This is a genomic window from Demequina activiva, assembly GCF_016862815.1.
Taxonomy (GTDB): domain Bacteria; phylum Actinomycetota; class Actinomycetes; order Actinomycetales; family Demequinaceae; genus Demequina; species Demequina activiva.
This window is the reverse complement of the sequence record NZ_BONR01000001.1, coordinates 671935-781380: the sequence shown is the minus strand read 5'-3', so window position 1 is coordinate 781380 and position 109446 is coordinate 671935. Positions and strand designations below refer to the sequence as shown.

The following is a 109446-nucleotide window of genomic DNA, read 5'->3' as shown; positions in this document are numbered from 1 at the left end:
TCCGGCCTTCTCCAGCTGGTGAAGGTGATGGCTCGCGGTGGCGGCGGACACCTGGAGCAGTCCGGCCACCTCCGTGGTGGTCATCTCGTGGCCGTCGCAGCATGACAGCTGCTGCAGGATGCGGACCCGGTTGGCGTCGGCCATGGCGCGCAGGCGGGCGGCGATCTGCTCAGCGTCGTCGTCTGGCGCGAACTGCGCGGACCCCAGGGGTGCGCAGCACAGCGGCTCGGTGGCGTCGATCACGGGCAGGGAGGCGGGCATGCGCCCATCCTCCCACGGCAATTGACATATGTCTAAACATGCGCCACGCTTCCGGTGAGACATATATCGAAAGGAGGTGAGTGCGATGACGACCATCCTGGACTGCTGCGGCGGCGGAGGAGGCTGCTGCGGCGGCGGCGGCTGCTGCTGACACCGCCCGCCCGTCGGCGGGCGGCCTGATCACCCGCTCGCCGATGCTCGCATCGGCCCGCTCCCGCCACGCGTTGCCGGCCGCTTTGCTCCGCGCCCATGACGACCGGTACCCTGTGGTGGACCAATCGGGAGACGTGACTGAGCGGCCGAAAGTGCATCCCTGCTAAGGATGTGATGGGGTTACCCATCCGTGGGTTCGAATCCCACCGTCTCCGCCGCGTGCGCAGCCCCGTCTCGACCTCGAGTCGGGAGCCTGTATACTCGTGACTCGGCCATCACGGCCATGCGCCCTTAGCTCAACGGATAGAGCATCTGACTACGGATCAGAAGGTTGGGGGTTCGAATCCCTCAGGGCGCGCTCACCGAAGGTCCTCATCGTTCGCGATGGGGACCTTTGTCGTGTGACGACAGTGTCGCCCCTGGTCCAGGCACGTCACCGCTAGGGTGGTCCTCGGCGCCGCAGAAGGCGGAGCCTGAGACCGTCTAAGGAGTCAACACCGTGGATTTCTTCGCGAACTTCCTCGAGATCCTGTTCTTCACCCTCTGGTTCATGATCGTCATCGCGTTCTTCGTGGTGGTCATCCGGATCATCATGGACATCTTCCGTGACGAGGACCTGAGCGGGTGGGGCAAGACCGGCTGGCTGCTGCTCGTCGTCATCCTCCCGGTGATCGGATCGATCATCTACCTGTTCGCCCGCGGCTCCGGCATGGCCCGGCGCGATGCACGCGACGCCGCGGCCATCCGCGATGCGCAGCGCGAGTACACCAAGGGTGTCGTCCAGGAGGTCGGCGGCCCCGCTGGCCAGATCAAGGCGGCCAAGGAGCTGCTCGACGCTGGAACCATCACGCAGGAGGAGTACGAGGCACTGAAGGCCAAGGCCCTCAGCTAGATCTCTCCAGCTCGTGCCCGTCGGGACCGAGCGTCGTGCGCCGCACCTGATCGCCCGCAGTGGCGACCACGGTGAGGCCGACGCTCCTCCCGGCGGGCACGAGTCGTATCGTGACCGTGCCGTCGCTGGCGGCGTCGAGCGCGTCCACCGTCGCGGCGACGACGCGCGCCACGCTGTCGCCATCCGGTGGCAGCGCCCCGCGGTCGTCCAGAATCGTCACCGTGACGCCGCGGCGCCGGGCACGCGCCGCCGCCTCCACCACACTGGGCAGCATCAGTGAGCGCCCCCGCACCCCATCCCTCAGGGCCGCCTCCGTGACGGCATAGGTCTGTCGCTCCTCGTCGGACGCCGGAGCACCGTTCGCGATGCGCTCGAGCAGCGGTACCACTGCTGCGGCGAGCTCCGCGGCACGGGTGCGCCGTATCTCCTCGGCGGTCTCGACGCGCGCCTGCTGCGCCGCCGCAGCGATCGACCGGCGCTCGAGGGATGCGATCCGGCGCGCTGTGCGCCGCAAGGTGCGTGCGAAGAGAGTCGCCACGACGAGGATTCCCATGTGCGCGTTCAGCATGAGCGCGCCGGACACGGCACCGCGTCCTGAGGACGCGGCCGCCGCGATGGTGATGGCAGCCATGGCGGCCATGCCCGCCCACGCGTACAGCCCGCGCCGGCGCAGCGTCAGGAAGAACAGCAGCCAGGTGTTCGAGCCCAGGTGCCAGGACGCCCGGCCCAGGTCGCCCTCGCCTGGGAGGTTGGTCGCGACCAGCGCGGTGGAGACCACCACGACGGCGAGCACCGCAGCGGTGTCACGCAGCGGGAACGGATCGGGGTGGGGGCGCAGCAGCAGCACGCCCCCTGCGCTGACCAGGAGCATCGCGACGTACGACTGCCATGGTGCGCTCAGCACATCCGCGGTGCCCACCGTGAAGATCGCGTTCGACAGGACGAACAGCGCGAGGATGAGCCTCGCGGCCGGCGAACCCAGGTACAGCAGCGATGAGACGTCGGCGTTGTCCGCTGGCGCCGGCGACGGGGGCGAGCCCATCGGCGTCGTCATGCGCGGCGCCACGTGATCGTCACCTCGGTGCCCGCACCGGGAGCGGAGCGTACCGAGCCATGCCCGCCGTGAACGGTGCCCATGCGACCCTCGATCGATGCGCGGATGCCCAGGCGTGTGGGGCGCACCGACGAGGGATCGAACCCCGTGCCGCTGTCCGTGACGCGCACCTCGAGCCCGTCGTGGCCCAGGCGAGCGGTCACGGTGGGATGCGCGTCGGGGCCGGCATGGCGTCGCACGTTCGTCAGCGCCTCGGCGACGGCCTCCGAGGCCGCCGCGACCGCTATCGCAGGGAGCGGGCCGGCGTCCTCGAGCTCTGCGACGAACACGGCGTCGCCTGCGGCATCCGTGATCGTCGCCCGCAGCGCGGCCTCCGCATGCTCCGATGGCAGCTCGCCCGAGTCGTCTCCCACGGGCGCCGCGATGGTCCGCACGGCATCGAGCGCGCGGCCTGCCTGCGCCGTCACATCGGGGCCATCAGGTCGGCTCGCCGCGAGCAGCACCGACATGATGTCGTCGTGCACGATCGCATTGATGCGGGCCCTCTCGCGCTCGTGGGTCGCGCCGGCGGCGGCGAGCATCGCTGCGGCTCGTGCCCTCTCCGCGGCGGCGTCCTGCGCGTCGCCAGCTCGCACCACGGCCTGCGCGATTCCCGTCAGGACGCTGCAGAAGATCATCGCGCCCACGCCGTCGAGCACCGCGTCCACGGCGGAGCGGTCGCTCGAGAGGATCTGCACGATGGTGACGATGGGCGCCTGCGCGACCGGGAAGACCCACACCCACCGGGATCGCCACGTGGCGCCGGCGAGGGTCGACGGCAGCGCGGTGATGCCCTGGATCCACGGGGTGGTGCCAGGCGGCAGCACGGTCACGGTCATCGCGGGCACCCACAGCGCCTGCAACCCGAGAAATCCCACGATGGTGATGCGTGCGAGGGTGCGGCTCAACGCAGCCCTGCCGAGTGGGGCGATCGCCAGCAGCGAGGCCGGCACCAGCAGCCCGAGGACCACGGTCGACCACCAGAACCAAGGGCTGAGCGACGCGCGCTGCGCCAGGATCCCGCTGGGACCCGTCACCAGCAGGGCTCCGAAGACCACCGCACCGATGCCTGACGCGGTGTACAGCACCCGCTGGAGGCGGTCTGCTGCGGACTCCTCGGCGCGCTCCGTCACTCGAGGATGCCGTCCTCGACGGCGCGGCGGTAGAGGTCGACGCGTGAGGCCGCCTCCCGCCCCACGGCCTCGTACTTGCGGCGGATCGACTTGACGTAGTCGGAGACCGTGCCGCGCGAGATCCCGAGCGCCGCGGCGACCGAGGCGGCGGTCTCGCCCGAGGCGTACATGCTGAGCACCTCCTGCTCGCGTTCGCTCAGGCGCGCGTTCGACAGGTGTGCGTCCGCGTCGATCGCGGCCGCCCAGTCGGTGTTGAAGACGGCGTCGCCGCGCGCCGCCGTGCGGATCGCGGCCAGCAGCTCGTGAGGGTCGGAGGACTTACGGACCAGGCCGAGCGCACCGGAGCGGGCGGCCGACTGGATGAGGGCTCGATCCTCGGCGCCCGTGTGGATGAGCACGTACGCGCCCAACCGGTGGATCGCGGCCACGTTCGCGGCCGGATCCGAGCCGTCGGACAGCCGCAGGTCCAGCACCACCAGCCGAGGGGAGGGCGCGAGCGCACCCAGGTCGCGCACCGTCGCGACGCACGCGACCAGTTCGAGATCGGGCGCTCCGGCGATCAGCGCCTCGAAGCCCCGTGCCACCAGCGCATGATCCTCGACGAGCGCGATGCGGTGCGGCTCAGTCATGCGTCCTCCCTGCTTGGTGGCTGTCCGGCCACGATAGCGTGAGCCCTGGCGAACCCACGGGATCGGAGCCGACCTCTCACCGCAAAAAGTTCACCTCGACCCCCCACAAATGGGGATACCGGACCACGACGTAAGTTGGCATGCTCGGTGACGAGGCAGAGGTGGGGAGACCCCCCTTGCCGCCAAGCCCGGGAGGGGTGGCGATGCACTGGTCGGCGGAGGAGTTCGTCCTAGTCATCACAAGCATCCTCTTCTTGGCCGCCGTGGCATCCTCTTTCCTTCCGAGGGTGGAACTCACCCCCGTGACACGCGCGACGTTTGCCATCGGCGCCGCAGCGTTCATGGGATCCGCCGCACTCTTGGCAAGGATGGAGGACGTCCGGTTCCCCGTGATCCTCTGGCTGGTGCCGCTGGTGCCCATCGCCGCCATCGCGGTCCTGCTGCGCGACACGCGTGCATCGGCGACGCCGGCTGCGCCCGCGACTCCCACGGTGAGGCGAGCATCGGCCTTCAGTCCCGACGGCGACCGTGCAGCGATGACCTCAGCGGCGATCCGCGTGCTCCGGGAGCGCGCCGCGAGCCCGCGATCATCCGCGCACGAGCTCGAGCAGCTCGCATGCCTCCATGCGCACCTGCGCCCGGTCGTGGCGGCCAATCCCGCCACTCCGGCGAACGTGCTGTCCTGGCTGTCGACCCTGGGCGACGTCCAGATCGATGCCGCCATCGCGTCGCGCCGAAGCGTCGCCAGCGTCGCCACGCCCGTCTCGGGTGTGAGGCGCGTCGAGGCCGATCGCGTCGCGACCGCGGTGACGGTTCCCAGCCTCCTGGGCTGACCGGTATCGCTTGCCGGCGTCGCTCAGGCCGCCTGCGGCTCCGCGTCGTCTCGCTGGTCCGCGTCCTCACCGACGGATGAGCGGTCCGGACCCACGCGGCCCTCGCGCGGTGCCTCCCACGTGGCGATGCACAGCGCCACGGTGTCCCCCCGCTGCCAGGATTCCGCGGTGGGCACCCAGGCCACCCACGACGATCCGTCTCCGAGATCGGGCATCCGTGTCGCGCAGTGATCGCGCGTGCGCTGCGCCACGTCCGCGTCGCCGGGGAAGCGCAATTCAGAGAAGCCCAGCGCGGTGATGACCTCGCCCGTGTGGGGCTCATCGCAGTCCACCACCGTCGCATCGCTCACCGACCCGTCCTCGCCGATGCGCTCGAGGCACATGCCGGGGACCACCTGCATCGCATGGAGGTCGCCCGTCTCGCTGGCAGCCGCCGGCTCGAGGCTGCCTCCCTGGACGTCCAGAGCGACCGACCACGAGATCCCGATGAGCAGGGCGACGCCTGCCGCGATCGCTATCCACGCGGCGAGCATCATGCCGCGACCCGCCTTGCGAACGGACGTGGTGCTCGAGGTTCGAGCCGAGCGCTCGTCCGCGGCATGCGATGCGGGCGGCGGGGTGGGCGGGCTCCACGCCGGGCCCTGCGCCTGCGGGCCGCCGGGCGGTGTGAAGGAGCCCGTCACAGCGCGCCGATCTCCAGCACCACCGGCACGTGATCCGACGCGCCCTTGCCCTTGCGCTCATCGCGCAGGATCTGCACGCCCGTGGTCGCGCGCGCGAGGGGAGCGGAGCCGAACGCGAAGTCGATGCGCATGCCCTCATTCTTGGGGAAGCGCAGCTGCTTGTAGTCCCAGAACGTGTAGCGGTTCTCGTCGGGGATGAACTGGCGCGACAGCTCGACGTAGCCCGCGTCCTCGAATGCATGGAACGCGGCCCTCGCCTCAGCCGTGACGTGGGTCTCCGCCTCCGAGTCCTCCTCGGACCAGATGTCCGTGGACAGCGGCGCGACGTTGAAGTCGCCCACGAGCGCCGTGGGCTGGTCCGTCCACCCGGCGGCGGCCTCGCGCAGCGCGCGCAGGAACTCGAGCTTGTAGGCGTAGTGAGGGTCCGTGAGCCCGCGGCCGTTCGGAACGTACAGGCTCCACACCCGCACGCCGCCTGCCGTGGCGCCGATCGCCCGCGCCTCGACCACGGGCTCCTGGTCGCCCTTGCCGAACGCCGGCTGGGCGGGGAAGGACGTCTCGATGTCCGCGAGCCCCACGCGGGAGGCGATCGCCACGCCGTTCCACTGGTTGAGACCGTGGATCGCCAGCTCGTAGCCGGCGGCCTCGAAGGGCTCGCGCGGGAACTGGTCGGGCTTGCACTTGATCTCCTGCATCGCGAGCACGTCAGTCTGGGACCGCTCGAGCCAGTCGACCACCCGTTCGCAACGGGCACGGACGGAGTTCACATTCCAGGTGGCCAGGCGCATGGCTCCACGCTACCGCTCCGGTGCTGGGGGAAGCCTGACCCGCGTCCCCGAGGATGGCACGCGCGCGGCGGCGTCGGGCGGCGGGTGCGGTCCCAACGCTTCACGGCGACATGCCGCGCGCCGCGTACTCTGAGGCCATGGCGACAGCATTGATCACCGGAGCGAGCAGGGGCCTGGGCGAGGAGTTCGCGTGGCAGCTGGCCACGGCGCGCCACGACGTGGTGCTGGTGGCCCGCGACTCTGACCGGATGTCCGAGATCGCGGACACCATCCGCAGCGCGGCCGGCGTCGAGGTCGAGGTGCTCCAGGCGGATCTTGCCGATCCCGCAGCGCTCGACCGCGTCGCCGATCGCCTCGCCGATCCCGACCGGCCCATCAGCCTCCTGGTCAACAATGCGGGCTATGGACTGGGCCGCAGCATCCTCGAGACGACATGGGAGGACGAGAAGGCCGCGCTCGACGTGCTCGTCACCGCGCCGATGCGTCTGTCGCAGGTCGCCGCGAAGGCGATGGTCGACCGCGGGCACGGGGCGATCCTGAACGTCTCCTCGATCGCCGCTCACCTCGCGAACTCGTCCTACGGGGCGCACAAGCGCTGGGTGCTCGACTTCACGCAGGCGCTCGCGGGCCAGCTCCGCGGCACGGGTGTGAGCGCCACGGCCGTGATCCCCGGGCTGGTGCGCACCGAGTTCCACGACGCCCCTGATCTGGTGCACATGCGCGAGGAGTACCCCGATGCGGCGTGGCTGAGCGCGGAGCAGGTGGTCGCATCCGCGCTCGCCGCCGTTCGCCGCAAGGCCGTCACCGTCACGCCGAGCGCCCGCTACGCCGCGGGTGCCGGACTGCTCCACCTGGTGCCCAAGTCCCTGACGCGTCGTTCCCGCTCCCAGCGTCGCGGCTGAGCTCCCAGTGGGAGTCGGTAGGCTCCCTTCCATGACCACCGGCACGCCTCGCGAGCAGTTGCGCGACCTCATCAAGGAGCTGGCCGTGGTGCACGGCCGCATCACCCTCGCCTCGGGCAAGGAGGCGGACTACTACGTCGATCTGCGCCGCATCACGCTGCATCACCGCGCCGCGCCACTCGTGGGGCACGTGCTGCTCGATGAGCTCGAGGTCCAGGGCTACGGCCCTGCAGACGTCGACGCGGTGGGCGGGCTCACCCTGGGCGCGGATCCCGTCGCGACGGCATTGATGCATGCCGCGGCCTCCCGCGGCCTCGACCTCGACGCGTTCGTGGTGCGCAAGGAGAACAAGGCCCACGGTCTGCAGCGCCGCATCGAGGGTCCCGACATCGCGGGACGCACGGTCGTGGCGGTCGAGGACACGTCCACGACGGGCGGCTCCGTGCTGACCGCCGTCGAGGCGATCCGGGAGGCTGGTGCGACCGTCGCTGCGGTCGCGGTGATCGTGGACCGCGACACCGGAGCGCGCGAGCGCATCGAGGCGGAGGGCCTGCCGTACATCTCGCTGTTCGGCCTGGAGGACCTCGGCCTCAGCTGACGGACCGCCGGGCCGGGGGCCTGCCCCAGCGGCCCCCGACCCTTCCGCGAGGCGAGCGGTGTCGCTAGGGTGACGCCATGAACGGCTGGCTGCGCTTCGATGCGTGGATAGGCACGGCCGGCGCCGTCCTGTTCGGGCTGGGGATCGTGCTCGGGCAGTCGATCTTCCTGCTGCTGGGAATCGCGATCGGCGCGGCCGCAGCGCTCCTCGCCTGGCGCGACCGCTCGCGAGCGTCCCGGCTCAGCGAGACCTACGCCGAGTTCGCGCGGGCACATGGCTGGGAGCATGTCAGCGCGACGTCCGAGTACGGCAGCCGGTTCCGGGCCTACCCGTTCAGCACCGGAGTGAGGCGGCGCCAGGAGTCGCTCATCCGGGGCGAGTTCGGCGGGGTGAGATGCGCGACCTTCGCCCATGTGTACGAGGAGACCTCCGGACACAGCGGGGAGCAGTCCGTGCCGATCGCGCACCAGGTGGTCATGGCGGAGCTGCCTGTCGCGCTGCCTCGGATCGACATCGTCCCGGAGGCCGTGGGCCAGCAGGTCCTGCAGCTGCTCGGAGGCACGGACGTGGAGGTCGAGTCCTACGAGTTCAACCGTCGCTGGCGCGTCATCACCGCTGATCCGCGCTACGCGCGCGCCGTCCTTGACCCCCGGATGATCGACCGCCTGATCGCGGACGATGCAGACGGGCTCATGCTCCGCATCGAAGGGGGCGCCGTCTACACGTGGCAGCCGGGGCGACAGGGGGCCGATGCGCTCGCCCGGCGGCTCGCGGTGGTCACCGGAGTCGCGCGGCGGGTTCCGCAGCACGTGCTCAGGCAGTACCGGCAGTGGGGATACGGAGTGAAGGACGGCTTCGCTGAGAGCGCGCCCGCGTGGGCGACCGAGTCCGGAGCGCTCACCAGCCGCCAGCCCACCGATCTCGCCGCAGCCGCCGGATGGCTGCCGGTCGCCGCAGCGGCCACCGCGCCGCACGGCGCGCCGCGGCGTGACGGCGCCTCGGAACCGGCAAGCACGCATGGCGAGCCGCCCGCATCCGACGGGACCCGCACATCGGCCGTCCCCACAGGCCCGGCCTGGGCGACCGAGTCCGGCGCCCTCACCGGGCGCCGCTACACGGGCGTCGGCGTGGACGCTGACGGCGACGGCATCGAGGACTGGCGGCAGATGAACCCCGGTCGCGACGACGGTCGCCGCTAGGCTCTCAGCATCACCGACAGTTGGAGGGGCACCATGGAGTGGTTCTTCGTCGCACTCGCGATCATCATCGTGATCGTCATCCTGTGGGCGATCGCGCAGTACAACCGGCTCATCACGCTGCGCAACCTGGTGCAGGAGGCCTGGCGCCAGATCGACGTCGAGCTGCAGCGACGCCATGACCTGATCCCCAACCTGGTCGAGACCGTCAAGGGATACGCCAAGCACGAGCGCGAGACGCTCGAGGCCGTGATCCAGGCCCGTTCCGTGGCTGTGGAGCCCGGATCGAGCCACGCCCAGCAGGCGAAGCAGGAGAACGTCCTGTCCCAGGCGCTGGGGCGCCTGTTCGCGCTCGCGGAGAACTATCCGGATCTGAAGGCGAACCAGAACTTCCTGGAGCTCCAGCGCGAGCTCGCGGACACGGAGGACCGCCTGGCGGCGTCACGGCGCATCTACAACGCGAACGTGCGCTCGATGAACACCAAGGTCGAGACGTTCCCCACGAGCGTGGTCGCGGGCATGTTCTCGATCACGCGCGAGGACTACTTCGAGGTCCAGGACGCCGCGGTGCGCCAGACGCCCAACGTCCAGTTTTGAGTGTCGCAGACGCCGCGATCTTCGCGACCATTTCGCTGGTGTTCCTGGGCATGACGGTGCCACTGATCGCCAAGCTGATCGCGATGGGCAACAGCCGCGCATCGAAGTGGATCGTGATCACGAGGCGAACGCCCGCTCCGCCGATCGCTCCCGCTGCCGCCGCCCGCGGGTGGCAGTACACGGCTAGCAGCGGAAGGTGGGCGCATCTCTTCACGGTCCCGCCCTTCGGGATGCGCGGAGCGCCCTACGCGACCGATGTGGTGCACGGCAGCCGCGAGGGGGGCGCTTTCGTGGCTTTCACGTTGCACGGCGTCAAGCGAACGAACAGTTCCTCCGAGCGATCCAGCGCGCCGTGGCGCGTGGTCGCAGTACCCCTGGGCGGGCGCATCCCGCGGGTCTCGTTCACGCCGACAGGCGCGCTCGCGGAGCTCCTGGGAGTGGAGGTGCTCGAGGCGTGCGAACACGAGGTGCTCGTCGAATCCCACGCCTTCAACGAGCGGTGGCGAGCTGGCACGGACGATACGGAGTGCGCGCACGCGGTGCTCACGTCGACCGTCATCACGGCTCTGATCGATGCGCCAAGCGAGATCTACTCCATCTTCATCGAGAACGGGTACCTCGTCGCCGCGACCGCCTATCCCGCGCATGGACTCGACTGGATCGACGCGTGGCTGGACGTGCTCGAACGCATGCGCGATGGAGTCCCACCGTTCGTGTGGGAGCGCTGGCGGCTTCCCGCGTCCTGAGAGTGCGAGCCGGTTGCTAGGGTCGCCAGGGTGAGCGACTCCTCCCAGCTGTCCGTCTCCGGCCTCACGCACTCGTTCGGCGATCGTCGCGTGCTCGACGACGTCACGTTCGACGTCCGGCCCGGCCGCCTCACCGGCTTCGTGGGAGCCAACGGCGCCGGCAAGACCACGACGATGCGGTCGATCGTGGGCGTCCTGAAGCCCGATGCGGGCACCGTCACCTTTGGCGGCGAGCCGCTGAGCCTGGCCGTGCGTAGGCGCATCGGCTACATGCCGGAGGAGCGCGGCCTCTACCCCAAGATGAAGGTGCACGAGCAGCTGGTGTTCCTGGGGCGGGTGCTGGGCGTCGACCGCGACGTCGCCGCGACGCGTGCGACGGCGCTGCTCAAGGACTTTGGCCTGGGCGACCGCGCGGACGACGTGCTGCACACACTGTCGCTGGGCAACCAGCAGCGCGTTCAGGTGGCGGCCGCGCTCATCCATGAGCCTCGCATCCTGGTGCTCGACGAGCCGTTCAGCGGTCTCGATCCGATTGCCATGGACACGATGGCCGCGCGGCTCCAGGAGAGCGCGGCGCAGGGTGTGCCGGTGCTGTTCTCCAGCCATCAGCTCGAGCTGGTCGAGAAGCTGTGCGACGATCTGGTGCTGATCAACAGGGGTGCCGTGGTGGCCGCTGGAGATGCCGCCGCACTGCAGGAGGAGCGGGCCGGTCGACGCTATCGCGTGCAGGTGGCCGCAGCGCCGGAATGGACACCGGCTGGAGCCGGGTTCGAAGTCGCGTCGCGCGACGCGCGTGGCGTGCTGGTGGACCTGGACGAGACCGCAGACACTCAGGACCTGCTCGCGCAGGCGCAGCGTGCGGGCGCCGTCGAGCACTTCGGTCGCGTGGTTCCCACGCTCGCCGAGCTCTTCCAGGAGGTGGCCCGATGACGGAGCCCACGGCCCCGCAGCGGGGCGCCCTGGTCCGCGTGATCGCGGGCCGCGAGATCTCCGTGAAGCTGCACGACAAAGGCTTCATCGCATCGACCATCGTGTTCCTCGTGGTGATCGTCGCCGCGGTCGCCATCCCGGCGTTGATCGGCGGCGGCACGCCCGAGTACCGAGTGGGTGTGGCCCCGGGAGCCGAGCAGGTCGTGGACGCGGCTGCCGGGCTGGGTGCGCTCCCCGCAGACGAGCGCCCTCCGGGCGTGCCCGAGGCGCAGGTCGACTCCGTTCCCGTGGAGGAGCCCCAGGCGGCGCTCGAGTCCGACGACTCGCTGACCGCCGTGGTGTCCGTCGACGGCGACCAGGCGACCATCTACGGCCGCGACGGCGTGCCAGAGGAGCTGCGAGCGCTGATCACGACCGCGGGCGCGCAGGCGACCATCGCGCGCGTGTCCGGTGAGGCCGGCCTGACGGACGCCCAGCTGGACGGTCTGCTCGCGCCGCCGGTTCCGGACGTGGTGCTCACGGACCCCGGTCCCGACCACGCGGTCCCGCCGGAGCTGCTGGTGCTCGTGTTCGGGTTCCTGTTCTACTTCGCGGTGCTGACCTTCGGCATGTCGATCGCGCAGTCCGTGGTCGAGGAGAAGCAGTCGCGTGTGGTCGAGCTCCTGGTGGCCGCGGTGCCCATGCGGTGGATGCTCGCCGGCAAGGTCGCGGGCAACACCGTGCTCGCCATCGCACAGGTGGCGCTGATCGTAGGCGCCGGCCTGGTGGGAGCGGCACTGACGGGGTCGAGCGACGTGGTGTCGCAGGCGCTGGGCGCCAGCGGCTGGTTCCTCGCCTTCTTCCTGGGCGGCTTCCTGATGCTGGCGTGCCTGTGGGCGGTCGCGGGCTCACTCGCCTCGCGCATCGAGGACCTCCAGTCGACGACGCTGTACATGCAGCTCGCGGTGATGATCCCGTTCTTCTCCGCGATCTTCATCACGGACGACGGTTGGCTCCAGCGGGTGCTGTCCTACTTCCCGCTCACGGCCCCGCTGCTGATGCCCGCGCGCATGCTGCACGGCAACGCCGCTCCGTGGGAGCCCTGGGCCGCGCTCGCGATCGTGCTGGCGACGGCGGTGGTGCTGATCGGCGTGGGCGCGCGCCTCTACTCCGGCTCCGTGCTCAACACCTCGAAGCGCACGTCGCTGGTCGCGGCGTGGCGGGCCGGGTCTGGCGCGTGACCGACTCCCTCGAGGGCGACAGCGCTCCCGAGCACGGCGTGGGGCCCTTCCCGGGCGGCGAGGGCGCCTGGCCGGAGGACGCGCGCCTGGACCCTGATCTGCTGCGGGAGGGCGACCGCCGCAACGTGGTGGATCGGTACCGCTACTGGCGGCACGAGGCAGTGGTCGCCGATCTCGACGAGCGCCGGCACGAGTTCCATGTCGCGATCGAGAACTGGCAGCACGACCTCAACATCGGCTCGGTGGTCAGGACCGCGAACGCGTTCCTGGCGCGCGAGGTGCACATCGTGGGCAATCGCCGATGGAACCGTCGCGGCGCCATGGTCACCGATCGCTACCAGCACGTGCGCCACCATCCGACGGTCGAGGGCTTCGTCGCGTGGGCGCACAGCGAGGGTCTGGCCGTGGTCGCGATCGACAACCTGCCCGGTTCCGTGCCGCTCGAGACCGCTCAGCTTCCCCGCGAGTGCGTGCTGGTGTTCGGCCAGGAGTCGGTGGGCCTGTCGGATGCGGTGCGCGATGCGGCGGACGCGACGCTCGCGATCGCGCAGTACGGCTCCACGCGCTCCATCAACGCGGGCGCTGCCGCAGCCATCGCGATGCATGCGTGGGTGCGCCAGCACGCGGACATCGACGCAGGTCACGCCTGACCTGTCTCCCATCAGGTGCCTCGCTCCTGGAGGAACCCCACGACTCCACAGCGCGCTCCGGCGCAATCTGTAGGAAAGTGAGGACCCAAGGAGATCAGCGACCAGGACGTCCAGCCCGGCCGCTGGGAGATCGTGCGCGAGGTCGACACCCGCCTGGGTTGAATCGTGCGACGGAGTGTCGATCCCGTGCCGCTGCTGCGTCGTAGGGGTGAGACTCGGGAGAGGCCCGGGCTCGCCGGAAACAAGGAGACACCATCATGAAGTACCTCTTGATCCTCGCCTCGGACCCCTCGCTCCCCTCGCCTGAGCCCGGTGACGCGGGCTTCGAGGCCTACATGGCCGCGTGGTCCGAGTACACGCAGGCGCTCACGGCCGCGGGTGCTCATCACAGCGGCGAAGCGCTGCAGCCCGCCGAGACCGCCACCACCGTGCGCCACGATGCCGGGGCCACCACCGTGATGGACGGCCCCTTCGCCGAGCTCAAGGAGCACCTGGGTGGCTACTACCTGATCGACGTCGACACTCTCGACGACGCGATCGAGTGGGCTCGCCGGGTGCCCATCGGCACCGGCTCCGTCGAGGTGCGACCGGTGTTCCCCACGGACGAGTTCTGAGCAGCGACCCACGGGTCGACGCGGCGCTGACCCGCGTCGCCCGCGAGGAGGGCGGGCGCCTGCTCGCCCTCCTCGCGGACCGTCTGGGGGGCGTCGACCGCGCCGAGGACGCGCTGCAGGACGCTCTCGCGCGAGCGGCGGGCTCGTGGGGCGCGGCGGGCGTGCCGGACCAGCCCGCCGCGTGGGTGTACACCGTCGCCCGCAATGCGGGCGTCGATCGATTGCGGCGGGAGTCCGCCGCTCAGCGCCGCCTGTCCACGCAGGCGCGGGTGCTCGAGGCCGGCACGACCGAGCGGCTGGACAGCGCGTCGACGGCCGATGCGCCCGTCGCGATCGCGGAGTACGGGCAGGTGGGCGACGAGCAGCTGCGCCTGATGCTCCTGTGCTGCCACCCGGCCCTGGGGCGCGAGGCCCAGGTGGCGCTCACCCTGCGACTGGCGGGAGGCCTCACCACCGCGGAGATCGCTCAGGCCTACGTGGTTCCTGAGGCGACCATCGCCCAGCGCCTGGTGCGGGCCAAGCGCAAGATCAGGGCGGCGAACATCCCGCTCACGATCCCCGCGGACCTGAGCGAGAGGGCCGAGGTGCTGACGGCGGTGCTCGGCGCGATCTTCAACGAGGGCTACCTCGCCCACTCCGCCGCCGCGGGCACGTTGACGCGGGCCGACCTCGCCGATCAGGCCATCCTGCTGACCGCCACCGCGGCCGATGCGCTTCCCGACGAGCCGGAGCTCGCGGGCCTGCTCGCACTCGAGCTCTTCCACCGGTCGCGGGATGCGGCGCGCGTCGATCGCGACGGCGCGCTGGTGCGCCTCCAGGACCAGGACCGGACGCTGTGGGACCGGTCGATGATCGCGCGTGGGTACGCCGTTCTGGCGCACGCTCTGTCGCGACGAGCGCTGGGACCCTGGCAGGTTCAGGCGCTGATAGCAGCGGAGCACACGCGTGAGCGCACGGATTGGGAGCGCGTGGTTCGGTACCACGACGTGCTGATCACGATGGGTCCGAGCACGGTCGCGCAGCTCAGCCGCGCGATCGCGGTCGCGGAGGTCGACGGGCCCGAATCCGCGCTCACGGACGTCGACAGGATCACGGGTCTCGAGCGCTACCACCTCTTCCACGCGGCCCGTGCGGACCTGCTCGAGCGCTCGGGGCGGGCCGAGGAGGCGGCGCTCGCGTGGGACCGTGCGGCCGGGCTCACCGCCAACCCCGCGGAGGCGGCCTATGTGGCCCTGCGGCGCGCATCGGCCGCCACCGCCGCGCGCAGGGACCTGGGGCCCATACCGCGCCCGCGCGATTTCTGACAGAATGGACGGCGGTTCCTTTCCGCACGATCCCAGGAGATCTTCATGGCCATCGCCACCGTTGAGTCGTACTCCGCGATGCTGGACGCCGCCAAGGCCGGCAGCTACGCGTTCCCCGCGATCAACATCACGTCCTCGTCGTCCATCACCGCCGCCATCCAGGGCTTCGCGGAGGCCGAGTCCGACGGCATCATCCAGGTCTCGGTGGGTGGCGGTCAGTACGCCTCCGGCTCGACCATCAAGGACCAGGTCGTGGGCTCGCTCGCGCTCGCCGCGTACGCCCGCGAGGTCGCGGACTCCTACGGAGTCACCATCGCGCTGCACACGGACCACTGCCACAAGACCTACCTGGACAACTGGCTCAAGCCGCTGCTGAAGATCGAGGCGGACAAGGTCGCGAACGGCGGCGCCCCCATCTTCAACTCGCACATGTGGGACGGCTCGACCGTGCCGATGGACGAGAACCTCGCGATCGCGGAGGAGCTGCTCGAGCTGTCGCAGGCCGCGCGCACGATCCTCGAGATCGAGATCGGCGTCGTGGGCGGCGAGGAGGACGGCCACTCGGCCGAGATCAACGACAAGCTCTACTCGACTCCCGAGGACGGCATCGCCACCATCGAGAAGCTCGGCCTGGGCGAGAAGGGCCGCTACATGACGGCCCTCACGTTCGGCAACGTGCACGGCGCGTACAAGCCGGGCGCCGTCAAGCTCCGTCCCGAGATCCTGGGCGAGATCCAGAAGGCCGCCGCCGAGAAGTTCGGCAAGGACAAGCCCTTCGACCTCGTGTTCCACGGCGGCTCGGGCTCGACTGCCGAGGAGATCTCGACCGCCGTCAGCCACGGCGTCATCAAGATGAACATCGACACGGACACCCAGTACGCGTACACGCGTCCCGTGGTGGACCACATGATGAAGAACTACGACGGCGTCCTCAAGGTCGACGGAGAGTGGGGCAACAAGAAGGCCTACGACCCGCGCGCCTGGGGCAAGCTCGCCGAGGCCGGCATGGCCGCCCGTGTGGTCGAGGCCTGCCAGCAGCTGGGCTCCGCCGGGAAGAAGATCTGACCAAACCGCGTCAGGCCAGGCCCCGGGGAGTCACCAGACACCCCGGGGCCTCGCTACGCAAAGGCCGATGCGCATCGGCCGTTCATCAGGTGGGGCACCAGCCCCGCTGACACCAAGCCCCCGGCACCGTTCCGGGGTGAGGGGAGTGGGCGAGATGCCCGGAGTGGTGATCGTGGGAGCCCAGTGGGGCGACGAGGGCAAAGGCAAGGCCACGGACGTGCTGGGAAGCCGCGTCGACTATGTGGTGAAGTTCAACGGCGGCAACAACGCCGGTCACACGGTGGTGATCGGTGACCAGAAGTTCGCCTTGCACCTGCTGCCGTCCGGAATCCTGACGCCGGACGTCACGCCGGTGATCGGCAACGGCGTCGTGGTGGACATCTCCGTGCTGTTCAGCGAGATCGACGCGCTGCTCGAGCGCGGGGTGGACCCGTCCAAGCTGCTGATCTCCAACGCCGCGCACGTGATCGCGCCGTACGCCCGCACGCTGGACAACGTGACCGAGCGCTTCCTGGGCAAGCGCAAGATCGGCACGACCGGCCGCGGCATCGGGCCGGCGTATGCGGACAAGATCAACCGCCTGGGGATCCGCATGGGTGACCTGTTCGACGAGCAGGTGCTGCGCGACAAGATCGAGGGCTCGCTCGAGCAGAAGAACCACCTGCTGGTGAAGGTCTACAACCGCCGCGCCATCTCCGTGGACGAGGTCGCGGACGAGCTGCTGCAGTACCGCGAGCGTCTCGCGCCCATGGTCACGGACACGTCGCTGGTGCTGAACCAGGCGCTCGACCGCGGCGAGACCGTGCTGTTCGAGGGTGGCCAGGCGACCATGCTGGACGTGGATCACGGCACCTACCCGTTCGTCACCAGCTCGAACGCGACGGCAGGCGGCGCCTCGACCGGCTCCGGCGTGGGGCCCACGCGGATCGACTCCGTGATCGGCATCGTCAAGGCCTACACGACCCGGGTGGGCGAGGGGCCGATGCCCACGGAGCTGTTCGACGAGAACGGCGAGTTCCTGGCACGGGTGGGGCACGAGTACGGCACCACGACGGGACGGCCTCGCCGATGCGGGTGGTACGACGCCGTGATCGCTCGCTATGCGTCGCGCATCAACGGCCTCACGGACCTGGTGCTGACCAAGCTGGACGTGCTGACGGGTCTCGAGGAGATCCCGGTGTGCGTCGCCTACGACGTGAACGGCACGCGCTACGAGGAGCTGCCGCAGGATCAGGCGGACTTCGCCGCAGCGACGCCCATCTACGAGTACCTGCCGGGCTGGACCGAGGACATCTCGGCCGCGCGCGAGTTCTCGGACCTGCCGCAGACCGCCCAGGACTACGTGCTGGCGCTCGAGAAGATCTCGAACTGCCGCGTGAGCGCGATCGGCGTGGGCCCGGGCCGCGACGAGATCATCGTGAACCACGACCTGCTGCACGCCAGGGGTGAGTAGCGCGACACTCTGATCGAACGCTGGGCACATTCTCGCTCCGGGGATGTATCTTCGACGCGGCGATGGCACCGCACTCCACAAGGAGAGACCGTTGCCGCGCCTCCGATCTATCGCCCTGGCCTTGATGCTTGTCCTGGCCGCTCAGGCGGCGGCATCTGGCCCTGCTGCTGCCGCTATGCCCACGGTGTCCGCCACCTTCACCGTCGACCGAACGGTGGTGGATGACGCGAATCCACGAGTGCAGCTTCAGTTCGTAGTGTCGGATGCGCTGCCGTACGGCACCGAGATCCGCATCTGGGACGGGAGCAAGGTCACCAACTACTACTCCTGCACTCTGAGCGCCGGCGGTTGTCTGGTGTCCTCGGGGACAAAGGTCCCCGAGGACGCTACGGTCACGTACCACGCGTACTTGACGTCGAGCCCTGGGTGGGACGGTGCCCTCGACCGGCCTACGGGAGACTTCGTGGACCTTGGCGCGATCACGGTGCGGCACGCAGGCTACTCGGGTTCGATCACGGAGTTCTCCTCATCCCGCGTGGGCGAGAACTACTACGGCACCCCGGCCTTTCGCCTGTCGCTCTCCCTCAGCGTGCCGGTGAACTCCTACCGGGCGACCATCGTGGACGTCACGCGGAATCGGCTCCTGTCCAATTGTGGCGGAGCGGGAACTGACGGCATCTGCAATGACTGGGAGTACTTCTCCTCCGGGATTCGGGTCTAGGAAGCCGCTGTGTCGAGTGGCGGATACGCCGGGGCGGGCGTCTACCGAGGGAATGTGGCCAGCAGGCAGCTGATGTTCGCCCATGTTGGCGACCTGGACGACGTGAAGGACGATCTCCTCCGCTACGCTTTCGTGGCGCTGAACGAGCCAGCCGGATCAATGACGCCTGCCGCTCTCGTCGCAGGGTCCAAGCTTGTGGACTCCACCGCCGCCGCGGCGATGAACGATGTTGCCGCGTGCAGTCGAGTCGCCCCCTATCTGACCGCCAACGCTCGGACCCGCTCCACAGCCGGCGACTTCTGGCTCGCGTGCAGCGCCGCTGGGCTGGGCGAGGCGCTGATCGGCCTCGCGGGAATCGTGTCCATCAGCGTCATCATGGACATCCTCTTCGACATGGGCACTGATCCGGACGCACCCATCGACGGATCAACCAATCCTGATGCCGACTGCTACGTCCTCACGGGCGTGGGGAACTGGTGCACGTCGAACGCCGACGACCCGTGGCTCAACCCCGGCCCACCGACTGCTGCGGACTACGACGGAGCGGTCAACTCGCCCACTGCCTACTCGATACCCGGCGAGCCGTGGGACCCCAAGCCGCTGCGACCGCGGTTCACCTATTTCGACGGAACTGAGGCGTGGTCGTGCGACGGCATCCCCGGGGAGCCGCGGTCAGTTGAGGTCTACGCCCTCGAGGACGGCCAGTGGAAGCCGCAGGCCGGCGGAGCGGGCAGCAGACCACCCGTCAACTGCATGTTCCTCGACGAGAACGGCGACCTGCTGCTCGACGCGGATGGGAACATCGACACCTCTGTGCGTGACGCGACGCTCGATGCGCTCTTGCGCAAGGATGGACTAGAGAACACGTACGAGCGCCATCACATCGTCACCAAGTACGCGAACTCCACGGATCCTGCGAAGGTGAACGTGGTGAAGGAGATGAACGGTATCCTCGCGCGCCGGGGACTCACAACGGAATCTGACATGAACCTACTGGTCATCCCGCATGAAGGCCCGCACCCACCCGAGTATCACAATTGGGTGCTCAGCAATCTGCAGGAAGCAGATGCGGCTGCAGGCGCCGACGACGCGCTCTTTGCTCACTTCTTCACCGAGTACATCACCTCGTCCATCCTGGAGGATCCGTCGATCGTGCTGAAGAAGTACTGGGAGTGCCGCAGGTGAGTACGAGTGATCTGCTGGATCTTGCTGGGGTGAAGCCCCACATGTTCTACAGGGCCATGTCGTTCGATCTGGTCACACGGTCGACCGCGAGTGCGACGACCGGCGAACCCGCCGATCGTGAGTACTACAGAGCTGCCAGGAACTATGGCGCACCTGTTGGCAAGCTCGAATTCACGTTCGATGCTGCGACCTTGCCGACGTGGCCGTACTTCATGGGGGTCCGAACCGTGTTCTCACGCGCCGGCAGGGATGTGATCAGTGCTCACCTGGGCACTGCTGATCGCATTCGTTTCTTCGAGTACACGGTGACGCTCGCGGGTGGAATCAGCGACGAGGTTCATGTGGCGCTGCCGACGGAGCACGTCGACGTCCTCTCGCCCTGGTCGACGGTCGCGCCCAACGGCGTCGCACAGTGGTGGGCGCTCGATCTCGCAAAGTTGCGCGACCGCTCGTTCTTCATTGTCCCCGAGGCGAGCACCGACGTCGTGATGCGCGGCGACCTCATCTTGGCGCTTCACGAAATTGGCTGGCCCGGGTACGTGTACGAGCTGCGCGTGATGGACGGCAAGCACATGGTCGCGTATGAAGAGTGGGCGGAGCACCCTGAATGGACCCACTGTCAACCGCCGCAATGACGGAGATCTCCGGATGAGTGGCCTCACGGGTGTGGGCCGGCGAGTGCCAGACGTGGCGTGCTCTTGGCACCTGTCCGTCGTGCGCGCGGCTTACTGGGAGTGTCGCCGCTGATGTCCGAACTTCTTCCGATGAGCGAGGTGGTTCCGCACCTCCTCTATCGCGTGTTCTCCTTTGATAAGGATAATCGCGGTGTGTTCACCCGAGGCGGAGGCAACGACATCTACGGAGCGGAAGTCACCTACGGTGCCGAGCTACCGGATGTGTCGTTCGCAGTCGATGACGTCGTGCTACCGCCGTGGCTGTACGTGGTGCGCGCTCGGACCGTCTTTTCGGAACGTGCAAAGGCGGTGATCCATGCGTACCTCGGCGCGGAGGATCGGATCGGCTTCTTTCGGCTCCCCGTTGAGATGCCTGACGGGCGCCTCGAGTCCGTTCACCTCGCGTATTCCACGGAAAGGGTGGACGTGCTGTCGATGTACTCGACAGTGTCGCCGCACGGCGTGGCGCAATGGTGGGCGCTTGAGCTATCCAAGTTGAACGGCCGCTCGTTCTTCATCGTTCCAGAGGCGAGGAGCAACACAGTGATGCGGGGCGACCTGCTCCTGGCGCTCCATGAGCTTGGATGGCCTGGGTACGCGACGGAACTCCGGGTGATGAACGGCAAGCACCTGGTCTCGTATGAAGAGTGGGCGGAGCACCCTGAATGGACCGACTATCAACCGCCGCGGTGACGGGGACCTTCAGGTGAGCGACAAGTCCCAGTTTCCGGTTCCCGAGGTTGTCCCACATCTGTTCTACCGCGCATTCAGCTTCGACACCCGGGCCTCCGCCGTCACCACCGAATCGGCTGAGCCCGCGCGCCGTCTCGTTGCTCGCGCGCGCCGCCTTCACACGCCGCCGACCAAGGACCTGGCCTTCAGCGTAGAGGCGAGGGAGCTCTCGGTCTGGCCGTACTTCCGTGATGCGACGGGAGTCTTCTCAAGCGGGGCCCGCGACGTACTCGAGATGTTCCTCGGAGCCGAGGACAACATCGTCTTCGAGTCCTATCCCGTTGCCCTTGAGGGAAGTGACGACGTCGTCCACGTTGCGTACTGCTCCGCGGCGGTCGACATCGAGTGGGGCCTCAATGCTCCGCTCTCGGACGGCAACGTTGGGCGTTACTCGGGCGTCGACCTTCGCAAGTTGGCAGGCAGAGTGTTCTTCTTCTACCCGCCTGCGGTGGGCGACGTGGCGCTTCGCGGAGACGTCATCATTGCTCTGCGACAACTGGGCTGGCCTGGGTACGCCGAGAAGCTTCCTGTCATGAGAGGGACCCGCCGTGTGAAGTACGAGGAGTGGGCGGAGCACCCTGAATGGACCGACTATCAACCGCCGCGGTGAAGGGGACCTCCGGATGAGCGGCGTCACTGGCGAGGGCCGGCAGGTGCAACGCTTGGCGTGTTCGTCGCGCACGTCCATCATGCGGAGGACCTACTGGGAGTGTCGTCCATGACCGATGATGATTCAGTCGAACTCGAGGCGGTCGTCGGTCATTGCTTCTACGGGGCGTTCGCCTACGACGCTGCTGTGAAGTCTCGCGCGACAACGGTGGGCGGGGACTCGGCTCGGCTGGCGGTGTCGACGGCGTTGAAGAGGTTCTCCACCCCGGCGGACGAGCTGGTCTTTGAGGTGACGCTGCCTGAATTGCCGCCGTGGCCTTACTTTGTCGGAGTCCGTCAAGCCTTCAGCGCTGAGGCAAGGCAGACCATCGAGGCCTACGCGGCTCCTGGCGACAGGATTCGCTTCGTGTCGTATCCGGTCGCGCTTCTTGATGATGCGATTGATAAGGTGCACGTGGCGCTTCCGACGGAGCATGTGGACGTGTTGTCACCGTGGTCGACTGTTGCGCCCAGCGGCGTGGCGCAATGGTGGGCGCTGGACCTTCACAAGCTGGCCGACCGGTCGTTCTTCGTCGTGCCCGAGGCGCGCAGCAATACGGTGATGCGGGGCGACCTGCTGTTGGCGCTCCATGAGCTTGGCTGGCCTGGGTACGCCACAGAACTCCGGGTGATGGACGGCAAGCACATGGTCTCGTATGAGGAGTGGGCGGAGCACCCTGAATGGACCGACTATCAGCCGCGACCATAGCGGAGACCATCAGGTCAGCAACTTGTCCCAGATTCCACTTCCCAACGTTGTCTCACATCTGCTCTACCGCGCATTCAGCGTCGACACCCGGGCCTCCGCCGTCACCACCGGATCGGCTGAGCCCGCACGCGGTCTCGGCGCAGCTCTGCTCGCCTATCCCAGGATTCCCTGGAACAAGCGAAACCCCATCCCCTGACACCTCGAACCGTGGCGATCCCGGGATTTGCGCGGCGCTGAGAGAGGCGAAGCCGGCTCGCACCTCGGTAGGGTCTCTCGGATGAGGCGCCGTGCAGTCGGTTGGTGGGGAGCGGGTGGCGCGCTGCTTGTGATCGTGGGCTGCTATCTGTGGGCGGCCACGGACTGGTCGCCGCCCGACCTGGACGATGAACGAGCGTTCGCCGCGCAGATGGTCCAGGTGGACGCCGCCCGTGTCGTGACAGTGGAGGAGAGACCGGCGCCCCGGATCAACCTCAACCCTCTGGTGGTGTGCTGCGACGATGGCGGTGCGAGCATCGGTGCTGTCGTCGTCACCTACGAGGGCGAGGATCTCGACGCGATCGAGAACGCCGTCGAGGTGCGCCTGCGCTCCAAGGGGTGGGAGCCACACGGGTCCCTCTGGAGCGGTCCGCCCGCTGCGGGTCACTTCTGGTGCACCGTCACGCGCGACGACGACGCCACAGAGGTGCGCCTGCGCGTCGGCCGGATCGAAGGCTGAGAGGTCGTCGTGACGAGGCTGACTGGCATGCGACGACGCACTGCGCTGTGGACGGGGTTCGGCATCGTCGTGCTGGCGGCGGGCCTCGTGGCCGCGATCCTCGTCAGCGCGCGGCTTGAGGCCTCGCAGCGCCTGGATCCCGAGCGCGTGATCGCGCAGCAGTACCTCGACATCGACGGCGCGACCTCCGTCACGACCAGCGAGACGCTGGGCGCCTTGTTCCCGGACGGTCTGGGCTCGGGCATCGGCTCGGTGTACGTCCACTACGAGACCGAGGATTCCGATGCCGTGCTCGCGGCACTCGAACAGCAGCTCGAGGAGGACGGCTGGCGGCGCGAGGGCGACGGCTCGACGTGGTCCGGCGGAGCCGCGCACGACAGCCGGTGGGCGACCGTCTCGACGCGGGACGGCGAGGTGTGGCTGCGCATCGGCTCGATCGAGGGCTGACCCTCAGCCGTCGCTAGACTCGCACGCGTGAAGGTACTGATCGTCGGCTCCGGAGCCCGCGAGCACGCGCTCGCCCGCTCCCTCCACCTGGACCCCGCTGTCGAGGAGATCCACGCCGTCCCGGGCAACCCGGGCATCGGCGCTCTCGCGACACAGCACTCGCAGGACCCGAACGACGGCGTCGCGATCGCCTCGCTCGCGGTCAACGTGCGGGCGGACCTGGTGGTGGTGGGCCCCGAGGCGCCCCTGGTGGCCGGAGTGGCCGATGCGGTGCGCGAGGTGGGCATCCCGTGCTTTGGCCCCACCGCCGCAGCGGCGATGCTCGAGGGCTCCAAGGCCTTCGCGAAGGAGGTCATGGCCGCCGCCGACGTGCCTACCGCCGCGCCTCGCGTGTGCACCACGCCGCAGGGCCTGGCTGCCGCTCTGGGCGAGTTCGGCGCCCCCTACGTGGTGAAGGACGACGGCCTCGCGGCTGGCAAGGGCGTGGTGGTCACCGAGGACCTCGAGACCGCCACCGAGCACGGCCAGGCGATCCTGCGCTCCGGCGGCGTCGTGGTGATCGAGGAGTACCTCGACGGCCCCGAGGTCAGCCTGTTCTGCATCTGCGACGGCGAGACGGTGGTGCCGCTGCAGCCCGCCCAGGACTTCAAGCGCGCCTACGACGGCGACGAGGGACTCAACACCGGCGGCATGGGCGCGTACTCGCCGCTGCCGTGGGCGCCGGAGGGCCTTGTCGACGAGGTGGTCCGCACCGTCGCCCAGCCCACCATCGACGAGATGGCCCGCCGCGGCACTCCTTTCCAGGGCGTGCTCTATGTGGGGCTCGCGCTCACCTCGAAGGGTGTGCGCGTGGTCGAGTTCAACGCCAGGTTCGGCGATCCCGAGACGCAGTCGGTGCTGGCGCGCCTGGAGACGCCGCTGGGCGAGGTGCTGCTCGCCGCCGCACAGGGACGCCTGGCGGAGCTGCCGCCCCTGGAGTGGAGCGCCGATGCGGCCGTCACCGTGGTGCTCGCCTCCAGCGGGTACCCCGAGGACCCTCGAACCGGCGACGCGATCACCGGAATCGACGCCGCGGAGGCCGTCGACGGCGCTCACGTCCTCCACGCCGGCACGGCCACCAACGACGCGCTCGAACTGGTGAGCGCGGGCGGCCGGGTGCTGTCCGTGATCGGCCGCGGCGCGAGCCTGGCCGATGCGCGGGACGCGGCGTACGAGGCTCTCGCGCACATCGGCCTCGACGGCGCGCATCACCGATCGGACATCGCGCTCGCGGCGGCGACGGACCAGGCCGGCGCCTGATGCCAGGGCACGTGATCGAGCCAACTGCGGCTCAGCTGCCGGGCTGGCGACACGTCTACTCGGGCAAGATCCGCGACCTCTACGAGCCCGTCGAGCCGCACCCGCGCGGTGACGTGGTCCTAGTGGTCGCCAGCGACCGCATCAGCGCCTACGACTGGGTGCTGCCCACGGAGATCCCCGGCAAGGGCGGAGTGCTGACCGCGCTGAGCCTGTGGTGGTTCGACCAGCTGCGCGACATCGTGCCCGACCACACCATCGAGGCGCCGGTGCCGGATGAGGTGGCGGGGCGCGCCATGGTGTGCCAGCGGCTCGAGATGTTCCCGGTGGAGTGCGTGGCCCGCGGCTACCTCACCGGATCGGGCCTGGCGGAGTACCGGGAGACCGGCAGCGTGTGCGGCATCGAGCTGCCGCGTGGATTGGTGGACGGCTCACGCCTGCCCGCCCCCATCTTCACCCCCGCGACCAAGGCGGAGGTGGGCGAGCATGACGAGAACGTGAGCTTCGAGGCGGTCGCCGAGCGCATCGGCCAGGCAGACGCCGAGGCGCTGCGCACCCTCACGCTGCAGGTCTACGCCCGCGCGCACGAGATCGCGGCCTCGAAGGGCATCATCCTCGCGGACACCAAGCTGGAGTTCGGGCGCGACGCGAGCGGCACCATCGTCCTCGCCGACGAGGTCCTCACGCCGGACAGCTCGCGCTTCTGGCCCTCCGGCGACTGGGAGCCGGGACGTGCTCAGCCCAGCTTCGACAAGCAGTTCGTGCGCGACTGGCTCACCTCGCCGGAATCCGGCTGGGACAAGGCGAGCGACGCGCCCCCGCCGGGGTTGCCGCAGGACGTGGTCGACAGGACCCGCGAGCGCTACCTCGAGGCCTACGACAGGCTCGCGAAGAACTAGCCCTTGTCCGAGCCGTGACCCTCGCGCCAGTCGAGGTCCACGGGCTTGCCGCCGATGGTGGGAATGCCCCACTTGAACTTGAGCGACGCCAGGCGCAGCCCGAGCACCACCACGATGGGTGCCCAGATCACGACGATGCGCGGCACATCGAGCGCGATCAGCACACCGTAGAGCGTGGCTCCCGCGAGCGCGGCTGTGGCATACAGGTGGCCGTTGCGCAGCACGTCAGGGACGTCGTTGGCGAGCATGTCGCGGATGATGCCGCCGCCCACGCCCGTGATGACCCCCATCACGGCTGCGGTGACGATCGAGGCGCCGGCGTCGATCGCGATCCCGGCGCCCACGGCCACGAACACCGCGAGTCCCACCGCATCGGTGATCTGCACGGTCCGGTAGCGGTCCAGCCTGTCGAAGGGACGGCGGCGGGCGTAGAGGGCGACCGCGAGCCCTGTTCCGGCACCCACCAGGAGGTAGCTGGGGCTCTCCATCCAGAACACGGGCACGTCGAGCAGCACGTCTCGCAGCGTGCCGCCGCCTACCGCGACCATGCACGCCAGCACCACCGCGCCCACGAGGTCCATGCGCTTGCGTCCCGCGGCGACGGCACCGGAGATGGCGAAGGCCACCGTGCCGAGGTACTCGAGCACGGTGCGCAGGGTCTCGAGCGCGGAGCCGATCAGCTCGGGCGCGTCGACGGTCAGGGCGAGCACCACGCAAGCGTAGTCGCGCCCAACGCTTTCACGCCGCCGCGCGTCTCAGTTGCATGAGCGTGGTGACGGACATGTCAGGACGGCCGATGCGCGCGGCGGCCGCGTGCGCGGCGACTGCGATGCTGTGGCTGGGCGGCTGCGCTGCGGGCAGCTCGCCCACGGAACCGGTGGAGTGGGACCAGGAGCTCGACCTCGGCGTGCCGGGTGAGACCGTAGCCGTCACGGAGGACGTCGAGTTCTATCCTGCGTGCGGCAACGAGACACTCAACCACGACGGCACCACGTGGTACCCCTTCACCCCCGCCAACGGCGAGGACTTCACGGTGCCCTCCGCGCGGGCGACGGACGGCCTGGGTGACCTACCGACCGTGGGCTGGTCCCGCGCATCGGCCGTCCGTGCGCTGCCGGCCGTCGTCGCGCCCGGGCCAGGCGACGATACCGGGACCCTGGTCGAGTTCGAGGGCGGCTTCGCGCACTGGGTCTCGGACAACGGACTGCTGGAGACGTGGCTCACCACCACGACCATCTCCTACAGCTTCCTGTGCTGACGTTCCACCGCGCGTCAACCAGGACCCTGGTCAGGGAACGAGGGCCCTGCTAGGTTGAGTCCGCTCATCGCGCATCAACAAGGGGGAACATCTGTGAAGAAGTGGACTCTGGCCGCATTGGCCACCACCGTCCTGGCACTGTCCGGCTGCTCACTGCTCGGCAGTGGCGGCACCGTAGAGGAGCTCCAGGTCACCGTGGGCGAGTGCGTGGATGAGGCGTCGGTGACGGAGGAAGGCGAGCAGGAGATCGGCGTGCTCCCTGTCGTGGACTGCGCCGAGCCGCACTACGCCGAGGTGTTCCACACCGTCCAGCTCACCGACGAGAGCTTCCCCGCAGACGTGGTGACCCAGGCGGAGGACGCCTGCTACGGCGCGTTCGAGAGCTACGTGGGCATCGACTACGCGGAATCGATCTACTACTTCACCGCGACGTACCCCACGCAGGGCTCGTGGGACAACGGTGACCGCCAGATCGCGTGCCTCCTGGTCGGGGAGGTGGGCGAGGAGCTCACAGGCTCGCTCAAGGGCGCCGCCGAGTAGCCCCACCCACCGAGGGGCGTGCCTGGGTGCCGCTAGACTGCGGACATGCCCACGATCGTTGTTCACGTGATGCCCAAGCCCGAGATCCTCGACCCGCAGGGCAAGGCCGTCGGCGCCGCACTGCCCCGCCTGGGCTTCGAGGGTTTCGCCTCCGTGCGCCAGGGCAAGCGCTTCGAGCTGACGGTCGACGGCGACGTCACGCAGGAGCTGCTCGCGCAGGCGCGCGACGCCGCCGAGACCATGCTGTCGAACCCCGTGATCGAGGACGTCGTGGCCGTGGAGGTCGTCGACTGATGGCCCGCATCGGCGTCGTCACCTTTCCCGGCACGCTGGACGACCGTGACGCCGCGCGCGCCGTTCGGCTGGCCGGCGGGGAGGCCGTCAACCTCTTCCACACGGACGCGTCGCTCCAGGACGTCGATGCCGTGGTCCTGCCAGGCGGCTTCAGCTACGGCGACTACCTGCGCGCCGGCGCCATCTCGCGCTTCTCGCCCATCATGGAGGCGGTCGTCGACGCCGCGAAGGGCGGCATGCCGGTGCTGGGCATCTGCAACGGCTTCCAGGTGCTCACCGAGGTGCACCTGCTGCCTGGCTCGATGATCAAGAACGACCACCTGCACTTCGTGTGCCGCGACCAGGTGCTGCGTGTCGAGAACGCGGATACCGCCTGGACCACCGACTACGAGGCGGGCCAGGAGATCACGATCCCGCTCAAGAACCAGGACGGCCAGTACGTGGCGGACGAGCGCACGCTGGACGAGCTCGAGGCCGAGGGGCGCGTGGCCTTCCGCTACGTGGGGTGGAACCCCAACGGCTCGCGCCGCGAGATCGCCGGCATCACGAACGAGCGCGGCAACGTGGTGGGCCTGATGCCGCACCCCGAGCATGCCGTCGAGCCGGGGTTCGGGCCCGACTCGATCCTGAACGGGCGCCGCGGCACGGACGGTCTGGCGTTCTTCACCTCGGCGGTCAAGGCACTGGTCGCCACGGGCTGAGTCATGACGCGTCGCGAGAAGGTCATCGGCACCGTCGCCGAGGAGCTGCCCCGGCCTGAGGGCGCCCCTGTCCTGATCGCGATCGATGGGCCCGACGCCGCCGGCAAGACCACGCTGCGCCGCGAGCTCGCTGCGGTGCTCAAGGCGCAGGGCCGCGACGTGGTCGAGGCCAGCATGGACGACTTCCACCACACCGAGGACGTGCGCTACCGCCAGGGCCGCACCAGCGCCCGTGGCTTCTGGGAGGACTCGTTCGATCACGAGGCCTTCATCGCGAAGGTTCTCGACCCGCTGAGCGCAGGCGGCGACCGCATCGTCACGCTGCGCCACCACGACCTGGACTCGGATCGCATCCTCGAGGATGTGCCCAGCTGCCGGGTGGGTGACAACGTCACGCTGCTGGCGGACGGGCTGTTCATGCAGCACCCCGGCTTCCGCGACCGCTGGGACGCGGTCATCTGGGTGGAGGCTCCGTACTCGGTGCGGTTCGGCCGCATGGTCGCGCGCGACGGCCTCGAGGCGGATCCCGAGGACCCCGTGCAGCGGCGCTACTTCGACGGCCAGCTGATCTACCGCAGCGAGGTGGGCCCGCGCGAGCGAGCGCTCGTGGTGGTGGACAACACGGACCCGGCGCGCCCGAGGATCCTGCCGCGGGCCGGCTCAGCCGATGCGCCGGTCACCGCGCTGGGACGAGCCGGGCGGTGATCGTAGAGTCCGTGGTGCTGCCGGTGATGCCCGGCAGGGAGGCCGACTTCGAACAGGCCTTCGCGCAGGCCGCGCCGCTCATCGAGCGCCAGCCCGGCTACGGGGGCCATACGCTCCGACGTGGCATCGAGCATCCGTCGACGTACCTGCTCACCGTGCATTGGGAGAACGTCGCCGCGCACGAGGACGGCTTCCGTGCATCGTCCGACTACCAGCAGTGGAAGCGACTGCTGCACGGGTTCTACGAGCCGTTCCCCACGGTGCTGCACTACGGAGCAGAGGTGAGCCCATGACGCAGCCCCAACCCGACGGCCAACGCATCGCCGCGTTCTGGGCCGCGCGGCGCTCCGACGACCCTGCGCTTCCCGAGGGTGCGCCAGAGGCCTGGGCCTTCGGGGCGACCCCGGAGCATGCGGACGACCTGCTCACGCTCGTGCTCGAGGGCGTCAAGACCGCCACCGCATCGTCGGTGTGGGACCACGAGGCCACGGGGGAGCCGGTGCCACGCGAAGGGGAACGGAGCATCATCCTCGACGGTCGCGGGGTCCCGCGTGCGCTGATCGAGACCACGCGGGTGCGGGTCGTGGCGTTCGGCGAGGTGGATGCCGCCCATGCCGCCGCGGAGGGCGAGGGCGACCGTACGCTCGAGCACTGGCGCGAGGTCCACGAGCGTTACTGGCGCGAGCACGCCGCGAGCCCGCGCGGCTTCGAGCCGGACATGCCGGTGGTGTGCGAGGAGTTCCGGCTGCTCTACCCGCCGGCAGGAGTCCACGCGGGGGAGCCCGCGGAGGTGGACTAGCGGTCGCTTTCGCGCTCGAAGCTCACGTGCGTGACGCCGCTGGGGGCGGATTCCGACGTGACCCGCCGGCCGGCCTCGAAGCCGCGCAGATCGTCCCACAGCCGGATGCCACGGCCCAGCAGGATGGGCACGATGGCGACGTGGAGGTCGTCGACGAGCCCGGCGCGCAGGAAGTCGCGCACGGTGGTGGCGCCGCCGCCGATGCGCACGTCGCCCCCCGCGGCCGCCTCTCGCGCCAGCGCCAGACCCTCCGCGGGCGACGCCTCGAGAAACTCGAAGCGCGTGCCGTTGTCGAACTCCAGCGAGGGCCGGGGCCGATGCGTGAGGACGTACACGGGGTAGCCGAACGGAGGCGCGTCGCCCCACCACCCGCGCCAGTCGGGATCGTCGCCGTACAGGTGGAGCCCGAACATCCCGGCGCCCATGATCTCCGCGGTGACGCCCTCGAAGTAGCGCGCGGCGTAGTTGTCATCCACGCCCGTGGTGCCGGCTCCGCTGGTGTCGTGCAGCACGCGCTCGTGGAACGTGCGGGTCGCCACATAGTCGGCGGTCAACCGTGCCCAGTCCTCCCCGAACGGATTCTCGGGTGTACCGTCCTCGGTGGTCGCGAAGCCGTCGAGGGAGATGTTGAGGTCCACGCGGACTCGGGTCATGGCCTGCTCCTTCAGTCTGGGACCCAGCATGGCACGCCTGGTCGCCGTAGCATCGGGTCTGAGACAGAGGAGGCACCGGATGCGCCGTGTCACATTCTCGATGGGCATGACCGTCGACGGCTACGTCATGGACGGCGACGGCAGCTTCGACTGGTCGGCGCCGTCGCCCGAGGTGTTCGCGTTCCACATCGAGAGAGTGCGACCGGTGGAGGTGCATCTGCTGGGGCGGCGCCTGTACGAGACGATGCTGTACTGGGAGGACCCCGAGCAGGCCGCGTCGTTCGGAGAGGCGGAGCGGGAGTGGGCTGCGCTGTGGAACCCTCTGCCCAAGGTGGTGTTCTCGCGCACGCTCTCCGAGGTGGAGGAACCAGCGCGCCTGGCCACGGGCGGTCTCGCCGAGGAGATCGAGCGCCTGCGAGCCGAGCCTGGTGATGGCGAGATCGCCGTAGGCGGGGCGGACCTCGCCCACCAGGCGGCGTCGCTGGGACTGATCGACGAGTACCAGGTGTTCATCGACCCGTTCCTGGTGGGAGGGGGTACACCGTTCTTTCCGCACGGTGGGCGCCGCGAGGACCTCGACCTGGTCGAGAGTCGCGTGTTCGCGTCCGGGACGGTGTTCCTGCGCTACCGCGTGGCGAGGTGATCCACCCACGACGACCCGTGCTGCCATCGCGCACGCTTGCTATGCGGGGCGTCAGCAGCTTCCGGCCCACGTGAGAATTGGTGCTTGTAGCCTCGTGCTCGGGGGCTAGGTTCTGAACCAGGCGGTCCGGAGGGGGGAGCCATGGCTCGAAGTTGGCGCATAGGAGCGGGGGCAACGGTGCTTGCGCTCGTGGCTTCCGTGATGCTCGCTGGCTCAGCGTCAGCGTACGAGTACCTGAGTTGTCACTGGGGGACCACCTCCCCGACATACCGCATCGTCCTCAACAACTCGCCCACCACCGATATCGTGGCGGCTGCGGGACGATGGAACGAGCCGCAGAACGACGTCACTTTGGTCAAGACGACATCGTCGACCCATGACATTTCCGTCTACGACACCCAGATGGTCAACTACGGCTGGACGGGCATCGTCTCCGCACGCGGCGACGTGACGTACATTCCCAGTAATTGCAGTGGCGGCCATTGGGCGCGGGGGGCGCTTCAGTTGGTCGTCAACACGAAGTACAGCTCGACCAGTTCGTCTCGCCGTGCCGGTACGGCAACCCACGAGTTTGGTCACGCCCTGGGTCTCGATCACAACTCGACCGTATCGGTGTGCCCCGGCGGAGGAACGGACTACCTGTCGATCATGTACCCATCTACCGCCAAGTACAGCGGAAACTGCGCTCGATTCCATCCGTCCGGTATAGACATTAACGCTATCAAGGCACGGTACTGACATGCGGGCCGGTTCAGACGGGCGTGTGGCGAGACTCCTCACGGTCGCTGTAGTCGCTCTCGTGATGGGTGCTTGCAGTTCGGGTGGCGATGTCGAGGCCGTTGTGCTGAACGATCTGCCGCTAGCCGAGCGCGCTCAAGACTATTCGAGCGTGGAGCAGTTGGCAGTCGACGCGGAAGTCGTTGTGGTCGCGCGCGCGACGGGCCCGGACGATTACGTCAGAGATGACTGGGGGGCATTTGTCATAGACATGGAGGTCATCGAGGTTCTGGGGGGCGACGTGAGGGCCGGAGAGAGGCTCGCGGTCGCGTCCGACATCTCGGTAGCCGAGCAGGCAAGTCAGCCCAGCAGCCGAAAGCCCCTACTCAGTCTCCCGCACGAGTTTCTCTTGTTTCTCCAGCCGGTCGAGAGTGACCTCGGCTCACGTGCAGAGTTCGTGCCTGTCGGGTGGGTCTCGGGGTACTTCCAGGCGACGGGTGGCGCGGGCTACTTGCGGCTGGATCCGGACTCGCGGGGCATCCCAGAGAGGGTGACCCACGCTGAAATCGAGGCTGCGCTGGAGGCTGCACGCTGATCATGCTCGCAGGCCAGCGCCACGCCCGGCTCGCTCGTTGCGCGACGCACGCTCCTCGGCGTGCGGAGGGTCGGTGGAGGACCTCGACCTGGTCGAGACTTGCGTGTTCGAGTCCGGGACGGTGTTCCTGCGCTACGCCGTGACGCGCTGACCCTGGTCGGAGCGTGCCTGCAGCGCCGTTGCGGGGGACGGGCCGGTGTGCTCGCCGCTGAGGCGATCGCGCAGCTCCGCGAGGGCGAAGAAGGTGCGGTGGTTGAAGTCCGCGCCCAGCTGGTTGGGGATGGTGACCAGCACGGTGTCGGCCGTCTGCACGGCCTCGTCCTCGCGCAGCTCCGCCTCGAGCTTGTCCATGTCGCCCACGTAGGTCTTGCCGAACGTCGCGATGAAGTTGTCGATGCTGCCCACCTGGTCGCGGTTGGCGCCCATGCGGTCACGCTCGAGCATGCCGCCGAAGTAGGCGGCGGTCTCGTCATCGATGATGGGCATGATCGAGCGTGAGATCGAGACGCGTGGCACGCCGCCGTGTCCGGCCTGCTCCCACGCCTCTCGGAAGGCCGCGATCTGGCGCGACTGGATGACGCCCAGCGGCTCGCCAGAGCCGCCCTCGACCAAGGTCGAGGACATGAGGTTCATGCCCAGCTCGCCCACCTTGCGGGCGGACTCCTCGCCTCCGGCGCCGTACCAGATGCGCTCCGACAGCCCGGGCGACTGCGGCGTGATGGGCAGCTTCTGTCCCGGCCTCACGTGGGCGTTCGCGCCCGGCTCGGCGATGCCTGCGCCGGAGATCGCGTGCCGGAACTGCGCGATGCGCTGAGCGGCATCCTCGACGGGAAGCGTGCCCACCGGTAGCGGGTAGCCGAAGGTGCCGGGGCCGTCCGCGGCGGGCTCGGGTGAGCCGCGGCTCACGCCCAGCTGCAGCCGCCCGCCGGAGATGAGGTCCGCCGTGCCGGCGGCCTCCGCCATGTACAGGGGGTTCTCGTAGCGCATGTTGATGACGCCTGTGCCGAGCTCGACGCGCTCGGTGCGGGCGCCCATGGCGGCCAGGAGGGGGAAGGGCGACGAGGTGTTCTGCTCGTAGTGGTGGATGCGGATCCAGGCGCCGTCCATTCCTGCGTCCTCGGCGGCCTCGGCCAGGGCGATCGTGTCGTGCATCAGGTCCGCTGGGGTGCGCACCATCGAGCCGGGTGCGCCCGACCACCATCCGAAGCTCAGGAAGCCGATGTTCTGCATGTGCTACTCCCTACGTTGAAACCTCAACCATTCTGCCAGCCCAACGCTGTCGCGGGCGCCGCCATTCCGCCCTGGAGCATGAGCGCTCAGCCGGCCTGCTGGCCCTCGCGACGGTAGGTGCGCACGTAGGCGTGGATCCATCCGCCCACCACCACCGGGATCAGGCCCCACAGCACGATGACGTTGGCCGCGGCCGGGACCCACGCGGGCGTGCCGTCGCCCCCCACCAGATCCCACGCCACGAGCGAGACCAGCACCACCACCAGGGGTGCGCCCACCACCAGCGACCAGCGGGGCGCGGGCTCCACCCACCACTGCGCGAAGGCGGTCAGCGCCCGCCTCGTGCTCACACCGCACCGTCCGCAGCGACACCGGGGGCGGCCCGCCGCGCCCGCCGAGCCCGGAGCTCCGCGAACCCCAGGCTCGCCAGCGTCAGCAGCACCGCGAGCACCGCGCGCTCGACCACGGACGTGCGACCCCACAGGGTCGACAGGACAAAGAACAGGCCGCCCGCGAGCAGGGCATCGCGGAGGGCCGTGAGGTGCTCGCGTCGCCGCGAATCTACGCCGATCGGCTCACCGGGCACTGTGTCGCTCAAGGCGGCTCCTCGCAACCTGTGGACCGAGGCGAGGCGCGCATCGGCCGTGGACGGTGCCATCGTCGGTCTCACTGTAGCGAGCCGCGCCGCATCCGTCCTGGCAGTGACGCGCACGCCGGTGACCTCACCGGCCGCATGCGACAGGATGGGGTGCATGACAGTGGCAGATCCCCGCGTCCTCCGACGCGCGCACGAGGACCTCGACGAGTTCCAGCTGGCTGAGCGCCACCCCGACTACCGGGTGGACCTCGAGCGCATCCGCTTCTCCCCGTACTTCTCGCGGCTGTCCGCCGTGACGCAGGTGATCTCCCAGAGCGGTGCCGGTCTCGCGGTGCACAATCGGCTCACCCACTCGGTGAAGGTCGCGGCCGTGGCGCGCGCGATCGCCATGAACCTCTACCGCGACACCGGCGAGGTGGGGCGACTGGTCGAGGAGCTCGGCGGCTGCGACCCGGTCGTGGTGCAGGCGGCGGCAAGCGCGCACGATGTGGGCCACCCGCCGTTCGGGCACCTGGGGGAGCGTGCGCTGGACCGGCTGGCTCGGGATCGCTTCCGGCTGGCCGAGGGCTTCGAGGGCAACGCGCAGACGTATCGGATCCTCACACGGCTCGACGAGCACGACGTCTCAGGCGTGGGACTCAACCTCACCAGCGCGGTGCGCGCGGCGGTGCTCAAGTATCCATGGCGCCGCGGCAAGGGCGGCTCCCGCCGCGGCGCCGCCAGTCGCAAGTTCTCGATGTACGTGATCGACGAGCACGATGCGCTCGCGGCGATGAGCGCCTACCCGGCCATCGCGGAGGGCCAGCAGACGCTGGAGTGCTCGGTCATGGACATCGCGGATGACATCGCCTACTCGCTCCACGATCTGGACGACTTCTACCGAGCGGGCCTGCTCAACCAGGCCACCATCGCCGGCGAGTTCCGGGAGTGGCGACGCGAGCTCGCGGACCTCCGCGCGCTGGACACGCCCACGCTGCGCAGCGTGAGCCGCGCACCCGGGCACTCGCTCGAGCTGCTGTGGCGACGGCTCGAGGAGCGCGACCCCTGGATCGCGAACGCCGATGCGTTCGACCAGGCGGTGGCGCGTGTCACCGAGGAGGTGGTGGAGGGGCTCCTGACGGTGCCGTTCGACGGCTCGCTCGGAGCGGATCGCGCACTGGCGCGCTTCACGGATGCGTGGATCCGTCACCTGCAGTCCTCGATCGAGCTGCACCGCGAGCCCGCGCATCGCTCCGGACACGTGATGCTGGACGCCACCGCGTGGCACGAGGTGGCGGTGCTCAAGTTCCTCCACGAACGATTCATCCTGGACCGCCCGGACCTGGCCGTCTACCAGCGGGGACAGGCGAACCTCGTCGAGCGCCTGGTGGACGGCTGCATCGCGTGGCTCGACGACCCGCAGGATGTGCGGAGAGCGCCTCGACGCCTGCTGGACCTCGTGGACCTCGCGACGGAGGACTACCTGACCGTGCTGCGCGAGCAGCCGCAGGTGCTGCCGGACGTCGACGAGACGGAGCTGCGCCGGCGAGCGATGGGACGCGGCGTCATCGACTACGTTGCCGCTCTCACGGACGCCCAGGCCATCCACCTGGACGCCCTGCTGACGGGCTACACGGAGCGTCTGTGGGACGCCGGTCAGGGTCTCTAGACTCGGCCCATGATCACCGTTCGCCGGGTGCGCCCGGACGATCCCGACGCGCATCGGCTGTGGAAGGCCCAGGAGCGAGACCTCGCCCTGCGCTACGACGAGCCCGACCTGGTGCTCGAGACGGAGTTTCCGACTCTCGTGGGGTCGTGGGTGGGCTACGCGGAGGACGGATCGCCGGTCGCGAGCATCGTCGCCCGCTGGTCGCCGTACCCTGAGACGCTGCCGGGAGACGTGGAGCTCAAGCGCCTGTGGGTCGAGCCCGGGCATCGGGGCCACGGGCACTCGCGGGTGATGATGAGGGCGGCCGAGCAGGCGTGCCGGCGCGCGGGCGCGACGCGCATGATCCTCGAGACCGGCACCGAGCAGCCCGAGGCCATCGCGCTGTATCAGTCACTGGGGTGGACGCCCATGGCGCCCTACGGCGAGTACAAGGACGAGCCGGACTCGCGCTGCTTCGCGCGTCCCCTGCCCACCCGGGTGCTGGTGATCAACGGCACCATGGGGGCGGGGAAGACCACCATCGCCGCCGCGGTGCACGATCTGTTGGCGGAGCGCGACGCGCACAGCGGCTACGTGGACGCCGACTTCCTGTGTCAGGCCGAGCCGCATCCCGAGACCGATCGCTTCAACCAGGGGCTGCTGTTCGACAACCTCGCGGCGATCGCGCCGAACTATCGCGCTCGCGGATTCGGTCTGATGGTGCTCCCGCGCGTGGTCGAAGACTCCACCGATCGCGATCGCTACGCCCGCGCCTTCGCCGATCCCGAGGCGGGCCCAGCCGAGGTCGCGATCGTGCGTGTGGACGCCCCGGAGGACGTGCGACTGGAGCGGCTGATGGCGCGCGAGCCGGAAGGCTACTGGCAGGACTTCGCCCGGGCGCGCACGGCGGAACTCGACGGGATCCTTCGCACGCTCGACCTGGACGATGCGGTGGTGGACAACGCCGGCGTCCGTGATCGGCTCGTGGTCGCAGCAGAGGCCCTCGAGCGCGCCGGCTGGTAGCCCCGCCGCCCCTTCGCTCTCTCCTCTCCAGAATTTGGCACCATTTTCATCGCCCAAGGGCGTTTGTGAGGAAGGAATCTCCACGCTGCGTACGCCGCCCGGCCGATGCGCGCCTCGCTCAACGGACGACGGCAGGGCCACCGTGAGGTGACCCGCGCATCGGCGCTGTGCGTGGGGTGGAGGATCCTTCCTCATTTCCTGCCCTGGGCGATGAAAATGGTGCCAAATTCTCGGAAGGGGGGCTAGCCGAGCAGGGCCGCTCGCCACTCGTGCTCGTGCTTGCGGATCCATTGCGCATCCGACGCCCACACGGAGCCCACTCCGCGCTCCCACAGCTCGAGCCACGGCGACTCGCCCGTCGCCCGCATCTGCGCCAGGTAGTGGTACATGCGCTCGGAGCGCAAGGCCAACAGCGGCAGCAGTCGCTCGCGCTCGGAGTCGCTCAGCTGGTAGCCGTCCGCGAACGCCCGCATGCGCTCCGCCTGCGACGAGATCTCGAAGCCGCGGCCGTGCAGCGGCGCGAAGGCGTGCACCGCGTGCGCGACATCCCACAGTCGCGTGCCGGGAGCGGCGGCGTCCCAGTCGATGGCGACCAGTCGACCGTCCTCGGCGATCACCATGTTCGACGGCGCGATGTCCTGGTGGATGATCAGGTCACCGCCCGGACCCGGCAGACCGTCGAACCACTGCGCGTCGGCGGGTGGCTCGAACGTCGCCAACGCATCATGCATCTCCCGCATGAACGCGCCGATGCGCGCGGGATCGAGCGCCGCGGTCGGCGCATCGGGGTGGTCCGCGCGCACGCCGTCGACCCACTCGACCAGGTGGCGGCCCTGCGCGTCCCAGCCAAAGCTGCGCGGCGCGCCGCGGAAGCCCACCTGCCCGAGGTGCGTCAGGAGCGCGTGGATCGCGCCCGTGTACGGGTCAGGGGCCTCGAACGTCACCTCTCGGCGGGCGATCCGCAGCGGCAGCTCGCCGGACTCGGCAGCGCTCTCCGGCTCATAGGACGTGCCCTGCGGGGGCGCGTCCTGAATGGGCGACAGCGGGTGGACAGGTCCCGCATCGCCGCGCCGCCGGCCTGCGGCGACTCCGGTCCCACGGCCCTTGCGAGGCTTCGCGGGACCCGAAGCACGCTCGGCGGCGGCCGGCGCGTCGATCTCGGGCACGCCGTCCGAGTCGACCTGCGCGCGTGCCGCGTGGATCGCAGCCAGCACGCCCGCTGCGCCTCCCCGGGACCTTCTCACCGCGCCCCCGCGGACGTCGGCGACGGCGCCGTCATCCGTGCCGGCACCGGAGGTGCCCGCGATCGCATCCTCGCTGCGGCGCCTGCGAGGCGCGGCCCGCGTCGGCAGCTCGTTGGTGTCCTCGGGCGGCTCGTCTCCATCGACTGCTCGCGTGTCGACGGCCTCGGCGACCTGACGCTGAGGCAGCGTGATGGGCGGCGGCTCGGGCGGTGACGTGCGCACCCGCGGGAGGGTGGGGGCGACCTGACCGCTGTCGACCAGGCGGCGGCGCAGGCGCCTGCTGAGCAGCGACATGCCCATGTACGGTCCACCCGAGGTGGGCTCTGGCCACGCCGGCGTCGCGATGCGCGGCACCGGGCGTGCATGACGCACGCCCTTCCACCGGTCGAGCATCCACTCGATGCCCTCGAGCGAGTCGAGCAGCCGAGGCTCGGCGTCGTCGGAGCTGTGGCCCTGCACAGCGATCTGCCCCTCCCAGCCGGAGGCCATGAGGACGTGAGCGAGCTTGCGGTCCATGCGTCCGGCTCCCCACGGCAGGATCTTGCGCCCGGTCTGGATGCCGTCGGGGTCCACGCCGGACAGCGCCACGGCCACGAGGTGCGGCTGCATGATCGCGAGCACCTCGGCGAAGCGATGCGCGTGGTGGTGGCTGTGCTGGAACTGGTACGCGATCCCCACATTGCGCAGGTCACGATGGGCGAGCTCCTCGACCACCTCGACCTGGTTCTCGGGCTCGCCGAACCAGCCCAGGTGGTTGGTGAGCGCGAGGCACATGTCTGCGTCGAGCGCGAGCCGTGCCAGCGGCTCGAGGTGGTCCGCGACGCGCCGCACCCGAGCGCGCTGCATCGCTGGCGACAGGCGAGCGGGAGTGCCCTCCTGTCCGAACTCGACGCACGTCCACAGGTCGGGACGGCTGCCGCGCCGGCGCAGCTGCTCGACCTGGGCCCGCACGTGGGGGTCGACGAGCCCCAGGGCGACATCCGCATCTGGCGCACCTGGCTCGCCCAGCGGCAGGGGACACCACAGCCCCACGACGGAGATGTCCGCGGCCTCCAGGGCATCCATCTCCGCGGCGAACCTCAGCGCGTGCTCCTCGCGCCAGTCCCAGATGATCCGCGTGAGCCCCAGGCGCGTGAGCATCGCCGCGCGCTGCTGCGGCGAGCGATCCTCGAGGTCGGAGGAGACGATGCGCGCGGCAGCGATCCGAGCACGCTGCGCGCACGCACCGGCGGGGTCGCCGGAGCGCGTGTCAGCGCGGGTCTCGCGCGTCGCATCGCCCATGAGTGCCCCTCAGCTCTTCCAGATGGGGTGTCGCGCAGTGCGTCCAGTGTCTCCCCGACTCTACGGCGGCGTACACGCCGATGTGAAGAACGTCACGGGTGCGACAGCCCAGGTAGATGCCGAATTGTCCGGATCATCCGGGTTCCTGGGCCTCGACGGCTGGTGCGAGGCCTCGAAGCCGCGGCGAGGCTCAGTGGGGCCAGACGGGCTCAGGGATGCGGGGCTGGGGTGGCGAGGCGGGCGAGGCGGCAGGGTCGCGCAGGCGAGCCACCACCCAGTCCAGCCCTTCGAGGTTGTCGAGCAGGCGGTGCTCCGCGTCGTCCATGGTGTGGCTCAGGAGCGCGACCGGCCCGTTCCACCCGGACTCGACCACCACCCGCGCCCGCTCGACGTCCGCTGGACCGTGCCCGTACGGGTGGATCTTGCGGCCGCCCCAGTGCGCACCCTCGACCATGCCGTTCAGCACGAGCGCGAGCACGCGGTCCTGGATCCCTGGCCACAGCGTCGTGAAGCGGTTGAGGTGAGCGTGTCCGTGATGCTGGACGTAGACGAGTCCCACGTTCGTCAAGCCTCGGGCGGCGAGCGCATCGGCCACCGCGATCTGGTTCTCGGGCTCGCCGAACCACCCGAGGTGGTTGTAGAGCCCCACCTGCATGCCGTGCTCGGCCGCCATCTCGACCAGCGGTGCCAGGTGATCGGTGGTGCGCCGCACCTGCTCGGACTGGGCATCGGCAGGCAGCGGCTCCCACGGCCCCGGTGGACCGAAGTCGGTGCAGGTCCACAGGGTGGGCGTGAGTCCGCGCCTGGCGCACTCGTCGATGTGCGCGAGCGCGTCCGGGTCCACCAGGCCACGCTCGGACTCGTCCGCGGGCCACGCCATGCTCACCCACAGCGCCGTGAGGCCGATCCCGTAGCGCTCGAACGCGTCGAGCTGAGCGGGGAAGTCCGCGACGTGTTCGGGACGCCAGTCCCAGGCTGCCTGCGTGAAGCCTGTGCGAGCGATCATCTGAGCGCGCTCGAGCGGCGTGCGCTGCACGGAGTCGTAGGGGACGATGCACCAGGGTGCGAGGTTGCTGCGGTCGAAGATCTCCAGGCCCATGCCGTCCAGCCTAGGAGTGCGCGTGCGGTGTCAGTCGCGCAGCGCGAAGTCGAGCGCAGCGTCGACGTGCAGGCCCATCGAGTCGAAGTAGGGATCCTCGACGTCCTGCGCCGTGAGCACCATGGGGATCTCCGTGCACCCGGAGATCACGCCCTGGGCGCCGCGCTCACGCAAGTGGTCGTAGACGCCGCGTACCCAGGCGGGAGCGTGGGCGGGGACCACGCCGCGCGCCAGGGAGTCGTAGATGAGGTCGTGGAGCTCGGCGAGCTCCTCCTCCTGCGGAACGATGGTGGTGATGCCGCGTGCGGCCATGTGGTCCCGGTAGAAGGGATCGCGCATGGTGTAGCCGGTGCCCAGCAGCGCGACCGTGTCCAGGCCCGCCGCCAGGATCGCGTCCGCCGTCGCGTCGAGCATGTGGATGAGCGGGATGCCGATCGCGGCGCTGACCGCAGGCGCGACCTTGTGCATGGTGTTGGCGCAGATCATGATCGCCTCCGCGCCGGCGCGCTCCAGCGCCGCCGCATCTGCGGCGAACATCGCGCCCATGCGATCCCAGTCGCCCGCGGCCTGGGCGTCGGCGATCTGCTGGAAGTCGTAGCTGCGCACCAGCAGGTCCGCGGCGCTCGAGCCGCCCAGCCGGGCGTTGACGCCCTCGTTGAGCAGGCGCTCGAACTCGAGCGAGCTGTGCCAGGTGATGCCTCCGAGCAGGCCAAGACGACGGGGCTGGGTTCGCATGCGGCCAGGCTATCGACGGCGCCCGGCCGATGCGAGTGCCAGGCGGGGGTCTACCGGCACCCCGCGTACGGCTGGCCCCAACATTCCACCTTCCTGTAATGTTGGAGGGGCGAGCACTGGCGCGATCGGACGTGGGAGGCGACATGCGCATCGGAGAGCTGGCACGACAGGCGGGCGTGACCGCCAAGACCGTGCGCTACTACGAGTCGATCGGCCTGCTGGCTGATCCCGGACGGACAGGATCCGGCTACCGCGAGTACGGCGAGGATGCGCTCGAGCGCCTGCGATTCGTGCGTGACGCCCAGGCGGCGGGTCTCACCCTCAAGGAGTCGGGCACCATCCTCGACATGAAGTCGGAGGGTGAGCGCACGTGTCACCACACCCAGGAGCTGCTGGACCGGCACCTCGCGGACATCGACGCTCAGATCGCCTCGTTGGAAGCGGCCCGCGCGGAGCTGCGGGGCCTGTCGCAGCGTGCCGCGGCCCTGGACCCGGCTGCGTGCACGGACCCGAACCGCTGCCAGGTGCTCGCCCACCCCTGATCCCCGACGGACGCCCACCCCGTACGGGAATGGCGCCGATTCTGGAAAGCGAGAGGGCCGATGCGCCTGGGACCTTGGCCCCGGCGCCCTCGCAGGTGCGGGCATAGGCTCGAAGACAGTCGGTCCCCGCCGCGCGCTCTGAGCCCCGCGCATCGGGGGCCGCACGTCTCAGTCCGCGAGCGGAAGGCATCCCACGAGCATGAGGATCTCGATCCCGCAGGAGTCCCGCCCGGGCGAGACGCTCGTCGCCGCGACGCCCCGCACCGTCGAGCAGCTGGTGCGGCTGGGCTACGACGTCACCGTCGAGGCCGGCGCAGGCGCCGCCGCGAACGTCCCCGACGCCGCGTACGAGGCCGCAGGCGCGCGCATCGGCGATCGACTCGAGGCGCTGAGCGGTGACATCGTGGCGATGCTGGGCGCACCGGACGCGGACGCGTTCAGCCAGCTGACCCCCGGGGCGATCCTGGTCGGGATGCTGGCGCCCCACGGCCGCCCCGAACTGATCGACGCGCTGGCCGAGCGCGGCATCACCGCCCTGTCCCTGGACGCCGTGCCCCGCATCTCACGAGCGCAGTCGCTCGACGTGCTGTCCACGCTGTCCAACGTCGCGGGATACCGCGGCGTGATCGAGGCTGCGGAGGCGTACGGGGGCATGTTCGCCGGCCAGGTGACCGCCGCAGGCAAGACCGCGCCCGCCAGCGTCTTCGTGGTCGGCGGCGGGGTCGCCGGCCTCGCCGCGATCGGCGCCGCGGTCTCGCTGGGCGCGCAGGTGCGTGCCTTCGACGTGCGGCCCGAGGCCGGCGAGCAGATCGAGTCCATGGGCGCGACGTTCGTGCACGCGGCCGCCGCCCAGCAAGCCGTCTCCCAGGACGGCTACGCAAGCGAGCTCACGGCGGAGCAGGAGCGTCACACTCGTGAGCTGTACGCACAGGAGAGCGCGCGCGCCGATGTGGTCATCACCACCGCGCTCGTGCGCGGGAGCGCGCCGGTCACCATCACCGCAGAGATGGTCGCGGCCATGAGACCGGGATCGGTCATCGTGGACCTCGCCGCCTCCGGCGGGGGCAACTGCGAGCTCACGGTCCCCGGCGAACGGGTCGTCACCCCCGGCGGGGTGGTGATCCTGGGCTGGACGGACCTGCCCAGTCGCATGCCGCAGCACACGTCGCAGCTGCTGGGGACCAACATCGTCAATCTGGTGAAGCTGCTGACCCCGAGCAAGGACGGTCACGCCGTGATCGACCTCGAGGATCCCGTGGTGCGCGGCATGACCGTCGCCCACGACCGTGCCGTCCTGTGGCCGCCACCTCCCGTCCACGTGTCCGCCGCGCCCGCGGCGACCCCTGACGGCGCCGGCGTGGACGCGCAGCAGGCGGGCGCATCGGCCGTGCCCCGGGTGCCGACGACGAGCCGCCGCGGCGCATGGCTCGCCGGGGTGGGAGCCGCCGCGCTCGCGGTCGCGCTGGCGTTCGCGTCGCCGGCGTTCCTCGCGATGTTCACGGTCTTCGTGCTCGCGGTGGTGATCGGCTACTACGTGATCTCGAACGTGAGCCATTCGCTCCATACCCCCTTGATGAGTCAGACCAATGCGATCTCCGGGATCATCCTCATCGGCGCCCTGCTGCAGCTGGGGTCCTCGAGCGCGGTGGTCACATCGCTGGCCGTGATCGCAGCCGCGGTGGCGTCGGTGAACGTGTTCGGCGGCTTCCTCGTCACGTATCGCATGCTCGGCATGTTCCAGAAGGGAGCGTGACGCCATGACGCTGACGTCTGTCGCGCAGGTCGCCTCTCTGATCGCGGCGGTGCTGTTCATCCTGTCCCTCGCGGGGCTGTCCCGGCAGGCGACCGCCCGGCGCGGCACTCTCCTGGGGATGGCGGGCATGGCCATTGCGATCCTGGCGACCGTGGCGCTCGCGCTCGACCAGTCCGAACGGCCCGTGGGGGTGACCGCCGCGTTGATCCTGGGCGTGATGCTGTTCGGCGCGCTGGTGGGCACGTGGCGCGCGCGCTCCGTCGAGATGACGCAGATGCCCGAGCTGATCGCGATCCTGCACTCCTTCGTGGGCGCCGCCGCAGTGCTGATCGGCTTCAACTCCTTCCTCACCGAGGGGCATGACGCGGTGCACCTGGTCGAGGTGTTCCTGGGCGTGTTCATCGGTGCGGTCACGCTGACTGGATCCCTGATCGCGTACCTCAAGCTCTCCGCGCGCCTGCGGTCGCAGCCCCTGACGCTGCCGGGGCGCCACGCGCTGAACCTTGCGGGCGTCGTGGCGTCCGTGGCGCTGGGGGCGTGGTTCCTCGCGGCGCCGTCCGTGTGGCCGCTGGTGCTGATGACGCTCATCGCCCTCGCGATCGGAGCCCACCTGGTCGCGGCCATCGGCGGCGGCGACATGCCCGTCGTGGTGTCGATGCTGAACTCGTACTCGGGCTGGGCGGCCGCGGCCGCTGGCTTCATGCTGGGCAACTCGCTGCTGATCGTGGTGGGCGCGCTGGTGGGATCCTCCGGCGCCATCCTCTCCGCGATCATGTGCAAGGCCATGAACCGGAAGTTCCTCGCGGTCATCCTGGGAGGGTTCGGGGCGGAGGGTGGCGCCGGGGCCGGCCCGGAGGATGCACCGGTGGGAGAGCACTCGGAGGTCACCGTCGCCCAGACGGTCGAGCTGCTCGGATCGGCCCGGTCCGTGGTGATCGCGCCCGGCTACGGCATGGCGGTCGCGAAGGCCCAGTACCCCGTGGCGGAGCTGGTGTCGCGACTGCGCGCTCGCGGCGTCGCGGTGCGCTTCGCGGTGCACCCGGTCGCGGGCCGGCTGCCCGGGCACATGAACGTGCTGCTGGCGGAGGCCAAGGTGCCGTACGACATCGTGCTTGAGCTCGACGAGATCAACGACGACTTCGCGGACACCGATGTGGTGCTGGTGATCGGAGCCAACGACACGGTCAATCCCGCCGCGCTCGAGGATCCGCGCTCGCCCATCGCAGGGATGCCGGTGCTGGAGGTGTGGAACGCCAAGCACGTGGTGGTGTTCAAGCGGTCCATGGCCACCGGCTACGCGGGAGTGCAGAACCCCCTGTTCTTCAAGGAGAACGCCGCGATGCTCTTCGGGGACGCGAGGACGCAGGTCGAGGCCATCGTCGCCGCGATGCCCGCCACCTCGCAGGTGAGCGCCTGACGGGAAGACACGGGCGGTCCGCATCGTTGGTCGGATGAGGGCTTGACCTTCCAGTGGGGTGGAAGGTCTAGCGTGGTCATTCAGAGGGGCGCACCGGGCGCCCACCCTCGCGGAAGGAACGCCATCATGAGCTCCGACACCATCGATCTGACCGTCACCGGCATGACGTGCACGGGCTGCTCGGGCAAGGTCCGCAGCGCTCTTGAATCCACTCCAGGAGTCGCGCAGGCGGACGTGAGCCACGAGACCGGCCTCGCGCGCGTCACTCCTGACGGAACCGTGCCCGCCGAGGACCTCGACTTCGCCCTCGACGAGGCCGTGGAGGGCGCGGGCTACCGCGTCGCCGCATCATGACCACCCCGGCCGACCGCATCCCCCGCGTCGACGCGATCAACCTCGCCGTGTCCGGGATGACGTGCTCGAGCTGCGCGGCGTCCATCCAGGGCGGTCTTGCGAAGCTCCCCGGAGTCCAGGACGCGACCGTCAACTACGCCACCCGGCGCGCCACGGTGCGCCCCGACGGCTCGGTGGATGACGCGACGCTCGAGGCTCAGATGAGGGACGCGATCAGCGGCCTGGGCTACGAGGTGCTGACCAAGCCGCGCCCGTCAGGCGCGCCGGCTCCTTCGCCGTCGGGTCGCGCTGTGCACGACGAGCACGACATGGACGAGCACGACATGGACGAGCATGCCGCTCATCTGCAGGCGGACGCCGCTCGCATCGCGGACTACCGGCGCCGCTTCCTCGTCGCCGCGCTCCTCACCCTCCCCGTTCTGCTGATCTCGATGATCCCGGCCTGGCACTTCACCGGGTGGGAGGGCGTGGTGGCGGTGCTCGCGACCCCCGTGATCGGCTGGGCGGCCTGGCCGTTCCACCGCAGCACCCTCATGAGTGCTCGCCACGGCACCACCAACATGGACACGCTCGTCACGATCGGCACGGTCGCGGCGTGGACCTGGTCCACCGTGGTGCTGCTGGGACACGCTGCGGGCGCCATGAGCGACGGCCACATCTACTACGAGACCGGCGCCGTCATCGTGACGCTCATCCTGCTGGGCAAGTGGCTCGAGACGCGGTCCACCGCGCGGGCCGGGGACGCGATCCGCGCCCTGAGCGCGCGCCAGAGCTCGACCGCACGGCTCGAGGACGGCACCGTCATCGAGCGTGACCGCCTCGAGGTCGGCATGCGCTTCGTGGTGCGGCCCGGCGAGACCATCGCGACGGACGGCATCGTGGTCGAGGGAGGCGCCGCGGTGGACGCGAGCCTCGTGACGGGAGAGTCCGTGCCGGTGCGCGTCGAGGCGGATCAGGGCAAGGCGAGCGAGGTGGTGGGCGGCACCATCGCCACGGACGGCTCCCTGACGGTCGAGGCGACCAAGGTGGGCGAGGAGACCATGCTCGCGCAGATCGCCCGCATGGTCGACGATGCGCAGACGGGCCGCGCTCGCGTGCAGCGCCTCGCGGACCGCATCTCCCGCATCTTCGTCCCGGTGGTCATCCTGATCGCAGCCGTGACCCTCGCGGCATGGTGGCTGCTCACCGGGGACGTCAATGCCGCGTTCACCGCCGCGGTGGCCGTTCTGATCATCAGCTGCCCGTGCGCGCTGGGGCTGGCCACTCCGCTGGCGATCATGGTCGGCACCGGCCGTGGTGCGCAGCTGGGCGTGCTGGTGCGTGGTCCCGAGGCACTCGAGGACACCCGCGACGTGCAGGTCATCGTTCTCGACAAGACCGGAACCGTCACCGAGGGCCGCATGGCGCTCGTGACCGCGTCCGCGCCGGACATCGCGGCGCAGCATAGTGACGATGCGGAGGCAGCGCTCCTCGATGCGGTCGCCTCCGTCGAGGCCCGCTCCGAGCACCCCATCGCGCAGGCGATCGCCGATGCGCGCGAGGGTCGCAAACGCGTCAAGGGCTTCCGCAACGTTCCTGGCCACGGCGTCATCGCCACCGTCCAGCACGTGGGCCTCGCGGGCGAGGCGCCGGGCCCGGACGCCGCGAACGCGGACGTCCTGGTGGGCGCTCGCCGCATGTTCGACGAGGTGCCGGACGCGATCGAGCAGATCGCAGCCGAGGCGGAGTCCCAGGGCCGCACCGCGATCTTCGCGGGCCGCGTTCCCTCCGATGACGGTGGCGTAGGCACCGGCACCCTCGCGACCCGCACCCGTGCCGTCGCGGAGGCCGTCGTGGTGGTGAGCGACACGGTCAAGCCCACGAGCGCATCGGCCATCCGGTCGTTCCGGGAGCTCGGCCTCGAGGTGGTGCTGCTCACTGGCGACAACGAGCGCGCTGCGCACGCCGTCGCCGATCAAGTGGGCATCGACCGCGTCATCGCGGAGGTGCTGCCGGGCGACAAGGCGGACGTGATCCGTTCCCTCCAGGACGGCGGCACCCGCGTGGCCATGGTGGGCGATGGCATCAACGACGCTCCCGCCCTCGCCCAGGCCGATCTCGGTCTCGCGGTGGGCACCGGCACGGACGTGGCGCGAGAGGCCTCGGACCTCACCATCGTGTCCGGGGACCTGCGTGCGGCGGCCGATGCGATCGCGCTGTCCCGGCGCACGCTCGGCACCATCCGAGGGAACCTGTTCTGGGCCTTCGCGTACAACACGGCGGCGATCCCCTTGGCGGCGCTGGGGATCCTCAACCCGATGATCGCGGCTGCCGCCATGGGTGCGTCGAGCCTGTTCGTCGTGGGCAACTCGCTGCGGCTGCGAAGCTTCCGGGGGTACCGCGCGGCGGCGTGAGTGGTCGCAGCGTCAGCGGGCGTGGGGCGTCAGTCGGAGAGGCGCGCCAGCCGGGCGTCCCAGTCGGCCTGGCGGCGGTCCACGGTCGCACCCAGGATCCTCACGTCCCGCGAGTACTCGACGGTCCGCGGGGATCCCCAGCCATCCTCGTGGGCAGCGGTCAGCAGGCTCAGCTGCGCGGCCTGCAGGCGCCTGAGCGCACGCGCGGTGGCCCGGCCGCCGCGCTTGCGTGCCCAGTGCCGTGCGCGGCGCCGCGCACGCCGCGTCGCGAGGGTGGTGAAGTCACCGGGACTCACCAGATCGTCGGGGACGATGTGCGCGGCGAGTCCCGCGAAGGTCCGGCGCTCGCGCAGATGCGCCCACCGCAGCACCACGAGGAACAGCGCGAGCACCGGGATGCCCTTCACGATCGAGCTCAGCACGGCCGCGCCACTGAGAAGGGGGGAGTCGAAGAAGCCGTGAAGCGTCATCGCGAGGCCCAGGCCCCCTGCGAGCGCCGCGACCCGGCTGAGCTGGGACGTTCCTGCGTTGAAGAAGTAGCCCAGGCCCGCACCGGCGATCGCAGTGAAGGTGGCATGCGACCACAGACCGCCGATGAGCCCGCGCAGCGTGAACATGGCCCACACGGTGTCCGTGGTGCCGTCCGCGCTGAAGGCCGCGGTGTAGAGGAAGCTCTCCGAGACCTGGAATCCCAGGCCCACCACGGCGCCGTAGAACAGCCCGTCCGCGGCTGAGCGCACGCGGGCTCCTGGGATGAGCGCGAGCGCCAGCACCCCCAGGAGCTTGAGGGGCTCCTCCACCAGCGGCGCAGCGAACGAGGAGACCCAGGGGTTGTCCGCGCCCAGAGCGGAGGCCACCACGTCGTGCATGGCGGGCGCGGCGATCGCGCCCAGGCCCGGTGCGGCGAGCGCTCCCCACAGCAGTGCGCCCAGCACGGTGACGGGCGAGCGACGCTCGAACATCTCGAGCTGGTAGAGGATCACGATGAAGACCAGTCCGTACAGCAGCCACAGGATGGCGGCCAGCACGGCGGTCTCCGGGTGGTCACGCAGGGCACGCGCCACGAACGGCGTCCATCGCACCAGGCCGAACAGCGTGAGCGCCATGCCCACCCAGAACACCCACGAACGTGCGTCCATGAAGGTCGCAGTGCGGGGAATCAGCCGGGGCAGCGCGGCGATCGACACCGTGTAGGGCTGCGGCTCGCGCGTGGTCATGGCAGGCCCGGCTCGGAGGTGGTGGAGCTCTGTGGCGAGGGCGCGACCGCCATGGACTCGACGATCTCCTGTGCCCCTGGCAGCGCGCCCGCCCAGGACTCGAGCGGCGCGGCCAGCGTGCTCACCGTGTCGAGCGTCCCGTTGTCGATCACCCACGTCTGCGTGGACAGAGTCTCGCTCGTGGCAGACACAGTGAAGCCTGGGTAGCCGGACTCCGTGGTGTAGGGGACCGGATCGGTGATCACCCAGTTCGCCGTCGGGTCCTCCGCGAGCGCGGCGACCGCCTCATCGACCAGCGGCTCCAGCGAGGCGGGCCCGCTGATGGACGCGCGCACCGTCAGCGTGGCGCTGCCGCTCACCACCGTGGTCACTCCGGAGCTCTGGCTCTCGACGCTCCATCCCTCGGCCAGCGAGAGCTCGAGCGTGCCGCCCGCGGCGACCGCGTCGTCGGCGGCTGGCTCCGGGTCCCGCAGCACCCCCGCCAACGCCGGCACCGCGACCACGAAGAACAGGGCGATGGCCGCCACGATCAGGGCGCCGGGCGCCGAGTTGCGGCCGATCAGCCTCAGCGACAGCGGCAGGCGGGAGGCCACCGCGAGCTGCTGCGTGGTGGGCGCAGAGGAGTCGCGTTCCGGCGGCTCTCCTGCGCTCATGGCCGGGACGGTATCACGCGCAGGAGCACGTGGTGTGGCCCCGCGCAGACGAGCCAGAACCGCCCATTTCGCCCACCGGAACTCACACGAGCGCGAGCGCCTGATCGAGGTCCGCGCGCAGGTCCTCGACGTCCTCCAGGCCGATCGACAGGCGCACCGTGGTCTCCGAGATCCCCACCTCCGCGCGACCCTCCGGGGTCATCTTGTTGTGCGTGGTGGTGGCGGGGTGCGTCGAGATCGACTTGGCATCGCCAAGGTTGTTGGAGATGGTGAACAGGCGCAGCGCATTCATGAACCGGAAGGCCGCCGCCTGCGCCTCGGGGCCAGCCACGTCCACGCCGTCACCGACCGCGAGATCCAGCGTCACGAGCGTCCCGCCCAGCGTCATCTGCCTCACGGCGCTGTCGTGCTGCGGGTGGGAGGGCAGCAGCGGGTAGCGGGCCACGGACACCTTGGGGTGCTGCTCGAGCCACGCCGCGAGATCCATGGCGCTCGCGGCCTGATGGCGCACGCGTACCGCGAGCGTCTCGAGGCCCTTGAGCAGCACCCATGCATTGAACGGCGAAATGGTGGCTCCCATGTTGCGAACCATGAGCTTCACGGGTCCGTTGACGTACTCGTCGGAGCCCAGGATGGCGCCGCCGAGGACCCGGCCCTGGCCGTCGATGTGCTTGGTCGCCGAGTAGACCACCGCATCGGCTCCCAGCTCGAGAGGCTTCTGGCCGATGGCCGTGGCGAACACGTTGTCGACGACGAACAGCGCGCCGGCCTGCTTGCACAGTCGCGCGATGAACGGGATGTCGAGCACATCCTGCATGGGGTTGGTGGGCGACTCGATGTAGACGGCCTTGGCGGGCGTGGCGAGCGCACGCTCCCAGTCGGCGGGGTCATTTCCGTCGACGTAGTCGACCACGATGCCCCACTTCTCGAAGAAGTTCGTGAAGGTCTGCAGCGTCGAGCCGAACAGTGCCTTCGCGGCGACGAGGCGATCACCCTGGCCGAGGATCGACCCGAGCGAGACGAAGACGGCGCTCATGCCAGTAGACGTCGCGAAGCACGCCTCGGCGCCCTCGATCGCGGCCAGACGCTCCTGGAACGCCGTGACCGTGGGGTTGGCGTACCGGGAGTACATGTAGATGTCGATCTCGCCGGCGAACGCGTCTCGCGCCTGCTCGGCATCGTCGTACGCGTAGCCCTGGGTGAGGTACATCCCCTCGGACATCTCGTTCGCCTCGGAGCGGTGGATGCCGGTGTGCACCGCGAGCGTGTCGGGGCGCAGCGAGTCGGGGAGGTCCTTGTCGGTCATGGGGCCAGGGTACCGGGGGCGCGGGTGCCGGCACAGGGCCGATGCGCCCGCTGGCGGCACCCGTATGCGCACCCGACGGGGGCTCAGCGCCGACGACCGGCGGGCCGTCAGCACTGAGCCCCACTGCGGGGATGGAGCGAGCGGCGCGCTACGAGACAGGGCGGCGTGCCACGAGCAGCGCGCCGCCGGCGGAGGCCAGCAGCGCCGCCGCGAGCAGCAGGCCATCCCAGTCCGAGGCGCCCGTCTGGGCCAGGCCAGCCACCTCGCCGGCCTCGGTGACCGTGATCCCGGTCGAGCCGATGACGGTGCCGTCCGCCGCCTGCAGCTCGAGGGTGTGATCGCCTGCGGGGATGTCCGCCGGGATCGTGAAGGTGACCGAGCCGTCCGTGGCCACGGTCGCGGTGCCGATCACGGTGGGCTCGGAGTACATGACCACCACGACCTCGGCGGGCGCACAGTCAGGGTCGACGCGCACCGTGATGGTCGCGCCGGCATCGGCCGACGCGGGTGCGGTGATCGTGCACAGTGCCGGCTGGGGCTCGCCGTCAGGTCCGGTGACGGGAGTGCCGCCGCCGTTCCCGGGTCCGTCACCCGGTCCGTCGCCGGGTCCGTCACCCGGACCATCGCCCGGACCGCCCGCCACGCACGGCAGGGTGCCGGAGCGCAGCGAGAAGCCGTCCGTGTCCGCATCGTCGACGTAGAACGTGGGCACTGCGCCATCGACGCACAGGGCGCTGGCGCCGATCGCGAAGCCCTCGTTCGCCACATTGGCCATGCCGGCGGGACGCTCGTACAGTGCCGTGATCTCCCACGAGCCCTCCGTCTGAGCGAAGGTCGCGATGCGGCCGTCGCAGGCCTCGTCGCACACCACCCACAGCTGGTCGCGCTCGGCATCCCACTGCACGTCCGCCACGAGCGGGAACGACAGCGGCTCGGTGCTGAGAGTCTCGAGCAGCGTGGCTGCGCCACCGGCCTCGAGCGACACCAGGTATACCGAGGCGGTGCCCTCGACACCCACCGCGAAGGCGCTGAGCTCGGGAATCCAGGTGATGCCCTCGAGCCCGCCGTTGGCCGGCAGGGAGGACAGCGGTGCGAGCTGCGCGAGGTTCCACTCGGACGTCGCGATCAGCTCGCCCGTGCCGGTGGTCTCGAAGCGCAGCACGGACGGCCGGCTGGTCGAGCCCTGGTCGTTGTCGCGCTCGGTCGAGACGTACACCACGCCCGGCTCGCCCTCGCGCACCGTGACGCCCTCGGCGTCCACGGTGCCCGTCCCACCCGGGTAGCGCAGAATGCGTCCCGCCTCCCAGCCGGGAGCGATCGACCAGGTGCCTGAGGCATCGGCCGTGAGGCGATAGAGCAGACCGTCGCCGTTCTGCACCGCCCACAGGTCGCCGGTGGCGGGGTCATAGTCGATGCCGCTCATGTCGCCCGCGAACCAGTCCTCGCCGTCGAGCGCGGCCACGTCCACGCCGCCCGGCCAGGCCGATGCGCGCACGTAGCCCGCACAGTCGTTGAGCTCCCCGGGGGTGGCGGAGACGGTGGTCTCGAACTCTCCCGTGCCATCGGGGCAGCGCCCGTAGCTGGTGGCGGCGTGAGAGTCCCAGCCGTAGGAGTCGATGACGGTCTCGCCGTCCGTCGCGAACAGTCGAGCGCTGTCGCCGCCGCCCAGGCCGAAGCCCAGGTCGTCGACCAGCAGCAGTCCACCCGCTGCGATCGTGGTGCCGGCGGGGATCGCGTACACGTGCGCGTCGTCATCGTCCTTGACGATCAGCCCCGACGCGTTCACCGTTGCAGCACCGATGTTGATGATCTCGACCCAGTCCGGGCCGGCTCCCGCATCCGAGGACTCGATCTCGTTGAGGCGCAGCGGGGTCGAGCACTCGTTGGCAGCGCCCTTGGTCGAGGCGGTCGCGTCGCGCCAGTCGCCCGTTCCGTCAGGGCAGCGTGCCCAGCTGACCAGCGCGTGCGTGGCCCACGTGTGCTTCGCCTGCAGCGTGCCCTCGAGGTCGTACAGGCGGAACGTGTCGCCATTGCCCAGCCCGAAGGTGAAGCCCTGGGGGTAGGTGGCGGATTCCTGGTCGATCACGAGCAGGCCTCCGGCCGGCACCACGGACCCGGACGGGACCACGTCCGTGCGGCTGTCGTCATTGTCCTTGATCGCCCACCCGGAGATGTCGATGGGGGTGTCGGTGAGGTTCGCGACCTCGACCCAGTCGGTGTCGTCGCCGTTGGACTCGACCTCATTGATCGCGAGGTCGCCAGACAGCTCTGCCGGCTCCTCGACAGGGGGCTGGGAGTCTCCCGAGCAGTCATTGGCAGCGCCAGGCGTGGCCGCGCCCGTCGTCGTGAAGTCGCCGGTCCCGTCAGGGCAGCGACCCCAGGTCGGAGCGGTGTGCTGGTCCGCAGGCCAGGTGGTCGCGTCGAATGGCTCCACCGCGGCCGCCAGGCCGCCCACCTCGGTCAGCGCCGTGCCGGGTGCGAACAGTCGTGCCGAGTCGCCCTTGCCCAGGCCGAAGCTGAAGTGCACGTCGGAGACCAGGTGCACATAGCCGCCGGCCGGGACCTCGCCGATGCCGGTGGCCACCCAGGCGTCCTCGTCCTTGCTGTCCATGACCACCACGCCGTCGAAGGACACGGGCACGGACGCGGTGTTGACCACCTCGATGAAGTCCGCAGAGTCGCCCGTCGACTGCGTCTCGTTGATCCGGAACGCCTCCGCGGCAGTCACCGGCGCGGGACAGATGTTCACGGCGCCGGGAGACGGCTCGTCGAGCAGCGTGAACCCCCCGGTGGCATCGGGGCAGCGGCCCCAGCTCGGCTCGGCGTGGTGGCCTAGCCAGGTGGTCGAGTCGAAGGGCACCGCCTGGGGGTCGAGCACCAGCTCGTCCTCCGCGGTGACCGTCGTGGCGGTGCCGGGTGCGAACAGGCGGGCGGAGTCGCCATTGCCCAGTCCGAAGTCGAAGTGGCCGTCGGGGAAGTCGACCGCGTCGTACTCGGTGAGGACCAGGTACCCGCCCGCGGCGATCTCGGTGCCGCCGGGAATCGCGTACACGTGGTCGTCGTCCGCGTCGGCGAACAGCACCCCGGACGCGTCGACCGGCAGGTCCGCGGTGTTGTGGATCTCGACCCAGTCGGCTCCGCCCATGACGTCGACGGTGGACCTCGAGGACGCCTCGTTGATCACCAGCGCGTCCTGTGGCGCCGCCGTGTCGATGGCTGACGCGGGAGCCGCGGCGGCGAGTCCCACCGCGCTGATCCCCACGAGTGTCGCGAGCGCGACTGCTGACCGGGCCTGAGGCATCTGTTCATCCTTCGTCGAATGGTGAGTGGACCATCGGCGAACGTATCGATACCAGGCGAATTCCAGGTGGCGGCACGGTGTACGGCGGATGTCGAAGAATGGCTGGAAAAGCGCAGAATGCTGCACCAATCAGCGCGAGAATCGGTCGAGAGATGCGGCCGCGATCACATCGATTCGACGAGTGCCCACCTAGCAGGCAGGATCCAGAAGAATCGCGGTGAGGATGCTCATTTGTGGGGCGGACTTTGGTGGGCGGCGCTCGATCACGGAGCCCTAGCCCTAGCCCTGGCGCCAGGGCAGCCCGTGCGCCTTCCAGCCCACCTCGCCGCGGTGACCGGCGGCGCCCACCGGACCCTCGAAGCCCTCGAGCACGTTGTACGAGGGCCCGATGCCAGCATCCGTCGCCGCGACTGCCGCGCCGATCGAGCGCTGTCCGGAACGGCACAGGAAGATCACGGGCTCGTCGGTGCCGGGCTCGATCCCGCCGTCCTTGAGCTGGCTCACGAACTGGAAGTTGCGCTCTCCGTCGGGGTAGGACACCCATTCGATGAACAAGGTCTCGTGGTCCGTGGACGAGGTGTCCGGGACGCCCACGAAGCGCCACTCGGCCTCGGTTCGCACGTCCACGAGCCGCGCGTTGGGGTTCGAGGTGAGGATGTCCCATGCCTCCTGCGGCGTGATGTCTCCGGCGTAGTTGCTCACGTGCGGGTCCTTCCATACGGCCGATGCGGGCGCCGGGCAGGCGCCGATGCGCGCCAGTCTAGGTGCGAGCCGCGTGCGCCGCCCACGCGGTCAGCGCACGCGCGCCGCCTCCACCGGCGACACCGTGCGCGCCGTCATGGCTGCGACCGCGCTCGCGGCCGTGATCGGCACGAGCGCCAGGACAGCGACGATCGCGACGGACATCACGGTGAGTCCGGTGGCCGCGGCCCATTCCGCGAGGTCTCGTCCCTGCTGCTCCGTCATCACGAGGTGAGCCAGTGACACCAGCGCCCACCCGGCAGTCGAGCCGAGCACGATGCCGCAGACCATGGGCAACGCCGTCTCCGCGGCGGCGGCGCGACGAGCGTCCGAGCCGGACAGCCCCAGCGCCGCATGAACGGCGTCGTCCGCACGGCTCGCGCGGCGGGCACTCGCCGTGACCATGCTCGCCACCAGGCAGGCGAGGGCAAGGACCATGACGATGCCGAGCGCCGCCGGCGCCTCAGGAACGGAGCGCTCGACGGCGGACGCCAGGAGCTCGTCGCCAGCGTCGTCGAGCGCGGCCTCGCGCCACTGCGCCATGGTGTCGAACACGCCGTAGCTCTGACCCGCGGTGGCCGCGCCGGCCGCAAACGCCATGATCGAGGCGGCGGTCGCCCACGACCGCCCCCGCGACGTCGCGTGGGAGGACAGCGCCAGGGCCCAGGGGCGCCCTGATCGGGCGAGCGCGTCCGCGGCGCGCGGGACCAGGCGCCGGTTCGCCTCGACGATGTCCGCGATCAGGACCACGGCGAACGAGACGGCACCGCAGACCGCCAGATAGCGCCCGGCGTTGGGGATGCGATACGCATCGAGTGCGAGACCGGCCCCGACGAGCGCGAGCGTCACAGCGCTGATCCACACCAGCCACCGCGCGGACATGCTGCGCGATACCTGGGCGCTGCTCACCGGAGTCACCGGCTTGAGCGCCGCCGCGGGGCTCACTCGCGACGACCAGAACGCGGGGACCACCGCGCAGATCGCCGCGAGCACCATGCCCAGCACGGCCACGATGCCCAGCACCGCCAGCGGCAGCGCGGGAGCGTCCGGCAAGGTCACCCCGGGTTCGGTGGCACGCTCCCAGGCCAGCACGCCGAGCACGACCGCCCAGCCGATGACCAGCCCGAGGGCCACCGCGACCGCGCCCAGGACGAGCGTCTCGAGGACGCTGGCCACGACGATCGTGCTGCGGCGCGCTCCGAGCACGCGGGCCGTGGCGGTCCATTCCACACGGACCTGCGCCTGGCTGCGGCCCATGGCGAACGTCGCGCCGAGCAGTGCGAGCGCCACGAGCGCAGACGCGGCGAGCGCGCCCACACCCCAGCCCTGCATGACGAACGGGTCGAACAGCGGCACGGTGTCGTCCTGCCACGCCGCGGACCAGGCGACGTCCATGAGCGGCTCCATCGACGGAGCCCCGTCCTGCCAGCCCACGTCCACCATGGTGAGCTGTGTCGGCTCGCCCGCCCCGTTCTCGAACGTCCACGCCGGGGTCTGGGACCAGTACTCGAGGGAGTCCTCCCACGTGAGGTGGCCGGCCGCCGACCAGCTCCAGAACGGCCCGTCCACGGACGGCGCGGACAGTCCGCTGACGCGGACCTGTCGCGCCAGCACCGCCGTCGGGTCCTCGTAGCGCGTGATCGCGACCACGTCGCCCACGCCCACGTCCAGATCCTCCGCCACCGAGCTGCTCAGAACGATCTCGCCGTCGACCGGGCCCTCGCCTGCGATCAGCACCGTCGCCCAGTCATGCAGTGGGTACTGCGCGGAGAGTCCTGCGTCAGCATCCACCGCTCGAGAGCCGTCCTCGCTCTGGATGCGCAGGACCGTGTGGTGCACTGCACGGGCGCTGTAGCCATCCTCGAGCGCCGCATCGACCATGCTCTCGAGCTCGCCAGGGGCGAGCGTGCCGGGCTCGTCGTCACGCTCCTCCTCCATCGGGGGTGCGCCCTGCGACCACCACGACACGGACGTCGCGTAGTCCTCGGCCAGGAACGAGCGGTCGGCGACGATCTCGTCCGTCCTCCATTGTGTGGCTGCGGCGATGAAGGCCGCGGAGGCGATGGCCAGCGAGAGCGTGAGCAGGGCACCTGTCCACACCAGCGCGCTTCGCTGCGCCCGCACCTGTTCCCTCATCAGCGTGACGATCATCGGACACCCTCCCGGTCCGCAGTCCGGAGCTCATCGACGGGGGAGCGCGCTGACATCGAGCGGCTGAACGTCGCCGCCGCCACGACCGCTGCTGCGACCGTTCCCGTGGCGACCACGAGCATCCACACCCACGGCACAGCCGCGAGGTCGGCGCCCAGATGCCAGAGGATCTCGGTCAGATCGAAGGGCGCCCCTGCTTCGAGCAGGAACACGTTGGTGGTGGTGACGGAGACGATCACGCCCACGACAGCACCGGCGACGGCCGATGCGCCGGCGAGCACGGTGGCCTCCCACACCGGGGCGGCGCGCAGGTCGGCAGGGCGGGCGCCCAGCGCAGCGAAGGTCGCCAGCTCGCGGCGACGCATCCGCACCGAGGTGGCCGTGGTGCTCACGATCATCACCACGCCCACTCCGAGGCCGATCACCGCCAGTGCGACGCCGACGCCGTCGAAGGTCGTGAAGCTCTCGCCGCTGTCGGGATCCAGGCTCCATACGGTAGACGGCGGGAAGTACTCGTCGGCGACGGTGAACACGTCCATCCCGGCGGGCTGGCCGGCGGCGGGGAACAGCATCGCTCCGCTGGTGGGCGCCGGTCCCCACGTCTCTGCCGCCCACTCCCGGGCGGTCTGATCCAGCTCGAGGGACGTCCCGATGCGGTACACGGGCGTCTCGTCGGTGGCCTCGGAGTACGTGAACTCGATCGTGGCGCCCTCCTCGGCAGGGAACCCCTCCGGATCCGTCTGCCAGTGCGTGCCGCTGAGGATGACGCCGTCCATCAGGCCCAGCGTGCGCAGCGCGCTGGGCGCGACGGTGTCCATCGCCTCGGCATCGACGGCGAGCAGCACCTCCTGCTCGGTGCCCGTGGAGCAGGTCTCGGCGTAGCACGAGGTGTACTCGTACGGCTCGTCGAACAGCAGCGAGAAGGGCACCACGTCGACGCGAGGATCGGCCTCCAGAGCGGCGAGCGCCTCCGCGTCGAGGGCCTGCGTCGCGAAGCCCGCGGGCTGGGTCTGCGCGCCGAACACGTCGACCGAGAACAGGTAGCCGTCCGCAGACGCCTCCCGCGTCGCGGCATCGATGGCCTGGGAGTGACCCAGGCCGGCAAGCGAGAGCGCGACCAGGCCGGACACGATCGCGGCGAGCGTCACCACGCGGGTCCGGGTCGCCGATCGGCGCGCGAGCCCGTCCGCCGCGATGGAACCCGCACCTGCCGCGCCCCCACGCCCCAGCAGGAGTGCCGAGCCGCGGACGAGTCGCTCAGCGATTCGCCGTGCCATCGCGCCTGCGACCCAGAGCGTCCCCACGATGGCGATGGTCATGGCGATGTTCTTGGTCACCATGAGCCAGCCCGGGTTCGCAAGAGTCTCGATCGCCCACGGGTCGAGCGGCACGAAGCGGTTGACCGCGGCGACCCCCAGCCCCAGCAGGTACGCGCCCCACCATGCCAGGCGAGCCCCTCTCACCCAGCCGGGCCGTTCGCCGGGGACGTCGTCGTCCGCAGCGACGACCGCGTCGGCCGCGTCCGGGGTGCCGCGGGTGACCGCAGCCATGGCCAGCACATGCACCAGCACGCTCGTCGCCGTCGCGATCACGGCCACGCCCACGTAGGCCACGAGCGTGGTCTGCGACAGCACACCGGTCCACGGTGCCTCGGACTCGTCGTACGTGAACTGCGAGACGATCGCCGAGGCGACGGCCGCGACTGCGGCGGCGATCGCACCTGACCTGAGGCCGCTGCGCGCCGCCTGCGAGACCATCGTGGAACGCGTCTGACCCAGAGCGAGCCGCGTCGCGATCTCGTGGCGTCGCGGCGCAAGGCCCAACCGCAGGAACAGCCATGCGATCACGCCCGCGATCAGGAACAGGGGAATCGTGTAGACGGCGAGGAAGATGAGGTCGAAGTAGCCGGGGATGCGCTGTCCGTACGCCCATGCGGCCTCGACCCACAACGGACCGGAGAGTGACGTCGCCAGTGCCGCTGCCAGGCCGATCGTGATCCGCGCTGCCCACCTCATCGCTCCACCCCCGCCAGTGCGTCGAGTCCCGCGAGCACCGAGTCCGGTGACGGGTCCGTGATGTGTCCCTCGACGCGGCCGTTCGCGAACAGCAGCACGCGACCCGCGTAGGACGCCGCAGTCGGATCGTGCGTCACCATCACCACGGACTGACCGAGCTCGCGGCAGCTCACGCGCAGGTGGGAGAGGATCTCCGCGCTGGCGTGGGTGTCCAGATTGCCGGTGGGCTCGTCCGCGAGCACCACGCGCGGCCGGGTGATCAGCGCGCGGGCGATGGCGACCCGTTGCTGCTGACCACCCGACATCTCGAAGGGCTTGCGGTCCAGCTCGCGGTCGATGCCCAGCATGTCCACCAGGCCCGCGAACCACTCGTCGTCCCGGCGGAGTCCGTTGAGTCGCAGCGGCAGCTGGATGTTGTCGCGCCCGCTCATGGTCTGGATGAGGTTGAAGCCCTGGAAGACGAACCCCACCACGCGGCCGCGCACCTTCGCGAGCTGCTTGTCGCTCAGTGCTGCGAGGTTGTCGTCGCCGATCCACACCTCGCCGGAGTCCGGCCTATCCAGCCCGGCGAGCAGGTGCACCAGCGTGGTCTTGCCTGAGCCGGAGGGCCCCATCACCGCGGTGAGAACGCCCCCTGGGATGTCGAGGTCCACGTGGTCGACGGCGGTGACGGCGGCGTCGCCGGAGCCGTAGGTCTTGGTGAGCCCCCGGGCCGTGAGCGCGACGGGTGCCGACGCGTGGGTGCCAACCTCGGGGGCGGTGATATCAGCCATACCAGGCACGCTAGAGCCGAGGCAGGGGCAGGCGCATCGGACTGGGGTGTGGTCTTCGCGTGATACCCGGGTATGAGTCTCGCCTCACGGAGACGGGTCGAGCACCTGTCCCACGAACAGCGCCGCGCCGGTGTCGACGTCCCGGATCACGTAGAGGAAAGGCTGGTCCGCTCGCACGTCCAGCCACTCGAGAGGCGCGCCCGTGAGCGCGATGCCGATGCCGGTGACAGCCGCCGCCTCCGTGCCCTTCTCGTCCACGATCACGCTGGTGGCGTGGATCGCGTCCGCGATCTGGAGATGATCGCCGATGCCGTCGAGGCCATCCGTGTCGAAGAGGCCCTCGACCCCGAGCGCGTCCGCCATCACGTCCCGGAGGGCGACGGTGGAGGCTGCCTCGAAGCGCGGAAGTCTCACCGTGCAGCCGGAGTGCAGCCACGACAGGTCGAGCTCCTCCATCAGTGCCGTGCCCATGCGGTCCCGCATCTGCTCGAAGCGCCCGGACTCGGGCACGATGACCACCATCTCGAGCTGTCCGCCCGCATACGCCAGCGCGGCGGCCACGCCTCCGTCGATCTCCGCGACGCCCGCGGCGGTTGCCGTCGCATCCATGAGGGGCACGTCCACCTGGGAGCCGTCGAGCCGCGTGAAGGGCTCGTCCTCCGTGTCCTCCGGCAGGAGCTCGTCGCGCCAGGTCGCCGTCATCGCCAGCGCGTTCAGCAGCACCAGCCGTGACGCCTCGGAGAACGACTCCGCCGCGAACAGGTCGCGAACGAGGCCCTGCGTGTGCTCGTCGACCCAGGCGTTCATGCGCTCCGCCGCCGCGCCGGGCTCGGTCCGCAGGGGCACGGACTCCGCGCCCGCGCCGAACCACGTCGCCAGCACCTCGCGGTACTCGGGTCGAGGCTCGTCCCCTGCGTCGGTGAAGACCCTGTTCGCCACGACCACGGTGGGCGGCTCGACGGCCTCGCCGGTCGCCGGGTCCGCGCTCGCGGCGTCCGGTGCGGTCGACAGCCGCTGCTGGTAGGCGTTGAACGCCGCCAGCCGCTCCCGTCCCGACGCCGGAAGCCCGAACCCCGCCGCGATGGCGACGGCGAGCTGCCCGCTCGCCCCGGCATCGGCCATCCCGAACGCGAGCCCTATCGAGGCGGGCGACACCACGGTGTTGTCCGTGCCGGACGCGCACGCGCGGAAGATCGCGTAGCCCGCCTCGTCGATGCCGCGCGCCAGTGAGGGCACGAGCTCGGAGCACGGCTGAGGTCGCTCGGCAGGAGGGCTGGTCATGCCGTCAGCCAAGCGCATCGCACTGACATCAGCCCTGCGGGCGCACCAGCCCCGCCTCGAAGGCCATGACCACGGCCTGAACGCGGTCCCGGGCGCCCATCTTGGCGAGCACCCGGCCCACATGGGTCTTGACCGTCGGCTCGGCCAGGAACAGCTCTGCGCAGATCTCCTGGTTGGACCGCCCGCGCGCCATGAGGGTGAGCACCTCGCGCTCGCGGTCCGTGAGCTGCGCCAGAGCGTGCGCATCGGCGGGCTCTGCGTCCAGCGTCGCCACCTTCGCGAGCAGGCGCCGCGTGGACGATGGCGCGATCACCGCGTCGCCAGAGAAGACCGTGCGGATCGCGGCGAGCAGGTCCTCAGGCGGCGCATCCTTGAGCAGGAAGCCGCTCGCGCCCGCCTTGATCGCGGACAGCACGTACTCATCCAGGTCGAACGTGGTGAGGATGACCACTCGCGTGGGAAGCGCATCGGCGATGGCGCGGCATGCCTCGATCCCGTCGGTGCCCGGCATGCGCACGTCCATGAGCACCACGTCGGCGGGCTCGCGAAGCGCTGTGAGCGTCTCCACCGCGGCGGCGCCGTCCCCGGCCTCCGCGACCACCTCCATGTCCGCCTGCGAGTCCACGACCATGCGGAAGCCCGCACGGATCAGCTGCTGGTCGTCGACCAGCGCGACGCGGATGGTCATCCCTGCTCCGGGTGGGCCGCGCCCGAAGTCACGGGCGGCAGTGCGGACCAGGGGAAGGTGATCCACTGGTCGGTGCGCTTCCACACGTAGTCGGGCTCGATGATGGATCGCGGCTTCGCGTAGAGCACGGCGGTGCGCACCTCCCCGGCGTGCTGAGCCATGAGGTCCTTCACCAGCGCGAGCGTCTCGCCCGTGTCCGCGACGTCGTCCGCGATCAGCACGCGCAGTCCGGACATCGCATCCGTGTCCAGCAGGGGCGGCAGCAGCACGGGGGCAGGCAGCCGCTCATCGATGCCCGTGTAGAACTCCACGTTCAGGGTCCCCACGCCCTTGGTGCCCAGTGCGTAGGCCAGCGCGCCACCCACCGGAAGCCCGCCGCGTGCGACGGCCACCACCACCTCGGGCTCGTACCCGGAGTCGACCACCATCTGCGCGATCTCGCGCGACGCGTCGCCGTAGCCCTGCCAGGTGAGGATCTCGCGCTCATCGGTGCCGGTCATGGGCGCCAGTATGCCCGGTCGCGCGCCGGGGCGACGTCAGGAGGATCGCGGCAGCGTCGCGCGCACCAGGTAGCCGCCGCCCGCGCGGGGCCCGGCGCTCAGCGTGCCGCCAAAGACGGTCGCGCGCTCGCGCATGCCCGCGAGCCCCTGGCCGTTGCCGTCGTCGCGCGCGGCGGCTCCCCGGCCGTCGTCCGAGACCGTCAGCACCAGCGCGCCGTCCTCCCACGTGAGCTGCACGAAGGCGCGCGGTGCGGGCCCGGCGTGCTTCAGCACGTTGGTGAGCGCCTCCTGCGCGATCCGGTACAGCGCGAGGCCAGCGCCGATGGGCAGCGGCCGCGGGGTGCCGGTGGTCACGAAGCTCACGTCCAGGCCGCCGTCGCGCGTGGCCGCCACCAACGCCGGGATGTCCTCGATGCTGGGCTGCGGGCCCAGCGCGGCCTCGTCGTCGGCGTCACGCAGCAGTCCCAGGAGCGCGCGCATCTCGCCCAGCGCGGAGCGGCCCACCTCGCTGATGGTGCCCAAGGCCCGGGTCGCGGCCTCGGGGTCCTCGGCGGCGGCGAAGCGCCCGCCGTCGGCCTGCGCGACCACCACGGACAGGGTGTGGGCCACGACGTCGTGCATCTCGCGCGCGATGCGAGCGCGCTCCGCGGCGGCGGCCAGGGCACGCTCCGCCTCCGTGTCGCGCGCGAGCTGCTGCTCGAGCGACGCGATCTGCGCGTGCGCGCGCTGGAGGCGCACGCCCAGCACGGCGCCCAGTCCCACGGCGCATGCGGCGATGACGAGCCCGGCCCATTCCATGCGCTCACCCTAGAGCCGTGGTGCTCCGTCGCAACGAGGGCGACATGTCTGATTCGTCACGAGGGGTTCACAACAGCGCGCTTGTGCGTTGTCATGGAAACGGACGAATCGGCCGATAGGACTGACGTGATGGCACACGCGAGCGGCGACGATCGCAAGGACGGCGTGCTCTCGACCCTTGCCCAGGGTCTCGAGCGAGGCGCCGATGCCTTCACCCCGGCCCGCGACGAGGACGCTCCCGCAGACCTGCCGGGCCGGCGCCGTGGCGAGCACCTCGCCCCGGCCGCCGCGCCCTCCACCGTGGCCGCGGCCGTGCTCATCGACTGCGGCACGTCGCGCCGCGACGGCTTCACGCACGTGCTCTGGGTGTCGCCATCGGTGGAGTCCGTGCTGGGCTCCGCCGCGGCTGAGCGCATCGGCGAGATCGTGGGCAGCGTCGACGGCATCACGGCGTACGACTGGGAGGGACTGGACCACCTCCATGTGCGCGCCGCCGGCATGGACCACACGGACGTGCTGCGCGCCGCTCGCGCGGCGGTCGAGGCGCACAGGGCCCGCTGACGCCCCTGCCGCCGCGACGTCGGCTGACGGCCGATGCGCGGGCCCGGTGGCCGTCACGCGCGCGGGTAGTCTGTGCCACGTACGCCCGGCCGCCTCGCTTCCAAGGGATCTCATGACCGACGCACCCGCTCCGCAGCTCGACCCCGCGCAGAACCTGGACACCGTGGATGCTGCCGCAGCCACCCCCGATCAGGAGATGCCGTTCGCGGAGCTGGGGCTCAAGCCGGACGAGTACCAGCGCATCGTCGACCTGCTGGGCCGTCGCCCCACCGCCGCCGAGCTCGCGATGTACTCCGTGATGTGGTCCGAGCACTGCAGCTACAAGTCCTCGAAGATCCACCTCAAGCAGTTCGGCGAGAAGACCACCGAGGCCATGAAGGAGCGCCTCATGGTGGGCATGGGCGAGAACGCCGGCGTGGTGGACATCGGCGACGGCTGGGCCGTGACGTTCAAGATCGAGTCCCACAATCACCCGTCCTACGTGGAGCCCATGCAGGGCGCCGCGACGGGTGTGGGCGGCATCGTCCGCGACATCCTCGCGATGGGCGCGCGCCCGGTGGCGGGCATGGACGAGCTGCGCTTCGGCGCCATCGATCACCCCGACACGGCGCGCGTGGTGCACGGCGTGGTCGAGGGCGTGGGCAGCTACGGCAACTCGCTGGGCCTGCCCAACATCGGCGGTGGCTCGCTCTTCGACCCCAGCTATCAGGGCAACCCGCTGGTGAACGCCCTGTGCGTGGGCGTGATGAGGCACGAGGACATCCACCTGGCCAGCGCGGAGGGCGTGGGCAACAAGGTGGTGCTGTTCGGCGCACGCACGGGAGGCGACGGCATCGGCGGCGCGAGCATCCTGGCGTCCGAGACCTTCGAGGACGGCGTGCCCGCCAAGCGGCCGTCCGTCCAGGTGGGCGACCCGTTCATGGAGAAGGTGCTCATCGAGTGCTGCCTCGAGCTGTTCCGTGCGGACGTGGTGCAGGGCATCCAGGACCTGGGCGCTGCGGGCATCTCGTGCGCGACCTCCGAGCTGGCCTCGAACGGCTCCGGGGGGATGCACGTCTGGCTCGACGACGTGCTGCTGCGCGATCCCACGCTGAACGCCGGTGAGATCCTCATGTCCGAGTCGCAGGAGCGCATGATGGCGGTGGTGACGCCGGACAAGCTCGATGAGTTCATGGAGATCGCCGCCAAGTGGGACGTCGAGTCCTCCGTGGTGGGCGAGGTCAACGACTCCGGCCGCCTCACGATCGACCACCACGGCCAGCGCATCGTCGACGTCGACCCGCGCACCGTCGCGCACGAGGGCCCCACCTACGACCGCCCCTACGCGCGCCCGGCATGGATGGACACGCTGCAGGCCGATGCGTTCTCGGCCCAGCTCCCCGCCTCGGGCGACGCTCTGCGCGACGCCGTGGTCGAGCTGATGGCGAGCCCCAACCTCGCGGACCGCTCATGGATCACTGACCGCTACGACCGCTACGTCCAGGGCAACACCGCGCTGGCCCGCCCGGACACGGTGGGCGTGGTGCGCGTGGACGAGTCCTCGGGTCGCGGCGTCGCGATCGCCACGCGCAGCAACGACCGCTACACCAAGCTCGATCCCTACAACGGCGCCCGCCACGCGGTGGTCGCCGCCTACCGGGCTGTCGCGCTCGCCGGCGCCGTCCCCACGGCCATCACCGACGGTCTCAACTTCGGCTCGCCCGAGGACCCGGACGCGATGTGGCAGTTCGTCGAGGCGATCCGCGGGCTGGCAGATGTGTGCGCGGAGCTGGGCGTGCCGGTCACCGGTGGCAACGTCTCGCTGTACAACGGCACCGGCGAGCCGGGGCGGATCGACTCGTCGATCAACCCCAATGCCATCGTCGGCATGCTGGGCATCCTCGACACCGTCGAGCGCGTCACCCCGTCCGGCTGGCGCAAGGGCGGCCAGCTGCTCTACCTGTTGGGCACCACCGGCGCGGACCTGAACGGCTCCCGCTACGCCGAGCTGTCCGGCCACCTGGGCGGGCTGCCGCCGGCCGTCGACATCGAGGCCGAGAAGGTGCTGGCCGAGGTCATGGTCTCCGCGAGCCGCGACGGCCTCATCGACGCCGCGCGCGAGGTGAGCGAGGGCGGCCTGGCCGCAGCGATCGCCCAGGGCGCGCTGCGCTACGGGGTGGGAGCGCGCATCGTCCTGGACGAGATCATCGAGCGCGACGGCGTCGACGCCGCGACCGCGCTGCTGTCCGAGACCCAGGGACGGGTGCTGGTGGCCCTGCCCCGCGATGAGGAGACCCGCCTGGTGGCGATGCTCGAGGCTCGAGGCGTGCCCGCGATCCGCCTGGGAGTCACCGAGGACGGCGACGACGCGGTCCTGGACGTGCAGGACCAGTTCACCCTGCGGCTGTCCGAGCTGCGCGAGGCCTGGGCAGCGCCGGTCCGTGCGCACTTCGCCTGAGCCTGACCGCGCCACGGCAGGCCACCTCCCGCAGGAAGGGGCGAGGCGCGCGACTGTGCGACGCTGAGAGCATGACTGCAGCCAAGTCGCCCCGCCGCCGCATCGACCCTGCCGCCGGACGCGCAGCCCTGAGGAACTGGCGCGCGAGCACCCGCGAGGCGGACCTGCATCAGCCCGGCGTCGCGATCGCCCAGGATGCAGCGCCCACCGTGGACCGTGCGACCCTGGCGACCGCCGTCCGCTTCAGCCTCGAGGAGCTGGCCTCGCGCGCGCCCGGCGGAGCGCTCGAGGTGCGCGTGCCACCGTTCGGCGCGACCCAGTGCATCGAGGGTCCCTCCCACCGGCGCGGCACCCCGCCAGCCGTGGTCGAGATGAGCGCGGTGGTGTGGCTGGGACTCGTGACCGGACGCGTGGCGTGGGCCGATGCGGTGGCGGCCGGGGAGGTCGACGCATCGGGCGAGCGCAGCGACCTCTCCGCGCACCTCCCGTTCACGGACCAGGTCGACGCGGGTCTGTGAGACGTTTTGTCACGATTCTGTGACGGTATGGCTTTGAGATCGCATGGGGCCCGTGGCCTGCCTAGGGTGGTAGTGCAAGCGCTGACACGGACGTCCGCGAACCCCGCGGCTGCGAAGTGCGGTGCTGCGCTCCGGTGCGATGGCACCCCGCGCCGGGGCACGACTCAAGGAAAGAGGAGTGTTGCGCATGAGGAGAAGGTGGATTGGACCGGCAGCGGCGATCGCAGCCGCTGGCCTGGTACTGGCCGGCTGTTCGTCTGACGGCGACGGGGGATCCGAGCCCGATGGCTCGGACACCGCGATCGAGGGCGACGGCGGGGAGATGCCCGAGGGCTGCGAGGACTTCGCGGACTACGGCATGCACGAGGGCGCCGAGGTCGAGCTCTACGGAACGATCTCCGGCGTCGAGGCTGAGCAGCTCACGGAGTCGATCGTCCCGTTCGAGGACTGCACGGGCATCGACGTGACCTACAACGGCTCCGACGAGTTCGAGACCGAGATCAACATTCGCGTCGAGGGCGGCAACGCCCCTGACCTGGCGATCATCCCGCAGCCCGGTCTGCTGCAGCGCGTGGTCGGCACCGGCGCCGTTGTCGCGGCCCCCGAGGCCGTCGCAGCGAACGTCGACGAGTTCTGGTCCGAGGACTGGAAGAACTACGGCACCGTGGGCACCACGTTCTACGCGGCGCCGCTGATGGCTTCCGTCAAGGGCTGGGTCTGGTACTCGCCCACGGAGTTCGAGGAGAACGGCTACGAGGTCCCGACCACGTGGGACGAGATGCTCGAGCTCACCGCCACCATGGCGGAGAACGGTGGCTCCGGAGCCAACTACAAGCCCTGGTGCATCGGCTTCGAGTCCGGCACCGCGACGGGCTGGTCCGGAACCGACTGGATCGAGGACCTGGTCCTGCGCCAGCACGGACCCGAGGCATACGACCAGTGGGTCGCGGGCGACCTCGACTTCACGTCGCCCGAGATCACCGAGTCCTTCGAGTCGTTCGGCGAGATCGCGCTGAACGCGGACTACGTCAACGGCGGCCTGGGTGACTCGGCGTCGATCGTGGAGACGGCGTTCCAGGAGGCCGGCCTGCAGATCCTCGAGGGATCCTGCTCGCTGCACCACCAGGCGTCCTTCTACGAGGCGCAGTGGCCCGAGGGCACCATGGTGGCCGAGGATGGCGACATCTGGGCCTTCCTGACCCCGAACATCGCTGAGGGCGACGCCGAGGCCGTCACCGGCGGTGGCGAGTTCGTCGCGGCGTTCAACGAGGAGGAGCCCACCCAGGCCCTCCAGGCGTACCTGTCCTCGGACACGTGGGCCAACGAGCGCGTCTCCATCGGCGGCGTGATCTCCGCGAACAAGGGTCTCGACCCGGCCAACGCGTCCAGCCCCATCGGACAGGCCTCGATCGAGATCCTCCAGGGCGAGGACACCATCTTCCGCTTCGACGCATCTGACCTGATGCCCGCGGAGGTGGGCGCCTCGGCGTTCTGGACCGGCATGAACGACTACGTGAGCGGAACCTCGCTCGACACCGTTCTGTCGAACATCGAGAATGCCTGGCCCTGATCCCAGGTGAGTGACGGACCGGCGGGGCCCGCGTAGCGTGGGTCCCGCCGGTCCACCATCCCTCCACGAAAGGAGTCGACGATGCCGTCGACCGCTGTGATGGCAGCTGGCTCAGGCCTGCACGCCGCGTCAGACCTGGGGCCGAGCTTCTGGGCAGCTCAGGGAAGCAACCTGTTGTTCGCCGCGCTCGCGATCCTGGCGTTCCTGGCCATCGTTGGGCTCATCATGTACGGCGCTGATCTCATCAAGGGCAGCGCGCGCGACAAGGTGCAGCTCGTGGTGCTGGTGACCCCGGTTCTCGCGCTGCTGGCGGTGGGCCTGATCTACCCGGCCGTCGACACCACCTGGCTGTCGTTCAACGAGATCACGAACGAGCCCGACCCCGACACGGGAGTCTTCACGACCTCGATGCAGTTCATCGGGCTCGACAACTACCGTTTCGCCTTCTCCGATCCCTCGACGCTGCGCACCATCCTCAACACGTTCGTGTGGATGATCCTGGTGCCGCTGATGTCGACCGGCTTCGGCCTCGCCTACGCGGTCTTCATCGACCGCGCCAAGGGCGAGAAGGCCCTCAAGTCGCTGGTGTTCATGCCCATGGCGATCTCGCTCGTGGGCGCCTCGGTCATCTGGGGCAACATCATGTACGACTACAACCAGGTGGGCGAGCAGACAGGCATGCTGAACGCGCTGCGCGCGCTCGTGGGCCTCGATCCGTACAACTTCCTGGTCGACGATCCGTGGAACACCCTGTGGCTCATCATCATCCTGGTGTGGATCCAGACCGGTTTCGCCATGGTCATCCTCTCCGCCGCGATCAAGGGCGTTCCGGTGGAGATGAACGAGGCGGCGTCGCTGGACGGCGCGAGCGCATGGCAGCGCTTCTGGCGCATCACCATCCCGTCGATCCGCAGCACCATCGTGGTGGTGCTCACCACCATCACGATCATGGCCCTCAAGGTCTACGACATCGTTCGGACAGTCACCCAGGGACGCGACAACACGGACATCGTCGCGAACCGCATGTACGTCCTGAGCTTCGTCGAAGGCCGTGAGGCCCTGGGTGCCGCGCTCGCGGTGATCCTGTTCGTGTTCGTCATCCCGGTCGTCATCTACAACGTGCGATCGCTGAACAAGGTGAAGGAGACCCACTGATGAGCGTCACGATGCCTCCTCAGCACCCGGTCGAGGATGACAAGCCCACCAAGGGCAAGTCGCTCACCAAGGCCGCGAAGGCCAAGGAGAACCTCACCAGTCCGTGGGCGACCGCGGCGGCCATCATCATCGCGATGGTGTGGACCATCCCCACCGTCGCGCTGTTCATGACCTCGCTGATCCCCGGCGACCGCTACCGCACCGATGCCTGGTGGACCGTGCTGGCCGATGGCGGTCTCACGTTCGAGAACTTCAACCAGGTGCTCTTCGAGTCCTTCGGCGACAACTCGACGGCGCCCCCGCTGCTCGAGTACGTGTTCAACTCGATCGTCGTGACCGTGCCGTCCGTGGTGTTCCCGGTGGTCCTGGGGCTCATGGCCGCCTACGCGTTCGCGTGGATCCCGTTCAAGGGCTCGAACTTCCTGTTCGTGCTGATCTTCGCCCTCCAGGTGGTGCCGCTGCAGCTCGCGTTGATCCCGCTGCTGCGCATCCTGGGACCGGAGAACCTGGGTCTCGCGGGCGAGTTCCCGGGCGTGTGGATCGCGCACACGATCTTCGCGCTGCCGCTGTCCGTGTTCCTGCTGCACAACTTCGTCAGCCACATCCCGCGCGAGGTCCTCGAGGCCGCGCGCGTGGACGGGGCCAGCCACACGCAGATGTTCTTCCGGATCATCATCCCGCTGTCGCTTCCCGCGGTGGCGTCGCTGGCGATCTTCCAGTTCCTGTGGGTGTGGAACGACCTGCTGGTCTCCGCGGTGTTCGGAAGTGCGGACACGTACCCGCTGACGTACCCGATCTCGAACCTGGCGGGTGACTACGGTCAGTACGCCTACCTGGTGCCGCCTGCGGCGTTCATCTCGATGATCATCCCGCTGATCGTGTTCTTCTCGCTTCAGCGGTACTTCGTCCGCGGACTGCTCGCCGGCTCCACCAAGGGTTGAGGGGTCCATCAGCGCCGCCCGCACCGCAACCGCGGTGAGGGCGGCGCTTGGACGTCCACGGCGCTTGACGTGGCAGGGTCGAAACGATTGGATGCGACTCATGCCTTCGCACCGCCGCCTCAGGGCTCACCGTCGCCTGGCGGCGTTCGCCGCGGCTGGCGCACTCGCCCTGGCTGCGTGCACGGCCGATGCGAACGCACCCGAGCCGACCGGCGACACCGGGGCCTCCGCGCTGCCGGCGACGCCGGCATCGGCCACGCCCTCGCCGAGCGAGGACGCGTTCGAGGCGTTTCCTGACCGCCCCGCATCGCAGGTCGACGCGTGGCCCGATCCCGGCGACTTCCTGGTGGACGTCACCAAGGCCGTGGTGCCGGCTGCCACGCTCGCGCAGCAGGAGCGTTGGGACGACTACGACCACATGGGCCGCATCACGGGAACGGCGCAGGCCCGTTGGATCGGCTCCTGGTCCACCAATGACGCGATCTCGAACTACGCGCACCAGGTGTACACGGCAGCGGCCGCTGCGGACCGCATCGGCCTGATCGCGTACTACGGCATGAGGGACTACACGTGCGAGGAGGCCGCGTCCGATCCGGAGCTGGCGGACTTCTATGCCGAACGGTCCCGGGTGCTGGTGGAGGAGCTGCCAGGCTCCGGCGCTCAGGCATGGATCGTGCTCGAGCCCGCACTGGTCGCGAGCCTCGGCTCGTGTGAGGGCGACCCGCGCGGAGCGTGGGTCGCGGACGCGGCCGCGACCTTCGCCGATGCGGGCGCGGCGGTCTACCTCGACGCGGGAGTGGTGGACGATCCGGCCGCGATCGCCGCGAGCCTCGCCAGCCTCGACCTGGAGTCCGTGGCCGGCATCGCCGTGGGAACCAACGGCTATCGCGCGGTGAGCGAGCAGCTCGCCGCGGGCGAGGCCGTGCTGGCGGCGCTCGCGGACGCGGGCGTGGACGTCGACGCGCCGCGCTCCGGTCCGGACCCCGGTGAGCCCGGCCTCGGACTGATCGTGGACACCTCGCGCTCAGCGGTTCCTGTGGAGGCTCCCGAGCCGTGCAACCCGCCGGAGGCAGGCATCGGCGTCCCGCCTCGGCTGGTGGGCGCGGGCGCTCTCGACGCGTACGTGTGGATCAAGCGCGTGGGCGAGTCGGACGGCGCCTGCAACGGTGGCCCCACCCGCGGCCAGTTCTCGCAGGCCCTCGCCCTCCAGCTCGCCCGTAACGGCTCTCTCGAGGAGTCCTGATGCGCGCTCTCGTCGCCGCCCTCGTGGCGTGCGCCCTGCTCGCCGGATGCTCGGTGGACCCTGCGCCCGAGGCGACCACCCCGGACCCGGAACCGTCCGCCACGGCCCCCCGCGCATCGGCCGCCCCGGAGTCCTCTGAGGCGCCTGCTGCGAGCCCCACACCGTCACCCAGCGACCAGGCCTCGACCGCGACGGGCTTCCACGACGCCGGTTCGCAGGCGGACGGCCAGGTCGCGCAGCTCGAGGCCGCGGGCCGGGACGCGGATGCGGACGCCATCCGCCGCATCGCCGAGCAGCCGGTGGCGACCTGGCTGGGCGAGTGGATGCAGGACGTCACGGGCACCGTCGCCGGCACCACGCGGGCCGCTGCCGACGCCGGCCAGGTCGCGCTCTTCGTGGTCTACGCGATCCCCGGACGCGACTGCGGCCTGCACAGCGCAGGCGGCGTGCCGGAGGACCAGTACCTGGACTTCGTGCGCGACGTCGCCGACGGCATCGAGGCGGGCTCGCGGACGTGGATCGTGCTCGAGCCCGACGCGCTCGCGCAGATGGGCGACTGCGACGGCCAGGGCGACCGTGCAGGACTGCTCGCGGGAGCGGCGGAGATCCTGGACGACGCCGGCGCGGACGTGTTCCTGGACGCGGGGCACTCGGGATGGCGCGCCCCCGAGGACGTGATCGCTCGGCTCGAGACCGTGGGCACCGAGCACCTCGCCGGGTTCTCGACCAACACCTCCAACTACCAGCGCACGGAGGACGAGCGAGCGTGGGCCGAGCCCATCGCGGCAGCCACGGGCCTGGAGTTCATCGTGGACACGTCCCGCAACGGCAACGGCTCCAACGGCGAGTGGTGCAACCCGTCGGGACGCGCTCTTGGCGAGCCTCCGCAGATCCTCGACGACGGGCCGATGCGCGCGGTCGCCTGGGTCAAGGCGCCAGGGGAGTCGGACGGCACCTGCAACGGTGGTCCCCCCGCTGGGCAGTGGTGGATGGAGGGTGCGCTCGCCCTTGCAGGCGCCGCCTAGACTGGTGCCCGTGAGCGACGTCCCCCACCGTCCCGAGTCCGAGGGCACCCCCTCGGTCGAGGAGCTCGACCGCATCGCCGTGCCGGCGAGCATTCGCCGCGCACCCCGGTTCGGCCGCGTGGTGGGAACAGGCGCCGGAGGCGGCTTCGCGGTGGGCTTCCTGTGCGGGATGATCCTCCCCAACTCGACCGGGCTGGGCCGCGCGACCGTGGGCATCCTGGTCGGGCTCGGCATAGGCCTGTTCGGCGGCCTGATCGCTGGCGTCATCGCCGTGGGGCTCGACCGCCGCAGCCCCGCCTACCTCAAGGCCGCGCGTGAGCGCGAGGCCGCCGCATCGGCTGCCGCCCTCCCCGAGCTCGGCGACGGCGACGCCATGACGAACGGCCCCCGCGCATCGGCCGGGGACGGGCCCCAGGACAACCCCGGCCAGCGTGAGGAGCGCCAGTGACGCGACGCGGCGACGGACGCCTCAACCACGACCTCGACCCCGGCGAGAAGGGGCCCCAGGACGCGTGTGGCGTGTTCGGCATCTTCGCTCCGAACGAGGAGGTCGCGAAGCTCACCTACTTTGGCCTCTATGCGCTGCAGCACCGCGGCCAGGAGTCGGCGGGCATCGCCACCTCCACCGGCGACAAGATCCTCGTGTTCAAGGACATGGGGCTCGTGTCGCAGGTGTTCGACGAGGGTGCGCTCGAGGCCCTGCAGGGCGACCTCGCCGTGGGGCACGCGCGCTACTCGACCACCGGCGCGTCGACGTGGGCCAACGCCCAGCCCACGCTGGGCCCCACCAAGCACGGCACCGTCGCGCTGGGCCACAACGGCAACCTGACCAACACGCACACCCTCATCGATCTGGTCGAGGAGCGCCTGGGAGTCGAGCGCCGGGAGGCGCTGCTCGCCGCGGGCGGCACGGACACCGCAGTGCTGACCGCGTTGCTGGGATGGGACCGGTTCGAGACCCTCACCGAGACCGCGATCGAGCTGCTTCCGCACATCCAGGGTGCGTTCTCCCTCGTGTTCATGGATGAGGACACCGTCTACGCCGCGCGCGATCCGCAGGGCGTGCGCCCGCTGGTCCTGGGCGAGCTGCCGTCCGGCGGCTGGGTGGTCGCCTCCGAGACTCCGGCGCTGGACATCGTGGGCGCGCGGTTCGTCCGCGAGATCGAGCCGGGGGAGTTCGTCACCATCGACGCGAACGGCGTGCACTCCCAGCGCTTCGCGGATGCCGCCCCCAAGGGCTGCGTGTTCGAGTACGTCTACCTTGCACGGCCCGACACCGCCATCGCGGGGCGCTCGATCCACGCCGCCCGGCTCGCGATGGGCCGCACGTTGGCCCGCGAGTACCCGGTCGAGGCGGACATGGTGATGCCGACGCCGGAGTCCGGCACGCCCGCGGCCGTCGGGTACGCCCAGGAGTCCGGGATCCCGTTCGGCCAGGGCCTCACCAAGAACGCCTACGTGGGCCGTACCTTCATCCAGCCCTCGCAGACCCTGCGGCAGCTGGGCATCCGCCTCAAGCTCAACCCGCTGCGCGAGCAGATCGAGGGCAAGCGGCTGGTGGTGGTCGACGACTCGATCGTGCGCGGCAACACCCAGCGTGCGGTGGTCGCGATGCTGCGCGAGGCCGGCGCCGCCGAGGTCCACCTGCGAATCTCCTCGCCACCCATCGAATGGCCGTGCTTCTACGGGATCGACTTCGCGACTCGAGAGGAGCTCATCGCGGTGGGGCACGCCGTGGAGGACATCCGGGAGCACCTGGGCGCGGACTCGCTGGGCTTCATCTCCGTCGAGGGCATGATCGCCGCGACCGAGCAGCCGCGCGCGCAGCTGTGCACCGCGTGCTTCACCGGGGAGTACCCCATCGAGCCGCCCGTCGACGCCCGCCATCTGCTCTCCGTCCAGCCCGTGGAGGTCGCCCCGTGACGCCTGTGCCGTCGCCCTCGTCCGAGCCCATCACGTATGCCGCCGCCGGCGTCGACACCGAGGCCGGCGACAAGGCCGTCGAGCTCATGAAGTCCGCGGTGGCGCGCACCCATGGTCCCGAGGTGCTGGGCGGGATCGGTGCATTCGCGGGCCTGTTCGACGCATCCGCGCTGAAGTCCTACGAGCGGCCCCTTCTCGCCTCCTCCACCGACGGCGTGGGCACCAAGATCGTGATCGCACGCCAGATGGACGTGCACGACACCATCGGCCAGGACCTGGTCGCGATGGTCGTGGACGACATCGTGGTGTGCGGCGCCAAGCCCCTGGTGATGACGGACTACATCGCGTGTGGCCAGGTGGTGCCGGAGCGCATCGCGGACATCGTGCGCGGCATCGCCGAAGGCTGCGAGATGGCAGGCACTGCACTGGTGGGCGGCGAGACGGCTGAGCACCCCGGCGTCATGGAGCCCGACGACTACGACGTGGCCGGCGCGGCCATCGGCGTGGTCGAGGCGTCCGCGCTGCTGGGCCCCGATCGCGTGCGCGACGGTGATGTCGTGGTCGCGATGGCCTCCTCCGGCCTGCACTCGAACGGCTACTCGCTGGTGCGTCGCGTGGTGTCGCACGCGGGCTGGGCGCTCGACACCCATCTCGAGGACCTGGGCCGCACCGTGGGCGAGGAGCTGCTCGAGCCCACCCGGATCTACGCGCAGCTGTGCGTCTCGCTGGCCGCGTCCGTGCCGGGCCTGCGTGCGTTCTCGCACGTCACCGGCGGCGGACTCGCCGCGAACGTCGCGCGGGTGATGCCTGCGGGCCTCGCCGCGTCAGTGGCACGCGACGCGTGGGAGCTGCCGTCCGTGTTCTCGCTGGTGCAGGCCGCGGGCTCCGTGCCGTGGTCCGACCTCGAGTCGACGCTCAACATGGGCGTGGGAATGGTCGCGATCGTGGCGCCGGAGGATGCGGACGCGCTGGTCGCAGCATCCGGCGCTGCCGGCGTGCCAGCCTGGGTGCTGGGCGAGATCGCCGAGGACGACGGCCGGGTGGCCTCGCCGGACACGGTGCGTGGCGCCAAGGGCGTGCTGGGCGGTGCCGTGCATCTCACGGGCGCCTACCGCGCCTGACGGCATCCCGGCCCCGTCTGAGACGCGCTGCGCAGCAGGCGCGTCTGCCGCGCGCACGTCACCGCGCTCGCGAAGGCTGAGACGTGCGCATGCGGCTGCTCGAGTGGGCGCCGGCATCTGGGTGCTCTTCCAGAGCACGCGGCGTCAGGGCATGCCAGGGCCCAGGTCTCGCCGTGTCAGGCGAGAGGGTGGAGCGGCCTAGCGGTCGTCGTCCGCCCAGCGGTCGACGTACTCGTCGGACTCCTCGACGGCAGGCTCCGGCTCGGGCGTGCGCCTGTGCGGCTCCGCGCCACTGATGAGCTCGCGCTCGAGGTCACGGAGGTCCGCCCCGTGGTTCGAGTACTTGAGCTGACGCGCGATCTTCGCGTCCTTAGCCTTCTGACGGCCGCGCCCCATGTCGCCGTCCCTTCCGGTACTTCGCGGGCGCGCGTGTCTCGCGGGCCCTGCGTGGTGAGTCCTGACACGTACTTTACAACGCCGCCGCACGTGGTTGCGAGTCCCTCCCAGGCGGAGATGAGCGGGAGAAAAGGGGAAATCTCACACCAAACGTCGTCATAACCGAGAACGACACCCCTCTCAACAGTCAACGGAGGCCCGACTCAGGGGTCTTCTTCAACTGAAGGAAGCTAGAGATGATGGCTGACACTGTCCAGGAGCCGGAGAAGCTGCTGACGCCGAGCGAGGTTGCTGCGATCTTTCGGGTGGACCCGAAGACCGTGACGCGCTGGGCGAAGGTCGGCAAGCTGTCCTCCATTCGCACCCTGGGCGGCCACCGCCGCTTCCGCGAGGCAGAGGTCCAGGCCCTCCTCGCGGACGCGCAGGAGCAGCGCCGCCCGTAGCACTCCCGCTCTTCCCCGCACTGACGCTGGTCGCGGCCCTCGCCCCCTTCGGGGAGCGGGGGCCGCTTTGCTTCTCTCTCCGGCCCCTGAAGAAAGGTGCCAGTCGGCACGCCGGTGGCAGGCCGCATCGGCTGATGCGCGCCGTACCCTGGTCGTATGCCGCCCGCCACGCTGTCCGCGATGGGCTTCGACACGCCCTTCGGCGAGCTCAACGTCCTCGCCACCACAGCCGATGCGACGGTGCGGGCCGCTGGCTTCAGCCCGCTGAGGGAGGTGGTCGCGCAGCTGCCGCGCGAGCTCGTCCATGCGGACATGACCGACGCACCGGTCGCGTCGATCGCGGAGGCGGTCGAGTCGTGGCTCGCCGATGGAGGCGACGCCATCACCACGGTGCCGGTCGCGCTGATGGGCAGCCCGTTCTTCGTCGAGGTCTGGGAGCATCTGCGCACCGTTCCCGCCGGCGAGGTGGTGTCCTACCAAGAGCTCGCGCAGATGGCCGGCAGGCCACGAGCGATGCGGGCCGCGGGCACGGCGTGCGCGCGCAACGCCGTGGGACTGTTCGTTCCGTGCCACCGCGTGATCGCATCCGGCGGGCGCCTGGGAAGCTACGGATTCGGCGGCCCTGGCATCAAGGCGGCGCTGCTCGCCCACGAGGGCGTGCGGGTGACCGATGCTCCCATCACCGAGGGCTCGCGCGTCGCCCTCGTGGGGAGTGACGGGTGAGCCCGCTGGCCGATGTGCCGCTGCGCGCCTGGCTGCCGTACTTCCTGGGAGTGTCCGCCGCGTGGGGATCGAGCTTCCTGTTCATCGAGGTCGCGCTGCGCTCCTTCGCGCCCGCCCAGGTGGCGCTGGGTCGGCTGCTGTTCGGCGCGGCGGTGCTGATGGCGATGGTGCTCGCCATGCGGCGCCTCCCGCGCCTCACGTGGCGCTCGGTACTGGCGCTGGGCCTCGTGGGCGCCTTCCTGTCCGGCATCCCGTTGATCCTGATCCCGCTCGCCCAGCAGCACATCACGTCGATCCTGGCGAGCCTGCTCAACGCCACCACGCCCCTGTGGACGGCGCTGTTCGTGGCCCTGCTGATCCCCACCGAGCGGGTGAGCCGGGCGCAGCTGGTGGGTCTGGTGCTGGGCGCGTTCGGGATCGCGATCCTGGTGGGCGCGTGGCAGGTGGACGACTTCCCCGCACTGGGAGTGGCCTTCATGCTGGGCGCGACGGCCTGCTACGGGATCGGGTCCACCCTGTCGCGGGTGCTGCTGAACCGCGTGCAGGAGTCGCCCGTGGTGCTGTCCGCGACGCAGATCTCGCTGTCCGTGCTGATCGTCGCGCCATTCGCGCTTGGCGCGCCCGCTCCAGGTGACGGCGCCGTCGCGCTCGACTCCTGGTCGATGTGGGCGCTCATCGCGCTGGGAGTGACCGGGACGAGCTTCGCGTACGTGTGGTTCTGGAAGATCGTCAGGACCGCGGGGGCGACCACCGCTGCGTCGGTCACCTACGTGGTCCCGGTGGTGGCCACGGTGCTCGGAGTGCTCGTGCTGGGGGAGAAGCTCCACTGGTACGAGCCCGTGGGCGCCGCGGTCGTGCTGACGGGAGTCTGGCTGGCCCAGCGCAAGCCGAGGCCGCGGCCAGAGGTGATGCAGGAGCTCAAGGGCTCCCCGGCGTGAGCGACAGGGCTACATCCTGTCCTTGATCCGCTCGATCGAGGCGCTCGGGAACAGGTCCTTGTTCTTCTTGATGAGGCTCATGCCGATCAAGCCGAAGATGAGGACGAACACCAGGATGATGCCAGCCACCAGGAGGGCGGCGCCCCACGGCTCCATCACGTTCGAGAAGCCCAGCACGGCCGCGGTGATCAGCACGCCGGTCATGAAGAACGCGAGCACTGCGGCCGCTGCGACCAGCGCAGCGCCGATGCCCAGGCGCTGGCTCTTGTACTTGATCTCGATCTTGGCGACCTCGACCTCGGACTTGATGGTCGCGATCCACTGACCAGCGACCGCCCCCAGAATCGCGTTGGCGAACATCTTGCCGTAGTTCGAGCTCATGGTTCCTCCCTGGATGGCGTGCTCCTAGTACATCGTCTATCGGCACACCTGCGCAAACGCGTGAACGGTCAGGAATAGTCCGCGACCACCTGGGCGAGCGCCCAGCGCAGCTGCTGGGCGAAGCCGGGCAGGGTGCGCTCGTAGTACTCGATTCCCCACGCCGCCTTGCGCACGGCGTAGGCACGTGCTCGGGCGATCTGAGGCTCGGTCGCGTGCGTCGCGTCGAGGAGCAGGGCACGCGCGCCGGCCCCCATGCACGTCCAGGCGGCGAGCAGATCGAAGCCGCGGTCGCCACGGCCGGACGCCCCCCAGTCGAGGATGCCGGTGAGTCGGGCCGATGCGCCCTCGCCCTCCAGCAGGAGGTTTCCCGGCATGAGGTCGCCATGGATCCACTGCGGCGGTTCGTCGGGTCCGGGATCCCTCGCGGCATCCCAGGCGGCCAGGGCCGCGGGGGACCCGAGCGCGACCACCTTGTCGCGCGTGCCATCGTCGCGGCTGAAGAAGGTCGGATCCGGAGCGGGCGCCCAATCGAGCGTCACCGTGCCGACGGCGTCCAGCGCGTCGGCGATGCCCCGCGCGACGGCGGCCTCGTCGTGGGGGTCGCCCGGCTGTGGGTGACGACCCGGAAGGCGCGACCAGATGCCCCAGGTCCAGGGCATGCCCTCGCCCGGCTCGCCGCGGAACAGCAGCTCCGGCACGGCGATGCCAGCCGGCCTGAGCGCCGCCGCGAGGACGGGCAGACGACGGGCGTCGTCTCCGGCCTCATCGCCGGCCCAGTCGATGATCGGGACCCGGACCACCGCATCGTCCCCCAGCAGGTGCACGCGATGGATGGTGCCATCGTGGTCGAGACGCCGCTGGGGCAGGTGCGCCCACTGCGGGCACTGGCTGCGGACCAGGGAGGCGACCAGCGCGTCGGGCACGTCGATCTGCGCTTCGTGCAGGCGCATCGGCTCCATGAAGGGACTCTACGCAGTGGAGAAAGCAAGAAGCCCCCGCCGCAGCGAGGGCCTTGCATGAAGTGGCTCCGACCGGCGTCGATCCGGTGACCTTTCGATTTTCAGTCGAACGCTCTACCAACTGAGCTACAGAGCCTTGTGGGTGTCACCCACAGTAAGCACGATGCCCCTTGCGAACAAGGGGCATCGCCACTCGCGACCCTGACGGGACTTGAACCCGCGACCTCCGCCGTGACAGGGCGGCGCGCTAACCAACTGCGCCACAGGGCCTTGCTGTGATCCACCTCGCGAGAAGTGGGCCGAAGAAGATTGTAGACCATCCTCGGTGGTGTGTCGTACCCCCAACGGGATTCGAACCCGTGCTACCGCCGTGAAAGGGCGGCGTCCTAGGCCGCTAGACGATGAGGGCGCCGTCTGACGCCCGAACGTCCGAGCGTCAAGGACGGGCACCATCGTACGGGGCGCGCCTGCCGTTCTCCAAGTCCGGGCGGCTCGGAGACAATGGTGCGCATGGTCGAGATGACGCGCGAGGACTTCGAGGAGGCCGTCGACGACGCGATCGACTCGATCCCGGAGGATCTGCTCGGGCTGGTCGACAACGTGGTGATCCTGATCGAGGACGACGCTCCCGAGGGCGACCCGGACCTGCTGGGGCTGTACGACGGCGTGGCGCTCACCGACCGTGGCAGCGAATGGGGGATGGGCGACCTCCCGGACCGCATCTTCATCTACATGAACCCGACGCTGCGAGTGTGCGAGGACGCGGAGCATGTGCGCGACGAGGTCGCCATCACGGTGGTGCACGAGATCGCGCACCACTTCGGGATCGACGACGAGCGCCTGCACGAGCTGGGCTGGGGCTGACGAGTCCCGGCCGCCGACTGCTACTCGGACATCTCCCAGCCCTGACGCTGCAGGTCGAACACGAACTTCTGCACCACCGCCTGCGACTCGGATTCGTTCTCGCAGCTCTCGTAGCCGACGTGCGCGGGGCGCTCGGGGTGGGCGGTGTCCGTGGTGGTGATGACCACGGTCGCGTCGTTGTCCTCGAGGTGGAAGGCCTTGACCTGAGTGCCGAGCGTCATGCTGAACGGTTCCATCCGGCCAGCCTACGTGCCGAGTCCCGGGCGCCCTGCGCGGGCCTCCTCCCGACAGTGCGAACCAATCTGCGTCGCGCCCCCCCGATGCACGGCGGGGTGCACCCCCGATCGCCGGCGGGTCGCCCCGCGATGGTGTCGAACTGTCGGGCGGGCGCTCACAGGAGCCCGCGCCTAGGCTGGGAGCATCCCCCCGCGCGCGAAGGAGCCTGCTGATGCCCGAGATCCCGATGACCATGTTCGGCCCCGTCCCCGAGGGCTGGATGTGGGGCACCGCGACGGCCTCGCACCAGATCGAGGGCGGCAACGTCAACAACGACTGGTGGCGCTTGGAGCATGCGCCCGGCAGCCCGGCGAAGGAGTCCAGCGGGGACGCGTGCGACTCCTGGAACCGCTGGCTCGAGGACCTTCAGCTGGTGCAGCGCATGGGACTGGACGCGTACCGCTTCTCGCTCGAGTGGAGCCGCATCGAGCCTGCGGAGGGCGAGTTCTCGCTGGTCGCGCTCGAGCACTATCGCGAGATGATGGTCGCCGCTCACGAGATGGGCCTGAAGACCTCGGTGACCCTGCACCACTTCACCACGCCCCTGTGGGCGGCCGATGCGGGCGGCTGGGCGGATGAGCGGATGGTCGCCTGGTTCGCTCGCTACGCGGACATCGTGGTGCAGCACCTGGGCGACCACATCGACATGGCGGCCACGTTCAACGAGCCCAACGTCGTGGACGCCGGCGGCTACTACTCCGGCACGTTCCCGCCCGGGATCACCGGGGACCGCGCGGTCTACGAGGCCGCCCAGCGCACCATCGTCGCGGCCCACGAGCGGGCCCGCGAGGTGCTGAAGGCGGGCCCGGGCGAGTTCCCGGTGGGCCTCACGATCGCGCTGCCGGACGTGATCGTGCACCCCGACGACGACGTCGAGTCCGACGGTCTGCGCTACGACCAGTGGGATGCCGATGCCCTGGTCGCCTTCAATCCGTGGGCCCGGCTCGACGCCTACCTGGAGACGGCGAAGGGTGACGACTACGTGGGCGTCCAGACCTACTTCGAGATGCACCTGGACTCGCGCGGCGAGACCCTCGAGGTGCCGGAGTCGTGGCGGCGCACGCAGATCGGGTGGTCCTTCACGCCCGAGGCACTGGGCCAGTCCGTGCGTCGCGCGGCTGAGGTGACGGGCGTGCCGGTGATCGTGACGGAGAACGGGATCGCGACCGAGGACGACGACGACCGCATCGAGTACTACTCGCGCTCGCTGGCGGCCGTGCGCGCCGCGTTGGACGACGGTGTGGACGTGCGCGGGTTCTTCGCCTGGAGCCTGCTGGACAACTTCGAGTGGCTCCACGGGTTCGGCCCGAAGTTCGGCCTCCACGAGGTCGACCTCGTGACGTTCGCGCGCACTCCCAAGCCGTCCGCGGGCTGGTACGCCCGCCTGGTCGAGGACTCCCGGTCCTGACATGACGCGCGAGCGGTTCGGCTCCGGCGGCCCCTTCGAGGAGATGTACGGCTACTCCCGCGCGGTGCGCATCGGCCCGCACGTGTGGGTCGCGGGCAGCTGCGCACGCGACGAGGCGATCGAGGGAGACGCCTACGCGCAGGCGGCCGATGCGCTGGGCGTCATCGAGCGCAGCCTCGCCCAGGCGGGTGCGGCCCTGAGCGACGTGGTGCGCACCGTCACCTACGTCACGGACATCCGGGACACCGAGAAGGTGGCGGCGGCGCATCGGGCCGCGTTCGGGGACGTGCTGCCCGCGGCGACGCTGGTCGAGGTCAGCGCGCTCGCGGACCCGCGCTATCTCGTGGAGATCCAGGTCGACGCCTACGTGGAGGCCTAGGCGCGCTGGGCGAGCGCGGTCAGTCCTCGGCCGGGAAGGCCTCCCACGCACTCATCGCCATCTCCTCGATGGTGTGCGCCATCTTCCATTCGATGTCATCCGCGGCGAGGTCGCCGTTCGCGACGATGCGGGCCGGATCTCCCGCGCGGCGCTCGCGCACCACGGGCTCCAGGTCCGAGCCCGCGGCTGCGAGCAGCGCGCTCACGATCTGACGCACCGAGGTGCCGTTCCCGGCGCCCAGGTTGTACACCGGGGCCAGCGGCTTGCCGAAGTCGAGCATGCGCGCCGCGGCCACGTGGCTGTGCGCCAGGTCCTGCACGTGCACGTAGTCCCGGATGCAGGTCCCGTCCTCGGTGTCGTAGTCGTCGCCGAAGATCTGCGGCGGCTCGCCCGCCCTGATGGCGCGGATCACCCGGGGGAACAGCGCGTGCGGGCTCACGTCGGGGACGTCAGGCGTGGCGGAACCGACGACGTTGAAGTACCGCAGGGAGGTCGCGCGCAGCGGTGCGTCCGTGCCGGCGGTGGCGCGCACCTGATCACGGATGAGCCATTCGCCGATGAGCTTGGACTCCCCGTAGGGCGACTCCGGCAGCGTGGCGGTGTCCTCCGTGGCCTCGGCGACCGATGGCGTGCCGTAGACGCCCGCTGACGAGGAGAACACGAGCTGCGTGACTCCCGCGCTGGCCATCGCCTCCAGCAGGCATGCGGTGCCCTCGACGTTCTGGCGGTACGTGTGGAGAGGGAACTTCACGGACTCGCCTGCGTACTTGTAGCCCGCGCAGTGGATGACGCCGCGAACGCCATGCTCGCGAAGTGCCGCGGCGACGGCGTCCGTGTCGAGGATGGTCGCGTTGACGAAGGGCACGCCGTCGGGCACGAAGGCCTCGAAGCCGCTCGAGAGATCGTCGAGCACGACCGCGTCCAGCCCAGCATCAGTGAGCGCCCTCACCACGTGGGAGCCGATGTAGCCGGCGCCGCCGGTCACCATCCAGGTCATGACTTCCTCCTTGTGCGTCGCTGAGCGTCAGCTGTCGCGGCGGGCGCCCTGCGAGGGCACCACCGTGAAGATCGTAGGCTCACGCAGCCCGGCCAGTGCGAGCGCGGATGTCACGGCGGCGGCGATGTCGTCGGCGGCGCTGGCGGGGACCACGGCGATCGCGCTGCCGCCAAAGCCGCCGCCCGTCATGCGCGCACCCACCGCGCCGTGCGCGACGGCGGTGTCGCACGCGAGGTCGATCTCCGGCACCGTGATCTCGAAGTCGTCTCGCATGGAGGCCTGGGAGGCGTTCATCAGCTCGCCGATGGCGCGCGGGCCCTTGGCGGACAGCGCTGCGACCGTGTCCAGCACTCGCTGGTTCTCGGTGACCACGTGGCGGACTCGCCGGAACGTCTCCTCGTCCAGCTGGGCCCTCGCATCGTCCAGGCCCTCCGGCGTCACCTCGCGCAACGTGGTCACGCCCAGGGTGCGAGCTCCGCGCTCGCACGACGCGAATCGCGCGCCGTAGCCGCCGGTCGCGTGCTCGTGGTCCACGTGGGAGTTCATGACGAGGATCTGCAGGCTCTCCTCGCGCAGGTGCAGTGCGACCGGACGGGCCTGCTCCGTGTCGCAGTCGAGGAACACCGCGTGGTCCTCTCGGCCCAGCATCGAGGCGGCCTGATCGAGCAGCCCGGTGGGAGCGCCGACGGCCCTGTTCTCCGCGACGCGGCCGATGCGCGCGAGCGAGAGCGCGTCGAGGTCGAGCCCCCAGAGGTCGCTGAATGCCTGGCCGACGGCGCACTCGAGTGCGGCTGAGGAGCTCAGCCCCGCCCCGACGGGCACCTCCGAGTCGATGAGGATGTCCAGCCCGGTGGCATGGCTCAGGTCGATCCCTGCCTCGCCCATCGCCCAGGCGACGCCCAGCACGTACGCGCTCCAGCCGTCCATGCCCTCAGGGCTCAGCGCATCCAGGCTCGCAGTCACCTCGGCATCGGCGAACGTCGAGCGCAGCCGAAGGGTGCGGTCGTCGCGCGTGCCCACCGCGGCCCAGGTGCGGCGGTCGATCGCGAACGGCAGAACGTAGCCATGGTTGTAGTCGGTGTGCTCGCCGATGAGGTTGACGCGTCCGGGCGCTGACCACACCCCGGTGGGCGCGTGACCGTAGGCGTCCTCGAAGGCGACGGCGATGCTGGTCATGCGGGGCGTCCAATCAGCTGGGCGATGCGGGTCCATGGTGCCAGACACGCGGCAGGAGGACGCGGGCCTGTGACCGGTCCCAGCCGATCCTACCCTCCCAGAATCTGGCACCACTCTCATCGCGCAGGCCGCGTCGTGAAGAAAAAGTCTCCAGAGTCAGGGAGCCGCCGCGCGGTCCTGCGTGGCTCGGTGGATACAGTGACCCCCAGGAACCTGACCTCAGGAGCACGCAGTGGCGAACGGCAATCGCGGACCGAGCATGCACGACGTCGCCGCGCGCGCCGGCGTCTCGCACCAGACCGTCAGCCGCGTCCTCAACGACTTTCCCGGCATCCGGCCCGAGACCCGCGACAGGGTGCTCGCGGCGATCGACGAGCTGGGCTATCGGCGCAACCTCGCTGCGCGCGCATTGGTCACCGGACGCACGCAGACCATCGGGATGATCGGCCCCGAGATCCCGGACATCGGACCCCTGTCCACGCTGCACGGCGTCGAGCGCGCCGCCCGAGCGGCTGGCCTACATACGATGATGACCAGCGCGGACCCGGCCTCGGAGTCCGTGCGTGAGGCCCTCGACTTCCTGGTGGGACGCGGCGTCGACGCTATCGCTCTGGTCGCCCAGCAGCGTTCCGTGCGCGAGGCCTTGGAGGGCTTCGATGAGCGCGTCCCGGTGATCCACCTGCTCACAGGCGGTGACCCGGCCGGCGCGGCGGCCTCGATCGACCAGCGGGCGGGCGCCCGCCTCGCGATGGATCATCTGCTGGACCTGGGGCACACTCGCATCCAGCACGTCTCCGGTCCGCCCAGCTACACCGAGGCCCAGCTGCGCCGCGAGGAGTACGGCGCAGCCATGTCAGACCGAGGCCTGGAGCCGCTCGAGATCATCGAGGGCGACTGGACCACGGACTCGGGCTTCGCTGCCGGCTCCGCTCTCGATCCCACTGCCACGGCCGTGTTCTGCGGGAACGATGACATGGCGTTGGGTCTCATCCACGCCCTGGTGACGGCAGGCCGCGACGTTCCGGGTGACATCTCCGTGGTGGGCTTCGACGACACACCCGCGTCGCGGCATTCTCTGCCGCCGCTGACGACGGTGCACCAGGACTTCGGCGCCGTGGGCGCGTGGGCGGTCGCGCTCATGATCGCTGCGCGCGACGGACTCGAACCGCCCTCGGCGGAGCTGATCGCGCCCACGCTGGTCGAGCGTTCGAGCACCGCACCGCTGTGATTCGACGCCGACAGTGCGCGCTCCGCGTGTCCTCACGACGCGAGCGACGCAGTGCAGACGCCGTGCTAATGTGAACGTGAACAACTAGGCGCTCCGGCGACGACGCCGAGAATCGAGATCACGCATGACCCGCAGCATCGTTCCCGACCTCACCGAGTACGAGGTCTGGTTCCTCACCGGCAGCCAGTCGCTCTACGGCGACGAGGTGCTCGCCCAGGTGGCCGAGCAGTCTCAGTCCGTCGTCGCGCACCTCGACGGCGCGGACGCGGTGCCCGTGCGCGTGGTCTGGAAGCCCGTGCTCATCTCGCGCGAGTCCATCGAGCAGGCGATGCTCGACGCGAACGCAGCCCCCCACGTCGTCGGCGTCATCACCTGGATGCACACCTTCAGCCCCGCCAAGATGTGGATCGCGGGCCTGCAGGCGCTGTCCAAGCCGCTGCTGCACCTGCACACGCAGGCGAACGTCGAGCTTCCTTGGGGCGAGATCGACTTCGACTTCATGAACCTCAACCAGGCCGCGCACGGCGACCGCGAGTACGCGTACATCGAGACCCGTCTCAACATCCCACGCACCACCGTCGTGGGTCACGCCTCGCACACCCGTGTGCAGGAACGCGTGGGGGAGTGGGCGCGCGCCGCCGCCGGTCGCCACGCCTCGCGTGCGATGAAGGTCGCGCGCTTTGGCGACAACATGCGCTTCGTGGCCGTCACCGAGGGTGACAAGACCGAGGCCGAGGCCGTGTTCGGAGCCCAGATCAACACGTGGGGCGTCAACGAGCTCGCCGAGCGCGTGCATGCGGCCACTGACGCCCAGATCGACGCGCTCGTCGACGAGTACGTCGAGCTGTACGACGTCGCTGACGAGCTGCTTCCCGGCGCTGAGCGCCACCAGTCGCTGCGCGACGGCGCCGCGATCGAGGTGGGCCTGCGGTCCTTCCTGGAGGAAGGCGGCTTCCAGGCCTTCACCACCAGCTTCGAGGACCTCGCAACGCTCCCGCAGCTGCCGGGTCTCGCGGTGCAGCGCCTCATGGCGGACGGCTACGGGTTCGGCGCCGAGGGCGACTGGAAGACAGCCATACTGGTGCGCATCGCGGCAGTCATGGGTGCAGGGCGCCCCGGCGGCGCGAGCCTCATGGAGGACTACACGTACCACCTGGTCGAAGGCGAGGAGCTGTCGCTCGGCGCGCACATGCTCGAGGTCTCCCCGTCGCTGTCGAGCCAGAAGCCGCGCCTCGAGGTCCACCCGCTGGGCATCGGCGGCAAGGACGATCCGGTGCGCCTGGTCTTCACGGCCGATGCGGGACCCGCCGTGGTCGTGGCGCTGTCAGACATGCGCGAGCGGTTCCGCCTGGTGGGTGCCGAGGTCACGAACGTCGAGCTGCCCGCGCCCATGCCGCGGCTGCCCGTGGGTCACGCGGTGTGGCGCAGCAAGCCGGACTTCGCGACCGCGACCACCGCGTGGATGTCCGCCGGCGCCGCGCACCACACGGCCATGAGCACCCAGACCACCCTCACCACGTGGCGCGACTTCGCGCGCATGACCGGAGTCGAGCTGGTCTCGATCGACGACTCCACCACGATCGATGACGTCGAGCGCGACCTCGCGCTGGGCGCCGTCTACTGGCGCGGCCGCTAGCGAGACCCGCACAGCGCGCGCCCCTCTCTCCCGGCCCGGCCCCCGTCGTCCTCAACGGGGGCCGAGCTGTGTCCGCAGCGGCGGGCGTGCGGCTCGCTACGGCAGCGCGATCCCCGTGATCCGCTCGAGCGCGGCGAACAGCTCGCCGCGCGCATCGGCATCAGTGACCAGCGGGTTCGGCTCGAGGACCTCGCGGCGCTTCACGTACTGGCCCGAAGTCGTGGCGATGGCGTCATCGGACGTCGCGAGCCACACCTGCGTCTCCGCGCCCAGCTCGACGGGGTCCCACGCATCCGGCCCGCCCAGCTGCGTCTCGATCCAGCCGGGATCGACCACGGTGACGATGGACTCGCTCTTGCGGGCGGCCAGCTCGAACGCGAGCATCGAGTCGTGCAGCTTCGAGTCCGAGTACGCCTGCATGCCGTTCCACGGCCGCTGCGTCCACTGCAGGTCCTCGGGCGTCCACGCGCCATCCGCCTCGAGGCCGCTGGTGAGATAGATCATGCGCGGCGCCACGGGCATCAGCGCGGTCAGCACGTACGGCGCGACCACGTTGATGTGGAAGATGCGCTCGAGTCCGTCGCCGGTCTCGCTGCGCTCGGCCGCGCCGCCGCCCACGCCCGCGTTGTGGATCACCACGTCGTAGGGCCCATACTCGTTGGCGGCCGATGCGAGGGCCTCGGTCTGATCGATGCTCGCCAGGTCTCCCGTCACCACGGCGAGAGCCCCGGGGTGCTCGCCGTGGGCGGCCTCTGCGCGCGCGGGGTTGCGGGCGTGGAGCACCACCTCGTGGCCCAGCTCGAGCAGCTGGCGCGCGCATTCGGCGCCGATGCCCTGTGTCGAGCCGGTGATGAAGATGCGTGACATCGAGTCCTCCTGAGTCAGGGTTTGGAACTCAGCCTAGGCGCGAGGGCTGGCAGAGGGGGCGCGCAGCCCCTCCTCGGCGGCGGGGAGGGCCTCGCCCGTGAGCTCGCGGAAGTGCTCGACCACCGCCGCGCGCAGGCCGGCGTCCCGGGTCGCCGGGTGCACGTCCTCGACCGCCCTCCGGTGCACGAACTGCCCTGAGCCCAGCGCGATGGGGTCCTCCGACGTCGCCATCCACACCGGCGTGTCCGCGCCCTCGTCCACGGGCAGCGTCGCCTGCGGGCCGCCCATCGCGGTCTGCACCCACCCGGGGTGGACCACGTTGATCGCGCGCTCGGGGTGGAGCGCTGCGAGCTCGAACACCCACATTTGGAACAGCAGCTTCGAGTCCGAGTACGGGGCGATGCCGGCCCAGTAGCCCTCTCCCCATGACCGTTCGCGCCAGTGGAGATCCGCGAGATCCACCGTTCCCTGACGATGCGCGTCGGATCCCACGTAGACCATCCGCGTCGACAGTGGCATCAGACACGTGAGCAGGTACGGCGCCACGGCGTTGACCTGGACCGTCTGTTCGAGGCCATCGACGGTGTCGCGGCGCTCGGGCTCGTGCGGCCCCAGGCCCGCGTTGTGGATCACCACGTCGAAGGGTCCTGCGGCGTTGGCCGCGCTGGCGAGTTCGCGTACGGAGGCGAGCGAGTCGTACGAGCCCACCACGGCGGCGCTGGCGCCCGGCACCTGCTCGAGTGCCGCATCGGCCCGGCCGCGATCACGCCCGTGGACCACCACCTCGTGTCCGAGCGCGACGAGCCTGCGGGCGGTCTCCGCGCCGATGCCCTGGGCGGATCCGGTGATCAGAACCTTTGCCATGCCGCCCATGCTCGCACGTCACGATGCCACCCTCGAACCGAGGCCGCACTCCACCGGAACGGCACACAACGCCCAGAGAAGTACGGCCTCGGCACCACCCAGCCTACGCGTCGCTAGCATGGGCGCATCGGACGTGGGTCCCGCGTCCGCGCCACGCTTTCGTGACCATCCCCGCCACGACAAGGAGACCCCCATGGGCATCGCAGACGAGCTGATCGAGAACAACGCGCGCTACGCAGAGGAGTACGTCGCGGACCGGCCCCTGCCGCCGCGCCGCCAGCTGGCCGTGGTCGCCTGCATGGACTCCCGCCTGGACGTGTTCGCGCTCCTGGGGCTCGAGATCGGCGACGCGCACATCATGAGGAACGCCGGCGGCGTCATCACGGACGACATGATCCGCTCGCTGGTGATCTCGCAGCGCAAGCTCGGCACCCGCGAGATCATCCTGGTCCATCACACCGACTGCGGCGCGCTCACCTTCACCGACGATGAGCTCCGCGGTCAGCTGCTCGACGAGACCGGCCTCAAGCCCACCTGGAGCCCCGAGTCCTTCCGCGACCTCGACGAGGACCTTCGCCAGTCCATCGAGCGCCTGCGTCGCAACCCGTTCCTCGTGGACTCCACGCAGGTGCGCGGCTTCGTGTTCGACGTGCACTCGGGGCTGCTGCGCGAGGTGGTGTAGACCCGTCGGGGTTACCGTAGAGAGTCCAGGAACCCAGGAGGTGTCCCATGTGGTGGAAGTTCTTCCAGGCAGTGCGACGCGGCGAGTACAGGCTCGCGCCCATGACGTGGCTGACGGCCATCGGCGCGGCGATCTACACGATCATGCCCGTGGACCTCATCCCCGAGCTGTTCTTCGGCCCGTTCGGCTTCGTGGACGACCTGGGCCTGTGGGGCGTGTTCGTGATGCTCGCGACCCGTGAGAAGAACCAGTGGGAGGCGCAGCTCCACCAACAGGACTACGTGGACGTCACCCCGGAGCCTCGCGCGGCGCGCTAGCCGGTCGCGGAATATCCCCGCCGGCGCGTGACTTGCACCGGCAGGAGGTTCACCCATGACTGACACCGACTTCAGCGGCCTCAAGGCCGTGTTCGTCAACTGCTCTCTCAAGCCCAACCCCGCCATGAGCCACACCCAAGGCCTCATGGACGATGCGATCGCGATCATGCGAGACAACGGCGTCGAGGTCGAGACCATTCGTCTCGCGGATCACGACGTCCCGCCCGGCGTGTACCCCGACATGCGTGAGGACGTCCCGGGCGGCAAGCAGGACAGCGATGATTGGCCAGAGCTGTCCGAGCGCATCCTCGCCGCGGACATCCTGGTGGTGGGCACCCCCATCTGGCTGGGCGACAAGTCCTCGGTCGCGACGCGACTGATCGAGCGCCTGTACGGCCTGTCCGGCCAGACCAACGACCGCGGCCAGTTCCTGTACTACGGCCGTACCGCTGGCGTGATCGTCACCGGCAACGAGGACGGCGCCAAGCACGTCGCGATGAACATCCTGTACTCGCTGCAGCACCTGGGATACGTGGTCCCGCCCAACGCGGATGCCGCGTGGCTGGGCCCCGTGGGCCCCGGCCCGTCCTACCTCGACGACGGCAGCGGGGGTCCCGAGACCGAGTTCACGCAGCGCAACACCACCTTCCTGGCCTGGAATCTCATGCACACGGCGGCATGGCTCAAGTCCACCGGCGGCTTCCCCGCTGGCGGCAACTCGAGCGAGGCGTGGAGCGAGGGCGAGAGGTTCGGGCACCCCAACCCCGAGTACCGGCACGGCTGACCGGCCGCTGCCCCCTCAGGCGCTCTCCAGCACGCGCCACTAGGTTGGCCCCATGGCCCAGCTCACCATCGGACGTCGCGACGCGGTGGACTACGTCGCGCTCCCTGTGGCGACCACCATGGACGCCATCCCGGACGCCGTGGGGGCGGGCTTCGCCCAGTTGGACGCGTACGTGGAGCAGCGCGGCATCGACGTCACCGGCGCGAGCCTGATCCGCTACCGCGAGGTGTCCTTCGAGGACCCCTTCGTGGTGGAGGTCGCCCTGGTGCTCGCGGCCACCCCCGCAGTGCCGCAGGTGCGTGAGCCGTTCCTGCTGGACACCCTCCCGGGCGGGCACTTCGCGATCGCCGAGCAGCGCGGACCGTACGCGTGGATCGGCGGCCTCACGCGCGAGCTCATGGACTGGGGCCAGGCGCGCGGCCTCGACTACGCGCTCGAGCGGGGCGACGCGGGCTCCGACGCCTGGCAGTGCTGGTACGAGCTCTACCCCGAGCCGGCGGTCGACGGCGCGCAGGGCCTGGAGGGCCCCGTCGAGGTAGGCCTGCTGCTGCGGGCCTGACCGCGCTACCGTGAGCCTGTGAGCGACGTCGTGAGCATCGACCTGAATGCGGACCTGGGCGAGGGGTTCGGACGCTGGCGCCTGACCGACGACGAGTCGCTGCTGCAGTCCGTGACCAGCGCCAACGTCGCGTGCGGCTTCCACGCCGGGGATCCGGCGATCATGCGTGGGGTCTGCGCGGGGGCCGCCGCCCGCGGCGTGGCCATCGGCGCTCAGGTCTCCTACCGGGACCTCGCCGGGTTCGGCCGGCGCTCGATGGACGTGCCGACTGACGAGCTCGCGGCCGAGGTCGCCTACCAGATAGGCGCGCTCGAGATCTTCGCTGCCGCAGCCGGCGCGCACGTCGCCTACGTGAAGCCGCACGGCGCGCTCTACAACCGCATCGTCCGGGATGAGGTCCAGGCCCGGGCGGTGGTCGAGGGCGTGCTGCTGGCGGCGCGGGCCACCGGTCGGGAGCTGCCCATCCTGGGCCTGCCGGGCGCCGCCGTGCTGCGGGTCGCCGCCGCCGCGGGCATCCCCGTGGTGACCGAGGCCTTCGCCGATCGCGCGTACCGGCCGGACGGCACTCTGGTCCCGCGCCCGGAGCCTCGCTCGGTGGTCAAGGACCCGGCCGCCGTGGTGGCCCGCGCGGTCGCGATCGCCACCGGCGGCTCCATCACCGCGTACGACGGCAGCGAGATCCGTGTCGAAGCCCAGTCGTTGTGCGTGCACGGCGACACCCCCGGCGCTGCAGCGATCGCTGCGGACGTTCGGACCGCGCTGGCCGAGGCGGGCGTCGCTGTTCGCCCCTTCGTCACCACGGCCGATGCGCGCTGACGGCTCCACCGGCCCCGTCACACGCGTCAGGCGGGTGGGCGAGCACGCGCTCCTGATCGAGGCCGCGAGCGAGGCGGACGTCGCGGCGATCACCGCCGCCGCGCGCGAGCGGCTGGAGGCGACCGATGTGGTTCCCGCGGCGCGGTCGGTGCTGATCGACGGGATCCGCGGAGACGCGGCGGCACACGCGAGCGACATCGAGGCGTGGAGCATCGGCCCGACGGATGCGCAGTCAGGACCGTTGGTCGAGCTGCCCGTGGTGTTCGACGGCGAGGACCTGGATCACGTGGCGAGGCTGTGGGGCGCGAGCGGGGAGGCGGTGGTCGCCCAGATGGTCGGAGTCGAGTTCGCGGTGGCCTTCTGCGGCTTCGCGCCGGGCTTCGGCTACCTCACCGGCCTGCCGCCGGACCTCGCCGTGCCGCGCCGTGCCGACCCCCGCACCCGAGTCCCTGCCGGGTCAGTCGGGCTCGCCGGCCCCTACGCCGGCGTCTACCCTCGTGAGTCGCCCGGCGGCTGGCAGCTGCTGGGACGCCTCGCCGCAGCAGCGCCCCGCCTGTGGGACACGCACCGCGAACCGCCCGCGCTGCTGGCGCCCGGCACGCGCGTGCGGTTCGTGCAGGTGCGCGCATGAGTGCGATCCGGATCGAGCGCGCGGGCGCGCTCACCACGGTGCAGGACCGCGGACGGCCCGGGTACGCGCACCTGGGCGTGCCGCGCTCAGGTGCGGCGGACCTGCCCGCACTGGACCAGGCCAACGCGCTCGTGGGCAACCGGGTGGACGCGGCCGTGCTGGAGGCGACGGCCACCGGGGTCGCTGTGCGCGCGCTCGCGGACGCGGTCGTGGCCGTCACGGGAGCGGACGCTCCCGTGTGGGTGGGCTCGGTGCCGGCGCCCCTGCGGGCCCCCATCCGGCTTGCCGCGGGACAGGTGATGGAGGTGGGCAGCCCGGATCGTGGCTGGCGCAGCTACGTCGCGGTGCGCGGCGGGATCGGCGCGGAGCCCGTGCTGGGAAGCCGTGCCACTGACCTGCTCTCTGGCCTTGGCCCCGCGCCGCTGCGCGACGGCGACGAGCTGCCCGTGCTCGCCGCGACGCCGCTGGGCGAGAGGGACTTCGCGGCGCTTCGCGCATCGGGTGCGCAGGGCGGGCCGGGGGCGCTGGACCTCACGGTCACGCTGGGGCCGCGCGAGGACTGGTTCCGCGCATCGGCCGTCGAGGCGTTCCTGTCGAGCGCGTTCACCGCGACCGGGGACTCGAACCGCGTGGGGCTGCGGCTGGACGGGCCGGTGCTCGAGCGGGCGCGCGACGGCGAGCTCGCGAGCGAGGGCATGGTGCTGGGTGCGGTGCAGGTGCCGCCGTCAGGGAAGCCGGTGATCTTCCTGGCCGATCATCCCGTCACGGGCGGCTATCCGGTGATAGCCGTGGTTGACTCGGTGGGCGTGGCCGCGGCGGCGCAGGCGCGGCCGGGCGAATCTGTGCGCTTCCGAGTGCATGCTGGCAGTCGGTGAGTGCCGGATTCAGCGGAGTTTCGACGCCCAGTGACTGCTGGCGCACCACCGCAGGCGAGACGGATGGACAGGCGAGAGTGATGAACGTTAACATCAGCGGCATGAGCGATCTCGAAGAGGCGATTCAGAAGGTCCGCGAGGACGTCGCGGCGCTTCACGGCGAGCTGGTCCGGTACGGCCTGGTGGTGTGGACCGGTGGCAACGTCTCCGGACGTGTCCCTGGCGCGGATCTCTTCGTCATCAAGCCGTCCGGTGTCAGCTACGACGACCTGGCGCCGGAGAACATGATCCTGTGCGACCTCGACGGCAACGCCATCGAGGGCACGCCGGGCTCCGAGCGCAGTCCGTCCTCCGACACGGCCGCCCACGCCTACGTCTACCGCCACATGCCCGAGGTGGGCGGCGTGGTCCACACCCACTCGACCTACGGGGTCGCCTGGGCGGCGCGCGGCGAGGAGATCCCGTGCGTCATCACCGCCATGGCGGACGAGTTCGGCGGGCCCATCCCCGTGGGCCCGTTCGCGATCATCGGCGACGACTCGATCGGCCGCGGCATCGTCGAGACCCTGCGCGGGCATCGGTCCCGCGGGGTGCTCATGCAGAACCACGGACCGTTCACCATCGGCTCCTCGGCCAAGGACGCCGTCAAGGCGGCCGTGATGCTCGAGGACGTCGCGCGCACCGTGCACATCGCCAAGCAGGGAGGGGACCTCATCCCCCTCCCCCAGGAGGCCATCGACGCTCTCTACGATCGCTACCAGAACGTCTACGGACAGTCGTCCGACGACCGCCGCGCGGAGCAGTCGTGACGGCCGATGCGGTGGCCTCCGGCCGCACGGCGCTCGGCATCGAGCTGGGCTCGACACGCATCAAGGCCTGCCTGATCGACACCGAGGACGCCTCTGTCCTGGCGGTGGGCTCTCACGCGTGGGAGAACCAGTACGTTGACGGCGTGTGGACATACGACCTCGACGAGGTGTGGTCCGGCCTGCAGATCGCCTTCGCAGCGGTGGCTGGCGACGTGCGGGATCGCTACGGCATCGAGCTGACGACCGTGGGCTCGATCGGGGTGTCCGCGATGATGCACGGCTACCTGCCGTTCGACGCGAATGGCCAGCTGCTCGTCCCGTTCCGCACCTGGCGCAACACCTCCACCGGTCGCGCGGCCGCGGAGCTCACGGAGGCGCTGGGCGTCAACATCCCCCTGCGCTGGTCCATCGCGCACCTGCACCAGGCCATCCTCGACGACGAGCCGCATGTGCCCCAGATCAGCTCGTTCACCACGCTCGCGGGCTACGTGCACTGGAAGCTCACCGGGCGCAGCGTGCTGGGCGTGGGCGATGCCTCCGGCATGTTCCCCATCGACTCGGCGACGCGCGACTACGACGGCGGGATGCTGGACGCCTATGACCGCCTCGCGGACGGCCGGGTGGACGTGCGATCCCTGCTTCCGGAGGTGCTCGTGAGCGGCGCCGATGCGGGGGAGCTCACCGAGGACGGGGCCGCGCTGCTGGACCCCGCCGGCACCCTCGCCTCCGGGATACCGATGTGCCCGCCCGAGGGCGACGCCGGCACCGGCATGGTCGCCACCAATGCGGTCGCGCCCCGCACGGGCAACGTCAGCGCCGGCACGTCCATCTTCGCGATGGTGGTGCTCGAGCGTCCCTTGAGCTCCGTGCACGAGGAGATCGACCTGGTCACCACGCCCGCCGGAGACGCCGTGGCGATGGTCCACTGCAACAACGGCGCGAGCGAGCTGGGCGCATGGGCGGGCCTGTTCGGCGAGTTCGCGGTTGCGCTGGGCAGCCCGGCGGACGCTGACGCCGTGTTCGGCGCGCTGCTCACCCAGGCTCTCGAGGCCGAGCCGGACGCCGGCGGCGTTCTCGCGTACAACACGCTGGCAGGCGAGCCCATCGCTGGGCTGGAGGAGGGCCGCCCGCTCGTGGTGCGCACCCCTGGAAGCGACTTCACGCTCGCGAACTTCATGCGCGCTCAGGTCTATGGCGTGTTCGGGACGCTCAGCCTCGGCATGGAGGTGCTGGCCGGCGAGGATGTGGCGCTGGACCGGATGTTCGCGCATGGCGGCATCTTCCGCACCGCCGGCGTCGCGCAGCGCTTCCTCGCTGCAGCCGTCGGGGCACCCGTGGCCGTGGGGGACACCGCGTCGGAGGGCGGCGCGTGGGGCATGGCGGTGCTCGCGGCCTTCCGTCAGGCTCCTGCGGGGACGCAGCTCTCCGAGTTCCTGGACGGCACGGTCTTCGCCAGCGCCGCCGTCAGCGTGGTCGAGCCGGACGGGGCAGACGTCCAGGGCTACGCGGCGTACCTGGAGCGCTACCGTGCCGGGCTCGCCATCGAGGCGGCGGCGGTCCGGGCGCTCTAGGCCCGCATCTCCCTCTGCCCCCTCCCAAAATTTGGCACCATTTTCATCGTCTACTGGTGTTGATGAGGAAGAACACTCCACCGGCGTTGCGGGCGGAGCGCCCGTCTGAGCGAGTCGCAGTGGCAGGCAATGGCGCTGCATGCCCACTGTGCCGCTCCCCTGATCTCGGTCTCTCCACGGAGGCGGCGCCGCTCCCGATGGCCTCCAGGAAGTCACGTCCACACGCTGAGACGGGACTGGAGGATCCTTCCTCGTTTCTCTCCTAGGGCGATGAAAATGGTGCCAAATTCTGAGAGAGGGGAGGGCCAGCGCTAGGGCTTGTCGTCCTCGGGGAGAGGCTGCACGATCTCGTCGGTGTGGTGTGCCTCGTAGGACGGCGCATCGTCTCCGGCAGGCGGGGCGGTGGGATCGAGATCCGCGATGTGGGTGGCGTCGGGGATGTGCCGCTCCGGATGCTTGTTGCCGAACTTCAGCCGCCACCCCGCGAACCGGGGAAGCGGCGTTCGCGCACCCTCGGGATCCACGTCGATGTTCGACGCCTCGAGCCCGTACTCCTCGCCGATGGTCGTGGTGATGTGCTCGACGAACTCGTCCCGGGTGGCTCGCAGATAGGTGAAGTGCTCGCGTCTGAAGGCCTTGATGGTGGCCATGCAGATGCCGAGCATTACGATCGAGAACGGCAGCGCGGTGATGATCGCCGCGGTCTGCAGCGCGGACAGGCCCCCGGACAGCAGCAGCGCGATCGCCACCAACGCCGTGGTGACCGCCCAGAACACCCGGATCCAGCGGCGTGGGCTCTCGTCGCCGCCGGTGGTGAGCATCGACAGCACCAGCGAACCTGAGTCCGAGCTCGTGACGAAGAACACCGCGATCAGGATCATCGCGCCGATGGTCAGCACCGTGCTGCCGGGAAGCAGCTCGAGCATCGCGAACAGCGAACCGTTGTAGTCCACGCTGCCGTCCGGCAGGAGGATGCCGCCGCCGTTGTAGAGCTCCTGGTAGAGCGCCGTGCCGCCCATGACGGAGAACCACAGCATGGTGATCAGCGTGGGAACCAGGAGGATGCCCCAGACGAACTCCCGCACGGTGCGGCCCTTGGACACGCGCGCGATGAACACGCCCACGAACGGTGCCCATGAGATCCACCAGCCCCAGTAGAACGTGGTCCACGACGCCTGCCAGGTCTCGCCGGCCGCGCCTTGGAACGCGGACACATTGAACGCGAGTCCGATGAACTCCTGGATGTAGGCGCCGATGGACTGCACGAACTCGCGCATCAGGAACTCGGTGGGCCCGAAGAAGAGCACGAACAGCAGCAGGAACAGCGCGAGCGCCAGGTTGATGTTGGAGAGCCACTTCATCCCCCGCTGAAGGCCCGTCACGAGCGAGAAGATCGTGACGATGGTGATCGCGATGATGAGGATGATCTGCGTGCGAGTGTCCGGCTCCGCGATTCCGACGCTCTCGAGGCCTGAGGAGATCTGCAGCACGCCCAGGCCCAGCGACGTCGCCACGCCGAACAGCGTGCCCACCACGGCGGTGACGTCGATGACGTTGCCCCATCCGCCGTTGATGCGCTTGCCCAGCAGCGGCTCGAGCGCGTAACGGATCGACACCGGGAAGCCGCGACGGTGGACGGCGTAGGCGATGCCCAGGCCCACCACGATGTAGATCGACCAGGCGTGGATGCCCCAGTGCAGAAACGTCTGCGCCATCGCCTGCTGGGCGAGCCGCTCGGGGCTGCCCGTGACGCCTGGTCGGGGGTCCGCGAAGTGCGCGAGGGGCTCCGAGACACCGTAGAACACCAGTCCGATCCCCATGCCGGCGGCGAAGAGCAACGCGAACCAGGAGAACATCGAGAACTGCGGTTCGTCGTCGTCACGCCCCAGCTTGATGTTCCCGAACTTGCTGAAGCCCATGACGAGCGCGAACACCACGAACACGGCTGCGATCAGGACGTAGTACCAGCCGAACGCGTTGATGATCCCGGACTGGATCGCGTCGAAGAAGCTCTCGGCGGCTCCGGGCGCCACGATCGCGAACACCACGAAGCTCAGGATGATCGCGGCCGCTGGCCAGAACACCCAGGTGGCCAGCTCCTTCCTGGTCATCGCCTTGCGTGCGGCTGCGGTGCTGCTCAGAGCCATCTGCGCCTCGCGCCGCGGGACGGACGGCGCGGCCTCCTTGCTCACCACCGTAGTAGGGGCGCGAGCATCATGCCTGGTGAGCGGGCACCGTGCGCCATCGCGTCGCCTGGAAGACCACCGCGGACAGCGCGACGCCGGCGACCACGATGCCGCCTACGACCGTCGCGATCGCCCCGTAGCCCTGCGCCGGATCCATGAACGGGTACGGGTACCAGCCGTCGGTGGCTCCACGGATCACGACCACGCCCACCCACACCAGGGGGTAGACCATGGGCACCCAGACCTGGCGCATCGGCAGCGTCCGGCGCGGACCCTCCACGAGCCAGTCGAGCGCCACGACGGTCGCGCTGAGCCCATGGATGATCGCGTTCGCCCACGGCCGCTCGACCTCTGCGGTGGGGAAGATCATGGTCCAGTACACGGTCACCACGATCACGAGATAGACGGTGACGGCAGCCCGCGCATGCTCGAGCCAGGCCGGCCGGGCGAGCGCCGTGCGGGGCGCGGCGAGCAGCAGGACTGCCGCGGCCACCAGGTTCACCTGGTTGGTGAAGTAGCCGAAGTGGTCGAACGGGTTGAAGTCCGCGCCTGCGATGGCGGCGCCGAGATTCGCCCCGATCGCGGCGAGGATGGCCATGGGGGCGACGAGGCGCCACGCTCGAACTGCCATCGTCATGGCGCCGATGCTAATGCTCGTGGGCGTGCTCGCTGTCCTCGTCCTCGGGGTGTCGGCGCAGGTACCACGCCTCGAAGGCGTACACCGCAGCGGCCCCCGCGACCGCGCTCGCGACCACCCAGGGCGCGTCCTGGCCGCGCATCGCCATGAACGCGACCAGCACCACCGCATCGGCCGCCAGGGCGGTCACCACCACCCAGGCCCGCGCCTGCACGACGCGGCGTATGCGCGTCAGCACGCCCCAGTGGATGACCATGTCCATGATCAGGTAGAACACGATCCCCACTGCGGCGATCTGCGACAGGTCCAAGAACACGGCGAGCAGGGCTGCGACCACGCCCAGGTACACGAGGATGTGGTGGCGGACCTGGCCGGGCATGCCGAAGTGGCGGTGCGGGATCATCCGCATCTCCGTGACCATGGTGAGCATGCGGGAGACCGCGAACATCGAGGCGATCAGGCCCGTGAGGCAGGCCACCACGGCGACCACGACGGTCGCGATCACGCCGGCTTGGCCCAGAGCAGGCCGGGCGGCCTCTGCGAGCGCGTAGTCCTGCGCGCTCACGATCTCCTGGACGGTGAGCGAGGATCCTGCGCCGAGGGCGACCACCAGGTACACCGCGGCGCAGATGGCCAGGGAGATCACGATCGCGCGGCCCACGTTGCGCGAGGGGTTCTCCAGCTCGGCGCCGTCATTGGTGATGGTGGTGAAGCCCTTGTAGGCGAGCACTCCCAGGCCGGTGGCGGCGACGAAGCCTGCGAGGGAGGTGCCTGCGGTGAGGCCCTCGGCACCGGCCTCGTAGGAGAAGCCGGAAGCGACCATCGCTGCGACGGCGAGAAGCCCGATGCCGCCGATCTTGATGATCGCGCCGCCCGTCTGCAGCCAGCCGATGCTCTCGTTGCGCGCGAGGTTGATCGCGACCGCGCCCGCGATCGCCAGCACGGTGAGCACGGGCACCAGCCAGCCGGCGCCGAAGCCGAACGGCTCCGTGAGGTAGGTGCCGAACGTGCGCGCGACGAGCGCCTCGTTGAGCACCATCGACAGCGCCATCAGCATCGCCGAGCCCGCCGCGACCGTGGAACGGCCGTACGCCTGCGTGAGGATCATGGCGATGCCGCCAGCGGACGGCTTGGCCTGGGTGGCCTTCACATACGAGTACGAGCCCAGCCCCGCGACTCCCGCTGCGGCCAGCAGTGCGAGCGGGAACAGCGGTCCCGCGAGGTCCGCGACCTGGCCGGTGAGCGCGAAGATGCCGGCGCCCACCATGACGCCGGTGCCCATCGCCACGGCGCCTCGGAGCGAGAGCGAGCCCTCGCGATACGTGTCAGCCATACCTGTGTTGACACGCTCGACGGGCCTGCGGCATTCCCCGGGGGACCGTCGAGGCGCGGCCAGCCGGGGTTCAGTCGGGCCGCTCTCCCTGCGCGTTCGCCTCGACGGCCACTGGCTCGCGATGCCGTCGCGCGGGGGTCACGATCCCCACCGCGGCGAGCACCACCACCGTGACGACGATGGCGACGGTCGAGTTGAGCTGGGGAAGCCAGAACGCCCCGAGGGCGAAGAAGGCCGCGCTCGCCACCAGCCAGCGCCACGTGCCGCCAGCCATGCGGATCAGCACCGCGCAGGTGGCGGAGAACACCGCCGCACCCGACGCGACCAGCAGCGCGGAGGCCGTCGACGCGCCCTGGTCCTCGAGTCCGGCCACGGCCACCTTGTTGCCCGCCGCGACCAGGATGATGCCGATGAGCAGCGGCAGGTGCAGGTACGTGTACGCGTCACGGGCGATGTCCGCCTTGCGTTCACGGTCCGCCTCCTGCATCGCCCCCTCCAGGCTGGGTCCCACGTCCTTGAAGTACGGCCACCACAGAGCGACCGCGACCAGTGCGCCCAGCAGGCCGAGCCCGAGCAGTGCCGGGCTGGGCTCGAGGTCCGCGGCGGCGATGCCGATCCCGAGCACGGACTCTCCCAGCGCGAGGATCACCAGCAGGTCGAACCGCTCGGCGAAGTGCGCTCCTGACTGGACCCGCCAGCCGGGGCCGCGCACCGACAGCACCCACGTGGCCAGGACGTCCAGCGCGACGGTTCCCGCCCACCAGTACAGCCGCTGCTGAGGCGGCAGCAGCGCGCCCGCGATCAGCAGCGCCGCAGCCGGAACCCAGGCGGCCGCCGTCAGCATGATCTGCCGGCGCAAGCGGGCGTCGTCGCGTGCGGCGAAGAGGTAGACGGCACCGTGGACCACGCGGATCACCATGTACAGCGCGGCGAACGCGACCGGTGCGAAGGAGCCGCCCTCGGCGTCCCAGAGGCCCAGGATCGTGAGCGAGATGCCGAACACCGTCATCATCGCGACGATGAATCCGGCGAGCGGCAGGCCGCGGTCCGCGCGGACCGTGTTGCCCAGCCAGGTCCACGCGATCCACACCCACCACAGCACTGCCAGCATCACCAGGCCCTGTGCCACGCCCCGCCACGACGGATCCGCGGCGATCGACGTGGTCACCTGGACGAACGCGAACACGTAGACCACGTCGAAGAGCAGCTCCATCGTGGTGACGCTGTGGTCCTCGTCGTTCAGGTGTGCTCTGAGGGACCACCGCCGCGGGTTCATGGCCTCAGCGTACGTCGAGCGCCCGCAGAGCCGTGCTGACGCCCGCGTGCCCCTCAGTCGGTGGTGCGCCCTGCGCTCCTGCGAGCCTTCAGCCCGGTCGCGTTGAGCACTCTGAGGGCCCTGTCGAGCGTCGGGAACGTGAGCCGTCCCTCGGACATCATGGGGATCGCGCGCAGCGGCATGTTGACCATGAAGGCCTCCATGGTGGTGCGGACGTCCTCCGGCATGTCGTCATCGATGGGCATCTTCGACGCCATGACCTTGCTCATCGCGGCCTTGAGCCGGCCGCCCAGCCACGTCGCCTCGAGGTCGCCCAGGATCGAGTCGTAGTGGAAGGGGAACAGAGGTCGAGCCGGGGGAATCGCGTGGCCCAGGAGCGCCTCGAACTCGCGGTCGGTGGCGATGGCCGATGCGGGGGCCGGCACAGGCGTGACGTCGCCGTCCGCGGCAAGACGAATGGTCTTGGTGGCGCGGATGTCCGTCGAGGACAGGCCGATGCGCAGCTCGTACTCGCCCGCCTCGACCACCCAGCCGGCGCTGGCGACGTCGTACACCGCGAACGAGCGCTCGTCCAGGGTGACCACGGCATCGGCGCTCTGGCCGGGCTCGAGCGCGACCTTCGCGAAGCCGGCCAGCTCCTGTGCGGGGCGGTGGAGCGTCGACACGGGATCGTGGACGTAGACCTGCACCACGGTGGAACCGGCGCGATCCCCGGTGTTCGTCACGGGGACGGTGACCTTGCGCGAGGCGCCGCGTCCGGTGACCTTGGCGGCGCCCAGCTCGAAGGAGGTGTAGCTGAGGCCGTGGCCGAACGGGAAGCGAGCCGGCACGCCAAAGCTGTCGTGGAAGCGGTATCCCACGTACAGGCCCTCGCGGTACTGGACCTGGGTGGGGCGGTCAGCGAAGTCGTGGCTCGACGGGAGATCGTCCGCGGTGACCGGGAAGGACTCCGCGAGGCGGCCGCCGGGCTCCGCGTCGCCGAACAGCACGTCGACCACGGCACTGCCTGCGGCCTGGCCGCCCAGGTAGGACTCGACGATCGCGTTCGGGGCGTCCGCCCACGGCATCACCACGGGGGCGCCGTTGGACAGCGCGACCACCACACGATCATGGCGCGCGGTGATGGCCTGGATCAGCCGCGTGTGCGAGGCCGGGATGTCGAGGTGGTCGCGGTCGTAGCCCTCGGACTCGAAGCTCGTGGGCAGCCCCACCATCAGCACGACGGTGTCCGCACCGTCAGCTGCCTCGAGCGCCTCGCGAATCTGCGCATCGGTCGCATCGCCTGTGGCGGCGTCGTAGCCGGGCGCGTACGTCACCTGTGCGCCGTCGGCCACGCGTGCCCGCATGGTCTCCAGCGCGGTGTCGAGCTGCGTGGACTGCACCAGGGAGCTGCCGCCGCCCTGGTGACGGGGCGTCTGCGCGAACGCGCCGATGAGGGCGATGCGCCCGGTGGGTTCGAGAGGCAGGATGCCGTCGTTGGTGAGCAGAGTGGTGCCGGCTGCAGCGACGCGGCGAGCCAGGGCGTGGTGCTCGGCGTGGACGGCGGAGCGGTCCTGCGACGCCGGGCGCGACGCCCTCTCGGCGGCGACCTTGAGCGCCAGAGTCACCACGCGTCCGCAGGCGAGGTCCAGGTCGCCCTCGCTCAGGGCGCCGGACTCGACCGCCTCGGCGGTGCGCTGGTCCCATGCTCCGGAGCTGGACGGCATCTCGAGGTCGAGGCCCGCGTGGACGCCTGCGGGGCGGTCGTGCGTGGCGATCCAGTCCGTCATCACCAGCCCGTCGAAGCCCCACTCCTCGCGCAGCACCTCCGTGAGGAGCGTGCGGTGCTCGCCGGCGTGGACGCCGTTGACGAGGTTGTAGGCGCACATGACCGTCCAGGGCTGCGCCTCCCGCACGGCGATCTCGAAACCGGTGAGGTAGATCTCCCGCAGCGTGCGCTCGTCGACGATGGTGTCGACGCGCATGCGGTCCGTCTCCTGATTGTTGGCGGCGAAGTGCTTGAGGCACGCGCCCACGCCCTCGGCCTGGATGCCACGCACCAGCGCGGCGGCCATGCGGCCCGCCAGGAGGGGGTCCTCGGAGAGGTACTCGAAGTTGCGCCCGCCTGCGGGGTGGCGCTTGATGTTGAGGCCAGGGCCGAGGAGCACGCCCACCTCCTCGTCGCGGCACTCGCGGCCCAGGGCGTGGCCCACCTGCTCGAGCAGCGCCGGGTCCCACGTGGCGGCGAGGGCCGATGCGGTGGGGAAGCAGGTCGCGGGGACCGAGTCGTTGAGTCCGGCGTGATCCGTGTCGCCTGCCTGCTTGCGCAGACCGTGCGGGCCGTCGGTCATCATGAACGACTCGAAGCCGTGCGCCGGCGATCCCTCGGTGTGCCAGAAGTCCTTGCCGGAGATGAGGCGGATCTTCTCCGCGCGGTCCAGCTTCGAGACGATGGCGGCTGCCTGGGCGGTGACGCCACGGTCGTCGGTGGAGGTGAGGGATGCCATGTCGCTCCTTCGCGAGTGCGGCGATGGTCGGTGCCGCGCTTATCTAAGTCTGTTAGATAAGGTGGATGGTACGCGCCGCAGGTGCGTCACGACAAGCCGCTGAGAGGTGGGCCACATGGCTCGCAGGTTGAAGCCGGAGGTGCGCAGGGCACGCATCCTCGACACGGCCATGGCGATCATCGACGCCTCGGGTCACCGCGGGCTGACCATGGCGAGTCTCGCGCGCGCATGCGACCTGTCCACGCCGGGCCTGCTGCACTACTACCCGGACATCGACACGCTGCTCGTGGCCGTGGTCGAGCATCGCGACGAGCGTGACGTGGCGGCGCTGAACTCCGCGGCGCGCGGCCCCGACGGGGACCTGCCGGTGCGCGCGGTGCTCGACGCGATCGTGGACAACATCGCAGCCCGCCCGCGCGCGGCGCTGCTGTTCGCCAGCGTCCAGGCCGACGCGCTCGACCCGGCTCATCCAGGGCACGTGTTCTTCCGCGAGCGAGCCGAGCGCCTGGCGCACTGGCTGGCCGCGCACCTGGGTGGGCCGGACGCTGAGCCGCTCGCGCATCGGCTCTTCGCCGCCATGGACGGTCTCCAGCTGCACTACCTGCGCGACCCGGAGGGATTCGACCTGCGCGCGCAGTGGGCGGCGGTGGCGGACGGCCTGCTGGACGCGCACTCCTGACCGGTCGCGATGCCCGATCCGAGCGCCGCCCTGCGCCGAGCGGCCGCAGGAATGGCTCGCGCACGCTCCAGCGGTCCCTAGTGTGGGAAGCATGCCCGACGCTGAACGTCCCGCCCGCCCGCCGCGCCCCGTCCGCACGCTGACCGTGCGTCGCAAGCAGCGGCTGTCTCCTTCGATGGTTCGCGTGATCCTGGGCGGCCCCGACGTCGACGAGCTCCCCGTGCTGACGTTCACCGACCACTACGTGAAGCTGAGGTTCGGTGACGTGACGCGCACGTACACCATCCGCTGGCTGGACCGCGATGCGCGCGAGATGGCGATCGACTTCGTGATCCACGGCGACGAGGGCCTCGCTGGCCCCTGGGCGCGCGACGCCGAGCCGGGCGATGAGCTCAGCTTCGTGGGCCCCGGCGGCGCGTGGGCCCCGCGGGCCGACGCGGACGTCCACCTGTTCGTGGGCGACGAGTCCGCGATCCCCGCCATCGCTGCGGCCCTCGACCTGCTGCCGCGGCCAGCGCGGGCGGAGGTGTTCCTGGAGGTGGCGAGCGCCAGCGAGCGACAGGAGCTGCCCGTCACGGACGCGACCACCGTCCACTGGATCCACCGCGACGAGGCGGGCACCGCGTACGGGGAGGGCCTCACCTATGCCGTGGAGTCCGCCCACGTGCCGGACGGCGACATCGAGGCGTTCGTGCACGGCAATGCGGACATGATCAAGCCCCTGCGCCACCACCTCTTCAACGTGATCGGGATGCCGCGCGACAGGGTCTCGATCTCCGGCTACTGGCGCACGGGCATGAACGAGGACGGCTGGCAGTCCTCGAAGCGCGCGTTCGTGGAGCAGATGGAGGCCGAGCAGGACCTGTGAGCGCGCGCCCCCGCCGCGCCCTGGAGGGTGGTGCTACATCTCCTCGTGCGTGTTGGGGTCGCCACCGAACAGGCGGCCATCCGGCTTGGTGAGCGCGCCGATCGCAGCGACCTCGTCCGCGCTGAGCTCGAACCCGAACACGTCGAGGTTCTCCACCTGTCGCGACGGTGTGGCGGACTTGGGCAGCGGGATGCTCCCCAGCTGGACGTGCCAGCGCAGCACCACCTGTGCCGGCGTCACGCCGTGCGCCTGCGCGATGTCGACCACCGCAGGCTCCTCGTACGGTGCATCGCGCTTGCCCAGCGGTGACCAGGACTGGGTGACGATCCCCAGATCGTCATGAACCGCACGCATCTGCTCCTGGGTGAAGTACGGGTGCAGCTCGATCTGGTTGATCGCGGGCGTGACGCCCGTGTCCTCGATGATGTGGCGCAGGTGCTCCTCGGTGAAGTTCGAGACCCCGATGGTGCGCACCACCCCACGCTTCTGCAGCTCGACGAGCCCGCGCCACGCGTCGCGATACTTGTCGGTGATGGGGTTGGGCCAGTGGATCAGCATCACGTCGATGCGGTCCAGCTGGAGCCGGTCGAAGGACTCCATGCCGGAGTTGATCGCGGCCTCGTAGTCGTGGTGGCGGCCGGGCAGCTTGGTCTGCACGGTGAGCGCGGAACGGTCGACGCCGTTGGCCCTCAGCCAGTCACGCGCGGCCTTGCCCACCTCGATCTCGTTGCCGTAGTTCACCGCTGAGTCGAGCAGGCGGTAGCCGTTGTCGAGAGCGGAGGTGATGGCGCTGATGCCCTCGTCGTCCTTGAGGGGGTAGGTCCCGAAGCCGATCGCCGGGATGGAGGTGCCGTCGTTGAGGGTGCGGGTGGGAATGCTCATGCCACCAACCTACGCCCGATGCGCGGGTGGCTCACGTCGCCGACTACAGCCGCCTTCCGTCCCGCCAGGCCTGCCGCACGGGAGGCACCACGATGCCCTGCTCGGCCATCTGGGTGCGCGTGCGCCGGCGTGACACCAGCACGCCGGTGACGCCTATCGCCATGGGGACCGCCATCGCCGCCAGCGCGATCCGGTAGTCGTCCAGCGAGTAGTCGCTGTCGCCCGGCGAGACGATCTGCAGCACGGCGCCCACGAGCAGCACGGACAGCACCGTCGCGGCGAAGCCGCCGATGTTCACGAACCCCGTCGCGGTCCCCAGCCGCCCACGGGGTCCGAACGTTCGCGCGTAGTCCATGCCCACCAGGGACACGGGACCGCCGAACCCCAGCGCGATGATCAGCAGTGCGAGCTGCCACCACGGGCGGGGGGTGTCGGGGATGAGGATCGCCGCCCACGCCACCGTGACCATGGCGGCACCGCCCAGGATGAGCCAGCTGCGCCGCAGCGGGTGGCGCGCGGTGAGCGTGCCGATGATGGGCGCGGCGGTGATGTTGGTGCACACCAGCAGGGTCAGCAGGGCCGATGCGCCCGCGGTGCTCTGCCCCTGTCCTTGCACGAAGAAGGGCACGCCCCACAGCAGCGCCACGGTGTTCGCGGAGAACAGCCCCGTCCAGTGGGTCCAGAAGCCCAGCTTCACGCCGGGCGGCCGGATCGCGTCGCGCATGGACAGCGACGGCTGCGCGCCTCCGGCCGATGCGATCGCCGGGGCGGCGGGGGCGACCTCGCCCTGCGCTCCGGTCGCGCTCGGCACGGCGTGGTGGGGGAGCTCCTGCTCTGGCATGCGCACCCGCCACAGCGACATGGCGGCAGCGGCGAGTCCCAGCGCGGCGAGAGTGGCGAAGGTGATGCTCCATCCCTGCTGGTGCAGCAGGAACGCGACCGGAATCGCGCTGGCGAGCTGGCCGATCTGCCCCAAGGTGCCGGTGATCTGCACCATGAGCGGCGCCCGGCGCGGGGGGAACCACTCGGACACGAGTCGCGTCGCGGCGATGAACACGGGGGCGTCCCCGGCGCCGATCAGCACGCGCGCCGCGAGCGCCAGCCAGATGCTGTCCGTGAAGGCCAGCATGAGCTGACCGGCTCCCATGGTCAGCGACCCGATCGCGAGCACCCGCCGGGGGCCGATGCGGTCCAGCATCGCTCCGGCAGGCAGCTGCAGGGATGCGTAGACGCTGATCTGCACCACCGAGAGCATCGACAGCCCGATGGCCTCGACGCCGAACCTCTCGAGCGCCTCGACGCCAGCCACCCCCAGCGCCGTGCGCTGCACCACCGCGACGAAGTAGATGAACGCCGCCGCCCCGAACACGGCCCACGCGGCGCGCGGGACCGCGGTGCGGGCGGCTTGGCGCATGCGGACTCCTTGATCGCGGGATGCTGCTCACAGTCTTCCAGGACGTCAAGGTGCTTCCGACCGCGTGACCGCACCCCGCATCGTCCGGGGGGCCGAGGCCATTCGTGCTCGCGACGGACGCCGCGATCGCGAGCGCCGACATACCGTGGAGACGTGACTGACACGACACCCCCGATGGACCCCACGATCGCCGAGGACCTCCTGCTGCTGCTCTTCGACCCGCGCGCCCGCGTCATTCGGGGCGAGGGGAGCCTGCACTACCCGCTGGGCGGGGCGGTGCTCTCGCAGCTCGCACTCGAGGAGCGAGTGGAGGTCGAGGATCAGGGCGCCTGGAGGGGCAGGACCGCGCGCGCCGTGGCGACATCGTGACGCAGCGGCGCCGGTGGCTGGGCATCTTCCCGTCGACCGCGCTCGTGGATGGCGGCTCGGGACGGCGCGACGCACTGATGGAGCCCGTCCGCGCCGCCTTCATCGACGGCGTGGAGCCGCAGCCGCGCGTCGCGGTGCTCTGTGCGCTGCTGTCAGCGAGCGGTGCGCTCCCGACCCTCCACCGCGACATCCCCTGGTCCGGTGAGGTCCACCAGCGCGGCAAGGGCTTCGAGAAGGGCGACTGGGGTGCGCAGGGCGTGAGTCACGCAGTCGCAGCGGCAGCCGCAGCGGTGGCCGCCAGCGCGGTGGTCACGACTGCGGCGGTCGCCAGCTCCACGCAGTGAGCCTGGCTAGACCTCGGTGACGCCCTCGTAGAGCCCGATGACGTTGCCATCGAAGTCCTCGATCACGGCCCACCAGCTGGTCTCCGAGATCTGCTCCTTGCCGCGCACCACCGTCGCGCCCTGACTCTTCGCGAGCGACAACGTGTGCTCGATGGAGTCGACCTCGACGTAGCTGCGCGGCTGGCTGAAGTCCTCGTCCCGGGGCGCGAGTCCGCCGCCGCTGACCCGGTTGGGGGCCTGCCACATCGGGTAGTCCTCGAACCCCGGAGGCGCCGCGATCTGCCAGCCGAACAGCAGGTTGTAGAAGTGCTTGGCCCGGTCCATGTCGGACACAGGGATGTCGATGTGGGTGATGTCGCCGTGGGCCATGGGAAGTCCTGTCCGTCTCGCTACCTGTCGCAGGCGCACACGTGGTTGAACGACACCACCTGGTCGCCGTCCTCGGGACGTGCCCACGATTCGGCCTCTGCCCGGCTCGCGAAGGTGCGAGGGGCGAGGCGACCGCTGG

At 70.2% G+C, this 109446-nt stretch carries 116 protein-coding genes and 5 tRNA genes (2 of these 121 cut by a window edge); 75 read left to right on the top strand and 46 right to left on the bottom strand.

Annotated elements, in window-relative coordinates:
• A protein-coding gene (locus tag Dac01nite_RS03820; protein ID WP_203653484.1) for an ArsR/SmtB family transcription factor crosses the window boundary here: on the bottom strand, positions 1–261 show its 5' portion. Its footprint begins 111 nt before the window's first position; 261 of the gene's 372 nt are visible here — the first part of the coding sequence; its start codon is at positions 259–261; its stop codon lies off the left edge, out of view.
• Positions 262–542: 281 nt separating this feature from the next.
• Here Dac01nite_RS03820 and Dac01nite_RS03815 point away from each other — a divergent pair.
• The 3 genes from Dac01nite_RS03815 (at position 543) to Dac01nite_RS03805 (ending at position 1306) form a co-directional block, all read left to right on the top strand.
• Positions 543–629, top strand: a tRNA-Ser gene (locus Dac01nite_RS03815).
• A gap of 70 nt (positions 630–699) precedes the next feature.
• A tRNA-Arg gene (locus tag Dac01nite_RS03810) sits at positions 700–772 on the top strand.
• 141 nt (positions 773–913) lie between these two features.
• Positions 914–1306: an SHOCT domain-containing protein gene (locus tag Dac01nite_RS03805; RefSeq protein WP_203653482.1), complete on the top strand. Its 393-nt coding sequence runs from the start codon at positions 914–916 to the stop codon at positions 1304–1306.
• On the opposite strand, the gene Dac01nite_RS12080 is transcribed toward Dac01nite_RS03805, so the two are convergent.
• From Dac01nite_RS12080 to Dac01nite_RS03790, 3 genes are read right to left on the bottom strand one after another with little or no spacing between them, the layout of a single operon-like run.
• Entirely contained in the window at positions 1299–2360 is a 1062-nt protein-coding gene (locus tag Dac01nite_RS12080) for a DUF8320 family protein (protein WP_239066484.1), read from the bottom strand. The genes Dac01nite_RS03805 and Dac01nite_RS12080 overlap by 8 nt on opposite strands.
• Positions 2357–3532 carry a sensor histidine kinase gene (locus Dac01nite_RS03795; RefSeq protein WP_203653480.1) on the bottom strand — a complete coding sequence of 392 codons (1176 nt, stop codon included), beginning with the start codon at positions 3530–3532 and terminating at the stop codon, positions 2357–2359. The genes Dac01nite_RS12080 and Dac01nite_RS03795 overlap by 4 nt, the downstream gene beginning before the upstream one ends.
• Positions 3529–4161 carry a response regulator transcription factor gene (locus tag Dac01nite_RS03790; RefSeq protein ID WP_203653479.1) on the bottom strand — a complete coding sequence of 211 codons (633 nt, stop codon included), beginning with the start codon at positions 4159–4161 and terminating at the stop codon, positions 3529–3531. The genes Dac01nite_RS03795 and Dac01nite_RS03790 overlap by 4 nt, the downstream gene beginning before the upstream one ends.
• Before the next feature lie 368 nt (positions 4162–4529).
• On the opposite strand from Dac01nite_RS03790, the gene Dac01nite_RS03785 reads away from it, so the two are divergent.
• Positions 4530–4994, top strand: coding sequence for a variant leucine-rich repeat-containing protein (locus Dac01nite_RS03785; RefSeq protein WP_203653477.1), 465 nt, complete (start codon positions 4530–4532; stop codon positions 4992–4994).
• A gap of 23 nt (positions 4995–5017) precedes the next feature.
• Here Dac01nite_RS03785 and Dac01nite_RS03780 read toward each other — a convergent pair whose 3' ends face one another.
• Both Dac01nite_RS03780 and Dac01nite_RS03775 read right to left on the bottom strand, forming a co-directional pair.
• Positions 5018–5677, bottom strand: coding sequence for a septum formation family protein (locus Dac01nite_RS03780; RefSeq protein ID WP_203653475.1), 660 nt, complete (start codon positions 5675–5677; stop codon positions 5018–5020).
• Positions 5674–6465, bottom strand: a complete 792-nt coding sequence (locus Dac01nite_RS03775) for an exodeoxyribonuclease III (protein WP_203653473.1) — start codon at positions 6463–6465, stop codon at positions 5674–5676. Before Dac01nite_RS03775 ends, Dac01nite_RS03780 begins: the two co-directional genes overlap by 4 nt.
• A gap of 137 nt (positions 6466–6602) precedes the next feature.
• Between Dac01nite_RS03775 and Dac01nite_RS03770 the strand changes: the two genes are divergently transcribed.
• From Dac01nite_RS03770 to Dac01nite_RS03665, 22 genes are all read left to right on the top strand, one after another.
• Entirely contained in the window at positions 6603–7367 is a 765-nt protein-coding gene (locus Dac01nite_RS03770) for an SDR family NAD(P)-dependent oxidoreductase (RefSeq protein WP_203653471.1), read from the top strand.
• Between the two features lie 31 nt (positions 7368–7398).
• The gene (gene pyrE / locus Dac01nite_RS03765; RefSeq protein WP_203653469.1) at positions 7399–7965 is read left to right on the top strand and encodes an orotate phosphoribosyltransferase; all 567 of its coding nucleotides are present in this window, start codon (positions 7399–7401) and stop codon (positions 7963–7965) included.
• 77 nt (positions 7966–8042) lie between these two features.
• Positions 8043–9164 carry a hypothetical protein gene (locus Dac01nite_RS03760; RefSeq protein WP_203653468.1) on the top strand — a complete coding sequence of 374 codons (1122 nt, stop codon included), beginning with the start codon at positions 8043–8045 and terminating at the stop codon, positions 9162–9164.
• Between the two features lie 33 nt (positions 9165–9197).
• The gene (locus Dac01nite_RS03755; RefSeq protein ID WP_203653466.1) at positions 9198–9758 is read left to right on the top strand and encodes a LemA family protein; all 561 of its coding nucleotides are present in this window, start codon (positions 9198–9200) and stop codon (positions 9756–9758) included.
• On the top strand, positions 9755–10504 hold the full coding sequence (locus Dac01nite_RS03750; RefSeq protein WP_203653465.1) for a type III secretion system chaperone family protein: 750 nt from the start codon (positions 9755–9757) through the stop codon (positions 10502–10504). Before Dac01nite_RS03755 ends, Dac01nite_RS03750 begins: the two co-directional genes overlap by 4 nt.
• A 30-nt stretch (positions 10505–10534) precedes the next feature.
• Positions 10535–11434: an ABC transporter ATP-binding protein gene (locus Dac01nite_RS03745; RefSeq protein ID WP_239066483.1), complete on the top strand. Its 900-nt coding sequence runs from the start codon at positions 10535–10537 to the stop codon at positions 11432–11434.
• Positions 11431–12654, top strand: coding sequence for an ABC transporter permease (locus Dac01nite_RS03740; protein WP_203653464.1), 1224 nt, complete (start codon positions 11431–11433; stop codon positions 12652–12654). The genes Dac01nite_RS03745 and Dac01nite_RS03740 overlap by 4 nt, the downstream gene beginning before the upstream one ends.
• Entirely contained in the window at positions 12651–13304 is a 654-nt protein-coding gene (locus Dac01nite_RS03735; RefSeq protein WP_239066482.1) for a TrmH family RNA methyltransferase, read from the top strand. The genes Dac01nite_RS03740 and Dac01nite_RS03735 overlap by 4 nt, the downstream gene beginning before the upstream one ends.
• Positions 13305–13561: 257 nt before the next feature.
• Positions 13562–13918, top strand: a complete 357-nt coding sequence (locus tag Dac01nite_RS03730) for a YciI family protein (RefSeq protein WP_203653462.1) — start codon at positions 13562–13564, stop codon at positions 13916–13918.
• Entirely contained in the window at positions 13846–15222 is a 1377-nt protein-coding gene (locus tag Dac01nite_RS03725) for an RNA polymerase sigma factor (protein ID WP_239066481.1), read from the top strand. The genes Dac01nite_RS03730 and Dac01nite_RS03725 overlap by 73 nt, the downstream gene beginning before the upstream one ends.
• Positions 15223–15267: 45 nt before the next feature.
• Positions 15268–16287 carry a class II fructose-bisphosphate aldolase gene (gene fbaA, locus Dac01nite_RS03720; protein ID WP_203653461.1) on the top strand — a complete coding sequence of 340 codons (1020 nt, stop codon included), beginning with the start codon at positions 15268–15270 and terminating at the stop codon, positions 16285–16287.
• A 154-nt stretch (positions 16288–16441) separates the two neighbouring features.
• On the top strand, positions 16442–17740 hold the full coding sequence (locus Dac01nite_RS03715; RefSeq protein ID WP_203653759.1) for an adenylosuccinate synthase: 1299 nt from the start codon (positions 16442–16444) through the stop codon (positions 17738–17740).
• Positions 17741–17915: 175 nt separating this feature from the next.
• A complete protein-coding gene (locus tag Dac01nite_RS03710; protein ID WP_203653460.1) occupies positions 17916–18461 on the top strand; it encodes a hypothetical protein in 546 nt (181 codons plus the stop codon).
• 54 nt (positions 18462–18515) lie between these two features.
• Complete coding sequence (locus Dac01nite_RS03705; RefSeq protein WP_203653458.1) at positions 18516–19646, top strand: AHH domain-containing protein; 1131 nt, start codon at positions 18516–18518, stop codon at positions 19644–19646.
• A gap of 41 nt (positions 19647–19687) precedes the next feature.
• Positions 19688–20281 (top strand): hypothetical protein, encoded by a 594-nt coding sequence (locus tag Dac01nite_RS03700; RefSeq protein ID WP_203653457.1) that lies wholly within the window; start codon positions 19688–19690, stop codon positions 20279–20281.
• 111 nt (positions 20282–20392) lie between these two features.
• On the top strand, positions 20393–21013 hold the full coding sequence (locus Dac01nite_RS03695) for a hypothetical protein (RefSeq protein ID WP_203653456.1): 621 nt from the start codon (positions 20393–20395) through the stop codon (positions 21011–21013).
• A gap of 13 nt (positions 21014–21026) precedes the next feature.
• On the top strand, positions 21027–21662 hold the full coding sequence (locus Dac01nite_RS03690) for a hypothetical protein (RefSeq protein ID WP_203653455.1): 636 nt from the start codon (positions 21027–21029) through the stop codon (positions 21660–21662).
• A 108-nt stretch (positions 21663–21770) separates the two neighbouring features.
• Positions 21771–22409 carry a hypothetical protein gene (locus tag Dac01nite_RS03685; protein WP_203653454.1) on the top strand — a complete coding sequence of 213 codons (639 nt, stop codon included), beginning with the start codon at positions 21771–21773 and terminating at the stop codon, positions 22407–22409.
• A gap of 277 nt (positions 22410–22686) precedes the next feature.
• Positions 22687–23124, top strand: coding sequence for a hypothetical protein (locus tag Dac01nite_RS03680; RefSeq protein ID WP_203653453.1), 438 nt, complete (start codon positions 22687–22689; stop codon positions 23122–23124).
• A 27-nt stretch (positions 23125–23151) separates the two neighbouring features.
• Entirely contained in the window at positions 23152–23571 is a 420-nt protein-coding gene (locus Dac01nite_RS03675; RefSeq protein ID WP_203653452.1) for a hypothetical protein, read from the top strand.
• Positions 23572–23598: 27 nt separating this feature from the next.
• Positions 23599–24870: a phosphoribosylamine--glycine ligase gene (gene purD, locus Dac01nite_RS03670; protein ID WP_203653451.1), complete on the top strand. Its 1272-nt coding sequence runs from the start codon at positions 23599–23601 to the stop codon at positions 24868–24870.
• Positions 24870–25766 carry a phosphoribosylaminoimidazolesuccinocarboxamide synthase gene (locus Dac01nite_RS03665; RefSeq protein WP_203653449.1) on the top strand — a complete coding sequence of 299 codons (897 nt, stop codon included), beginning with the start codon at positions 24870–24872 and terminating at the stop codon, positions 25764–25766. Before purD ends, Dac01nite_RS03665 begins: the two co-directional genes overlap by 1 nt.
• Here Dac01nite_RS03665 and Dac01nite_RS03660 read toward each other — a convergent pair.
• Positions 25763–26476 (bottom strand): trimeric intracellular cation channel family protein, encoded by a 714-nt coding sequence (locus Dac01nite_RS03660; RefSeq protein ID WP_203653447.1) that lies wholly within the window; start codon positions 26474–26476, stop codon positions 25763–25765. The two genes, Dac01nite_RS03665 and Dac01nite_RS03660, sit on opposite strands and share 4 nt — an antisense overlap.
• Before the next feature lie 62 nt (positions 26477–26538).
• Between Dac01nite_RS03660 and Dac01nite_RS03655 the strand changes: the two genes are divergently transcribed.
• The 7 genes from Dac01nite_RS03655 to Dac01nite_RS03625 all read left to right on the top strand — a co-directional run bounded on the left by Dac01nite_RS03655 (position 26539) and on the right by Dac01nite_RS03625 (position 30063).
• Complete coding sequence (locus Dac01nite_RS03655; RefSeq protein WP_203653445.1) at positions 26539–27024, top strand: hypothetical protein; 486 nt, start codon at positions 26539–26541, stop codon at positions 27022–27024.
• Between the two features lie 93 nt (positions 27025–27117).
• Positions 27118–27564: a septum formation family protein gene (locus tag Dac01nite_RS03650; RefSeq protein WP_203653443.1), complete on the top strand. Its 447-nt coding sequence runs from the start codon at positions 27118–27120 to the stop codon at positions 27562–27564.
• A 45-nt stretch (positions 27565–27609) separates the two neighbouring features.
• Positions 27610–27858: a phosphoribosylformylglycinamidine synthase subunit PurS gene (gene purS / locus Dac01nite_RS03645; RefSeq protein WP_203653442.1), complete on the top strand. Its 249-nt coding sequence runs from the start codon at positions 27610–27612 to the stop codon at positions 27856–27858.
• The gene (gene purQ, locus Dac01nite_RS03640; RefSeq protein WP_203653441.1) at positions 27858–28559 is read left to right on the top strand and encodes a phosphoribosylformylglycinamidine synthase subunit PurQ; all 702 of its coding nucleotides are present in this window, start codon (positions 27858–27860) and stop codon (positions 28557–28559) included. The genes purS and purQ overlap by 1 nt, the downstream gene beginning before the upstream one ends.
• A gap of 3 nt (positions 28560–28562) precedes the next feature.
• Positions 28563–29264, top strand: coding sequence for a nucleoside/nucleotide kinase family protein (locus Dac01nite_RS03635; protein WP_203653439.1), 702 nt, complete (start codon positions 28563–28565; stop codon positions 29262–29264).
• Positions 29261–29557, top strand: coding sequence for an antibiotic biosynthesis monooxygenase family protein (locus Dac01nite_RS03630; RefSeq protein WP_203653438.1), 297 nt, complete (start codon positions 29261–29263; stop codon positions 29555–29557). Before Dac01nite_RS03635 ends, Dac01nite_RS03630 begins: the two co-directional genes overlap by 4 nt.
• The gene (locus tag Dac01nite_RS03625; protein WP_203653436.1) at positions 29554–30063 is read left to right on the top strand and encodes an ASCH domain-containing protein; all 510 of its coding nucleotides are present in this window, start codon (positions 29554–29556) and stop codon (positions 30061–30063) included. Before Dac01nite_RS03630 ends, Dac01nite_RS03625 begins: the two co-directional genes overlap by 4 nt.
• On the opposite strand, the gene Dac01nite_RS03620 is transcribed toward Dac01nite_RS03625, so the two are convergent.
• Positions 30060–30716, bottom strand: a complete 657-nt coding sequence (locus Dac01nite_RS03620; protein WP_203653434.1) for a dihydrofolate reductase family protein — start codon at positions 30714–30716, stop codon at positions 30060–30062. The genes Dac01nite_RS03625 and Dac01nite_RS03620 overlap by 4 nt on opposite strands.
• 79 nt (positions 30717–30795) lie before the next feature.
• Between Dac01nite_RS03620 and Dac01nite_RS03615 the strand changes: the two genes are divergently transcribed.
• The 3 genes from Dac01nite_RS03615 to Dac01nite_RS03605 all read left to right on the top strand — a co-directional run bounded on the left by Dac01nite_RS03615 (position 30796) and on the right by Dac01nite_RS03605 (position 32671).
• The gene (locus tag Dac01nite_RS03615) at positions 30796–31359 is read left to right on the top strand and encodes a dihydrofolate reductase family protein (protein WP_203653433.1); all 564 of its coding nucleotides are present in this window, start codon (positions 30796–30798) and stop codon (positions 31357–31359) included.
• Positions 31360–31536: 177 nt separating this feature from the next.
• Positions 31537–32097: a zinc metalloprotease gene (locus Dac01nite_RS03610; RefSeq protein WP_203653431.1), complete on the top strand. Its 561-nt coding sequence runs from the start codon at positions 31537–31539 to the stop codon at positions 32095–32097.
• A 151-nt stretch (positions 32098–32248) separates the two neighbouring features.
• Entirely contained in the window at positions 32249–32671 is a 423-nt protein-coding gene (locus tag Dac01nite_RS03605) for a hypothetical protein (RefSeq protein ID WP_203653429.1), read from the top strand.
• A 132-nt stretch (positions 32672–32803) separates the two neighbouring features.
• On the opposite strand, the gene Dac01nite_RS03600 is transcribed toward Dac01nite_RS03605, so the two are convergent.
• The 3 genes from Dac01nite_RS03600 to Dac01nite_RS03590 form a co-directional block, all read right to left on the bottom strand.
• Positions 32804–33901 (bottom strand): LLM class flavin-dependent oxidoreductase, encoded by a 1098-nt coding sequence (locus Dac01nite_RS03600; protein WP_203653428.1) that lies wholly within the window; start codon positions 33899–33901, stop codon positions 32804–32806.
• A gap of 86 nt (positions 33902–33987) precedes the next feature.
• The gene (locus tag Dac01nite_RS03595) at positions 33988–34251 is read right to left on the bottom strand and encodes a hypothetical protein (protein ID WP_203653427.1); all 264 of its coding nucleotides are present in this window, start codon (positions 34249–34251) and stop codon (positions 33988–33990) included.
• The gene (locus tag Dac01nite_RS03590) at positions 34248–34499 is read right to left on the bottom strand and encodes a hypothetical protein (RefSeq protein ID WP_203653426.1); all 252 of its coding nucleotides are present in this window, start codon (positions 34497–34499) and stop codon (positions 34248–34250) included. Before Dac01nite_RS03590 ends, Dac01nite_RS03595 begins: the two co-directional genes overlap by 4 nt.
• 154 nt (positions 34500–34653) lie before the next feature.
• On the opposite strand from Dac01nite_RS03590, the gene Dac01nite_RS03585 reads away from it, so the two are divergent.
• Together Dac01nite_RS03585 and Dac01nite_RS03580 are read left to right on the top strand one after the other, a co-directional pair.
• A complete protein-coding gene (locus tag Dac01nite_RS03585) occupies positions 34654–36147 on the top strand; it encodes a deoxyguanosinetriphosphate triphosphohydrolase family protein (protein ID WP_239066480.1) in 1494 nt (497 codons plus the stop codon).
• A 9-nt stretch (positions 36148–36156) separates the two neighbouring features.
• Complete coding sequence (locus Dac01nite_RS03580; RefSeq protein ID WP_203653424.1) at positions 36157–37149, top strand: GNAT family N-acetyltransferase; 993 nt, start codon at positions 36157–36159, stop codon at positions 37147–37149.
• A 242-nt stretch (positions 37150–37391) separates the two neighbouring features.
• On the opposite strand, the gene Dac01nite_RS03575 is transcribed toward Dac01nite_RS03580, so the two are convergent.
• The 3 genes from Dac01nite_RS03575 to Dac01nite_RS03565 all read right to left on the bottom strand — a co-directional run bounded on the left by Dac01nite_RS03575 (position 37392) and on the right by Dac01nite_RS03565 (position 41508).
• Positions 37392–39674: a phosphotransferase gene (locus Dac01nite_RS03575; protein WP_203653423.1), complete on the bottom strand. Its 2283-nt coding sequence runs from the start codon at positions 39672–39674 to the stop codon at positions 37392–37394.
• A 190-nt stretch (positions 39675–39864) separates the two neighbouring features.
• Entirely contained in the window at positions 39865–40773 is a 909-nt protein-coding gene (locus Dac01nite_RS03570) for a sugar phosphate isomerase/epimerase family protein (RefSeq protein ID WP_203653422.1), read from the bottom strand.
• Between the two features lie 30 nt (positions 40774–40803).
• A complete protein-coding gene (locus Dac01nite_RS03565) occupies positions 40804–41508 on the bottom strand; it encodes an aspartate/glutamate racemase family protein (protein WP_203653420.1) in 705 nt (234 codons plus the stop codon).
• 143 nt (positions 41509–41651) lie between these two features.
• Here Dac01nite_RS03565 and Dac01nite_RS03560 point away from each other — a divergent pair, with 143 nt between their 5' ends.
• From Dac01nite_RS03560 to Dac01nite_RS03540, 5 genes are all read left to right on the top strand, one after another.
• Entirely contained in the window at positions 41652–42050 is a 399-nt protein-coding gene (locus Dac01nite_RS03560; protein ID WP_203653418.1) for a heavy metal-responsive transcriptional regulator, read from the top strand.
• A 199-nt stretch (positions 42051–42249) separates the two neighbouring features.
• Complete coding sequence (locus Dac01nite_RS03555; protein ID WP_203653416.1) at positions 42250–43803, top strand: Re/Si-specific NAD(P)(+) transhydrogenase subunit alpha; 1554 nt, start codon at positions 42250–42252, stop codon at positions 43801–43803.
• Positions 43804–43807: 4 nt separating this feature from the next.
• Positions 43808–45220 (top strand): Re/Si-specific NAD(P)(+) transhydrogenase subunit beta, encoded by a 1413-nt coding sequence (gene pntB, locus Dac01nite_RS03550; RefSeq protein ID WP_203653414.1) that lies wholly within the window; start codon positions 43808–43810, stop codon positions 45218–45220.
• Positions 45221–45346: 126 nt separating this feature from the next.
• On the top strand, positions 45347–45574 hold the full coding sequence (locus Dac01nite_RS03545; RefSeq protein ID WP_203653412.1) for a heavy-metal-associated domain-containing protein: 228 nt from the start codon (positions 45347–45349) through the stop codon (positions 45572–45574).
• The gene (locus Dac01nite_RS03540) at positions 45571–47967 is read left to right on the top strand and encodes a heavy metal translocating P-type ATPase (RefSeq protein ID WP_203653411.1); all 2397 of its coding nucleotides are present in this window, start codon (positions 45571–45573) and stop codon (positions 47965–47967) included. The genes Dac01nite_RS03545 and Dac01nite_RS03540 overlap by 4 nt, the downstream gene beginning before the upstream one ends.
• A gap of 29 nt (positions 47968–47996) precedes the next feature.
• Here the strand turns inward: Dac01nite_RS03540 and Dac01nite_RS03535 are convergent, their stop codons facing one another.
• The 12 genes from Dac01nite_RS03535 to Dac01nite_RS03480 form a co-directional block, all read right to left on the bottom strand.
• Positions 47997–49184, bottom strand: coding sequence for a PrsW family intramembrane metalloprotease (locus Dac01nite_RS03535; protein WP_203653409.1), 1188 nt, complete (start codon positions 49182–49184; stop codon positions 47997–47999).
• Complete coding sequence (locus Dac01nite_RS03530) at positions 49181–49837, bottom strand: hypothetical protein (RefSeq protein WP_203653407.1); 657 nt, start codon at positions 49835–49837, stop codon at positions 49181–49183. The genes Dac01nite_RS03535 and Dac01nite_RS03530 overlap by 4 nt, the downstream gene beginning before the upstream one ends.
• 82 nt (positions 49838–49919) lie before the next feature.
• Positions 49920–51143: an O-succinylhomoserine sulfhydrylase gene (metZ, locus tag Dac01nite_RS03525; RefSeq protein WP_203653406.1), complete on the bottom strand. Its 1224-nt coding sequence runs from the start codon at positions 51141–51143 to the stop codon at positions 49920–49922.
• A 148-nt stretch (positions 51144–51291) separates the two neighbouring features.
• Positions 51292–54444: a lamin tail domain-containing protein gene (locus tag Dac01nite_RS03520; RefSeq protein WP_203653405.1), complete on the bottom strand. Its 3153-nt coding sequence runs from the start codon at positions 54442–54444 to the stop codon at positions 51292–51294.
• 279 nt (positions 54445–54723) lie between these two features.
• A complete protein-coding gene (locus tag Dac01nite_RS03515) occupies positions 54724–55146 on the bottom strand; it encodes a rhodanese-like domain-containing protein (RefSeq protein ID WP_203653404.1) in 423 nt (140 codons plus the stop codon).
• 90 nt (positions 55147–55236) lie between these two features.
• A complete protein-coding gene (locus tag Dac01nite_RS03510) occupies positions 55237–57321 on the bottom strand; it encodes an FtsX-like permease family protein (RefSeq protein WP_203653403.1) in 2085 nt (694 codons plus the stop codon).
• 11 nt (positions 57322–57332) lie between these two features.
• Positions 57333–59351 (bottom strand): FtsX-like permease family protein, encoded by a 2019-nt coding sequence (locus Dac01nite_RS03505; RefSeq protein WP_203653402.1) that lies wholly within the window; start codon positions 59349–59351, stop codon positions 57333–57335.
• The gene (locus tag Dac01nite_RS03500) at positions 59348–60124 is read right to left on the bottom strand and encodes an ABC transporter ATP-binding protein (RefSeq protein WP_203653400.1); all 777 of its coding nucleotides are present in this window, start codon (positions 60122–60124) and stop codon (positions 59348–59350) included. Before Dac01nite_RS03500 ends, Dac01nite_RS03505 begins: the two co-directional genes overlap by 4 nt.
• A gap of 84 nt (positions 60125–60208) precedes the next feature.
• Positions 60209–61405: a serpin family protein gene (locus Dac01nite_RS03495; RefSeq protein ID WP_203653399.1), complete on the bottom strand. Its 1197-nt coding sequence runs from the start codon at positions 61403–61405 to the stop codon at positions 60209–60211.
• 28 nt (positions 61406–61433) lie between these two features.
• Complete coding sequence (locus Dac01nite_RS03490) at positions 61434–62093, bottom strand: response regulator (protein WP_203653397.1); 660 nt, start codon at positions 62091–62093, stop codon at positions 61434–61436.
• Complete coding sequence (locus Dac01nite_RS03485; RefSeq protein ID WP_203653395.1) at positions 62090–62593, bottom strand: phosphoribosyltransferase; 504 nt, start codon at positions 62591–62593, stop codon at positions 62090–62092. The genes Dac01nite_RS03490 and Dac01nite_RS03485 overlap by 4 nt, the downstream gene beginning before the upstream one ends.
• A gap of 36 nt (positions 62594–62629) precedes the next feature.
• Entirely contained in the window at positions 62630–63391 is a 762-nt protein-coding gene (locus Dac01nite_RS03480; RefSeq protein ID WP_203653394.1) for a sensor histidine kinase, read from the bottom strand.
• A gap of 129 nt (positions 63392–63520) precedes the next feature.
• Here Dac01nite_RS03480 and Dac01nite_RS03475 point away from each other — a divergent pair, with 129 nt between their 5' ends.
• The 11 genes from Dac01nite_RS03475 (at position 63521) to purM (ending at position 75885) form a co-directional block, all read left to right on the top strand.
• Complete coding sequence (locus Dac01nite_RS03475; RefSeq protein WP_203653393.1) at positions 63521–63952, top strand: hypothetical protein; 432 nt, start codon at positions 63521–63523, stop codon at positions 63950–63952.
• 112 nt (positions 63953–64064) lie between these two features.
• Positions 64065–66389 (top strand): phosphoribosylformylglycinamidine synthase subunit PurL, encoded by a 2325-nt coding sequence (gene purL, locus Dac01nite_RS03470; RefSeq protein ID WP_203653391.1) that lies wholly within the window; start codon positions 64065–64067, stop codon positions 66387–66389.
• Between the two features lie 71 nt (positions 66390–66460).
• On the top strand, positions 66461–66907 hold the full coding sequence (locus Dac01nite_RS03465; protein ID WP_203653389.1) for a sterol carrier family protein: 447 nt from the start codon (positions 66461–66463) through the stop codon (positions 66905–66907).
• A 187-nt stretch (positions 66908–67094) separates the two neighbouring features.
• Positions 67095–68477 carry an ABC transporter substrate-binding protein gene (locus Dac01nite_RS03460; protein ID WP_203653387.1) on the top strand — a complete coding sequence of 461 codons (1383 nt, stop codon included), beginning with the start codon at positions 67095–67097 and terminating at the stop codon, positions 68475–68477.
• Positions 68478–68558: 81 nt separating this feature from the next.
• Positions 68559–69632, top strand: coding sequence for a carbohydrate ABC transporter permease (locus Dac01nite_RS03455; protein ID WP_239066479.1), 1074 nt, complete (start codon positions 68559–68561; stop codon positions 69630–69632).
• Positions 69632–70573, top strand: coding sequence for a carbohydrate ABC transporter permease (locus tag Dac01nite_RS03450; RefSeq protein WP_203653385.1), 942 nt, complete (start codon positions 69632–69634; stop codon positions 70571–70573). Before Dac01nite_RS03455 ends, Dac01nite_RS03450 begins: the two co-directional genes overlap by 1 nt.
• Before the next feature lie 100 nt (positions 70574–70673).
• The gene (locus Dac01nite_RS03445; RefSeq protein ID WP_203653384.1) at positions 70674–71816 is read left to right on the top strand and encodes a glycoside hydrolase family 6 protein; all 1143 of its coding nucleotides are present in this window, start codon (positions 70674–70676) and stop codon (positions 71814–71816) included.
• A complete protein-coding gene (locus Dac01nite_RS03440; RefSeq protein ID WP_203653382.1) occupies positions 71816–72841 on the top strand; it encodes a glycoside hydrolase family 6 protein in 1026 nt (341 codons plus the stop codon). Before Dac01nite_RS03445 ends, Dac01nite_RS03440 begins: the two co-directional genes overlap by 1 nt.
• 10 nt (positions 72842–72851) lie before the next feature.
• Positions 72852–73289: a hypothetical protein gene (locus Dac01nite_RS03435; RefSeq protein ID WP_203653380.1), complete on the top strand. Its 438-nt coding sequence runs from the start codon at positions 72852–72854 to the stop codon at positions 73287–73289.
• Positions 73286–74764 (top strand): amidophosphoribosyltransferase, encoded by a 1479-nt coding sequence (gene purF, locus Dac01nite_RS03430; RefSeq protein ID WP_203653379.1) that lies wholly within the window; start codon positions 73286–73288, stop codon positions 74762–74764. The genes Dac01nite_RS03435 and purF overlap by 4 nt, the downstream gene beginning before the upstream one ends.
• Positions 74761–75885, top strand: a complete 1125-nt coding sequence (gene purM / locus Dac01nite_RS03425; protein WP_239066478.1) for a phosphoribosylformylglycinamidine cyclo-ligase — start codon at positions 74761–74763, stop codon at positions 75883–75885. Before purF ends, purM begins: the two co-directional genes overlap by 4 nt.
• 198 nt (positions 75886–76083) lie before the next feature.
• On the opposite strand, the gene Dac01nite_RS03420 is transcribed toward purM, so the two are convergent.
• Positions 76084–76281 carry a DUF3073 domain-containing protein gene (locus Dac01nite_RS03420; RefSeq protein ID WP_203653377.1) on the bottom strand — a complete coding sequence of 66 codons (198 nt, stop codon included), beginning with the start codon at positions 76279–76281 and terminating at the stop codon, positions 76084–76086.
• A gap of 239 nt (positions 76282–76520) precedes the next feature.
• Between Dac01nite_RS03420 and Dac01nite_RS03415 the strand changes: the two genes are divergently transcribed.
• The 3 genes from Dac01nite_RS03415 (at position 76521) to Dac01nite_RS03405 (ending at position 78385) form a co-directional block, all read left to right on the top strand.
• Positions 76521–76724 carry a BldC family transcriptional regulator gene (locus tag Dac01nite_RS03415; protein ID WP_203653756.1) on the top strand — a complete coding sequence of 68 codons (204 nt, stop codon included), beginning with the start codon at positions 76521–76523 and terminating at the stop codon, positions 76722–76724.
• Positions 76725–76880: 156 nt separating this feature from the next.
• Positions 76881–77447, top strand: a complete 567-nt coding sequence (locus Dac01nite_RS03410; protein WP_239066477.1) for a methylated-DNA--[protein]-cysteine S-methyltransferase — start codon at positions 76881–76883, stop codon at positions 77445–77447.
• Entirely contained in the window at positions 77444–78385 is a 942-nt protein-coding gene (locus Dac01nite_RS03405; RefSeq protein WP_203653376.1) for a DMT family transporter, read from the top strand. Before Dac01nite_RS03410 ends, Dac01nite_RS03405 begins: the two co-directional genes overlap by 4 nt.
• Positions 78386–78394: 9 nt before the next feature.
• On the opposite strand, the gene Dac01nite_RS03400 is transcribed toward Dac01nite_RS03405, so the two are convergent.
• The 5 genes from Dac01nite_RS03400 to Dac01nite_RS03380 form a co-directional block, all read right to left on the bottom strand.
• The gene (locus Dac01nite_RS03400; RefSeq protein ID WP_203653374.1) at positions 78395–78766 is read right to left on the bottom strand and encodes a phage holin family protein; all 372 of its coding nucleotides are present in this window, start codon (positions 78764–78766) and stop codon (positions 78395–78397) included.
• A 68-nt stretch (positions 78767–78834) separates the two neighbouring features.
• Positions 78835–79725, bottom strand: coding sequence for a phosphotransferase (locus Dac01nite_RS03395; protein WP_203653373.1), 891 nt, complete (start codon positions 79723–79725; stop codon positions 78835–78837).
• A 63-nt stretch (positions 79726–79788) separates the two neighbouring features.
• A tRNA-Phe gene (locus tag Dac01nite_RS03390) sits at positions 79789–79861 on the bottom strand.
• Positions 79862–79921: 60 nt separating this feature from the next.
• Positions 79922–79995 (bottom strand) — tRNA-Asp (locus Dac01nite_RS03385).
• Positions 79996–80061: 66 nt separating this feature from the next.
• Positions 80062–80134: transfer RNA gene (locus Dac01nite_RS03380), tRNA-Glu, on the bottom strand.
• A gap of 101 nt (positions 80135–80235) precedes the next feature.
• Here Dac01nite_RS03380 and Dac01nite_RS03375 point away from each other — a divergent pair.
• Complete coding sequence (locus Dac01nite_RS03375) at positions 80236–80589, top strand: metallopeptidase family protein (RefSeq protein ID WP_203653372.1); 354 nt, start codon at positions 80236–80238, stop codon at positions 80587–80589.
• Positions 80590–80609: 20 nt separating this feature from the next.
• Here Dac01nite_RS03375 and Dac01nite_RS03370 read toward each other — a convergent pair whose 3' ends face one another.
• Positions 80610–80825, bottom strand: coding sequence for a hypothetical protein (locus tag Dac01nite_RS03370; RefSeq protein ID WP_203653371.1), 216 nt, complete (start codon positions 80823–80825; stop codon positions 80610–80612).
• Positions 80826–81037: 212 nt separating this feature from the next.
• Here Dac01nite_RS03370 and Dac01nite_RS03365 point away from each other — a divergent pair, with 212 nt between their 5' ends.
• A complete protein-coding gene (locus Dac01nite_RS03365) occupies positions 81038–82273 on the top strand; it encodes a glycoside hydrolase family 1 protein (RefSeq protein WP_203653370.1) in 1236 nt (411 codons plus the stop codon).
• A 1-nt stretch (position 82274) separates the two neighbouring features.
• The gene (locus tag Dac01nite_RS03360; RefSeq protein WP_203653369.1) at positions 82275–82652 is read left to right on the top strand and encodes a RidA family protein; all 378 of its coding nucleotides are present in this window, start codon (positions 82275–82277) and stop codon (positions 82650–82652) included.
• A 19-nt stretch (positions 82653–82671) separates the two neighbouring features.
• On the opposite strand, the gene galE is transcribed toward Dac01nite_RS03360, so the two are convergent.
• Both galE and galK read right to left on the bottom strand, forming a co-directional pair.
• Entirely contained in the window at positions 82672–83649 is a 978-nt protein-coding gene (gene galE / locus Dac01nite_RS03355) for a UDP-glucose 4-epimerase GalE (RefSeq protein WP_203653368.1), read from the bottom strand.
• Positions 83650–83676: 27 nt separating this feature from the next.
• On the bottom strand, positions 83677–84825 hold the full coding sequence (gene galK / locus Dac01nite_RS03350; protein ID WP_203653367.1) for a galactokinase: 1149 nt from the start codon (positions 84823–84825) through the stop codon (positions 83677–83679).
• Between the two features lie 232 nt (positions 84826–85057).
• Between galK and Dac01nite_RS03345 the strand changes: the two genes are divergently transcribed.
• The gene (locus tag Dac01nite_RS03345) at positions 85058–86053 is read left to right on the top strand and encodes a LacI family DNA-binding transcriptional regulator (protein WP_203653366.1); all 996 of its coding nucleotides are present in this window, start codon (positions 85058–85060) and stop codon (positions 86051–86053) included.
• 124 nt (positions 86054–86177) lie between these two features.
• A complete protein-coding gene (gene araA / locus Dac01nite_RS03340) occupies positions 86178–87689 on the top strand; it encodes an L-arabinose isomerase (RefSeq protein WP_203653364.1) in 1512 nt (503 codons plus the stop codon).
• 96 nt (positions 87690–87785) lie between these two features.
• On the opposite strand, the gene Dac01nite_RS03335 is transcribed toward araA, so the two are convergent.
• Both Dac01nite_RS03335 and Dac01nite_RS03330 read right to left on the bottom strand, forming a co-directional pair.
• A complete protein-coding gene (locus Dac01nite_RS03335; RefSeq protein WP_203653362.1) occupies positions 87786–88556 on the bottom strand; it encodes an SDR family NAD(P)-dependent oxidoreductase in 771 nt (256 codons plus the stop codon).
• 33 nt (positions 88557–88589) lie between these two features.
• Positions 88590–89420 carry an SDR family NAD(P)-dependent oxidoreductase gene (locus Dac01nite_RS03330; RefSeq protein WP_203653360.1) on the bottom strand — a complete coding sequence of 277 codons (831 nt, stop codon included), beginning with the start codon at positions 89418–89420 and terminating at the stop codon, positions 88590–88592.
• 193 nt (positions 89421–89613) lie between these two features.
• Here Dac01nite_RS03330 and Dac01nite_RS03325 point away from each other — a divergent pair, with 193 nt between their 5' ends.
• The 9 genes from Dac01nite_RS03325 to Dac01nite_RS03290 all read left to right on the top strand — a co-directional run bounded on the left by Dac01nite_RS03325 (position 89614) and on the right by Dac01nite_RS03290 (position 96464).
• Positions 89614–90102 carry a beta-class carbonic anhydrase gene (locus tag Dac01nite_RS03325; protein ID WP_203653358.1) on the top strand — a complete coding sequence of 163 codons (489 nt, stop codon included), beginning with the start codon at positions 89614–89616 and terminating at the stop codon, positions 90100–90102.
• Positions 90103–90149: 47 nt separating this feature from the next.
• On the top strand, positions 90150–90419 hold the full coding sequence (locus Dac01nite_RS03320) for a YkvA family protein (RefSeq protein WP_203653357.1): 270 nt from the start codon (positions 90150–90152) through the stop codon (positions 90417–90419).
• Positions 90420–90474: 55 nt separating this feature from the next.
• Entirely contained in the window at positions 90475–91203 is a 729-nt protein-coding gene (locus tag Dac01nite_RS03315; RefSeq protein WP_203653355.1) for a flavodoxin family protein, read from the top strand.
• 52 nt (positions 91204–91255) lie between these two features.
• Positions 91256–91762 (top strand): GyrI-like domain-containing protein, encoded by a 507-nt coding sequence (locus Dac01nite_RS03310; RefSeq protein ID WP_203653353.1) that lies wholly within the window; start codon positions 91256–91258, stop codon positions 91760–91762.
• An 18-nt stretch (positions 91763–91780) separates the two neighbouring features.
• A complete protein-coding gene (locus Dac01nite_RS03305; RefSeq protein WP_239066476.1) occupies positions 91781–92578 on the top strand; it encodes a LamB/YcsF family protein in 798 nt (265 codons plus the stop codon).
• A complete protein-coding gene (locus Dac01nite_RS12075; RefSeq protein WP_239066475.1) occupies positions 92568–93209 on the top strand; it encodes a 5-oxoprolinase subunit B family protein in 642 nt (213 codons plus the stop codon). The genes Dac01nite_RS03305 and Dac01nite_RS12075 overlap by 11 nt, the downstream gene beginning before the upstream one ends.
• Positions 93206–94084 (top strand): 5-oxoprolinase subunit C family protein, encoded by an 879-nt coding sequence (locus tag Dac01nite_RS12070; protein WP_239066474.1) that lies wholly within the window; start codon positions 93206–93208, stop codon positions 94082–94084. Before Dac01nite_RS12075 ends, Dac01nite_RS12070 begins: the two co-directional genes overlap by 4 nt.
• Positions 94085–94185: 101 nt before the next feature.
• Complete coding sequence (locus Dac01nite_RS03295; RefSeq protein ID WP_203653351.1) at positions 94186–94893, top strand: L-ribulose-5-phosphate 4-epimerase; 708 nt, start codon at positions 94186–94188, stop codon at positions 94891–94893.
• On the top strand, positions 94890–96464 hold the full coding sequence (locus tag Dac01nite_RS03290; RefSeq protein ID WP_203653350.1) for a xylulokinase: 1575 nt from the start codon (positions 94890–94892) through the stop codon (positions 96462–96464). Before Dac01nite_RS03295 ends, Dac01nite_RS03290 begins: the two co-directional genes overlap by 4 nt.
• A gap of 311 nt (positions 96465–96775) precedes the next feature.
• On the opposite strand, the gene Dac01nite_RS03285 is transcribed toward Dac01nite_RS03290, so the two are convergent.
• From Dac01nite_RS03285 to Dac01nite_RS03265, 5 genes are all read right to left on the bottom strand, one after another.
• Positions 96776–98575 carry a BCCT family transporter gene (locus Dac01nite_RS03285; protein WP_239066515.1) on the bottom strand — a complete coding sequence of 600 codons (1800 nt, stop codon included), beginning with the start codon at positions 98573–98575 and terminating at the stop codon, positions 96776–96778.
• Between the two features lie 103 nt (positions 98576–98678).
• A complete protein-coding gene (locus tag Dac01nite_RS03280) occupies positions 98679–99287 on the bottom strand; it encodes a Pr6Pr family membrane protein (RefSeq protein WP_203653349.1) in 609 nt (202 codons plus the stop codon).
• Positions 99288–99297: 10 nt separating this feature from the next.
• Positions 99298–100620 (bottom strand): APC family permease, encoded by a 1323-nt coding sequence (locus tag Dac01nite_RS03275; protein WP_203653348.1) that lies wholly within the window; start codon positions 100618–100620, stop codon positions 99298–99300.
• 70 nt (positions 100621–100690) lie between these two features.
• Positions 100691–101896, bottom strand: coding sequence for a low temperature requirement protein A (locus Dac01nite_RS03270; protein WP_203653347.1), 1206 nt, complete (start codon positions 101894–101896; stop codon positions 100691–100693).
• Positions 101897–101949: 53 nt separating this feature from the next.
• Entirely contained in the window at positions 101950–104382 is a 2433-nt protein-coding gene (locus Dac01nite_RS03265) for a glycoside hydrolase family 3 C-terminal domain-containing protein (protein ID WP_203653346.1), read from the bottom strand.
• Between the two features lie 115 nt (positions 104383–104497).
• Between Dac01nite_RS03265 and Dac01nite_RS03260 the strand changes: the two genes are divergently transcribed.
• Positions 104498–105061, top strand: coding sequence for a TetR/AcrR family transcriptional regulator (locus Dac01nite_RS03260; protein ID WP_203653345.1), 564 nt, complete (start codon positions 104498–104500; stop codon positions 105059–105061).
• 91 nt (positions 105062–105152) lie between these two features.
• Positions 105153–105929 (top strand): siderophore-interacting protein, encoded by a 777-nt coding sequence (locus Dac01nite_RS03255; protein WP_203653343.1) that lies wholly within the window; start codon positions 105153–105155, stop codon positions 105927–105929.
• 33 nt (positions 105930–105962) lie between these two features.
• Here the strand turns inward: Dac01nite_RS03255 and Dac01nite_RS03250 are convergent, their stop codons facing one another.
• Positions 105963–106811, bottom strand: coding sequence for an aldo/keto reductase (locus Dac01nite_RS03250; RefSeq protein WP_203653341.1), 849 nt, complete (start codon positions 106809–106811; stop codon positions 105963–105965).
• 43 nt (positions 106812–106854) lie between these two features.
• Complete coding sequence (locus tag Dac01nite_RS03245; RefSeq protein ID WP_203653339.1) at positions 106855–108225, bottom strand: MFS transporter; 1371 nt, start codon at positions 108223–108225, stop codon at positions 106855–106857.
• A gap of 153 nt (positions 108226–108378) precedes the next feature.
• Here Dac01nite_RS03245 and Dac01nite_RS03240 point away from each other — a divergent pair, with 153 nt between their 5' ends.
• Together Dac01nite_RS03240 and Dac01nite_RS03235 are read left to right on the top strand one after the other, a co-directional pair.
• Positions 108379–108594, top strand: a complete 216-nt coding sequence (locus Dac01nite_RS03240; RefSeq protein WP_203653338.1) for a GPP34 family phosphoprotein — start codon at positions 108379–108381, stop codon at positions 108592–108594.
• The gene (locus tag Dac01nite_RS03235; protein WP_203653336.1) at positions 108591–108938 is read left to right on the top strand and encodes a GOLPH3/VPS74 family protein; all 348 of its coding nucleotides are present in this window, start codon (positions 108591–108593) and stop codon (positions 108936–108938) included. The genes Dac01nite_RS03240 and Dac01nite_RS03235 overlap by 4 nt, the downstream gene beginning before the upstream one ends.
• Positions 108939–108944: 6 nt before the next feature.
• Here the strand turns inward: Dac01nite_RS03235 and Dac01nite_RS03230 are convergent, their stop codons facing one another.
• Together Dac01nite_RS03230 and Dac01nite_RS03225 are read right to left on the bottom strand one after the other, a co-directional pair.
• Positions 108945–109307 (bottom strand): VOC family protein, encoded by a 363-nt coding sequence (locus tag Dac01nite_RS03230; RefSeq protein WP_203653334.1) that lies wholly within the window; start codon positions 109305–109307, stop codon positions 108945–108947.
• A gap of 20 nt (positions 109308–109327) precedes the next feature.
• Positions 109328–109446, bottom strand: the 3' portion of a protein-coding gene (locus tag Dac01nite_RS03225; protein WP_203653333.1) for a hypothetical protein. The gene runs 76 nt beyond the window's last position; only the last 119 of its 195 coding nucleotides appear in the window; its start codon lies off the right edge, out of view; the stop codon is at positions 109328–109330.

Coding starts and splice junctions, on each gene's coding strand:
- Dac01nite_RS12080 (WP_239066484.1), bottom strand. CDS start 2,360: ATGACGACGCCGATGGGCTCGCCCCCGTCGCCGGCGCCAGCGGACAAC.
- Dac01nite_RS03790 (WP_203653479.1), bottom strand. CDS start 4,161: ATGACTGAGCCGCACCGCATCGCGCTCGTCGAGGATCATGCGCTGGTG.
- Dac01nite_RS03785 (WP_203653477.1), top strand. CDS start 4,530: ATGGAGGACGTCCGGTTCCCCGTGATCCTCTGGCTGGTGCCGCTGGTG.
- Dac01nite_RS03775 (WP_203653473.1), bottom strand. CDS start 6,465: ATGCGCCTGGCCACCTGGAATGTGAACTCCGTCCGTGCCCGTTGCGAA.
- Dac01nite_RS03770 (WP_203653471.1), top strand. CDS start 6,603: ATGGCGACAGCATTGATCACCGGAGCGAGCAGGGGCCTGGGCGAGGAG.
- pyrE (WP_203653469.1), top strand. CDS start 7,399: ATGACCACCGGCACGCCTCGCGAGCAGTTGCGCGACCTCATCAAGGAG.
- Dac01nite_RS03760 (WP_203653468.1), top strand. CDS start 8,043: ATGAACGGCTGGCTGCGCTTCGATGCGTGGATAGGCACGGCCGGCGCC.
- Dac01nite_RS03755 (WP_203653466.1), top strand. CDS start 9,198: ATGGAGTGGTTCTTCGTCGCACTCGCGATCATCATCGTGATCGTCATC.
- Dac01nite_RS03740 (WP_203653464.1), top strand. CDS start 11,431: ATGACGGAGCCCACGGCCCCGCAGCGGGGCGCCCTGGTCCGCGTGATC.
- Dac01nite_RS03730 (WP_203653462.1), top strand. CDS start 13,562: ATGAAGTACCTCTTGATCCTCGCCTCGGACCCCTCGCTCCCCTCGCCT.
- fbaA (WP_203653461.1), top strand. CDS start 15,268: ATGGCCATCGCCACCGTTGAGTCGTACTCCGCGATGCTGGACGCCGCC.
- Dac01nite_RS03715 (WP_203653759.1), top strand. CDS start 16,442: ATGCCCGGAGTGGTGATCGTGGGAGCCCAGTGGGGCGACGAGGGCAAA.
- Dac01nite_RS03710 (WP_203653460.1), top strand. CDS start 17,916: ATGCCCACGGTGTCCGCCACCTTCACCGTCGACCGAACGGTGGTGGAT.
- Dac01nite_RS03700 (WP_203653457.1), top strand. CDS start 19,688: ATGTTCTACAGGGCCATGTCGTTCGATCTGGTCACACGGTCGACCGCG.
- Dac01nite_RS03695 (WP_203653456.1), top strand. CDS start 20,393: ATGTCCGAACTTCTTCCGATGAGCGAGGTGGTTCCGCACCTCCTCTAT.
- Dac01nite_RS03685 (WP_203653454.1), top strand. CDS start 21,771: ATGACCGATGATGATTCAGTCGAACTCGAGGCGGTCGTCGGTCATTGC.
- Dac01nite_RS03680 (WP_203653453.1), top strand. CDS start 22,687: ATGAGGCGCCGTGCAGTCGGTTGGTGGGGAGCGGGTGGCGCGCTGCTT.
- Dac01nite_RS03675 (WP_203653452.1), top strand. CDS start 23,152: ATGCGACGACGCACTGCGCTGTGGACGGGGTTCGGCATCGTCGTGCTG.
- Dac01nite_RS03665 (WP_203653449.1), top strand. CDS start 24,870: ATGCCAGGGCACGTGATCGAGCCAACTGCGGCTCAGCTGCCGGGCTGG.
- purS (WP_203653442.1), top strand. CDS start 27,610: ATGCCCACGATCGTTGTTCACGTGATGCCCAAGCCCGAGATCCTCGAC.
- purQ (WP_203653441.1), top strand. CDS start 27,858: ATGGCCCGCATCGGCGTCGTCACCTTTCCCGGCACGCTGGACGACCGT.
- Dac01nite_RS03635 (WP_203653439.1), top strand. CDS start 28,563: ATGACGCGTCGCGAGAAGGTCATCGGCACCGTCGCCGAGGAGCTGCCC.
- Dac01nite_RS03625 (WP_203653436.1), top strand. CDS start 29,554: ATGACGCAGCCCCAACCCGACGGCCAACGCATCGCCGCGTTCTGGGCC.
- Dac01nite_RS03620 (WP_203653434.1), bottom strand. CDS start 30,716: ATGACCCGAGTCCGCGTGGACCTCAACATCTCCCTCGACGGCTTCGCG.
- Dac01nite_RS03615 (WP_203653433.1), top strand. CDS start 30,796: ATGCGCCGTGTCACATTCTCGATGGGCATGACCGTCGACGGCTACGTC.
- Dac01nite_RS03600 (WP_203653428.1), bottom strand. CDS start 33,901: ATGCAGAACATCGGCTTCCTGAGCTTCGGATGGTGGTCGGGCGCACCC.
- Dac01nite_RS03585 (WP_239066480.1), top strand. CDS start 34,654: ATGACAGTGGCAGATCCCCGCGTCCTCCGACGCGCGCACGAGGACCTC.
- Dac01nite_RS03580 (WP_203653424.1), top strand. CDS start 36,157: ATGATCACCGTTCGCCGGGTGCGCCCGGACGATCCCGACGCGCATCGG.
- Dac01nite_RS03575 (WP_203653423.1), bottom strand. CDS start 39,674: ATGGGCGATGCGACGCGCGAGACCCGCGCTGACACGCGCTCCGGCGAC.
- Dac01nite_RS03570 (WP_203653422.1), bottom strand. CDS start 40,773: ATGGGCCTGGAGATCTTCGACCGCAGCAACCTCGCACCCTGGTGCATC.
- Dac01nite_RS03565 (WP_203653420.1), bottom strand. CDS start 41,508: ATGCGAACCCAGCCCCGTCGTCTTGGCCTGCTCGGAGGCATCACCTGG.
- Dac01nite_RS03560 (WP_203653418.1), top strand. CDS start 41,652: ATGCGCATCGGAGAGCTGGCACGACAGGCGGGCGTGACCGCCAAGACC.
- Dac01nite_RS03555 (WP_203653416.1), top strand. CDS start 42,250: ATGAGGATCTCGATCCCGCAGGAGTCCCGCCCGGGCGAGACGCTCGTC.
- pntB (WP_203653414.1), top strand. CDS start 43,808: ATGACGCTGACGTCTGTCGCGCAGGTCGCCTCTCTGATCGCGGCGGTG.
- Dac01nite_RS03545 (WP_203653412.1), top strand. CDS start 45,347: ATGAGCTCCGACACCATCGATCTGACCGTCACCGGCATGACGTGCACG.
- Dac01nite_RS03540 (WP_203653411.1), top strand. CDS start 45,571: ATGACCACCCCGGCCGACCGCATCCCCCGCGTCGACGCGATCAACCTC.
- Dac01nite_RS03535 (WP_203653409.1), bottom strand. CDS start 49,184: ATGACCACGCGCGAGCCGCAGCCCTACACGGTGTCGATCGCCGCGCTG.
- Dac01nite_RS03530 (WP_203653407.1), bottom strand. CDS start 49,837: ATGAGCGCAGGAGAGCCGCCGGAACGCGACTCCTCTGCGCCCACCACG.
- metZ (WP_203653406.1), bottom strand. CDS start 51,143: ATGACCGACAAGGACCTCCCCGACTCGCTGCGCCCCGACACGCTCGCG.
- Dac01nite_RS03520 (WP_203653405.1), bottom strand. CDS start 54,444: ATGCCTCAGGCCCGGTCAGCAGTCGCGCTCGCGACACTCGTGGGGATC.
- Dac01nite_RS03510 (WP_203653403.1), bottom strand. CDS start 57,321: ATGAGGGAACAGGTGCGGGCGCAGCGAAGCGCGCTGGTGTGGACAGGT.
- Dac01nite_RS03505 (WP_203653402.1), bottom strand. CDS start 59,351: ATGAGGTGGGCAGCGCGGATCACGATCGGCCTGGCAGCGGCACTGGCG.
- Dac01nite_RS03500 (WP_203653400.1), bottom strand. CDS start 60,124: ATGGCTGATATCACCGCCCCCGAGGTTGGCACCCACGCGTCGGCACCC.
- Dac01nite_RS03495 (WP_203653399.1), bottom strand. CDS start 61,405: ATGACCAGCCCTCCTGCCGAGCGACCTCAGCCGTGCTCCGAGCTCGTG.
- Dac01nite_RS03490 (WP_203653397.1), bottom strand. CDS start 62,093: ATGACCATCCGCGTCGCGCTGGTCGACGACCAGCAGCTGATCCGTGCG.
- Dac01nite_RS03485 (WP_203653395.1), bottom strand. CDS start 62,593: ATGACCGGCACCGATGAGCGCGAGATCCTCACCTGGCAGGGCTACGGC.
- Dac01nite_RS03480 (WP_203653394.1), bottom strand. CDS start 63,391: ATGGAATGGGCCGGGCTCGTCATCGCCGCATGCGCCGTGGGACTGGGC.
- Dac01nite_RS03475 (WP_203653393.1), top strand. CDS start 63,521: ATGGCACACGCGAGCGGCGACGATCGCAAGGACGGCGTGCTCTCGACC.
- purL (WP_203653391.1), top strand. CDS start 64,065: ATGACCGACGCACCCGCTCCGCAGCTCGACCCCGCGCAGAACCTGGAC.
- Dac01nite_RS03465 (WP_203653389.1), top strand. CDS start 66,461: ATGACTGCAGCCAAGTCGCCCCGCCGCCGCATCGACCCTGCCGCCGGA.
- Dac01nite_RS03460 (WP_203653387.1), top strand. CDS start 67,095: ATGAGGAGAAGGTGGATTGGACCGGCAGCGGCGATCGCAGCCGCTGGC.
- Dac01nite_RS03455 (WP_239066479.1), top strand. CDS start 68,559: ATGCCGTCGACCGCTGTGATGGCAGCTGGCTCAGGCCTGCACGCCGCG.
- Dac01nite_RS03450 (WP_203653385.1), top strand. CDS start 69,632: ATGAGCGTCACGATGCCTCCTCAGCACCCGGTCGAGGATGACAAGCCC.
- Dac01nite_RS03445 (WP_203653384.1), top strand. CDS start 70,674: ATGCCTTCGCACCGCCGCCTCAGGGCTCACCGTCGCCTGGCGGCGTTC.
- Dac01nite_RS03440 (WP_203653382.1), top strand. CDS start 71,816: ATGCGCGCTCTCGTCGCCGCCCTCGTGGCGTGCGCCCTGCTCGCCGGA.
- Dac01nite_RS03420 (WP_203653377.1), bottom strand. CDS start 76,281: ATGGGGCGCGGCCGTCAGAAGGCTAAGGACGCGAAGATCGCGCGTCAG.
- Dac01nite_RS03415 (WP_203653756.1), top strand. CDS start 76,521: ATGGCTGACACTGTCCAGGAGCCGGAGAAGCTGCTGACGCCGAGCGAG.
- Dac01nite_RS03410 (WP_239066477.1), top strand. CDS start 76,881: ATGCCGCCCGCCACGCTGTCCGCGATGGGCTTCGACACGCCCTTCGGC.
- Dac01nite_RS03400 (WP_203653374.1), bottom strand. CDS start 78,766: ATGAGCTCGAACTACGGCAAGATGTTCGCCAACGCGATTCTGGGGGCG.
- Dac01nite_RS03395 (WP_203653373.1), bottom strand. CDS start 79,725: ATGGAGCCGATGCGCCTGCACGAAGCGCAGATCGACGTGCCCGACGCG.
- Dac01nite_RS03375 (WP_203653372.1), top strand. CDS start 80,236: ATGGTCGAGATGACGCGCGAGGACTTCGAGGAGGCCGTCGACGACGCG.
- Dac01nite_RS03370 (WP_203653371.1), bottom strand. CDS start 80,825: ATGGAACCGTTCAGCATGACGCTCGGCACTCAGGTCAAGGCCTTCCAC.
- Dac01nite_RS03365 (WP_203653370.1), top strand. CDS start 81,038: ATGCCCGAGATCCCGATGACCATGTTCGGCCCCGTCCCCGAGGGCTGG.
- Dac01nite_RS03360 (WP_203653369.1), top strand. CDS start 82,275: ATGACGCGCGAGCGGTTCGGCTCCGGCGGCCCCTTCGAGGAGATGTAC.
- galE (WP_203653368.1), bottom strand. CDS start 83,649: ATGACCTGGATGGTGACCGGCGGCGCCGGCTACATCGGCTCCCACGTG.
- galK (WP_203653367.1), bottom strand. CDS start 84,825: ATGACCAGCATCGCCGTCGCCTTCGAGGACGCCTACGGTCACGCGCCC.
- araA (WP_203653364.1), top strand. CDS start 86,178: ATGACCCGCAGCATCGTTCCCGACCTCACCGAGTACGAGGTCTGGTTC.
- Dac01nite_RS03335 (WP_203653362.1), bottom strand. CDS start 88,556: ATGTCACGCATCTTCATCACCGGCTCGACACAGGGCATCGGCGCCGAA.
- Dac01nite_RS03330 (WP_203653360.1), bottom strand. CDS start 89,420: ATGGCAAAGGTTCTGATCACCGGATCCGCCCAGGGCATCGGCGCGGAG.
- Dac01nite_RS03325 (WP_203653358.1), top strand. CDS start 89,614: ATGGGCATCGCAGACGAGCTGATCGAGAACAACGCGCGCTACGCAGAG.
- Dac01nite_RS03320 (WP_203653357.1), top strand. CDS start 90,150: ATGTGGTGGAAGTTCTTCCAGGCAGTGCGACGCGGCGAGTACAGGCTC.
- Dac01nite_RS03315 (WP_203653355.1), top strand. CDS start 90,475: ATGACTGACACCGACTTCAGCGGCCTCAAGGCCGTGTTCGTCAACTGC.
- Dac01nite_RS03310 (WP_203653353.1), top strand. CDS start 91,256: ATGGCCCAGCTCACCATCGGACGTCGCGACGCGGTGGACTACGTCGCG.
- Dac01nite_RS12075 (WP_239066475.1), top strand. CDS start 92,568: ATGCGCGCTGACGGCTCCACCGGCCCCGTCACACGCGTCAGGCGGGTG.
- Dac01nite_RS12070 (WP_239066474.1), top strand. CDS start 93,206: ATGAGTGCGATCCGGATCGAGCGCGCGGGCGCGCTCACCACGGTGCAG.
- Dac01nite_RS03295 (WP_203653351.1), top strand. CDS start 94,186: ATGAGCGATCTCGAAGAGGCGATTCAGAAGGTCCGCGAGGACGTCGCG.
- Dac01nite_RS03285 (WP_239066515.1), bottom strand. CDS start 98,575: ATGACCAGGAAGGAGCTGGCCACCTGGGTGTTCTGGCCAGCGGCCGCG.
- Dac01nite_RS03280 (WP_203653349.1), bottom strand. CDS start 99,287: ATGACGATGGCAGTTCGAGCGTGGCGCCTCGTCGCCCCCATGGCCATC.
- Dac01nite_RS03275 (WP_203653348.1), bottom strand. CDS start 100,620: ATGGCTGACACGTATCGCGAGGGCTCGCTCTCGCTCCGAGGCGCCGTG.
- Dac01nite_RS03270 (WP_203653347.1), bottom strand. CDS start 101,896: ATGAACCCGCGGCGGTGGTCCCTCAGAGCACACCTGAACGACGAGGAC.
- Dac01nite_RS03265 (WP_203653346.1), bottom strand. CDS start 104,382: ATGGCATCCCTCACCTCCACCGACGACCGTGGCGTCACCGCCCAGGCA.
- Dac01nite_RS03260 (WP_203653345.1), top strand. CDS start 104,498: ATGGCTCGCAGGTTGAAGCCGGAGGTGCGCAGGGCACGCATCCTCGAC.
- Dac01nite_RS03255 (WP_203653343.1), top strand. CDS start 105,153: ATGCCCGACGCTGAACGTCCCGCCCGCCCGCCGCGCCCCGTCCGCACG.
- Dac01nite_RS03250 (WP_203653341.1), bottom strand. CDS start 106,811: ATGAGCATTCCCACCCGCACCCTCAACGACGGCACCTCCATCCCGGCG.
- Dac01nite_RS03245 (WP_203653339.1), bottom strand. CDS start 108,225: ATGCGCCAAGCCGCCCGCACCGCGGTCCCGCGCGCCGCGTGGGCCGTG.
- Dac01nite_RS03230 (WP_203653334.1), bottom strand. CDS start 109,307: ATGGCCCACGGCGACATCACCCACATCGACATCCCTGTGTCCGACATG.